The following is a 97,005-nucleotide window of genomic DNA, read 5'->3' as shown; positions in this document are numbered from 1 at the left end:
CCGCCGCCGCAGCGCTGAGCCTGCCGAGGCCGCCCGCGCCGGATGCGCTATATAAGATGCTTGCACATAAGAGGATTTTGCAGGTGATCGTCCATTTCGTTTGAGGTTTGCGTGGTTCTGGCATGGTATCGCCTCCCTGGCCTTTCGTTTGAATCAGGCATTTCGCACCTGGTTTCCATTGCTTGTCCATTGTACCGGAGCCGGTCCAAAAAGGATGTTGCAACCTGTCGCGCGGATGGCCTGCCAACTGCTTCTATTTTTGCGGTCTTTTAGCGAGAAAAGGTCGATTTCTCGTCACCGCGGCGAACGCAGATGAAAGATGCCGCAGCCCAAAGCGGATACGACAATTCTCGGCTCGTATTGCCAGCGGATTTCCTCCCGCCTTGCTTCGTATTGTTCGGTTGCCTCTTGGGCCCGCTCGGGCTCGGGGTCCTTCACGAGATCCTTATAATAAGCGTCGATTAAGGCGAGCTCGTCATTCAGCCGTTCGCGGGCTTCCTGCGCCCAGGTGTCATCATAACCGGCGATCCGATCGGCAAGCCGCTGCTCGAGCGCGGCGCGCCCGGCATCCAGAGAGAGCTGGGTAGGTTCGATATGCACGTTTTCCGGCAGTCGGGGAACCATCGGCTTAGTCGTCAGGCGAGCCTGAAACGATTCGTCTATAGCGCCCGTCAGCAAGGATACCCCGTAATAGTGCAGCTCCTCTCGCTTCATATCGCAGCAGAACTCCACCTTGAAGCAAACGCCCAGCCAGGGCTCGTAAGCGGCGGGCAGCAGCGCCAGCCGTTGACGTTGGCCCGGCTCCTCGAAGAGATATACAAAACGGCCGCCCTTCCGTGCCGCTTCAAATATCTGCTTGAGCCGCGGGCTGCCAAACGCCAGCTCCTCGCGCTGAATCCGCCCGGGACCAAGCACCGGGAGAGGCCTTACCGCGCCGAAGTAGCGGCCGAGCAGGGCGTCCTCCTGAGCGGCTTCCATTTGCTGCTGCGGTCCGGGGCTTGGACTTTCCCGGGCCGCCTTCGCATTTTCGGCCGCTTGATGTGCCTCCGGATCAAAAACAAATGAAAACGACATCGTTTCCGGCTCCGCTCCGGTTCGTTCGATAAATCCCCAATAATAGGGACGGTTTGTCAAATCGCGGTCGGCGCGGGGGGATAACTTCACCGTGACATGATGAGGGGACTTCTCAAGAAACTGACATTCTGTTGCTTCCAGATAGGTCATGACATAATCGCGAATCTGTTCACGGGTCATGGACATGATCGCAGTTCAACCTCCTAACAGCTGCTGCAGGCCGCCCTCGTTCTCGTTTCCTTCGGCTTCCGCATCCAGCTCGGATTTAATCGTGTGGAACTCGCGTCCCAGTGAATCGACGCGGCTGGCGATTTCTTCGTCGCTGCCGGATTCGAGGATGATTTGATAGATGCTTTTTTCCAGCGAGTGCTGCTTCTCGAACCGTTCCAGAATCACATCCAGATGTCCGATGACCATTTCGAACATATTGATCTTCTCGTGCAGCAGATGGAGGATATGTTCTTCAATCGTGCCTTTGGTGGACAGATTATAGATGTGGACGTCATTCGTTTGCCCCAAGCGGTGTACGCGGCCGATCCGCTGCTCCACCCGCATCGGGTTCCAGGGCAGGTCGAAGTTGATCATCTGATGGCAAAACTGCAGGTTGATCCCTTCGCCGCCGGCTTCGGTTGCGATCATGACCTGGGCCCGGCCGCGGAACAGATCCATCATCCAATCCTTCTTGCCGCGGTTCATCCCGCCCCGATAGGGAACCGCCGACATACCGCGGTCGCGAAAATATTTCAGCAAATATTCCTGCGTGGCCCGATATTCGGTGAATACGATCACCTTATCGTTCATTTCGCGGATCAGTTCCATCGCTTTCTCCGCCTTGCTGTTTGCTTTGATCTGGCGGATCAGGTCAACGAGATCCCAAATCCGGTCGCGGATCGGGGAGTCGGGGGCCAGCTTCTTCGACAGGTTGACCAGCGTAACAAAGACGGCGTCGCGGCTGCTGCACACCTCGCGCTGCAAGGTGACGAGCGACAGCATGCTGTTGAGGTCGCCGCCTGCGGCATTATATTGATCTTTAATGAATGAGGTAACCCCGTCGTACAGGTTCTTCTCTTCCGGGGACAACTCCACATCGATGTTGCGGACGAACCGCTTGGTAAATTCCAGCTCGCCGTCCCCGCGCCGGTTGCGGATCATCACCTTGGCCAGCTCATCCTTGAGCTGACCTTCGTTCTTCGGCAGCCGCTTGTCGACGACGAAATTCGCGGCAAATTCGCTTTGCCCGCCCAGTTGGCCCGGCTTCAGCAGCGTGATCAGGTTGAACAGCTCGCCCAGGTCGTTTTGCACCGGGGTGGCGGTGAGCAGCAGGCAATATTTTTTACGCAGCTGCAGCATGAACTGGTAATTCGTCGTCTTCTTGTTCTTTAGCTTATGGGCTTCGTCGACGATGACGAGATCGTATTCGTTGCTTAACAAAATGTTCTTGTGCGGATCGCGCTTCGCGGTATCCATGGAGGCCACAACGACATCGTTGTGCCAGGAGTGCTCCTTCTTCTGAGCGACGGCCGGGATGCCGAATTTCTGGTTCAGCTCCCGAACCCATTGCAGCACCAGCGAGGCAGGCACCAGAATCAGCACCTTCTTCACGAGTCCGCGCACGATATATTCTTTCAGAATTAGGCCGGCTTCGATTGTTTTGCCAAGCCCCACTTCGTCGGCCAAAATGGCGCGTCCGCGCATTTCGAACAAGACCCTCCGGGCTGTTTCGGTCTGGTGCGGCAGCGGGGTGACGCCTTGCAGATGCTTCAAGCATTGCATTTCTTCAAAGCTTGTAACGAGCGAAGCGGTCTCGGCCTCAAGGGCAAGGTTAAACAGCTTCCAGTCGTCCCAGGGGCCGCCTTTCTGATGTCTCGATTCCAGTTCGCTGAACCAACTCCGGTCGAATTCGACAGGGACTTGCGAATTCCAATCCGGCTGTTCGGCCGGGTTGGAAGGGCCGAGGGGCTGAGGATTCATGATGTAAAACCTCCCTATGATGCGTATTGGATAGCTCTCTTGCGGCAACGAAAAGATGCCAATCAGGCCATGTTGCTGGCTTCTTGCAGACGTAGGTGTAGTATGGACGAAAAAGGAGGAGTTCATAACTTTTCAAAGGAAGGAGGGGAGAGCCGCAGCTTGGGTTCAACTTTGGCGGGCGCACGCTTTGCTGAATGATCCCTTTTGATCAGAAGACAAGAATCAAAGACATCAAAGACGTGAAGGATCCTCTGCTGTCCCCCGCCTTAATGAAAGGGATAATCACCAAAAGAGCCGGGGAAGTGTGGGGGGTTCATGAGCTTCGTCCCCGCTTCAATTGGAAAGGGTTGCACAGTGGTTTCATAGATCTTTGCCTGAAAAATTGAGAGAACCGGAGCAAACGAGGGGTTGGGCGCGCCGCATTCGGAAATTAGCCTAAAATTTCAAGCTGTCCTGTCTGTGACAACGAGATATTGTATAGTATAATGGTATTCGCACACAATATATTGTGATTCTTACATAAGATAATACCGTTTATAGGGTGTGTGTAGCGGTTTTCAAGCAGGCAGATTTCGGCTTGAAACAGCGCTTTTTTCGTTTTTTTCGCCTCATTTCGGAATTTTCGGAAGCAGCGCGAATGACCGATAGATTGAAAGATCTCTGAACTAAACTTTTAGGAGGGTGTTTTCTTTGAAAACTGTGCAGAAACAGCGCCTTGAGGGGCTAAGCGAAAAAATCTTCTTGGACCGGTACGCCTGGAAAGACGCGGATCCCAGCCACGCTAAAGTCGGCGATGTCGTTCTCGTGCTGACGAAGGACGATCCGAAATTCCCGACGAAGGAAGTCGGGGAGGTCGTTGCACGTGAAGGACGCAAGGTGACGGTCAAGACTCGCCGAGGCGAACTGGTGGAGTCGGATGTCGAGAAGCTGACCCTCAATATTGAGAAAACCCCTGAAGAAATGTGGGACCGGTTGGCCCAAGCGATGGCTTCCGTGGAGGAAACGCCGGAGCTGCAGAAGGAATGGGAAGAGAAGTTCCGCTATATCCTGGACGATTGGAAGCTGGTCCCGGGCGGACGGATCGCAGCGGGGGCCGGCGCCAGCGATGAGCTGACGCTCTTTAACTGCTATGTGATTCCATCGCCTAAGGACAGCCGCGGCGGCATCATGGAAACCCTGACGGAAATGACGGAGATTATGGCCCGCGGCGGCGGTGTAGGCATCAACCTGAGCTCCCTGCGTCCGCGCCGCGCGGTCGTCAAGGGCGTCAACGGCTCTTCGAGCGGCGCCGTATCCTGGGGCGGCTTGTTCAGCTACACCACCGGCTTGATCGAACAAGGCGGCAGCCGCCGCGGCGCGTTGATGCTGATGATTAACGACTGGCATCCGGACGTGCTGGACTTCATCACCGTTAAGCAAACGATGGGCCAGGTGACGAACGCCAACCTGTCGGTCTGCGTGAGCAACGGCTTTATGGAAGCCGTGAAGAAAGACCTCGATTGGGAGCTGGTGTTCCCGGATACGACTTATGAGGATTACAACGAAGTGTGGGACGGCGACCTCGACAAGTGGAAAGCGGATGGACGCCGCGTTATCCATTATCGCACTGTCAAAGCGCGCGAGATCTGGCACACGATCATCGAATCGGCCTGGAAATCCGCCGAGCCGGGCGTTGTATTCATGGAATACTACAACCAAATGTCCAACAGCTGGTATTTTAACCCAATTATCTGTACGAATCCGTGCGGCGAGCAAGGTTTGCCGGGCTGGGGCGTCTGCAACCTGTCGGCGATGAACCTGTCCAAGTTCTACGATGAAGAGAACCACGACGTCGCTTGGGACGAACTGGCGACCACGACGCGTTATTCGGTTCGGTTCCTGGACAATGTCATCAACAAAACGCCTTATCATTTTGAAGAAAACGAGAAAAACCAGAAGAAAGAGCGCCGCGTAGGCCTCGGAACGATGGGGCTGGCCGAGCTGATGATCAAGCTGAACATCCGTTACGGCAGCCCGGAATCGCTGGAATTCCTCGACAAACTGTATGGCTTCATCGCCAAGGAAGCGTACCTCGCGTCCGCGGACATCGCGGAAGAGAAAGGCGCGTTCCCGGCCTTCGAAGCGGACAAATATTTGCAAAGCGGCTTTATGAAAGTGATGACCGAAGTGTATCCGGAAGTGGGAGAGGCGGTTCGCGCGAAAGGCATTCGCAACGTCACGATCATCACCCAGGCGCCGACTGGCAGCACCGGAACAATGGTTGGAACCTCGACCGGGATCGAGCCGTATTTCGCCTTCAAATATTATCGTCAAAGCCGTCTCGGCTTCGACGAGCAATTCGTGCCGATCGCGCAGGAATGGATGGACGCGCATCCGGGTGAATCGCTGCCGGATTACTTCGTGACGGCGATGGACTTGTCGGCGGAGGATCATATCCGCGTGCAAGCGGCGATCCAGCGTTGGGTCGACAGCTCGATTTCCAAAACGGCGAACTGCCCGTCCGACTTTACGGTAGAAGAAACGAAGCGCTTATATGAGCTGGCGTTCGACCTCGGCTGCAAAGGCGTAACGATCTACCGCGACGGAAGCCGTGACGTGCAGGTTCTGCAAACGGAGAAGAAGGAAGAGAAGAAGGAGGAAGCGGCAGCTCCAGCGACTCCGGTCGCAGCGGAACAGCCGGCATCTGCTTCGGTTCAGGCCAGCAGCCCGAAAACCGGCGAACAGTACAAGAGACGCCCGCAAGTGCTGCATGGAGCTACTTATAAAATTAACACGCCGTTCGGGATGGCGTATATCACGATCAATGATTTGAACGGCATCCCGGGCGAAATCTTCCTGAACGTCGGTAAAGCCGGCTCCGACGTGTTTGCGATGGCGGAAGCGCTTGGCCGCGTCTGCTCGCTGTTCCTGCGTTACGGCGATCATGGCGAGAAAGTCGAGCTGCTGATCAAGCATCTCAAGGGCATCGGCGGCACGGGGGCGATCGGCTTTGGTCCGAACCGCGTCGAATCGATCGCCGACGCCGTCGCCAAAGCGCTGGAGACACATGTGCAAAACGGCCCGTACGGCGATCACGACCCGGCGCCGGTGGCCGCAACGATCGCGCATCAGGACGAAGTGGCACACGAACCCGACACTGCGGACGGCTCGCACGGCGGCCATAACCATGGCAGCGCACCAGCGACCTCCCGCGACCTCTGCCCGTCCTGCGGCTCCGCCTCGCTGATCAACATCGAGGGCTGCAAGACTTGCAGCAACTGCGGATATAGCAAGTGCTCGTAAGGAAGTTCCCAATAAGATAAAATAAAAAAGATCGCCTTATCTTGCCCTCTTGGCCAGGATAATGGCGATCTTTTTTTAACGTTCTGGCAGATCACGGCCGGGTGCATCTGTGGCGCATCTGTGGCCTCATCCGTTTCTATGACCTCTGCGATACTCGAGGTTGTTTTCCATGACGAGGGCGGCGGTGCCGATAAAAAACGCGTTTCCAGGGAACTTTGAACGTGCAATCAGGACCTTGCGGCGGTTGCCAGCCGCGATGATTCGGGTATTGACCTCCTGCTCAACATGTTGAAAGAGCGGGTCTTTTGCAAACCACAGGTCGCCTCCGATAAAAATGCATTCCGGGTCATATAGGTTCACGATGTTGATCAACCCGCTTAGAAGATACCGATTCATCCGTTCCAACGCGGCGGAACAGATCGCATCGCCGGCTTCAGCCTTGATCAGCAGCTGCATCCAGTCCATGTCCTGCGGCGCGCCATTCTGATGCGCCCAATTGAGCGTTGCGCGTACGCTGCTCATGGCCTCCAAGCAACCGCGCTGTCCGCATGCGCATAACTCCCCATCGGTCTGCACAATCATATGACCGATAATCGAAGCCAGCCCATTCGTGCCGCTATACAAGCGTTGATTGAGGATGACTCCCCCGCCGATGCCGGCCGTTACCCCTACATATACAAAGTTGTCATACTGCTTCCCGCCCCCGTAATACATCTCCGCCAGGGCGGATACGGCCATATCGTTTTCAATATAAACGGGAAGATTCCAACGTTCCTTTAGCCGGGGGACAATATGGATGATGTCGATATTAAAATCAGGCGGATCGATGATAACGCCTTCCATCATATTAATTGGGCCAATACTCGCAATCCCGATGCCCCAGACCTTCTCGATAGGGACATTTTGAAGGGTGACCTCGCACATGGCCAACAAACCGCTAATAAAGCTGTCCTCGGTCGTAAATTGCCCGATCGGAACCTGGTTGTGAAGCACAATGGAGCCGGTCAGGTTGATAATTCCAACTTGCAAATAATCCCGCCCTACGCTGATGCCCAGGGTTAGCAAACTGTCGGGGACCACTTCCAGCAAGGTCGGACGCCGACCCGAGGTTGAAGCGCTAGTCCCGCATTCGCGTACGATTCCCTCCTCCAAAAAATCAGCAATCAGCGAAGTGATGGTCATTTTGCTCAGCTGGGTTTGTTTGCTCAGCTCGATCCTCGATATTGGGCCGGATGTTGCGATGGTCTTTAAGATGAGAAACTTATTGGTTTCGATCATATTCTGATGATTTACGCCCCGCATTGATGCCATCTCCATATATGGAATAATAGGTATTCCTTCACAATTTGAATGTAGATAATTCGTATTATATCACAATAAAGCAAGAATTAGGACCATTGCGGTTTTCTCAACGGTTATATCATGTTTATCGCATGTGGGACAAGAAATAGTAAATTAAAGTTATTAATTATTATAAACTCCAAAATATACTTCTGTTGAGGAAAAAATATTTCATTTTAAAATTTTTAAATCGTATTGACATTCGAATGAAAGCGATTTATTATCCATTTAGTAAGAGATATTTACTATTTGTTATTCCCGCAGGGAATCGCAGCCTCTATGCTGTTTGGAATCTTAAGGGGATACGAATGGAGTGATGGATGTTGCTATGCGGATAGGAGTGGATATTGGCGGCACGAAGGTATCATGCGCGCTGGTAGGAGAGGATAAGACCATTCTTTCAAAAGTAAGCTTTGATACAAAGGGGGGACGGCCCTATACGGAGGTGCTGCGCGATGTCGCGAATTCGATTTATTCCGTTCTTGATGAAGCTGGATGCCGGCTCGATGAGGTTGAAGCGGTTGGCCTGGGTTGCCCGGGAATATTGAATCAGGAAAAGGGGGAAGTGATTTACTCCAACAATATTGCCTGGGAGAATGTGCCGCTAGTAAAAACGCTGCAGAAAGATGTGCCCAAGGAGATCTATGTGGACAACGACGCCAATTGCGCGGCATTGGGAGAATATCTCTGCGGAGCGTCCCAAGGGACAAACTCCTCGGTTACCGTTACGCTAGGCACCGGTGTTGGCGGGGGGATCATCCTTGGCGGACGGATTCATAGCGGATTTAACTCGGCGGCAAACGCAATCGGACATATGGTGATCGTGTCCGGCGGGGAGCCCTGCACCTGTGGGCGGAAAGGATGCTGGGAGTCCTACGCTTCCATCACTGCGCTGGTTCGTATGGCTGAGGAGATGGCGGAGCAGTTTCCAAATTCCCTTCTCGCCGAGGTGAAGAGGCGCTCTGGCCAATTCAACGGAAAGAACATATTTGATGCCGCCCGGCAAAGCGATGCGGCAGCCTTAAAGCTGCTGGACAGATACTACTATTTTGTGTCAGAGGGGATTATCGACATCATTAATGTTCTTCAGCCCGAGATGATCGTGATCGGCGGCGGAATCAGCGGTGAAGGCGACGATCTGTTACAGCCCATCATGGCCAATGTAAAAAAAGGCGTGTACTGCAAGCAGGTTCCGTTGCCGCAAATGGCGATCGCCAAACTGAACAATGATGCCGGAATCATTGGCGCTGCTTACCTGAAAGGGTATCAGGCAACGGCTGCGAAGCAGGGAATCTAACGCTGACTCACATAACTTTGAGGAGGATGATGCAATGCCTGGTAAAAAAATGCTGACTCTAATTTTTGCCGTTTCCCTTATGGCGGGTAGCCTTGCGGCATGCGGTGGAGGGAATCCCTCCGGAAACCCCGGAAATTCGGCGAAAACGGAGCATACACCCACCCAGACCGGCGGAAAAGTAGAGTTTTGGCTGGATAAAATGGGGGATGCGGAAAAGGCGGCTCGCTTGTCCGAAGTCTGGCAGAAGGATTCGGGGATTGAGGTCGTGTTCACCAATTATCCGGATGTAGCGGCCTATCAGACCTCCATCCAACAAACGATTGACGACCCTGGCGCTCCGGGCTTGTTTACCTGGTGGAGCGGCCCCCAATTGGAAACTCTGGCCAAGAACGGCAAGCTGGCGGATTTGTCTGCGGAATGGGACCACTACATCGCCGACGGTGTTGCCGCTGACGTCAAGGAAGCTTTCACGGTGGACGGAAAGGTGTACGCCGCTCCTTACAGTCTCCGCTATGCGTCCGTTCTTTATAATGTGAAGGTGTTTGAGGCGGCCGGCGTGGCGGTTCCCACCACATTCGAAGAGTTTCTGGAAGCTTGCGAGAAGATCAAGGCCAGCGGCGTCACCCCGATTGGTTTGAAAAACGATTCATGGGCCAGCTTCATCTGGTTTCAACAGTTGATCGCCGCCTATGATCCTCATCTGTATTTGGATCTCTGCGATGGCACCAAACCCTACACTGACGAGGCTGTAAAGGAAGTGATGGGGATCTGGAGAGAGATGTTCGATAAAGGTTATTTTGGGGAACCGATTGTCTACAGCGACCTCCACAAGGAGTTTGCTACGGGCGTCGTGGCCATGATGTTGGAGGACAGCCCTACCGTAACCGGTTTGCAGAGCGATTACGGCATGGAGCCCGGAACGAATATCGATGCCTTTGTTCTGCCCAGCATGAATGGGGGAAAGGGGACGATCTTCTTCGAAGCTTCGCCGATTGTCGTCACCGAGGCCAGCGCCTCCAAGGAGCAGGCTCTTGCCGCACTGCGCAGCTTCTACAAACCCGAAACCCAAACGGTGATGGTCAACGACCACGGCATTGCCAACCTAAGTGCGATATCCGTGGAAAATCAGACGATTCAGCGCATTTTGGAGATGACCGGTGATTCCGCCCATTACCAGCTCATGCTTCGCTTTTATGAGAATACACCCGAGGATTTGCGCAATACGGCCCTTGATGAACTCTCTCGCTTTATGTACAGCGGTGCGGATATCGACGCTGTACTGAATAACATACAGGCCAAGGCGGACGAAGTATTCGGCTGAATGGGGGGGTTCCTTTGAAGAAAAGCAGCTTCGTTTGGACGAATTATCTGTATCTGCTGCCGGCGGTTTTGCTGGTTTCCGTCTTCTTTGTCACGTCCATTGTGTATACCCTGCGTCTCAGCTTCTTTGAATACGACGGATTTTCCGCCATGCGGTTTGTGGGAATGGATAACTACTCTCATCTGTTTCAGGATGCAAACTTCAAAATATCGTTGATGAACACCGTCATCTGGGTTGTGTTTTCCCTTTTGTTTACATTGGCGCTGCCGCTGCTGCTGGCCATTTTGATTACGAACAGCTTTTGGGTCGGCGGGTTTAAAAATATTTTTTATTATCCTACGGCGCTGTCAGGCACCATCGGAGGCATTATCATGGTGGCCATTCTTTCGAAATACGGCATCCCCCAATTGTTTGGCCTGCTGGGATTTGAGGGGTTGGTTCGGGATTGGCTGGCCATCCCTTATGTAAATACATTTATTATGATTTTGATGGGAACATGGCAAGGCGTAGGTTTGAACACCATTCTTTTCATCACCGGGCTAACCACCATTCCCGATTCCCCCATTGAGGCGGCCAAGATTGAAGGCGCGCGGACGATCCAGCTTTACAACAAGGTGATTTTGCCGCTTCTCAAGCCCACCACGGTGGTTGTGTTGCTAATGTCGCTTGTGAACAGTTTTAAGGTGTTCGACTCGATCTGGGTCATGACGAAGGGCGGCCCTTACCGAACTTCCGAAACCTTGGCGTTGACGATGTACCAGGAGTCCTTTATCCACGGCAAGTTTGGTGTGGGGGCGGCAGTGGCTGTGGTACTCACGATGATCATCCTGATCGTCTCCTATTTCAATATCCGCAACACCTTCGGAGACACCGACCGGACGGCCTGAGCGAAGCGCGAAAGGAGAGCCCTCGATATGAAAAAAGTAAGCAACGGAAAAATCGCCGTCAATGCGGTGCTGATGATTCTGTCTATTCTATGGATTTTCCCGGCGGTCTTCGCTATTTTCGGGACGTTAAAGAAAAAGCAGGAATATAACCTAAGCAACTTTTGGGATCTGCCGCAGGCAATCAGCCTTGTCGAAAATGTAAAGGCACTCGCCGGCCCCTTCGGCATCGTCAAGGGAATGCTCAACAGCTTGCTGTATGCCACGGCCTCGGCCGGGGCGGCCGTCATTATCGCTACCCTGGCAGCTTATGCCATCGCCCATCTTAAGATCAAACGGCCCATGCTCTGGTTCTTATTTATCTACAGCGGGACCATCTTCCCGTTCCAGGTTTATTTGATCCCGGTTTACAAGGGATTGACGGCCACGAACCTGTACGATACCCAATTAGGGATGATTTTGTTCTATACCGCCATCTGCGTGCCCTTCTGTATGTTTGTCCTGCGAAATTATTATCTCGGCATATCCAAGGAAATCTGTGAATCGGCAAGGATCGACGGCTGCAACAGCCTGCAAATTTTGGGGCACATCTTTGTCCCGATGTCGATCGCCCCGCTGTCCGTTGTGTTCCTGACCCAGTTCAACTGGGTGTGGAATGAGCTTATGTTTGGGCTGACCTTTACCAAATCCCGGGAAATCCGTCCGGTAATGGCTGCGATTACCCTTATGGACAAAGCGAATGTGCCGGTGATTCTTATGGCCTGCGTGGTGGCCTCCATTCCCACATTGCTGCTCTTTTTCTTGCTGAACAAGCACTTTGAAGCCGGGTATGCTTACCAGAGCAAATAATTTTAATGAACGGAGTTGATTATGTGAAGCTGTCGAAAAAATGGAAGGTGTTCCTTATCCACCACTCTCACACTGATATTGGCTACACCGAGCGTCAGGATAAAATTATCCATTATCATTACGATTTTATAAAACAGGCCGTGGATATTTTGAGGGAGGTTGACCGCAGCGGCAACGAAGATCGCAAAGGCTTTGTTTGGCAGTGTGAAAATCATTGGCAGGTCAAAAACTTTTATGATCATGCGCCTTCGGAATATATTACGGACTTTGAAAAATATGTACGGGCAGGACGGATTGGACTTTCAGGCAATTATTTGAATTTGACCGAGCTTGTCAGCCGGGAGGTTCTATACGATTGTACGATTCAAGCCAAGGCCTATGGCGAGCGGGTTGGTTATCCGATCCGCAGCGGGATGAGCGCCGATATCAACGGGTTTGCCTGGGGGTATGCCGATGTGCTGCGGGAGTGCGGCGTGGAGCGCCTGTTTTCCTGCCTGCATCCCCATCACGGAATGTTCCCCCTAAATAAAAAACAGACCCCCTTTTACTGGCAGGGACCATCCGGAAAGAAGGTGCTGGTATGGAACGGTGAGCATTACCACTTTGGTAACGAGCTTTGTTTCTCGCCTCATGCGGCTTCTACCTATATGATTCACGATGAAGTGGGCAAGAAGCTCAGAGGAAGCCAGCTTATGACCACCAGCCCCGAGGATACGGAGCAAGTCGAGTTAGCCATCCTCAATGAACGGTTGGAGCGCTATCTGCAAAATCTGGAGGAGGAGGGGTACCCTGGCGATTTTGTGCCTTTCATGATTTCGGGCGCGATTACCGACAATGCCCCGCCAAACGCAAAGATTGCCGATCGGGTCGCTTGGCTGAACCGGAAGTACGCCGGAACGCTGGAAGTACACATGTCCACGCTGGATCAGTTTTTTGACCATCTGGAAGCGGCGTGGAAGGACATTCCGGTTTACCGGGGGGATTGGAACGATTGGTGGGCGGATGGTGTCGGATCTACCCCGGCAGTGGTCAAGGTATTTCGGGAAGGACAGCGAAAGTACCATCTTTGCAAGAAGCTGGATCCGGATTCCGCCCTTGGCGATGCCGACCTGATGCGGAAAGCGGCGGAAAATCTGATCCTCTACAGCGAGCATACCTGGGGTTATTCTTCCTCCGTATCGGAACCTTGGGAAACCTTGGTCGGGGAGCTGGAGCAAAAAAAATCAGCCTACGCCATCAATGGCAATACCGAAGCGGCGGACAACTTGGACCGGATTTTAGCGAAGAAAGGAGAGGTGGCCATCCGGCAAGACCGGCCGCAGCACTTTCGGATCCTAAATCCGCACGACATTCCGGTAGAGACGACCGCCAAAATCTATATTGAGTTTTGGGAGTATGTCGGCGGGTTGAACTATAGCCTTGATGTTCCGATCGAAGTGTTTGATTTGGCGACCGGTGAGGTCATCCAACATCAGGCAAAGAGAATCGCCCGCGCTTACGAGATCGAAATCCCGCTCAACCTGGGGCCCAAAGAGGAACGCAACGTCGGGGTGCGCGCGACTGGCCGGTACAATAATCAAACCTCCCGGAGCCATGCGCATATTGGCGCGGAGGGGATCGCCGATGTACTGCAGCCCGGTGTGCCGCGGGAAGATGTTGACTGCGTGGAGACCACGCACTACCGGGTGGAGTTTGATCAAAAACGGGGGATTACCTCGATCATTGACCGTACGAGCGGGAAGAATCTAGTTCGGCAGGATGCCGCTTACGCCCCTTTTACCGGAATTTACGAGGTTACAGATATCCGTACCAACCCGACGGAGGAGCGTCGGCGAATGGGACGCAACCGCAAGTCCCCGGCAACCAGACGGTATGAATCTCATCTGACGGATATCCAGATAGTTGAGAGCGGGCCCTTGTTTGTTTCTCTGCAACTCGACTACAGCCTGGAGGGCACACGGTTCTACAAAGTGTTCCTCAAGCTGTACCGGGAAATCAATAAAATCGAGGCCATGGTGCGCATCCACAAAGATAGCGTGTGGGAGCCGGAAAACCTTTATGTGTCGCTGCCGTTCACCGCGGGCGACGAGGAGGTAAAGTATGTGGACAAAACCGGTTGCCTCTTACGCCCGGGAATCGATCAACTGCCGGGAAGCAATATGGAATTTTATCTGATCCAAAATGGACTGGTGATGGAAGCCGGTAAACGGCAGGTCGTGGTCGCCGTCAAAGACACGCCTTTGATTACGTTTGGCTCCCTTGAAGCTAAACCAATCCGGCTTTGCGACGGCGACAATTGGGAACTGAACCGAGGAGAGACCTTCGCCTGGGCCATGAACAACTTCTGGGAGACCAACTTCAAGGTAGACTTGGGCGGCTTCTATGAATTTGCTTTTACGCTGTCCGCACGGGAGCAGCAGACAACCGAGGCGGCTATGCGCCTTTGCGAGGCTTATAACGAGGGATTGCCCGCATTCTATATTTAACAATGAGGAGCACTTTAGATATGAAATACGGGAAATACCATAACTATGACTTGGAGCCGGTACTGGATATTCAGGGCTGGGATAACCACGCCTTTTCGGGGTGGGGAGCCATTCGGAAAGAGTTAAGGCAACATATGGATAAATATCGGGTGTTTGTTTTTGATTTGTATCCGGGAACAGACAAAGAGGAGGTCGCTAAGGAGTTGGCGCTTCTGTCTCCGGTGCGGATGTTGGACTGTGAAGCCTGCCTGTTGCCGCCGCCGCAGTTGGAACAGAGGCTTGCCCCCAGCTTGCCGCAAGACCCGGTATTCGGCGTCATGTTTTATGGCAGGTTGGAAAGCTGCTTTGACCCAGCCTCCCTGGATGCGTTGCGGACAGAAATCGAACGATCCGATGGTCCGATATTCCTCTATGGAACAGGCGCGTCGCTCGTGACCAAAGGGGATATGCTGGTCTACCTGGATTTGCCCCGCTGGGAAATTCAACTGCGCTATCGTCGGGGAATGCCGAACTGGCTGGCCGACAATCCCGATGCGCCCATCCTGGAAAAATACAGACGCGGTTTTTTTGTAGAGTGGCGCATGGCGGACCGGCATAAAACCGAGCTACTGGGGAGCCTGGATTATCTGATTGAAACGACCTCGCCGGGCCGTCCAAACATGGTGTCCGGGAACGCCTTTCGCTCCGCTCTCAAAGCGGCGGCTTCGCGGCCGTTTCGTCTGAAGCCTTATTTTGATCCGGGGGTATGGGGCGGACAGTGGATGAAGGAGAACTTCGGGTTGCCCGAAGGACCGCCGAACTATGCCTGGAGTTTTGACGGCGTGCCGGAAGAGAACAGCTTGCTGCTGCGTTTCGGGCAGGTTACTTTGGAGATTCCGGCGATGAACCTGGTGCTGTTCCGCGCCCGTCATTTGCTGGGCGAACGGGTTCACGCCCGGTTCGGGGTGGAATTCCCGATCCGGTTCGATTTACTGGACACGATGGGGGGCGGGAATCTTTCTCTCCAGGTCCATCCGCTGACGGAATATATCCAACAGACCTTCGGTATGCATTACACCCAAGACGAGAGCTACTATATCTTGGACGCGGCCGAAAACGGAGAGGCTTACGTTTATCTGGGACTCAAAGAAAATGTGGACAGCAAACGCATGGCGAGCGATCTGTACCGTGCGAACAGCGGTGAGGCGCCCTTCCCGGCAGAGGAGTATGTCAACAAAATTCCGGTTAACAAGCATGATCATGTGCTGATTCCTGCAGGCACCATCCACTGTTCGGGCAAGGATACCATGGTGTTGGAGATTAGTGCGACCCCTTATATCTTTACTTTCAAGCTTTGGGATTGGGGCCGCATGGGCTTGGACGGTCTCCCTCGCCCCACCCATCTGGAGCACGGGCTAAAGAATATTCAATGGGATTGGGACACCCCTTGGGTCAAGGAGAATCTCATTCATCAGGGGGAGGTGCTGGAAGAATCGGAACATCGTAAAGTGGAGCGAACCGGCCTGCATTCCCGGCAGTTCATCGAGACAATCCGCTACACCTTTTCGACGCCGGTAGAGCTGGCCTGCAAGGACAGTGTACAGATGCTGAACCTTGTGGAAGGAGGGCAGATTACGATTTACAGCAAAATCGGCGCATTTCCTCCTTATGATGTACACTATGCCGAAACCGCCATTGTCCCGGCAGCCGTGGACACTTACTCGGTCCGGCCCTCGGGAATTTCGGAAGGGGAGACGGTTAGGATCATCGTTGCGTCGGTGCGTTAAGTTTGTTATGCCTAAAGAAAGGGTGTTCCCAAGTTTACTATTGGGACGCCCTCTTTTTAGTTTGGATTTATAAATGTATATATTAAACATGCTCATTATGTTTTGTGGATGATCATTCGTTAAAGCCTCGATTTAGGAATTTTTCCTATAGCATATTGAATATATTCATTTATATAGAATATTTATAAACATATAAATGAAACCGCTTGCAAAGGAGGGGGAGTTGCTTTACTACCGGTTAATGGATGGACTGTTCTGTAGAAGCGATCCGACAGAGATTTAGGAGGTGATCGGCGAATGAGAACGAGCAGACTGCGCAAAATCTGGTATTTCCGGCATATCTATTTATTTTTGCTTCCGGCTATCCTTTGGTTTCTGGTGTTTTCCTATTATCCGATGTACGGCATTTTAATCGCGTTCAAAGATTTCAAATACAATTTGGGCATCTTGGGGAGTCCGTGGGCCGGCTTTAAATATTTCGAGCAGTTCCTGAACGATTCCAGCTTTTACGAGGTGCTTCGCAACACGTTGTCCATTAGTGCTTTGAAGCTGATCTTCGGATTTCCCGCTCCCTTAATTCTCGCTTTAATGCTGAACGCGGTCATGCACAAGAAAATCAAGCGAGTGTTTCAAACGATTTCCTACCTGCCGCATTTTGTTTCGTGGGTTGTGGTCGTGACCTTGCTTCAGAAAATCCTGTCTCCGAACGTAGGGCTGATCAATGACATTCGGTATCAGATGGGGTTGGATCCGATCTTTTTTATGGGGAAGCCGGAGTTATTCTATCCTTTGGTCATCATTTCCGACGTTTGGAAAGGGGTAGGCTGGGGCTCCATCATTTATTTGGCCGCGTTAACGAATATCGATCCGCACTTGTATGAAGCGGCGGAAATCGACGGGGCGGGAAGGTGGAGCAAGCTATTTAAAATTACGCTGCCTTGCCTCACCCCGACGATCGCCATCCTGCTGATCTTTTCCCTCAGCGGAATCCTGAACGCGGGTTTCGACCAAATTTGGCTGATGCAAACCCCGGCGACCTTAGGCGTTTCGGAAATCTTGGATACGTATGTGCTAAAAACCGGACTCCAGCAAGGGCAATTGGCCTATTCCACAGCCATCGGATTATTTAAGTCGGCGATTTCCTTGCTTCTTATTGTGGTTGTCAATCATATTTCAAGGCGTGTGAGCGAGGTATCGCTATGGTAAGAAGCTGCGAGGAGTATGAGGAGGTGTGTGCATGGGTGCGAAAAGGCTGACGCCGGCGGATCGGATGTATATGGGGCTGAACTACACGGTGTTGTTTATTTTCTGCGCCACGGCGTTATATCCCTTTATTTATTTCCTGGCCTTGTCTTTCAATGACGGCTACGACGCGATGAAGGGCGGAATCTATTTTTTTCCTAGAGTGTTCACGCTGGAAAACTATGCGAAGGCCTTCACCAATCCGCTGATTTTAAATTCGTTCTACGTTTCGGTTGCTCGAACCGTCGTGGTCACGGTGGGATCCGTGTTTTTGACGGCTTTGTTGGCCTATGCGCTTTCGCGGAAAGGCCTGCCTGGAAGAAAGTACATCGTGTTTTTCTTTTTCTTTACCACGTTGTTCAGCGGGGGCCTGATTCCCACCTTTATTCTGTTCCGGCAACTCCACATTCTCAATACGTTTTGGGTTCTGGTATTGCCCTCCCTTTACAGCTTTTTTAACGCGATTATCATGAAAACCTTCTTCGACGGGATTCCGGAAGCGCTATCGGAGTCGGCCCGAATCGACGGAGCCAGCGAGTTATCGGTATTTGCCCGAATTATCCTGCCCCTCTCGATGCCGGTGCTGGCCACCATCGCTTTGTTTGTCGGGGTGGGCGTGTGGAATGACTGGTTCACCGGACAGTTTTTCATCCAGAATGAGAAATTGCAGCCTGCTGCGACGTTCCTGAACAAAATGATCAGTGAAGCGTCCTTCCAGTCGATGACGTCGGGGAACAGCGGATCTTCCATCCAGAACATGACCGAAACGCAGATGGAGCTGCGAGGCGTCACCCCGGAAGCCTTGAGGATGACGTTTGTCATCATTATTACGACCCCCATCATTTGCGTGTATCCGTTTCTGCAGAAGTATTTTGTGAAGGGCGTATTGGTAGGTTCTCTTAAAGAATAGTTGATATAAGAGGCCAAGCCTTTTATATAAAAACATCCAACGAGAGGGGAGTGTAGTATGAGAAAGAACAAATTGAAGGGGGTTCTGGGTCTCCCGCTGATCGCTGTACTGCTATTTACAACCATGACGGCATGTATGGGATCGGGCGGGAAGGAGAATGCGGGATCGGGCTCCAATGAGCCGGGGACCGTGAACGAGACGGGGACGGGAGAGATGAAGCCGGTCACGGTCTCTTTCCTTAATGCCTGGAACGGGGGAGGCGCCGGTTTCCCGCAGGATCAGGAGAATAACCCCGTCGCTCAGCGAATTCGGGAGAAAACCGGGGTTACGTTAAAGATGGAATCGATCACGACCAGCGAAGTCGAGAAGCTGAACACGATCTTCGCATCCGGTACGGTTCCGGATATCGTCAACGCCCCTTTCTGGTCTACGACCGGAGGGGAAGGGCAGGTCATCAAGAAGGCGGCGATGGAAGGCCAACTTCTGGATTTAACCCCTTATCTCGATAAATACCCGAATGTAAAAAGACTAGTGACGACCGGGATCGCCAAGGATTTTAACGAGTTTGATCTCAATGGTCCGGATTTCGAAGGGAAGACCTATCTCATCCCTACGGAAACCCCGGATGGAACGCCTGAAAGCATTCATAACTGGAATTACGGCCTTTTTGCCAGGGGAGATATTCTGAAGGCGTTAAATGTCAAAGCGGAGGATATCGATACGCAAGAGGAATTATATGATTTATTGGTCAAGATCAGGGACGGCGGCTTCAAGGATATTGCCGGCAAACCGGTAATCCCGGCAGGAACGATGTGGAATGGATGGGATTACGGCCAATTCCTTGCCGGTTGGACGGATTACAACATTTCGGACTACCGCGAGGTAGACGGCAAGCTGATCCACTGGACGCAATCCAAAGATCATGAGGAACGACTGCTGTACATGAGAAAGTTGTTATCGGAAGGTTTGTTTGATCTCGAAGCCTTCAGCAATACCAGCACGACCGCAAACGAAAAGCTGACGACGGGCAAGCTGGCCGTATTCGGGGCTCAACCGATGTTGCCGGAGTTATCCAAGACGCTGTACAAGACGAATCCGGAAATGCAATATGAACTGCTCGGACCGATGAAGAATAAGCGCGGTGAAATTCGGACGCAAGTGGAAAAGCCCGGCCGTTCCGGTTTTCCAGTTCTATTCTTAAGCGCAAGCATTAAAGATCCCGATGCGGCCTTGCGGTACATTGATTATGTCAACAGTGAGGAAGGCCGTTTGCTTGCGTATTTCGGGATTGAAGGCACGCACTACACCCTGGAGAACGGGATTCCCCAATGGATTCCTGAGGTGAAGAAGCAATTCGACGAGAATCCGGATCTGAAGAGAGATGCCGGGCTCAATTATCTTCCGGGAAGGTTCATTGGCGCATTCTCCGATTCCGTTACATGGCCAACGCCTGAGGATAAGAAGACGCAGTGGCAGAAGCTGGAGGAGAGCTTCTCGGCCAAAATGCCGATCAAAATCATCGATAAAGTCAGCGCCAGCTACCTTGCCAGAGAATGGCCGAAATATCAGGAATTCATCGATAAAACGAGCAGCCTGAATTTTGAAGATGAATTCAAGAAGGCTCTTTTTGCGGGCACGGAGGAAGAAGCCTTGAAGGTCCTGCATGAAATTCAAGAGAAATTCAGAGCTGCCGGTGTGGAGGAAATGGCGGAATTTGTGGCCCAAAAAGCAGCGGAACGAGATGACGTCGGGTTCTAACCAAACTCAGGATCAAGACGAAGGAGGGAACAGGCATGTTGAACGTCGCAATGTTAAGCAAATGGCATGTGCATGCAGAGGATTATGCCAGAAGGCTGCAATCCCATGGCAAGGTGAAGATCACGGCGGTCTGGGACGAAGAACCCGAACGCGGAAGGGAATGGGCCGCCCGATTGGGAGCGGACTTTGAGGCGGATCTGGACGCTCTTCTGCGGCGGGAAGATCTCGATGGCGTCGTGGTGGATGCCCCGACAAGCATGCATGCGGACGTCATGGTCGCTGCCGCTCAGGCCGGCAAACATATTTTCACCGAGAAAGCGATGGCGCTGACCACGGAGGAATGCGACCGGATCTCGGCAGCCGTGCGCCAAGCGGGCGTCAAGTTTGGCATTTCCTTTCCCGCTCGCACCAGACCGCCCGAATTATTCGCGAAGCAGTTGATCGAGGATCGGATTCTAGGAGACGTAACGCTTCTGCGCATTCGGAACGGCCACGACGGGGCTTTGAACAATTGGCTGCCGGAGTACTGGTATGACGAGAAGCAAACCGGGGGCGGGGCTATGATGGATTTAGGCTGCCATCCGATGTATCTCGCCAGTTGGTATCTGGGCAAGCCCAAGCGAGTCACCTCCATGTTTCATTATTTCACCCATCGTGCTGTGGAGGATAATGCGCAGTGCTCCATTGAGTTCGCCAACAACGCGGTCGCCCTGGTGGAGACCAGCCTGGTCACGTACCGAACGCCTTCCGCTCTTGAAATTTACGGGACCGAGGGCACTTTGATCATCTCGGATCATACCGTTAAAGTCACTTCGAAGAAGCTCGATATCCCCTTTGGCGGATGGGTCTCACCGAATCAACTCCCGGCAGAGCAGCCGGCTCCGATCCTGCAATGGGTGGATGCTTTGCTCGATGACAAGCCGATGCCGTTCGGACTGGAAGCGGGGACGAAGTTGACGGAGCTCTTGGAAGCGGCCTATATCGCCCATAAGGAACACCGAACGGTGGAATTCAAATAACGGAAGGAAGGTGAGTCTGTGAGAACTGTAAAAGTAGGGATCATCGGCTGCGGATTGATTGCAAATGACAAACATATGCCGAGTTTAGCGAAGGTGGAAAACGTACAGATGGTCGCATTCTGCGACTTGATCCCGGAAAGAGCCGAAGCCGCGGCGAAGAAATACGGAACGCCGGAAGCCAAGGTGTTTACGGACTACAAGGAACTGCTGGCGCTGGAAGAGATCGAAGTCGTGCATGTGTTAACCCCGAACCGTTCGCACGCCTCAATTTCCATCGATGCGCTCGAAAGCGGTAAACATGTCATGTGCGAGAAGCCGATGGCCGTCACCGGCGCGGAAGCGAAAGCGATGTACGAGGCCTCGCTGCGAACGGGCAAGAAGCTGACCGTTGGATACCAGAGCCGGTCCAGCGCCAAAAGCCAGCTGTTAAAAAAGATGATCAAAGCCGGGGAACTGGGAGAAATTTATTTCGCCAAAGCCGTTGCGACCCGAAGAAGAGGCGTACCGACCTGGGGCGTGTTTTTGGATAAAGAACAGCAGGGGGGAGGTCCCATGATCGATATCGGCACTCATTCCCTCGATCTCATCCTTTGGCTGATGGATAACTATGAACCGGAAAGCGTCGTCGGCAGCGTCTTCCATAAGCTGAAGCAGACCGAAAATGCCGCAAACGAATGGGGGTCCTGGGATCCCAACCAATTTGAGGTTGAAGATTCCGCGTTTGGATATGTGAAATTCAGAAACGGCGCTACGGTCATCATTGAAACGAGTTGGGCCCTGAACCTGGCGGACGGCGGCGGCAACCTGCTGTGCGGAACGAAGGGAGGCGCGGATTTCAATCACAATAAACTGCGGATTAATGGAGAGCGGGACGGAAGCTTGTTCTTGAATCAGCTTGATGTCGATCCGAATGCAAGGGAACTGTTCCGCGGGGAAAAACTGACCGATTTCGAGTATGAAGCCAAACAGTGGATTCACAGCATCGTGAACGACACTGAACCCTTGGTTAAACCGAGGGAAGCGATGGTCGTGTCTCAAATTCTGGAGGCGGTTTATCAATCCGCAGAGACGGGGAAAATCGTTTATTTTGATCAGGAATAACCATAACCTCTGAAATAGAGAAGTCCCGTATCTGTCCGTGAAGCGAGAGCTTCGCGGACTTTTTTTGCGATCTCCGGTATCAGATGCGCGGGTCCTCTCATACAATGGAAGCAAACGAATTATCGATAATCGATAAACGATAATCGAATGGAGACGGAGTAGGATGCCAATCAACGAGTTCGTCCCGCTGGTGAATTCCATAAGCGAACAAATTTATGCAACCTTGAAACGCAAAATCCTCACCGGTGAACTTGGCCCGGGGACTCGGCTGCTTGTGCTGGAGATCGCGGGCCAGTTCCAAGTCAGCCAGGCGCCTGTACGGGAAGCGCTGGAACGGATGAAGCAGGAAGGATTGATCATCGGCATTCGGAATAAAGGGTCCGTGGTATCCAACATTACGTCGAAGGAGATCCGCGATCTGTTTGTTCTTCGTGAAATCATCGAAGGGTACGCCGTTCGCACGTCCATGCCAACCTTGTCGGAGGCGGATTATACCGCGCTGGAAGCGATGATTCAGAGGATGGAGGAGGCCGTCGGGCAAGGCGACACGTTAAGCATACTCGAGCTGGACATGGACTTTCACGGTTTCTTCTACAAGCGTTGCGACAATCAAGCCATCCTCGAGCTCTGGAACCACATGCGAACGAAGGTGATGCGTTTTATGGCCATCTCCAATCGGCATTCTACAACGGAGATGCTGGCCGATTGGCACCGGATGTTGATTGACGCCCTCCGAACAGGGGACGGCGACGTTGCGGAGGAAGCGTTTATCGAGCATATGCACGCCTACAAATTCATTCAATTGGACTAGAATCTGAGTCTCGCTCGTCATCTTTTTTTCATAAGGGGGAAAGAGCATGTTGAATGAACGGCTTGTGATGGACCACCAGGCGATCACGACTTGGATGAGTGACCGTCTCCTGCGGGTTCTGGTATCCGGGAACGCGGAAGCCAAGGCGGATTTGAAGGAAAGCCTGAACAGGCTTCATTTGAATCCATACTACACATTTCCCACCATTGCGCTGTTGGAGCCGACCGCTCCTGCAGATCATGAACATGACAAGCTGACTTCTCTGGAGCTGATGCGAGACTCCCTTCAGCATCGGATGCCGGGGAGCAGCATCGTTTTTCTTGACGGGGAAGGGCGAATTGGGCTGTTGTTCTCTTGGGTATCCAAGGAGGTGCTTGAGCGGCTGCAGGAGATTCTCAGCGAACGGTTCGAATTCCCCGTAAGCATCGGGGTAGGGAAGCCGTGCAGCCATTTAAGAGACGTCCACCGTTCCTATCGGCAAGCTTCGTGGGCGCTGCAGAACAAGTTCTACAGCGGAACCGGGCAAATGATCCATTATGGCGAATTTCTTCGGCTGGAGCCGATCAGCTGCTATCCGGCGGAGAAGGAGAAGCAGTTGTATGATCATTTCCGTGCGGCCGACTCGGAAGAAGAGATTGCGGAGGCGGTGGAAGGGTTCTATTCCGCCGTGCTGGAGGATGGACCGATCGACATCAAGAGCATGTATGAGCTGACGATCCGTCTATTGGTCGGAATGGAAAGAAGGGTGCTTGCTGACGAACAAAATGTAGGCGCTTACAGGCCTTTTGAAGCGACATTTCTGGTGAAGTTGGGCACGTTCGAGGAGCTTAAGGCGTACGTCTGCCGATTTCTGACCGAGCTCTGGAAGGTGGCTTCCCCTGGCCAGAAGGAGAACCATCGCAGCATCATTAAGAAGACCCTCCACTACATGGAGCAGGAGTGCCAGCGCGCCTCGCTGCAAAGTGTCGCGCAAAAGGTGTATATGACGCCAACCTACTTGAGCCTGCTCTTCAAGACGAACACCGGCAAGACATTCATCGAGCATCTGACCGACATCCGCATCGACAAAGCGAAGGAAATGCTCCGGACCACCCATTTCAAAAATTATGAAGTCGCGGAGAAGGTCGGCTACCAGGATTCCCGCTATTTCAGTCAAATTTTCAAGAAGAAAGTAGGGGTCTCGCCGAGCGAGTATCGGGAGTCGATTCACAAATAAAGCAGGAAGCGGTGCAACGTCCGCTTCCTGCTTCTTGATTCTCCGCCTCTATAAACGTACGTCGGAACGGGGGCCGTCCTGCTCGTTCCGGCGCGCCTCCTCCAGCTCCTTCTCCCAGGTTAAATGGCGGTATTCGGCAGCCGCCTCGTCGCTTTGGAACCACTGGATGAAGTCTTCCCACAACGAGATTGGCCATGAGGCGTCGATCTGTGCGGTGGAATAGACGCCCTCCTTCAGACGAATAAAGCCAAATACGTCGCGGACCTGCGATTTCTCCGCCTGCTCCGCCGTCAGCTCGGCAAGATGGGGAGGGATGAAGATGACCCCTGCCGGCGTTCCGAGCACCACGTCGCCAGGAAGGCAAATTGCCTTGCCGATCCGGGTCGGCACGTTCATGCCCACCATCGTGACATCGCCGATGGCGGTTGGGTCGCTGCCGCGGTAGTAGACATTAATGTTCTTGATTTCCGCCACCTGCTGATTGTCGCGGATACCGCCCCAGATCACGGCACCCCCCCGCTTGGTGCGGGTTGAGATGGCCGTAGACAAGTTTCCGCCGACATAGGTTCCCAGATGGATTTTGTCAAACATATCGACGACAACAACGTCATCTTCCACTAAGGAATCGATGACCCATTGATTAAAGAAACCTTTCCGCCCCTCCTGCTCATGACCGTAATTCAGCAGCGTCTCGTGCAGATCGGGACGCTTCGGCACCATGACGGCCGTAACCGCCCGCCCGACCATTACCTGATCCGGATGAATGATCTTGAAGTCGCCTTCGAACTGAAACGTATACCCCCGGTGCCAGAGCGGCCCCCATGCTTCCTCCAGCGTTATCTTTCGAATTCTTCGCAGGACGTCAGCCGGCACCTTCGGCCGTCCATTCTCAAACCGTTCGCCTTTCCACAGCGGCGTCAATTGAATAAGGTCTTCCGCATGATCGAATTTCATGGATACGCCTCCACTTCGCAGAGAAATGTTGAACCCTTGCCGTTTGACATGACTTTATTGTTAGGGACGACCGACGATTTGTCGATGCGACTTTCTTAAGGCATTTTCCCGTTAAATCATAATTTTTTCCCACCGATGCCATGGAGGCTCCCGGAAAATTCCACGATTTTAAAAAATCAAACATTTTCATAATTTCGTCACCTTCAATCGTGAAACCGCCTTCGAATACAGTAGTACTACAACATTCATGGATCACATGGTGTATCGCAAGAGGGGAGGAGTCAAAGGATGGCTGCACAAACCAATGCCGTTAAAGAGGCTGGAAAAGCTGGCCGCGCCGTCCGAAAGCGCGTAAAGACCGGTGCAACTCATCTGGCCGGTTATGTTTTTATATCCCCGTGGCTCATCGGCTTTCTGCTGTTGACGTTATGGCCGATCGCCCAATCGCTGTACCTGTCCTTCACCGATTATTCGCTGTTGGAAGACCCGGTTTGGACGGGAACGAGCAATTACGTCAATATCTTCACAAATGACTCAACCTTTACGAAGTCGCTTGGCGTGACCTTTACGTTCGTATTGTTCTCGGTACCGTTGAAGCTGCTGTTTTCACTCCTCGTCGCCATGGCGCTGAACCAGAAGTTGAGGGGCATGAATCTGTACCGGACGGCGATTTATTTCCCTTCCTTGATTGGCGGAAGCATCGCCGTTGCCGCGTTATGGCGTAATATGTTCGGACTGGACGGCTACATTAATCAGGTGCTCGCCTGGTTCGGCATCCAGGGCGCCGGCTGGATCACCAACCCGGATACTTCCCTCGGAACGCTCATTCTGCTGAATACGTGGCAGTTTGGCTCAACGATGGTCATCTTTCTGGCCGGACTGAAGCAGATCCCGCAGGAGCTTTACGAATCTGCGGCGGTGGACGGGGCGAACAAGTTCCGCCGATTCCTCAGTATCACGCTTCCGATGCTGTCTCCTGTCATGTTCTTTAATTTAATTCTTGGCGTGATCGGTTCATTCCAAACTTTCACCTCCGCTTTCATCATTACCAAAGGCGGACCGGTCAACTCCACTTATGTGTACGCTTTATTCCTGTACGAGAAAGCCTTCAAGCATTACCAAATGGGTTATGCCTCGGCGCTGGCCTGGATCCTGCTGGCGATCGTCGGGCTGTTGACCTTGATTAACTTCGCCGCATCCCGATACTGGGTGTTCTACGAATCGGAAGGGGGAGACGCGAAATGAAGCTGGGCACCAAGCTGTTCCATCATCTGCTCCTGACCTTATTCTCGCTCCTCATGTTGTATCCGGTCATCTGGTGGGTTGGCGCTTCACTGAAAAGAACCGAGGAGCTGAGCCTGCCGACGTTATGGCCGAAGACGCCGATCTGGGAGAACTACAGCAACGGCTGGCATTACTCCAACGAGTATACGTTCGCCCATTTCTTCGGCAATACGCTCCTGATGGAGGTGGGGAACGTAATAGGCGGCGTGTTGACCGCCGCCGTCGTCGCCTACGGCTTCGGGCGGCTGAACTTCAAGCTGCGGGGCTTTTGGTTTTCGATTCTTCTGCTGACGATGATGCTGCCCGGTCAAGTTACGGTTGTTCCGCAATATATCCTGTTCAACAACTTTGGCTTCGTGGACAGTTATGTTCCGCTGGTGCTGCCGCATTTCTTCGGCGGCGGCGCGTTCTTCATTTTCCTCCTCGTCCAGTTCATCCGGGGGATCCCCCGAGATTTGGATATGGCGGCGAAAATCGACGGCGCGTCCGTCTACGGCATCTTCCTGTGGATCGTGTTCCCGCTCATCAAGCCGGCACTCGTCACGGTAGCGATCTTCACCTTCATTTGGAGCTGGGACGACTTCTTCTCACAGGTGCTGTATCTCAGCTCGGTCGATAAATTTACGGTTGGCCTGGCGCTTCGGGGGTTCATCGATCAGTTTGAAATTCAATGGGGGCAGTTGTTGGCGATGTCGCTGCTGTCCGTCATCCCTTCCGCGCTCATCTTCCTGTTCGCTCAGAAGCATTTCGTGGAAGGAATCGCAACGACGGGGCTTAAAGGCTAAGGAAGCCGCCTCGAAATGAAGTCTATGGCCTGAATTCGATAAATGAAAGGGGAATACGAGGATGAGCAAAATGAAATGGATGAGCGCGTCCGCCCTTCTGCTGGCCCTGCTTCTTGCCCTTACGGCATGCGGCGGCGGAGGGGGAGGCAGTGCCGGAGGAAATTCCGGAGGAAGCGGCGGCGGAAACGGCGGCGGAAACGGGGGAGCCAGCGGAGAGAAGACGCTCAGCATCATGTGGTGGGGGACCGATGCCCGTCACGAAGCGACGCAGAAAGCGTTGGAGCTTTATACGCAGCAACACCCCGGCGTGAAGTTCAAACCCGAGTATATGGCCTGGGAGGCTTATTGGCAGAAGCTGCCGACTTTAGCGGCATCCAAAACGATGACAGACGTGCTTCAGATGGACGCCGCTTACTTGCAGGAATACGTCAGTCGGGGGCAGTTGGAGGATCTGTCGGATATCGATCTGACCGGCATCGTGGATCCCGGCGTGATTGAGAACCTGAAGATCGACGGCAAACTGTACGGCATCCCGCTCAGCCAGAATGCGCAAGGTACCGCCTTCAACAAGGTCGAGCTCGAGCAATATGGCATTCCGCTGCCGCATAAGGACTGGACGTACGACGAGTACTTCCAATGGGCAAGGGACGCCCGAGCCAAGCTGCCGGAAGGCAAATATCCGATCGGCGATACGACAACCTGGGATTTCTTCAACTACTATCAGACGGCGATGGGGAAACCTCCGATCATGTCCGACGGGGGGAAAACATTTACACTCGACAAGGACTTGTTTATGACGTTCTATCAAACCTACGAACAGTTTCGCAAGGATAAAATCGTGCCGCCGGCGGAGCAGTCCGCCGCCTTCCTGGAGAACGATCCGCAAGCCGACCCGATGGCCAGCGGAGTGGTGATGACCCGCGGCGCAACAACCGGCTCGGTCAGCGCGCTCGAGCAGCTGATGCCGGGTAAGGTGGGCGTCGTCAATATGCCGACCGGCCCTGCAGGCGGGGGCTGGGCGCAATCAACGATTTTCCTCAGCGTCAGCACCAATTCGCAGAACAAGGAAGAAGCCAAAAAATTCGTCAAATGGTTTATTACCGACGAAGCGGCGGGCGATGCGCTTGCTTTGACCCGCGGCATTCCGATCAACCCGGATATCTACAAGAAGCTTGAACCGAATCTGGAGGCCAAGGATAAGCTGGGCAAAGAAATTTACGACCTGTCCGTCGATAAAGCGCTGCCGTTCTATTCCCCGGCCCCTGGCTTTACGGAATGGGTGGATGCTTATAAGAAAGAGATGGACGCGGTGACATTCGGCCAGCAGTCCATCGAAGAAGCCTTTAACAAGATCGATAAGCTTGGCAAGGAATTGGCGGCCAAAGCAGGCAGATAAGCGATAGAATGCGGGGGTGAACGAGATGCAGCTTGCGGAATTTCTTCCATCCAAGCCAAGTCAGCTGTGGCATCTGGCGAAGCAGATGAACGTGAACTACGCGGTTAGCGGGCTGCCGTGGGAAGAGCCAACGGAGAAGCCTTGGGATTTGATGCCGCTGATCCGAATGAAGCAGCGTTATGCGGATTTTGGATTCACGCTGTCCGTCCTTGAATCGATGCCGCCCAGCAACAAGATTAAGTTAGGGGCGCCCGGCCGCGACGAGGAGATCGAGATGTTTCAGCAGTTGATTGTGAATATGGGAGCCGCCGGCATTCCCGTGCTCTGCTATAACTTCATGGCGCAATTTAACTGGTTCCGTACGTCGACGACAACCCGGACGCGGGGCGGGGCGCTCGTCTCCAGCTACGACCATAGTCTGATGGCGAATGCGCCGCTGACGGAAGCCGGCATCGTGACGGAGGAGCAGCTGTGGGAGAATCTCCATTATTTCCTGGAAAACATCGTTCCCGTCGCGGAAACGGCTCGGGTGAAGCTGGCGCTTCATCCGGACGATCCGCCGATTACGCCGATCCGAGGCGTATCGCGGATTCTGACGAGCGCGGCCGCGCTGCAGCGGGCTATCGATCTGGTGCCAAGCGCTTACAACGGCATTACGTTGTGCCAGGGGACGCTGGCGACAGCCGGCGAGGATATTCCGGCGGTCATCCGTCAGTTCGCCGACCAGAAGAAGCTGTTCTTCGTCCACTTCCGCGATGTGAAGGGCTCGCCGGATAAATTCGAGGAGACGTTCCACGACGATGGTCAGACGGATATGCTCGAAGCGATGAGGACGTATTACGAGGTTGGCTTTGACGGTCCGGCCAGGCCGGACCACGTGCCGACCATGGAAGGCGAAAGCAACGAGAATCCGGGGTATGAGCTGCTCGGCCGCTTGTTCGGCGTAGGTTATATTACCGGCTTGATGGAGGCAGCGGCCAAGATGACCCGCGATTCCGCCGCCCGCTAATTTGAAAAGATCGTCTTGACCGGCTATGCCGCCAGGACGATCTTTTTTAATGGTGCAAGAAAAAAAGCAGCGGAGCGTTAGCTCCACTGCCGGTCGTTGGAATAATGATGATTCCATTGATCCGTAGACTCCCAGAGACCGCCGATTTTCGGGTGAAGATGCTGGGCCAGCACCTCGTCGTTCAGATCATCGATACCGAGTCCGGGAGCGTCCGTCAGCGTGATGAAGCCGTTTTGCACCAGCTTGCCCGGGAGGCGGCTGCCGATCACGATGTCGTCCCACCAATCCACTTCACAGGAATGGTACTCCAGCGCAAGGAAGTTCTCGGTTGCCGCGGCAACGTGGGCGGCGGCCAGGCAGGCGATGGGGCTCTCCGCCATATGGATCGCCATTGCAACGCCGTAGTCTTGCGCCATGTCCCCGATTTTCTTCGTTTCGAGGATGCCTCCGGCCGTTAGAACGTCCGGATGGATAACGGATACGCCGCCGGCTTCGAGAAGCGGCCTGAAGTTTTCCTTCAAATAAATGTCTTCGCCTGTACAGATTGGCGTCGTTACGGCGCGGGACAGCCGGGCGTACTGGTCCGTATATTGCCATGGAATCATATCCTCCATCCAGGCGAGGTTGAACTTGTCGATGCGCCGGCCCAGCTTGATGCAGTCCTCGAGTCCGATATGGCCGAAGTGGTCGATCGCGAGCGGCACTTGGCTGCCGATGACCGACCGGACGTCCGCGACGTATTGCTCCAGCAGGTCAAGCCCTTTTTCCGTAATATGAATGCCGGTGAAAGGATGAGGGATGTTGTACAGATCGTAATGGCGGTTTTGGATGTTGCGAAGTTCTTGTTCGGTGAGATCCCCTGCGTTCCGGGCATATCGGCGCTTCGAGCTTTCCCGCATCTCTTCCAGGAAGCCCAGCGGCGCGCTTAGCGTCCCCGGCTCGTCGATGAGCTGGCCGATGCCAAGGTCCATCTTCAGGAAGGTGAACCCGGCTTCCATCCGCTGCTTGAGCGCCTCGCCCATCGCCTTGCCGGTGTCTTTGCCAACCACATCCGTATCGCAATACATGCGGATCCGGTCGCGGAACTTGCCGCCCAGCATCTGATAGATCGGCACACCGTACGCTTTGCCGGCCAGATCCCACAGCGCCAGCTCGATCCCGCTGACCCCGCCGCCTTGCCGGGCATGGCCGCCGAATTGCTTGATCCGGCGGAACAACTTGTCGATGTTGCAGGGGTTCTCCCCGAGAAGCCGGCTTTTCAGCATGAGGGCGTAAACCTTGTCCGCGCCGTCGCGGACTTCCCCAAAGCCCACCAGCCCTTGATTCGTGTATACCTTAATCAGGCTGCTGTGGAACGGCCCGCCGACGATATCGGTGAAGCGGATATCGGTAATGCGCAGCTCCGAAGGGCTTGAGGAGGTGTGGACATGGGCCAGCGTGTGCTCGTACGTCTCTTTGTTCACCATGAAATCACTCCTATATCGAATGGTTTGCTGCAGCCGCGTTATAGCAGCATGCTCCCGCCGTCCAGCCGGATGGCGGAACCCGTCATATATTCGGTCTCGCTCGAGGCGAGGAAGCAGGCGAGACGAGCGACGTCGATCGGCAGCCCGACGCGGCCCATCGGAAACTTCTCGAGATGCTGCTTGCGCCTTGCTTCCCGCTGCTTCTCCGCCTCCGGATCGTCCGGCGAGCTGCGATTGGATTTGCCCACATCAACGGCCCCCGGCTCGATCATGTTAACGGTAATGCCGTACGGGGCGAGCTCGATGGCGCTTTCCCGCCCGAGCATACGGATCGCCCCTTTGGTCATGGCATAAACCGGGTCGAAATCGGTCGGCCGCTTGGCATGCACCGACGAGATCAGAATGATTCGGCCGGTTCGCTTCCGCTTCATGCCGGGAACGACGGCCTGGATACATTGCCAGTACCCCTTCACATTGGTGTCGAACATGCGGTCAAACGTCTCGCCGTCATGCTGGAAGAGGTCGTAGTTTAGCTGTACGGCGGCGTTGTTGACCAGGATCTCGATCTCGCCGGCGCGGCTTTCAATCTGCCGGACCATCTCGGCGATCTCCTTCGAATCGGAGACATCCGCCCGGACGATGAAGCTGTTGCCCCCCGCTTCGTCGATTTGTCTCTTCGTCTCGAGAACGCCGGCTTCGCTTCGGTGATAGTGGAGAGCGGTGATCGCGCCCCTCTTGGCCATCTCAAGGGCAATTCCCTGGCCAATGCCGGTTCCGGATCCCGTGACGAGTACGATTTTGCCCGCTACGCTCATGGCGAATCACCGCTCCTTGGCTGTTTCATTTTGTGATCCATGTAATGAAGCAAGAAGCCCCCGTCCAGCCGGAGATCCGCGCCGTTTACATCACTTGCCTCGCTGGATACCAGGAAGCGGGCGGCGTTTGCGATCTCCTCCGCGGTCACCAGCCGAGCGTTTGGAACCTTGGTTACATAGCTGCGGTAGAGCGTCGTCCGTGTGCTGCGGAAGCGTTCGTCATCGCCTTCCATCGGGCCGGCCTCGATGGTGTTCACGCGGATGCCGTGCCGCCCAAGCTCAAGGGCAGCTTCCTTAGCCAGCATCTTGACGGCGCCTTTGGAGGCGCTGTAGGCGAAGGAGGAACCGGTTGGCTTCTCGGCATGAATGGAAGTGATGAAGAGAATGCAGCCGGACTCCCGTGCTGCCATCGCCTTCCCGGCCGCTTGTGTGCACAGAAGGGCGGATTTCGCGTTCGTATTCATCACCTCGCGGAATGACGCTTCGGAACCGGCTTCTACGGAAAGGGGAATAAGCTGATCGTTATTATGGAGAAGGACGTCCAGCCCGCCAAGCTCCCGCTCCGCTTGCTGAACAAGCTCGTTTGCGTTTGCGCCTGTGCTCAGGTCGACATTTCTTACGATCACTCTGGAGCCGGATTCCTTGGCCCGATCGATTTCGGTGGCTATCGCTTCGCCGCCAGACGGACTGTTCAACAGGAAATGGGCGCCATCCTTGGAGAAGCGGCGGATCATAGCTTGACCTGTCGGATTGTCGGCGTCCGTAATCAAGATAACTTGAGCTGGTTGATTCATACCTCACCCCCGGAGTAGGCCGCCAGGTGAAGACGGCCGGCACTGTCACACTATCATCATAAGTTCTTGCCTCCCCCGGGTTCGAGACGTTAATCTTATGATTTTGTTTGATTTTTTTCGGAAGCCTTCGGTATGATGAAGCCAACTGAAATTCCGGACAGGGAGGTAACAGAGGATGCCTGTATCATTCAATACAGCTTCATTAGGGCTGAAACGCTGGCCCAAAGCGGTTCTTGCGGCTGGCCCGCGACATTCGGTCGGGCTTCAATCGAACGGCACGGTGGTCGCTGTCGGGGATTCGAAAAGCGGTCAATGCGAGGTAGGCGGCTGGCGGGGAATTGTAGCGGTGGCGGCCGGAAACGTACATACGGCGAGCAATACGGGAAATTCGCACACCGTGGGTCTTAAATCGGATGGTACGGTGGTTGCGGCGGGTTGGAACGGACATCGCCAATGCGAAGTCGGCGAATGGCGGGAGGTCGTGGCGATCGCGGCGGGCTGGCGTCGGACCCTTGGGCTCCGATCCGACGGAACGGTGCTGGCCGTGGGGAGGAATGCGGAAGGCCAATGCGAAGTCGGCGGTTGGCAGAGGATCGTGGCGGTCGCGGCAGGCGATTGGCATACCGCCGGACTCCGATCGGACGGTACGGTGATCATGGCGGGGAATAATCGTTATGGCCAATGTGATGTCAGCGACTGGCAAGAAATCGCGGAAGTGGCGGCGGGGTATCTTCATACCGTCGGTCTTCGATCGGATGGCACCGTGGTGGCTGCGGGGTTGAACAAGCACCACCAATGCGAGGTGGAGACCTGGCGTGATATTGTGGCGATTGCGGCAGGAAGCTATCATACCGTTGCTCTAAAGTCCGATGGTACGGTGACGGCAGTCGGTTCGAACCAACACGGCCAATGCGAGGTTGGCAGTTGGCGCGATATCGTCGCGGTGGCGGCAGGCAGCGTTCATACCCTTGGCCTAAAGTCGAACGGCACGGTGGTCGCAGCGGGCGACCGGACCTATGGTCAATGCGAAGTCAGCGGTTGGCACAGCCTGCGGCTTCCCTGAAAACTACAGGGTTTAATATTATTTTACATACGCTGTATATCTCGTTAATATAAGGGATCTATTATAGAGTACGAAACTCAAACCGTATAGGAGGTTCGTACTTTATGAAACTAGCAAAAAGCATGCGTTTAAAAACGGCATTTGTGGTGACTGCGGCGGCAGCGGTTGCGGTGACCGGGATTCTGACCGCACAACCCCCAAGTCCGGCAGTGGCAGCCTCCTCTAAAACGAAAAACGTCATCCTGTTCGTTGGAGACGGGATGGGAAATGCGGCACGCAACGCCATTCGTTTGGCTACGGTAGGGGAGAAGGGCAAGCTGGCGATGGACGACATGCCTTATGCGGGACTGGTTCATACGAGTTCGACATCGGCCGTAACGGACTCCGCGGCTTCCGCTACGGCCTATGCCAGCGGGGTGAAAACGTATAATGGCGCGGTTGGGATGGACGCCAACAAGAAGCCGGTCAAGACGATTATGGAATATGCCAAGCAAGCCGGATTGTCTACAGGGGTTGTCACGACAAGCCAAGTGACGGACGCGACCGGGGCGGCTTTTGGCGCTCATGTGGAGAATCGTTCTGCGCAAAGCGATATTGCGCTGCAATTTTTGACCAAGAGCAAAGTGGATGTTCTGCTGGGCGGGGGCGAGGACTTCTGGTTCCCGGCCGGTCATCCGGGCGCTTTCCAGGACGAGCCGGCAGAGGATCCTTCCGAGAAGAGCAAAGGCACTCAAGGCAACCTGGTCGATAAAGCCAAACAGCTGGGTTACGCTTATGTCAGCAATAAAGCGGACCTGCAAAGAGCGAAGGGCACCAAGCTTCTCGGATTGTTCGCCAATGAAGAGATGTTCCAGCAAAGAGAGGAAGGGGACGGCGATATTTATAACCCGGTCGTTTCTCTGCCGGACATGACCAAGAAGGCCATCGACACGTTATCCCAAAATAAAAAGGGCTTCTTCCTGATGGTGGAAGAGGAAGCGACCGACGAAATGGCGCACGCGAATAACGCCGCCTTAACGATCAAAGCCGGCCAGCAGTTGGATAAGGCCGTGCAGGTCGCCAAGGATTTCGCCAAGAAGAATCCGGATACGCTTGTGCTGGTGTTGGCGGACCATGAGACCGGCGGGCTTTCGATTGAACCGGTAGACGCGGAGGACGAATCCGGGGACGGAATTTCCAAGGAAGACGGGCCGTTTGCGATCGCAGGTTCCAAGGAGCAATTTATCGTTGACTGGACAACGTCCGGTCATACGGCAGTCGACATCCCGGTTACGGCGATGGGCAAGAACGCCAACCTGTTCACCGGGGTCTTCGAAAACACGGAAGTCTTTACGAAAATGATGAAAGCATTGGGCCTTACCGCCAAATAAAACGTGAAGCTGGATAACTTTGGACTAAGCCTGTACCGTCACGGTACAGGTTTTTCTTTTCTCAGTTACTAAGCGTCAGCCGAAAAACGAATACATCAATACGAAATCTGGAGCATTACCCTATGTCTCGATCCCAAGTACAATAGATACAGATAGGTGAAAGTGCTTACAAAACTAGACTAGAACAGCTTGGAGGTCATAGGGGATGGAAATGCAGCCGTCAACGCAACCCGCAGCCATGCAAGAGATAGAAACGCCGCCCTCGTCAAGGCAAAAATGGCTGAAGAAACTTTACTCGCAAAGACATATTCAGATTATGGCTTTGCTCGGCATCGTTTGGATGATTATTTTCAACTATATTCCAATGTACGGTGTCATCATCGCTTTTAAGGACTACGACATTATTCGAACGATCGCGGAAGCTCCATGGGCCGGTCTGACTCATTTTAAGGAATTTCTGCAGGACGAGAACTTCTTCAATGTCATGAAAAATACGCTCGGGATCAGTTTGCTGAAGTTGCTCACTTTCCCGTTGCCGATCGTATTCGCCCTGTTCCTGAATGAGGTTCGCTCGCTTCGTTACAAGAAGGCGATCCAAACGATCTCTTACCTGCCTCACTTCCTGTCCTGGGTTGTGCTTGGCGGTATTCTGGCCACCTGGCTGTCGGACGTAGGCATCATCAACGATATTTTCATGGCGCTCCATATTATCGATAAACCGATTTCTTTCCTGGCCGAGCCGAAATATTTCTGGACGATTGTCATTGCCTCGGACATTTGGAAGGAGCTCGGATGGTCGGCGATCATTTATCTGGCCGCGATTACGAGCATTTCACCTGAAATGTACGAAGCGGCAACGATTGACGGGGCCGGGCGATTCCAGCAGATGTGGTACGTGACGCTTCCGGCGATTAAAGCGACCATCAGTATTTTGTTTATCCTGGCGGTCAGCGGTGTGCTGAACTCCAACTTCGACCAAATCTTGGTCCTGCGTAACTCCTTGAACGATAGTGCAAGTAATGTTATCGATTACTATGTTTACTACACAGGGATATCTTCGGGCCGGTACTCGTACTCTACGGCGATCGGATTGTTCAAGTCAGTCATTGCGCTTATCTTGCTGCTGATTGCCAACCAAGTATCCAAAAAACTCAACGACACTTCGTTGTTTTAGGCCAAGGGGGACCTGCACATGTTTTCATTACGCCGCAGAACGAAAGGCGAAGTCGTCTTCGATACACTGAATAATCTGGGAATGCTCTTGATCTGCTTCGTCACGCTGTATCCGATTTGGTACGTGCTGATCAATGCTTTTAACGATGGAAAAGACGCCATGCTCGGAGGTATTTATTGGTGGCCTCGGGTGTTCAGCTTAGAGAACTTTAAGGCGGTATTCGACAATCCCGGCATTATGACCGCGATGGGGCTCACCGTGGCCAAGACCATCATTGGCGTTGCAGCTCACGTTTTCTTTACAGCGATGGTCGCATACGCTTTCTCCCGCAGAGAACTGATCGGAGGCAAGTTGTACATCCTGCTGGGAACTATCACCATGATTTTCTCGGGAGGGCTCATTCCGACCTTCCTGCTCATCCGGGATTTGCACCTGCTTGATAATTTTATGGTTTACATTATCCCGGTGTTGTTCAGCTTCTTTGACCTCATTATCTTTATGACCTTCTTCCGGGAAATTCCGGATGGCCTGGAGGAAGCGGCCCGAATTGATGGAGCTAACGATTGGACGGTCTTCATTCGAATTGTGCTGCCGGTATCGATGCCGGTTCTGGCAACCATTGCCTTGTTCCATGGGGTATACCAATGGAATGACTACTTTACGGGGATCATTTACGTCAACAACGAGAACCTGCAGCCGATTCAGACGTTCCTCTATCGGGTTGTGGCCCAATCCAGCTCCAATATCATGACGACAGCCGTGCAGGGCAGCGCCGTGACCAAGACGGTCACTTCGCAATCGATCAAGCTGGCAACCATGGTGGTGACGACCTTGCCGATCGTATTTGCTTATCCGTTCCTGCAGCGTTATTTCGTCAAAGGGATGATGATCGGGTCCATCAAGGGCTAAGCCGGGATCAGAGATCCCGACCTTACTTGCAGTAACTCCTCCGGGCCGCTTTACGGCGGCTTTGGAGTTGCACATAATAGGAATCACACCAAACAAGAAAAGGGGTAAAAAAGCATGGGCATGAAAAGCAAGTCCAAAAAAATGATGATGCTGCTGATGGCGGCCATCATGGTCCTGTCTCTGGCTGCTTGCGGCGGCAATGGCAATGCCGGCAAGGAAAATGCGAACAATACCGCTGCCAACAACAAGCAGGAAACAAGCGAGCCGGCTACGCCGCCATCGGCTGACGAACCGGGGTGGAAATCGGATACTTCTCCGATCACGTTCGACTGGTACCTGAACTTTGCCTGGTTCCCTAATAAATGGGGCGTTGACCCGACCTCCCAATACGTAACGAAGAAAACCGGCGTAAATCTTAACTTTATCGTTCCTGCCGGCAATGAGAACGAGAAGCTGAACACGCTGATCGCTTCCGGCAAGCTGCCTGATTTCGTTACGCTGGGCTGGTATGAAGACGGCGTGAAGAAGATGATCGAAGGCGGGCTCGTTGAACCGTTAAATAAATTGGCCGAACAATATGATCCTTATTTCTTCAAAGTTGCCGACCCGGATAAGCTGGGCTGGTATACGCAAGAGGACGGAAATGTCTACGGTTATCCGAACTCCTCCTCGTCTCCGAAAGACTATGAGAAATACGGCGACACTTATGTATCCAACCAAACGTTCGTCGTTCGCAAGGATATTTATGAAGCGATCGGCAGCCCTGACATGCGCACACCTGAAGGCTTCCTGGCTGCTCTGAAAGCGGCTCAAGAGAAGTTCCCTGACATCAACGGCCAACCGCTGATTCCGCTGGGCTTGCATGAATTCACGGCTACCGGCAATGACTCCCTGGAGGGATATCTGCAGAACTTCCTGGCGATTCCGCGGCAAAAAGACGGCAAGTTGTACAACCGCGAAACCGATCCGGAATATGTCGCTTGGTTGAAAACGCTGCGTAAAGCCAACGAAGAAGGTTTGCTGGCGAAGGATATCTTCATTGACAAACGCGCGCAAATGGAAGAGAAAATCGCGCAAGGACGTTACTTCGCGATGCTGTACCAACGCACGGATTTTGCAGCGCAACTGGGTACCTTGTACCAACAAGATCCGAACAAGATTTATATCGCTGTTGACGGTCCTGCCAACTCCAAACTGGATCCGCCAACACTGAACGGTCCTTCGATCTCCGGCTGGACGGTCACTTTGATCTCCAAAGATGTGAAAGACAAAGCTCGTGCGATTAAATTCCTGAGCTACTTGATGAGCGAAGAAGGACAGAAGGACCTTTACCTGGGTGAAAAAGGCGTCAGCTATGACACGATTGACGGCAAAGACCAATTCAAGCCGGAAGCCTTCGAACTCATGAATAAAGACCGTGCTGCATTCGATAAACAATACGGATCCTCCTTCACGTTCTGGATGATGCAAAACACCAACATCACCCAGCAATGGCAGCCTGAATCGGTGGAACCTTACAAACAATTGGAAGACTGGACTCGCGGCAAAACGATCAGCGTCTCTGAATTCGACTTGATCGATCCGCTGGCCAACTCGGAAGAAGGCATCATTCTTAGCAAAATCAAAGATTTGCGCAGCAAGACCTTGCCGAAGCTGCTGATGGCACCGTCCGATGCCGAATTCGATAAGATTTGGGCGGATTACATCAAGAAGCAAGAAGATCTTGGACTTGCCAAAGTTCAGGCGTTCCAACAAACGAAGTATGAAGAGAATAAGAAGAAACTTGGCATGCAATAATTGTAATGCCCAAAAAAACGCCCGCGAATCGCGGGCTTTTGGGCGTTTATAAAAAGGAGTCGCACAGCAGATGGAGAGAAGCAGACCTTGGGCAGCATGGTGGGATTCATTTAAATATTGGTTTGGGCGCCGCTCGCTACAGAGCCGCCTGATTGCTTCTTATATTTTCATCATTTTGGGCCCCAGTGCGTTGGTGTCCTTTTATTCATATGATGCGATCAATAACATGTATGTAAGAGATGCCAAGGAGAAGAACAACTCGCTGCTGGAGATGGAAGTCCAGCATATCGATACGCAGATTGAATCGATGGTGCGGGCGGTGCAGGTCGCTTACGTCGATATCGAAGTTCAGGATTATCTGGCGAATACGACCGAGCCCGGCGCGGAAGAACTGGTCGATTTCAGCAACAACAGCTTCAAAAACTTGACGCGGATTCAATACTACAACCCGAACGTCGAGCATCTGCGCTTGTTCTCCAGCAGCAATGTCACCGAAATCTGGCCGATCTTCTTCCGGGAAAGCCGGGTGGCGGACGAGCCGTGGTATCAGGAGGCGAAGGAACTGAAGGGCATGGAATCCTGGTCTTTCTTGTATAATGATCCGGATATCATGGAGCGGTACGAGGGGCAAACTCCTGCTCCAACCCCAAAGGTGTCCCTGCTGCGGGAAATGAGCATCCCGGCCAACCATCATGTCGGAATGGTCCAGGTGGATATGCTGCTCGAGAAATTCAGCCCGAGAACCTACGCGGCTGCTCGGGACAGTGACTCTCAGATGGTGCTGATGGACAATAAAGCCCAGATTTTCACCCGGAAACAGGGCTCCTACCTTCAAGCGAACCCTGGGTTAGAGCAGGCCATCCGGGAGCGTATGAAGCGTTATCAGGAAACGGGAGAATGGAACATTCATTATAAAGAGAACGGAAAATCATTTCTGCTGCTGCATAAGCCCATAGAGCGGATCAATGCGGATCTGCTGAATATCGTATCCATGGACGGCGTGCTTAAAGAAATTTCACATATGCGCAATATCTTAATCGGAGCGAACATCGGATTTATTACACTGGTTACGGTCATCACTTATATTCTCAATGCGTTTATCCTCAAGAATCTCCGCGTGCTGACGGAAGAGATGAAGAAGGTGCGGCGCGGGGAGGCGTACAGCGGGATCACGATCCGCGGCGGAGGCGAGGTCGGTGAGCTGGCGCATCATTTCTCCAAGCTGATGAACACGATCAATACCTTGGTGGCTCAAGCCGTATACAAGGAGGCACTCACGAAGGAAGCGGAACTCCGCACGCTGCATAACCAAATCGATGCTCATTTTCTGTATAATACGTTAGAGAACATTAAGATGTTGGCTGAGATTGAAAACCAACGGCAAATCTCCGATGCGCTGACCTCCCTGGGAGGAATGATGCGGTATAACTTCAAATGGTCCGGGGAATACGTGAAGCTGCGCGATGAAATTCGCCACATCGAAAACTATATCGAAGTCATGAATATTCGTTTTGATGAACCGATTGAACTGCAGTTGGAGATTCCGGGAGATCTGCTCGATATGGAAATGCTCAAAATGTCGCTGCAGCCCCTGATCGAAAATGCAGTGAAGCATGCTTGGACCGGGGAAGAAGCGGGTCCGCGGAATATTTCGATTCAGGTTCTTGAATTGCCGCAAAGCGATATTCGAATCGTGGTTACGGACAACGGCAGAGGGGTTAACGAAACCACGCTGCAAGAATTAAACCTGGAATTGGAGAAAGTTGGCTTGAACGATAAGGTTCCCGGGAATTTTGTTTCGAATTCGTCGAACCATTACGGGATTGGCCTTCGCAATGTTCAAGAGCGCATTCGGCTATATTACGGTAAACAATACGGTCTGAAGGTATTCAGCGATCAAGGACAGTACACGCAGGTAGTGATGGTCATGCCGAAGGTGCTGTTAACAGGGAGGGTTGGCACAGATGATAAAACTATTGATCGTGGATGACGAGAAGAATATCCGCATCGGATTAAAGACGATGATTGACCGCGAATTCCCGGGTCAATACGAGCTCACCACGGCAGCTCATGGGGCGGAAGCCCTTGAGCTGTATCGGGCCCGCGGCGCGGACATCATCATTACGGATATCCGCATGCCCGTGATGGATGGGATTGCGATGATTGAAAAGGTATCGGAAGGTCCGCAGCCGGCCGGGCAGACCGGTCGGCCGCAGATCATCATCCTCAGCGGTTATGAAGACTTCAGATATGCCAAGGCGGCGATCCGGTACCAGGCTGTCGACTATCTGTTGAAGCCGATTCGCCGGGATGAACTGTTTGCCGCGCTGCGCAGATGCGAGGATAATCTGGCGAAGCGATCTCAAGTGGTGGAGCAATTGGCCGCGACGGAGAACTACCGGCTGCAGGTTCAATCCGTGCGCCTGCAGGAGCTCCTGCTGCAGCAGGAATTGGCGGGGGAGAATCTTGACATCTGGAGTTCCGAAATCGGTTTCGATCAATACGCCGTCCCCTTCTCGATTGCAGCATTGACGTACAAGAACATAGATGGCAGCCGGATGAAGAAAGAGGATTTGAAGTCGCTTGCGCAACATATGTTTGAAAACGTGGACGGGTTGCTCAGCGCCTCCTTGCTGGATCTGGACGGCCGAATGATTCTCGTCGGGGGGCCGCGCAGCAAGTTCGAGGACCTGTCGCTGCTGGCGGCAGAACGTGATCTTGACGGGTTGCTGATCGGTGTCAGTCAAGAGGGGAGCCAGCTCGCAGATCTGCCCCTGTGCTACCGGCAGGCATGCGAATCGTTGAAATATACCTTTATTTATCCGAAAGCCCGGTTGATCTGGTATGAGGATCTGCAGATGAAGCGGTTGTCCTATCCGGTGCCGCGTGAGGCGATCCGGAAGCTGGGCAATATCCTGGGCACGAACCGCGAGAAGGAGATCGGGCCGCTCCTTCACGAGATTTTTCGAGTGGATCAGCTGCCTGAAATGGATATGTCCTACCTGGAGGCGGTCAGCCGGCATATGAATGAACAAGTGCTGGATGAAGTGTTCCGCGTGTACGGCGAAGCCTCTGTTGACGTCCTGAAGCTGTACCGCAAGGTGGGGGATATGTCGAACTTCTGCCATTTTCACGACTATTATCGATCGCTCGAGCAGCTGTTGTCCGACCTCGACGAATATATCAAGGAAGTCCGGTCGGCTCATAGTGAGCATGGGGATATGAAAGAAGCGGTGGCTTATATCGAGAACCACTACCACCGGCAGTTGAATATGGCGATCGTCAGCAACCACGTATCCCTGAATTACTCCTATTTCAGCGAGGCATTTAAGGCGTATACCGGCGAGAGCTTTGTGACTTATCTGAAGAAGGTAAGAATTCGCAAAGCCAAGGAACTGCTCGGAATGGGTTCTCTGAAGTTGTCGGAAATCAGCAATGCGGTTGGATTCGAGAATACCCGTCATTTCTCCCGCGTCTTCAAAGAGCTGGAGGGCGTGTCGCCGCAGGAGTATCGGGACAAAATGGTGGCCGGCAGCGCCAGGTCGGCAGGAATCGGCGATCATCCGAACGGGGAGTGAGCCCGATTCGCCATAGCTCGTACCTTCAGGTACGGGCTTTTTTGGGTTGCCGGGAAATGATGAAGATTTCAGCGATTCAAATAGACCGTGCCCTGGCACTGATGTATAATTTATCCAAGTGCGCTTTGTAAGCGCTTTATTCCGGCACCCAGAAGTCAACTGCGGAAAGGCTCATTTCGGAGGGGATGAAAGGGAAGATGAAACGGATTCCGATGATGATTCAACTGGGAGTCATCTTGTTCTGCGTCATGGCGGTTCCCGCAATCATTCTGACGTTGTTCAGCGGGACACAGATATTGCGATATTCGGAGAAGGCGATTGCGGACTCCTCCCTGGCAGGTCAGGATGCGAACCGAAGACTGAACGAGAACGCCTTAAACAACCTGGCCCAGGATACGGTGCGGTTAACCGCCAGCCGGGTATTTGACCGAATTCGCCCGTACGAGACTTATGCCGAGCTGCAGAAGAATTATAGTCATGTGAGTCAGGCACTGGTCGTGCTCCGGGAACTGGTGAATTTGAATCACCGGGTGAACGGAGTGCAATCTTCTTATTTCTACCTCAATGACGCGGATTACGTGATTTCGACCGATAAGGGGATCACCACGCTGGATCGGTATGAATCGATCAACTGGATGGACGAGGCGCTGGTCGGGCGCAGAGGAATTAGCGGGGTATGGTTTCCGCGTCGATTGGCGAGCGGGGAGACGGTCGTATCTTATGTTCTGCCGCTAAACCGATTATCCACGACAACCCGCGGGACGATTGTCGTCAACTTGCGGGAAAGCCAGATAGGGACGTATCTGCAATCCGCAGAGCCCGGCCAGCAAGGGTTCCTGCTGCTGGATGCGGACGGAACCATTCTGTCGCATCAGGACAAGGCATTGCTGCTTACGGACGGGAGCCGACAGCCTTATATTCAGCAAATTCTGGATGACCCTCAGGGGAAGGGATATTCGTTCCACGAGCTTGGAGGGGAGCGGTTGTTATACACGTGGTCCCGTTCCGAGTTGTTCGACTGGTGGAACGTCAATATCTATTCCATGGACGCGCTGATGACCAAAACGCATAAACTGCAGCGGAATATCGCGTGGTTAACCGCTGTCGTCATCCTTGCCGGAACGGTCTTGACCGTATTCCTTGCCACCTGGTTGTCCAAGCCGGTGCGCCGGTTGGTCAGAACGGTCAGATCCAACGGCAGCCGGGGAGTGTCGGGCATGAATGAATTGGCTTTCCTTGATGCCGTATTTAAACGGATGCAAGAGGAGGAGGAGCAGCTCTATAAGCTGCTGCGGGAACGGGAGCAGGATGCCCGAAGCTTGGCCGTTCATCGCTTGCTGCGGGGGGAAGAGGTGCAGCCGGCTGCGGAGTTGTTTCCTGAGGCGTATTCTCTGGTTGCGGTTCTCTCGATCGACCGATACCGAAGATATGTAAACTCGACGAACCCGGAAACTCGGAGCTATCACCGGTATCTGATCGTTACGCATAGTGAAACTTTATTTCCTCCAGGCGTCATGGCGCGGTGCGTGTACCAAGGCGAGGGCTGCTTCGCCGTAGTGATTAACTTTGGACAAGGGGAAACCGATAACGGGTACGAAGGAATCAAGCGATCGCTTGAGACGCTGAGCCAATATGCGGGAGATTTGCTGGGCCATACCGTGACCGTAGGCGTCAGCAGCCGAACAACGGGGTGCACCGATCTTCGGGATCGGGCGGCAGAGGCGATGGAAGTCATCAAGCAGCGCATGGTTGGCGGCAGCGGCGGGATCTCCTTCTGGCGAGAGGAAGATGAGCGCGGCAAACATTATCTTTACCCTTCGGATAGCGAAAGGCGTATTTTGAACTACCTGGAGGCGGGAGATCAGAAGCGGCTGCTGGACGAATTGATCGTGATTCGCCGGGAAATTCAATCTGCTCCGTATATTTCCTACGACAATATCATGTTCATTTATCACCAGTTGATCGGCGTCACGATCAAGCACCTTCGAGAGAAGCCAATCAGCCCAACGCGAATTTTTGCCGGACGGGGCAATATCTATTCCGCCATTGCGTCGATGGATACATTGGATGAGCTGGACACCTACATGCGCGAGTTCTACCGCGACATCCTTCAGTTTCTGGCGCTGAGACCGGAGAACGAAGCGGGACATGGAGAGCGGATTCTCCGTTACCTGGATGCGCATTATGACGAAGAGATTGTCTTCGAGGATATGGCGAAAGAAATTGGCATCAGTTATTCATACATGCGCAAGATCGTTTATGAGATGACGGGAACGAGCCTCATCGACTACATAAATATGCGGCGGATAGAGAAAGCAAAGGGCCTGCTGCTGGAATCCGGAATGACGGTGAAACAGATCGCAGCCGAAGTGGGGTACGTTAACGTGCAGAGTTTTAACCGTTTTTTCCGGAAATACGAAGGGATGCCGCCGAGCAGTTATAAAGCCAGCAAGCTGCGGAGCTCGGGTTAGGAATGAAATGAAGCTGCTTTTGCTTCGGCTAGGGCCGGAGGAAGCAGCTTCATTTTTGCTTCAACAGATCACTATTGATGGTTTGCGCCTGTCCGCCCCTTATTTCACACCCAGAACGATCAAAAGTGATAGGCAGGATCAAAACTCAGGATTTACGGCGGATGGGACGCGGGGTATGATGTGACACAAACTCGCCATTGCCGATTTGCCGGGATGGAACCGAGTCAGACCAGACTGGAGGAAGTGAAGACTATGAAAATTGAAAGCGCTTCAGAACCAGGATCTAAACTGAGGTCGGATCCGCCGTTAGGCCGAGGGGCCGCGTTCCATTTCCGGCGGGACTGGGAACTGTATTTGCTGCTGTTGATTCCGTTGTCCTTTGTCCTGGTGTTCAAATACGCGCCGATGTCCGGACTGGTGCTCGCCTTTAAGGATTACAAAATCGCTCGGGGGTTCTGGGGCAGCGAATGGGTGGGCTTCGAGGTCTTTGCCGAGATCTTCGGCAAGCATGACTTTGGCCGCGCCGTCCGCAACACCCTTCTGCTCAATAGTCTCGACCTGGTCTTTAGCTTCACGATCCCCGTACTTCTTGCAGTACTGCTCAATGAGATCAAGAACGTCAAATTCAAACGGATCAATCAGACGCTGCTTTATCTGCCGCACTTTCTCTCCTGGATCATCATTGGAGCGATCGCCTACCAACTGCTAAGCGAAAGCAACGGGGTCATCAACAATCTGATAGCGATGATGGGCGGCAAGCGGGTCCCGTTTCTGCAGGAAGATACGAATTGGCTGATCAGCTATCTAGCCATTGGCATCTGGCAGAGCATGGGCTGGGGAACCATCATTTATCTGGCGGCCATGAGCGGCATCAACCCGGAGCTGTACGAGGCGGCGACCGTGGACGGAGCCGGGAGGTGGCGGAGGATGTGGAATGTGACGCTGCCCTCGATTCGCGCAACCATCGTCACGCTGCTCATCATGAATTTAGGCCGGGTGATGGAAGGCTCGTTCGAGCGGATTTTTGCTCTGCAAAATAAAGCGACCACCGAATTCACCACGACGATTCCGGTCCTGGTCTACCGCTGGGGGATCGAGAGTGGGAACTTCAGCCGGGCTACGGCACTCGGCTTGTTCCAGTCTGTGATTGGACTGACGCTTGTCCTGCTGGCCGACCGGGTCGCCAAGAAACTGGGCGAAGACGGACTGCTCTAAGAAAGGAGGCGAATCATGAAAACATCCGCAAATGCGCTGCCTCTCCGGCGCAAACCCCGCTACGACGTCTGGGACGTTCTGATTCATCTCGCGTTGATTCTCGCCTCGCTGGTATGTCTGCTGCCGTTTCTTCACGTTGTCGCGAAATCGTTAAGCGAGGATGCCTTTGTGATCGCGAACAAAGTGTTTCTGTGGCCGGAGGGGTTTACGTTAGAGGCGTATAGCAAAATTTTTGCCGACGCCAGCATCTTGCGCTCCTTGTACGTATCGGTGGTGGTTACGATTCTGTTCACGGTGCTCGGGATGATCATCACGATCTGTGCGGCTTATCCGTTGTCGCGCAAGCAGTTGAAAGGCCGGACCACGCTGACGTTCCTCTTCATGTTCACTTTGTATTTCACCGGCGGGATCATTCCCGAGTACATGCTGATCAGCCAACTCGGCATGCTGGATACGTGGTCGGCGCTCATTCTGCCGCAGGCGTTCAGCGCGTTTAACTTGCTGATCATGAAGACGGCGATTTCCAGCAGCATCCCGGTCAGTCTTGAGGAATCGGCGCGCATCGACGGCGCGGGGCACTTTCGCATCCTGTGGAGCATCGTCCTTCCGCTCTCCAAGCCGATTCTGGCCACGTTGTCGCTGTTCTATGCCGTAGGCCGCTGGAACGCCTATCAAGACGCGCTGTTTTACATTAAGCAACGGGTGGACCTGCGGCCGCTCCAGCTTAAATTGTATTATCTCGTCATTCAGGCGAGCGAAAGTTTCCAACTGGAGGCTACGCAGGTTTCACTAAGCAATCCCGAGGTCCTGAAAGCCTCGTGCGTCGTATTCGCCACCCTGCCGATCCTGTGCGTATATCCTTTTATTCAGAAATATTTTGTCCAGGGGGTGATGCTGGGGGCCGTTAAGGAGTAGTTCAAATCGATAAGGGGGAATTGAAAAAATGGGCAATAAGTTCACCTGGATCCTGATCTCTGTGATCCTTGCAGGTTTATTGTCGAGCTGTACGGGCGGCAGCGGTCAAAGTGCGAATTCGAACAACGGCTCGGAGGAACCGTCACCTTCCGTTAACAAGAGCGCGGACGGCAAGTATGCTGATTATTCAGCCGGCTTCCCCGAGAAGGTGACGCTGGAGCTTCCGGTTTATGAAAGGGCTTTCGAAGGCTGGAACGTCACCGACAACTACTATACGCGCTGGATTCAACAGGAATTCGGCGATAAGTATAACGTAACCGTGAAGTTCATTCCGATTACCCGCAGCAACGAAGTGACGGATTATGAGCAGCTGCTGGCGTCGCATAAGGCCCCGGATATTATTTTCCATTATGATATGCCCCAGGCTTTGGCTTACTACGGGGAGGGCGTCATGCAGGAGCTCGATCTGGATGAAATCGCGCATTATGCGCCAACGTATTGGAAAACGATGGGGGACACCCTGAAGCAGTACGGGTCGGTCGATAAGAAAAACGTGTTTTTCTTCGGCGAGCGCCCCAGTCTGGACAGCTTCACCACGCTGATCCGCAAGGATTGGGTCGAGAAGGTGGGTATGAAGGTGGAGGATCTGACCTCCCTCGAAAAATATAACGAGCTGCTGGCCAAGTGGAAGGAAGCAGGGCTTGGCGTCGGCGGGGAAACGTTGAAGAAGAACAACTACACGTTTAACTATGCGTTCCGCGACTGGCCGATCGACGAGAAATATCGCGCCCTCTATTCCGATCTGGGGGTTGCGGATCTGACCACGTCCGACACCGAACGTTACCTGCGCAATTTGAATGATCAGTATAACAAGGGCTTGATCGACAAAGAGTTTTATCTGCGCGATGATGAGAACAAAGCCAAGGCCGAATTTGTGGCAGGGAAAACCGGGACCTTCAGCTTCTATCTTTCCAGCAATACCGATGTGATCACCTCGACGCTGAAGAACAATCCGGATGCCCAGTTCGCGGTGCTGGATACTCTGGCCGGTGTGCCGGAAGGACGGAAGCCGCAAGGACGCGCCTACTGGCCGTTCGGGATGATTATGGGCATCAATTATGAGTCCAGCGAGATGGAACGCGCTGCCGTCTGGATGTATCTGGAATGGATGAGCCAGCCGGAGAACCTGTTCTTCCTGCAAAATGGCGTCGAAGGCGAAAACTATACGCTGGATGCCGACGGCATCGCCGTAAAAACCGCGAACTTCACAGGGGAGTCGGTACTCTCGCAAAACAACAACAAGGATTACTGGTGCCTCGTCGTCGAAACCGTGAAATACGAGGATCCGAAGAAGATGCGGGAAGCTTATCTGCGCAGCATGTCGCCGCCGGGATATGAGCAGTTGGCCCGGGATTCATTGGCTTTCTATGACAAGTATGCGGAATACCGTTCGCCGGATGCGTTGTACAGTGTGGTGCTTGAGAAGGTGAACGAATACAAGGCCGACCTGAATTCGCTGTTCCAGGAGCTGTATGTCAAGACTGCGATCGCGCCGGAGAGCGAGTTCGACGCTACGTACGAAGCGGCCAAGAAAACCTACCTTGAGGCAGGGTATCAGGAAATTCTCGACGAGAAGCAGGCGGCGATTGATGCCGGGAACTACAAATAGAGGCAAACGCGAGGAGGATGGAGATGTTGAGGCTGAATTTGGCCCCTTCCGAGCTGAAGCCGATCATCGAGCGAGTCGTGGAGTACACCTTCGAAATGGATCTGACCTGGGATTGGCCGTGCGGCGTGGCTTACTACGGGATCAGCCGGGTATTTGAAGCGACCGGGGAATCGGCCTACGTGGAACGGATGATACAGTGGTGTGAGGAGTACATCGAGGCGGGGCTCCCGGTCTGGACGGTAAACACCTGCGCGATGGGACATATGCTGATCACCTTGTACGAACAAACGAAGGAGCAGAAGTATCTCGATCTGATCCTGAGCAAAATCGATTACCTGCAGAACCAAGCTCCCCGCTTCGGGGATCGGGTGCTGCAGCATACCGTGTCGGCGGGGAATGACTTCCCCGAGCAATGCTGGGCCGATACGTTGTTTATGGCGGCGTATTTCATGCTGCGCACCGGAGTGCTGCTGGGGGAGAAGCCTTGGATCGACGATGCGCTCCATCAGTTCTACTGGCATATCAACTATCTGCAAAGCGAGGACACGGGCCTGTGGTACCACGGCTACAATCATCTCAGCCAGGATCATATGTCCGGCATCTATTGGGCGCGCGCCAACGCTTGGGCAGCGTATACGATGGCCCGGGCGGCCAAGGGATTGCCGGAAGCCTACTTATATCCGCCGATGATGCACATTTGGAGCTCCTTGCGCGATCAGCTTGCCGCGTTGAAGAAGCTGCAGCATGAGGACGGCCTGTGGGGGACCGTCTTGGATTATCCGGGAGCTTACGGCGAAGTGTCCGCTACGGCGGGGATCGCGGCGGCGATGATCACCCAGGGCAATCCGCTGCACGCGAAATATGTACAGAAAGCGCTGGACGGGGTGCTGGCGAACCTCTCCGGGAACGGGCGGGTCCTGAACGTATCGGGCGGGACGGCGGTGATGAAGGATATCGAAGGGTATCTCCAGGTGGACCGGAAATGGGCGCAAGGCTGGGGGCAAGGGCTGACGCTCGCGCTGCTGGCCGCCGTGATCGAGAACGAGCAATTGTCACGTTCATAAAAAAGCAGCGGTTGAGTTCATGCCGATTAACTTGAATTCCGAGCCTGCCGGTCGACCGCCAGGCTCACTGTATAATATTCGGCGGTTCGGGCAACATGATCTAAAATCATAACCGAATATGCGTGGTGAAGCTCATGCGGGGACAACGCATCAATCTTCTCGTACCGCCCGGAAGGCATGAAGCAGATCCAGGCACAAGTACAGAGGATCATAAAAAATGGAGGGTACACGATGAAACTTGAAGGAAAAGTAGCAGTGGTCACCGGGGCAGCATCGGGAATGGGGAAGGCGATTGCGGAGTTGTTTGCGGCAGAGGGGGCGAAGGTCGTCGTGTCCGACCTGAACCTGGAGCAGGCCGGGAAGGTTGCTCAAGACATCGAAAGCAAGGGCGGAGCGGCTATGGCAATTACGGCCAACGTTGCCGTTGAGGAAGAGGTGCAGCGATTGATCGATGGAGCGGTTGACCGTTATGGTACCGTGGACATCCTGATCAATAACGCGGGGATTATGGATAACTTTGTTCCGGCCGCCGATGTGACCGACGAGCTGTGGGACAAAGTATTTGCCGTGAATACGACGGGGCCGATGCGAACGATTCGCAAGACACTGCCGATTTTTACGGAGAAAAAAGCCGGGGTGATTGTGAACATCGCTTCGATCGGGGGGTTGTTTGGTTCCCGCGCCGGGGCGGCATATACCGCTTCCAAGCATGCGGTTATCGGACTCACGAAGAACGTTGGATTCCAATATGCGACCCTTGGCATCCGCTGCAATGCCATCGCGCCGGGTGCGGTTCAAACGAATATTGGAGCGACCCTGACGGCGGTGAATGCCTTTGGGATGGAACGTGCGCAAGCGGGCATGGGGATGAATCCCGGCATCGGCGAACCGGAGGAAATCGCGAAGTTGGCCTTGTTCCTGGCCTCCGAGGATTCAAGCTTCGTGAACGGTACGACGATAACGGCAGACGCCGGCTGGACGGCTTATTAAGCGGATGCTTGATGGATTGCATAAAAAGCGGACCTGAACCGTACCCTAACGCCTAAGCAAGCAGGATTGACGCATGGAAAGGAGAGTGCAGCTAGGCGATGACGAAGGAATCGGAATCTCAGGAAGAAGATCAGGAGAAGGCACGGAAAGCCAAGCGGACGGAGACGTCAAAATCGGCCGAAGATACGGAGTTTGCCGAAGAGTTGACGAACAGCGATATCGAATCGGCGTTTCAAAACCCGGTTACCGGTGAGGAACGGCTGTACTGACGGTTGAATGGACGGACAGCAGAGAAGACAGACCTTTTGAAGGCAGAGGCTGTCTTCTTTTGCTTGTCTGCGGAGGGTTCAACTTGACAATCCCGGTGTGACTGTATACATTTGAAAGCGCCGAGCGTTTCGGCATTCGGCAGCAGCCTGGTTTAACCGAATACGACGCTATCAAGCCGGCAATCAGCGGATTCATGAAATGATTCAAGAACTGATCCATTTGTTTGAGTTAAGGGAGGCCGATACGGATGAGCATGAGCACGATGGACCTAATCAAAAGCCGAAGAAATATCAAGGCGTTTAAACCGGACCCGATCGACGAAGGGGCGTTGATGAGTTGGCTCGAAGCGGCAAGCTTCGCCCCGAACCATCGCGGCAACGAACCGTGGGAGCTGCTTCGCATCGGGCCGGAAACGCGGGCGAAGCTGAAGCACAAGAGCGATTTCTGGGGGGCTCCCGTTGTTCTCGCGCTATTGTCCAAACCCGGAGCTACCGGAATTGAACGTGACGAGAATGTGATGGCAGCCGCTTGCTTCGCGCAAAATTTCCAGCTAGCCGCCCATGCAGCGGGTGTTGGCACGTTCTGGTCGTCCATCGGCGGCTTGCCCCACAACCGGGAGCTTCTTGGTGTGTCGGAGGGCTACGAGGTAATCGGGGTATTCGGCATCGGGTACCCGGCGGAAGTACCGGCGGCAAAGCCTAGAACGCCGATCGGAGAGAAAATCCAAACGCTGCCGTAAATCGGCGGATGACGTAGTTGAAGAATACCATCGATGGATAAAAAAGCCGCGTTTCTCCTTAAATAAGAGGGACGCGGCTTTGTATGTTACTTATTGATAAACGGCTAAAAGCATGCTATAGTTGAATAGCATGCGTCGAGGTTTGTTCAATAAAGTATACCTTTCCTAATTTTATTGTACAGAAAAAATCACTTCGCGTCAACCCCCATTTTTGCGAAAGGAGTGCTGCTGATGGATAAAGAGCTAAAGCGGGAGCAGGAACGGTTGGACCGTGTGATGGAGGTGCTTTCGGAGAGCATCGGTGATCTGGAAGAGGATACCTCGCGCCGCAGGAATGAGGTTGTTGAATTCCGCAAGCATTTCTGGGAAGACGTCACGGTGAATTTGGATAACTTTGACGACTTTCTGGAAACGGTCATCAGTTTACGCCAGCAAGCCGAGGTGTTGTCGCTAAGCCAAAGCAGCCATCGCCAAGCTTCCAAACGCCGAGCGGCGCTGCTTCGAATGCAGGAGAATCCTTACTTCGGGCGGATTGATTTCGCTGAAGAAGGCGAGCCGGAGACGGAGCGGGTTTATATCGGCGTCTCTTCTTTGATGGATCCAAGCGGGGAGAAGTTTCTGATCTACGATTGGCGGGCTCCGATCTCCAGCGTGTATTACGATTATGCCCCGGGCCCGGCGGAGTACGTTACGCCCGGAGGGACGATACGCGGGGAATTGGAGCGGAAATGGCAATATCTCATTCGCCGCGGGCGGATTGAATCGATGTTTGACACCTCGCTGACGATTGGAGACGAGGTGCTCCAGCAGGTGCTGGGCCAAACTGCGAATTCGCAGATGCGCAGCATTGTGGCTACGATCCAGCAGGAGCAAAACCGGATCATCCGGCATGACCGCGCCCGGCTGCTCATCGTGCAAGGTGCTGCCGGCAGCGGAAAGACCTCGGCCGCTTTGCAGCGGATCGCTTATTTGCTGTACAGATACCGCGAACGAATGACGGCAGACCAGATCGTATTATTTTCACCGAACGCGATGTTCCAGACCTACGTATCCGGCGTGCTTCCCGAGCTTGGCGAGGAAAATATGCAGCAGGTGACGTTCCAGGAATACCTGGATCACCGGCTTGGCGGGCTGTTCGAAGTTGAGGATGCTTACGCGCAGCTGGAATATGTGCTGACGGCAAACGGGGCCCCGGATTACCCGGCGCGAATGGCGGCGATTCGGTTCAAGGCGTCGGCGTCTTTTTTCGAGGCGATTCAGGCTTACCGTTCATCTCTGGAGCAAGGCGGCATGCGATTCCGCCCTCTGCAGTTCCGGGGAGAGGCGGTGGTATCGGTTGAAGAAATGGCAGAGCAGTTCTACGGCGGAGACGCATCTCTGCGATTCTCCGGGCGAATCGAACGGCTGATGACATGGTTGAATGAACGGATCGCCGAAATCGAGAAGCAGGAGCGCCGCAAGTCCTGGGTGCAGGATGCCATCGAGCTGCTCAGCAACGAACAATACGAACGGGCCTATGAGCGAATTCACAAGAAACACGGGCTCACCGAGGATTCGGACGAAGAGATTGAAGGTGAACGATTATCCAGAGAGCTGGCACGAATGATCGTGCGCAAGAAGCTGAAGCCGGTGCGGGAACAGATCCGCGAGCTGCGGTTCATCGATCTGGCCGGGGTGTATAAGCAGTTCTTTGAACTGCCGATCATCCGTACAGGCTCCGGGATGGAAGCAGAGGCGCCGGAACTGCAGGAAGCCTGGCCGGATATTTGCCGCCTCACGTTGCAGAACCTGGACAAGGGGAAGTTGCTGTATGAGGATGCAACTCCATTTCTGCTGTTGCAGGAGTTCATTCTGGGGTTCCAGACGAACGTATCCATCCGCCATGTTTTGATCGATGAGGCGCAGGATTACTCTCCGCTTCAGTTCGAGTTTATCAAAAGGCTGTTTCCGGCTGCGAAGCTGACGGTCCTCGGCGATTTCCATCAGGCGATCTTCGCCCACGCCGCCGGTACGGCGGATTTTCAAGGGCTGATCCGGCTATACGGACCGGAGGCCACCGAGACGATTCACTTGCGCCGCAGCTATCGGTCGACCCGGCCGATCGTGGAGTTTACGCGAAGCCTGATCCCTGACGGCGAAAGCATCGAGCCGTTCGAGCGGGACGGGGAGAGGCCAACGTTGATCAAATTGACCGACGTTGACGCGCTGCACCGCCGTCTTGAACATAGCATTGCCGATCTGAGGGCGCGCGGGGTGAATACGATCGCCATCGTTTGCCGTTCGGCAGCGGAAAGCGCAGTTGCCTATGCGGCTTTGAGTGGGGAACGTATGGCCGAGCTCAAGCTGGTCACCCGCGATTCGATCGAATACAAGCAAGGCGTGGTGGTCATTCCGGCCTATTTGGCCAAAGGCATTGAGTTCGATGCGGTGCTTATTTACGATGCTTCGGCACAGTCCTATGGTGAGGAGAGCGTGCGGCGACTGTTTTATACCGCCTGTACCCGGGCGATGCACCATTTGCACCTGTTCAGCGTCGGGGCGACCAGTCCGTTTCTGGAACCGGCGATCAACCAGGGGCTTGTATTGGTTAAATAAGCAAGGGAAGTAAGGCCATTCGAAAATACGCGATTTCCCAATTGACAAAACGTTCCAAAAGGAATATGTTGTAAATAGTAAGTCGTAAGTAGTAAGTAATAAGTGATAAGTGATTAGCGTAAAGTTGGAAGCAGGAAGTTCGGGAGTGACATTCTGGTTGGTGGAGGTCACTCGATTCCAGAACGATAGGGGAGTTTGGCGATGGCAGAATTGAAGGAGCTTACCTTGGCCCAGCGGTTCTCGATGATCGCGCTGAATGCGCAGCGAAGCAACATGATGACGACCGTGAAGAAAATCTCGCTCCGCGTGATGGCGGCGGCGGTCATTCTGGAGGTAAACCTGGAAGGAGGGTTAACCGCTGCGAATGGCAAGATCGAGAATGCACCGGTTCCGGGGAGGAATGCATCGAGCGGGGATTTGGCTTACCGGGAAGCGATCTTGAAGCCGGTCGGGTCGAAAGTGCGTGGCCGTCAACTTCAGCTGCCGTGGTGGTTAAAGCAGGCCTCCTCGCTGCCCAAACGGACAATGGACCGTTTCGAACTCGTCATGGCGAAGTCCCTTTCAGATCTGGGAATGATGGAAGAGATCCCGAATTTGCTCGGGTGCGATATGTATTACGAGTCGGCGGGCGTCACGATCAAAGAGTACCGCTGCCCGATCCAAGAATATACGAGGATTACGGAGGGGTTCCGGGCGGAAATCCTGGAGGAGGGGCCGATCAGCGACGATGCGGTTTGCCTCTTGTGGCTGCTGCGGGAAAGCGGCTGCTTGCCGGACCTCTTTTCGCGGAATGAACTGGACCTTGTGGCGACAAGAATGAACGAGCTGGACCTAAGCGATCCGTTGGCCCATACGATCTTTCCAATACGAATCTACCGGGGATGGGAATTCGGGGTGAAGAATGCACTACGCATGAAAAAATCGTTCGTCCGCACTACGGTCGGCACCGGCATGCTGTTCTTGTTTCCTTTGCTGGACCGATCGCAGGCGGTATTTATCGAGACGGAGGCGTGGTTCTCCAACTCCAAGCAACGGCTGGAGGCCGTCAAAGAGCGGCTTGAAGTGCAGGGCCATGTATTTACCGTCCTGAAGGACGGGGAGATCCCCATGATCAAAATCGACAATCTGGTTTATGAAGCGGTTCCGCATTTCGTGACGGTGCGAGTGCCGATCCAAGGGGTGCGGCTGCTTCCGAAACGCCCGATCTAAAGGAGTCCTGCCCCATGTCCAGACAACGATCCATGGAAGCCATTCAAGCTTCGGAGTTCGTCACGATCGGCGAACTGGCGAGGTTGACGGCTACCCGATATAGCACCTTGAAGTTCTACACGGAGGAAGGCATGTTGCCGTTCGAGCAAGCTGAGGAGAATCTGACGCGTCGGTACCGGCGGGAAGAGACGGTGGAACGAATCTCGCGGATCAAACAACTGCGTTCCGAAGGGATGTCGGTCCCGGAGATCAAAGCGAAGCTGATGGTGGAATAATTGACTCGTCAGGAATAGACCTCTGCTTTTGGCAGGGGTTCTTTTTTAATATATACTAAGGGAAGTAGGAATGTGAGCGTCGGACGAATGGGATGGGATCGTTCGTTCTGATTCTTCGTTCCAGGGGACTAATAAGATGACGGAAGGTGTTGGATTTTGAAGCAGGGTCATCGGGAAAATTATGGCTGGCTATGGATGACGGCATTTTTTGTGTTGTTGATATTGGGAAGCAACCATTTGTACGGATACTCCTTGCTGGACAGCTTCTTGGATTTCATTGGAGTGGGGAGCTGGGCGAAGGAAGGGCGGTTGGGTTGGCATATTACATCCCTGATCACGATTCCTTTATTAGTGCTGTGTTTATATCAAACGGTTCGTTGTATACGGAAGAAATATCCAAGAATTCTACTTCTAATGTTGGTCGCCTCGGTTATCTTGAGCGAAGTGTATCTTCCATTAACCAAGGGGATCGTTAGTGCCGGTGAATGGATTAACAAGATGATCATCCTTTAACTATAAAATATAGTGACAACAAGCGCCCAGCCTAAGATAAGAGCTATCTCTGGTTAGGGCGCTTCGTATGTAAGTAATGCCAGCCAATCGTACATACCGAACGAATACGATTTTGAAGGAGCTGCTAGTAATGAGTGATTTCCAAGTTGATGTAACAAAAGGGAGTGAGTTCATTTTACAGGATCAGGCTGAGGCCTCCGTTAAGAACTGGCGGGGAGTAGAAAGTCTGTGCCTGAATGGATTGGCCATCCTCCCGCATTTGTCTATTTCTGAGGGAAGCATTGACGTCTATGTCGGTTCGGATGAAACGAGCTATTGCGGCTTGGCGTTTCGAATTGCCGACCCGTTGAATAACGGAATGGTTCCTTCATGATTACGGTCGTGTGGCCTGCGAAGAGAACGGGAACTTCAATTTACATCGATTTCTCCCCGCGTCGGTATCGGAGGCAAGACTATCTCGAAAATTCGGATACGTCTCTTTCAGTAATGAATTGTCGGTATCGTTATCTTCGGGAATTCATCACATGGATATCCAATTAAAAAGAACAGAAATGTTTGGATTTGGCTTTTGTTTATCCCTGCTTAATGGTCAGTACGATTTACTGTCTTGCGATATAGGGGGATAAATAGCGAACAAATGTTCTTTTCAATGATGGAAGGTCATGGTATAATTGGTGGAGGAATTGAACTTGAAGGCGACGAGGATTCTCGATTGTTTATATGTGAATAGAGTTTCAATGACTCGGCCAAGGCCGTAAGGAGGAAGATTTCCATGAACAAGAATCAAGCCGTTGAATTGATCACGTTATATTTTGAGTCCTGGGTGGAGCAAAACTACGAGAAGTTTGCGCGCACCGTCCATGAAGAGGCGATGGTTAGAGAATGCACGGGGGCTGTTATTCAAGGAAAACACGAACTGGACCGATGGTTTACGGAATGGAATGAAAACGGAAACAAGGTAGACTATTGGAACATTCACCGGATCGGATTTGATTCCGAGACGCGGGTCGCCTTTGTAGAATGGACCTTCAAATGTGTGTTTGAAGGGATCGAATATGAATGGGACGGGGCTAGTATTGTATATTTCCGAGACGGTCGTATTGTAGAACTGAACGAATACGAGATGAAGAGGGATAAATTCCATCCTTACTCCTAAGCAGGGGGAGATCATGAAGCGTATTTACCTCATACGGCATGGTAAGGCACGGGGCCAGGAGCCCACGGCTGAACTTACGGAAGAGGGGCATCTTCAAGCGAGGCATTTGGCCGATTTGTTCGGTGACCGATCTATCGATCGAATTGTCGCCAGCCCTTACCGAAGGGCAATCGCTACGATTCGTCCGCTGGCCGAGCGAGCAGGTTTACCCATCCAAATGGATGATCGACTCTGTGAGCGGGTTTTATCTTCCGCTGATTTGCCCGACTGGATGGATCACTTAAGGAGATCATTTGATGACCTCGATCTCAAGCTGCCAGGAGGAGAATCCTCCCGCGAGGCAATGATCCGCGGAGTCGCCGCGATCGAAGACCTTATGGAGCAGCCGGGGGAGAATCTCGTTGTGGTGACACACGGAAATCTGATGTCCCTGATTTTGAAATATGAGGATGATTCATTTGGGTTCGAGGCGTGGAGCCGTCTTTCGAATCCAGATGTGTATGAGCTTAGTTGCTTCGGCGATAAACGCCGGGAAATCAGGCGTCTGTGGAAATGAACCGTTTGACTTGGCTGGGGCCCGGTCCACGGCTGCGGGATCTCGTCCACATCTTAACGGGGGGAATTTAAATGAGGATTGAGCAAGCCAATCAAACCAATTTAGATGCCGTAACCCATTTCGCGTTGAAGCTTTGGCCGGAACATGAATGGGCGGAGCTGCGGAGTGAGTTCGAAGAATTGCTCACATCCGAGAAAGACAAGGTCTATCTGGCTGCCATGGATGATCGCTATATCGGTTTCTTGCATATGTCCCTTCGTTTTGATTATGTTGAAGGCTCCAGCTCAAGTCCCGTCGGGTATGTGGAAGGAATCTACGTTGACGAGAATCATAGAAACCAAGGCGTCTCCAGGAAACTGGTAGAGGCGGGGGAAGTGTGGGCGAAGTCTAAGGGATGTAAAGAGTTGGGATCGGATACAGGTTGGTACAACCAGGTAAGCCAAGCGTTCCACCAGAAGATCGGATTTAAGGAAGCCGGAAGAATCGTAGCGTTTATTAAGGAGATTGAATAACCCAATGGGGAATGATCCGGGGATGACCCGCGTTCTATCTGACAGGGGGGCTAAAATGAACATCGATTTCGCAACCGAAACAGACATCCGTTACATCGCCGAAAGGGACAAACATATCGCCCAGCCGCTGATTCCGGTTAAAGTCATGGCGAAAGAGATTTACATCCTTCGGGAAGCCGACCAAGAGATCGGCTGGATGAGGTTCGGTTATTTTTGGGATAACACGCCGTTTATGAACCTGATCTGGATTGACGATCCTTATCGGGGGCGGGGCTTCGGCAAACAGGCCGTCTTGCACTGGGAGGAGCAAATGAAAGAGCAGGGATTTCAGACGGTAATGACCTCGACCCAATCCAATGAGGACGCGCAGCATTTCTACCGGAGGCTAGGGTATGTGGATGTCGGGTGTTTGTTGCAGGAGCAGGCTCCGCTTGAAGTGATTTTGTGCAAAAAACTATACTAAGATTTGGTAGTGGGACAAAGAATGTGATCATCGCTTATGAAGGAGGTTCCGAGATGCTGAAATTATTCGAGTATAACTGGCAGGTCCGCAGGGATTGGTTCGACTGGTGCGAATCGGTAAGCGAGGACGAATTGATGAAGAAGCGCACAGGGGGCCTTGGCTGCATCCTCCCTACGCTGTATCACATTGTGGCGGTTGAGTATGGCTGGATCGTTGGAGGGATACAAGGAAAAACCGTCCATATCCCTTCTTTCGAGGAAGTGGCCAGCTTATCTCAGGTCAAAGCTTTTTCCGACCGCTGTCATGAGGAACTTGCTCCATTTATTTATGATTGGAAGGATAGCTTGGAAGATTGCGTAATGATCGATATTACGGATGACGGAGAACGGGAAGCCCACACCTACGGCGAAGTGATGCGGCATGTGATCGCCCACGAGATCCACCATATCGGTCAATTATCCGTATGGTCTCGAGAAATGGGCAAGAAGCCGGTGACGGCCAATTTAATCGGCAGGGGATTATTTGCTGAATAAGCTTTATATGAATTTACGCATGAGTATCTACCTCGATCCTCCTTGCAAAGAGGATTTTTGAATGGTCTCCCTCTTATTTTATTTTTCTAGATGGTCGCCCTCAGCTTTCGACAAACTCCCCCGGAATCGCTATGTATAATTTGGTTTAAAGGAGAGGGGTAAGCGGAGTCTGACAGGCAACTGCAAACTAGAATAAGGGAGTAGGAGGGACACAATGAGCATACGATCTATTCTGCTCCGGAGGAACGCGTGGCGGCTTCCTTCTTCACTGCTGCTGATAGGGATTGCCACGGGGGTCGCGAGCTGCAGCTTCGCTGGCCAAACCGAGGAGCCGCGTTCAGTTGGAGATCCGCGTTCTCGTCCTCAGATCAACATCGTCATCTCCAATCTGGGCATGACTTTTCCCGAAGGAATGGATGAAAACGACAACCGTTACCTGAATTATATCGAAGAGCAAACCGGCCTGGACATTCAGGTCAATACCCCCCCCACTGAAGTATACGATGAGAAGCTGGACGTGATTATGTCCTCGGGGAATCTCCCCGATCTCCTGCACGCCTACGAACCCGTGTGGTTTGACAATTATGTCAAGCAAGGGGCGCTGTTCCCCCTGGATGATCTCATCGATCAATACGGCCCCCATTTGAAAGCGAAAATTCCACCTGAAGTATGGGACAGAGTGAAATATGGCGGCAAGATTTATGCCGTGCCCAGTTTGAACGAAGTGACCGGTATCGAGTTGATGTATGCGCGAAAGGATTGGCTGGATCGGTTGGGGCTTAAGACGCCGAAAACGTTGGACGAGTACTACGAGGTCATCCAAGCCTTTACCCGGGACGACCCGGACGGCAATGGCCTGCAGGACACCATTGGTCTGACGTTCACGGCAAACCTTGGGCGATCCTCTCCGTTCTTCGGCGCCTTCGGAACGCAACTGAATACCTGGTTTGAACGTGATGGACATTTGGTCTACAGCAATATCCTTCCGGAAACCAAGGAAGCGTTAGGCTTCTTGGCCCGGTTGTACCAGGAAGGGCTGCTGGAACGTGAATTTCCATTAAATCTACAGACGAACTTGTTCGAGAAGATCGAATACGGGAAGGTGGGGTTATTCTCGGCAACCTGGTACGATACGCGCGGCCCGATTGCGGCCAATATGAACCGGGACCCGAACGCCCGCTGGATTCCCCTGGAATATCCGACAGGCCCAAACGGAGACCAAGGTGTATATGGCATCGACGTGATCCGCGGCTATAATGTCATCCCTGCCGATTCTAAGCATGCGGCAGAGGTCATTCAGCTGCTGGATTTCATCGCAAGTGATTATAAAACGCTGAAGCTGGGTTTTGAGAATGAAATATGGCGGCGGGAAGGGGATCGGATTGTGACGGATTTCGCCCTGCATGATGAGAGTCTGTATCGGGGAATTTACCAGTCCTTAGTGGACGTCCCCGACGAGACGTTATTTAAGCAACGCCTGGACTCGCTTGGCGATTTCAACTTGTATAACAATATCCAGACGATTCATCGCCATGTGATGCCCAATGCGTATTATGGGATTCCGACGCCGGCCATGGGGAAATACAACAATAACTTAAGCAAATTGGAGGACGTATTTGTAAAAATTGTTCTAGGTCTCGAACCGCTGGAAGCGTTCGACCAATATGTTGCGCGGTGGAAAGCGGAAGGAGGAAGCGAAATAACGAAGGAAGTCAATCGCTGGTACGAGAGCAGGAACTAAAGCGGCAGCTCGGCTTGGAGGAGGAGTGCGGTGATTCGATGGATCTTGAACCGGTTTTCGCACCATATTCAGTTCCGATTAACCGGATATTTTATACTTATTTTGCTTCCGTTGGTTTTGATCAGCCTGTTTGCGGTGGAGCGATCGCGGGATATCCTCTATGATCAGGCGGTAAAGCGGACCGAAACGGCCCTTTCCTCGGCCATGAACCACCTGGACCTGGTCTTTCAGAACGTTGAGGAAATCTCGACGCTGATCGCCGGTGACCCCGCGATGAATGCGCTGTTGAATGAGAACGGCAGCGATTTCTCGCCGCAATCGATCCTGGCCTTCTCTTATATTTTGGAACAATTGTCGAACTCGGTTTCGGTGAACCGGTATATCTCGCAAATCTCCGTCTACCATCCGGCCTCGGGCATGTTGATCTCCACTCATTACGGAGGCAAGCAGTTGGCGGGGGATGCGCAGAAGGAATGGTTTGTGGAGACCGCTCGCCATTACGGGACAGGAATCACCTATGTGAAGGCGGACTATCCGGTTACGAATGAGGTGACCTTTGGGCAGCTAACGAATACCGACAGTATCTCGCTGCTGCGGGCAATGGATTTGTACAACAGCGATCGCCAAGCCAATCTGCTTGTTGTATCGTTCAGTAAGAATAAACTTTTGAAGATTATCCGGACGCTGCTGCCATCGGACAACAGCCGGATTTCCCTGTCAAATGAACGGGGGGAAGTGCTGCTAGAGGTTGGCAGACTTACTGCTCCCCAACTTCCGGATCAGGAGATGACCGTCACCATCGATTCCTCGTACTCCACCTGGCGGTTAACGCTGGTCCAGCCGAAAAGCGAGCTGTACCTCGAGACGGATCAGCTGCGCCTGTTTACCTTTGCCATTATCGGGCTAAGCCTTCTTCTTGCCTTCACCGTTTCCTGGGTTGTCTACAGCGGAATCGCTTCTCCCGTATTGAAATTGGCCAAAGGCATGAGGCGGTTAAGCAGCGGGGAGCTTGGCACTCACGTTCCGTCGAATCGAAAGGACGAATTCGGCTACTTGATCCAATCCTTCAATCGAATGGCTACGGTGCAGAAGCATCTGATTGAAGATCATTATGAACAGCAGCTGCGGCTGAAAACAACCGAGCTCCGGTTTTTGCAATCCCAGATTAATCCGCATTTTTTGTACAACACGTTGGACTCGATCTACTGGATGGCCAAAAACTACGATGCGGAGGAAATCAGCGAAATGGTGATGAACCTTTCGAGCTTCTTCCGGCTCAGTTTAAACAAGGGGAGACAGGAGTTTACGATCGAAGAGAGCATTGTCCACCTGAATTATTATTTGCGAATCCAGCAGCTTCGCTTCATGGATAATTTCCGCGTGGAATACCGCATCTCGGAGCGGAGCAGGCAAATTCCGCTGCTTAAGCTGCTGCTTCAACCCATTGTCGAGAATGCAATCATCCATGGAATGGAAGGCAAGGAGTCGGGCGGTTACGTCATCATCTCCAGTTGGGTTGAACAGGAACGGACGGTGTTCATCCGTGTGGAGGACAACGGGCCGGGGATCGAGGAAGAACAGCTTCGCTATATTCAGCAGGAGCTGGACCGTATGGATCACCGCAAGGTTGCTGCTGATTCGCGGAATGAAGAGCAGGCGAAGGACTTATTTGGACTGCGCAACGTACTGAGCCGTATGAAGCTGTACTACGGCCCCGAGGCGAAGTTGACCGTACAGAGTACTTGGGGCGAAGGCACGGCCGTTTCAATATCGATTCCATTGGAGGGGGAACGAAATGAATCTCATGATCGTGGAGGACGAACCCCGTCTGCGCCAGGCGCTGGCCTATAATATCCTGTGGGAGTCGCACGGGATCGACATGATCGGAACGGCGGCCAACGGACGGGATGCCTTGCAGCTCATGGAGCGGAAGAAGCCGGATCTCATGTTGATCGACGTGCAGATGCCGGGCATGGATGGACTGGCGCTGCTGCGGGAGCTGAAGGAACGCGGATGGCTCACCCGGTTGATGAAGGTCATTATTTTAAGCGGACACGACAACTTCGAGTTTGCCCAGATTGCCTTAAAACACGGAGTTACCCGGTATTTGCTGAAGCCTGCGGGCGAGGAAGAGATTCTGGAAGCGGTATTGGAGGCACGCCGCCAACTGCAACAGGATTTGGAGCAATGGCGGCGGCAGGCGGCCTTGGAGAAGCAATGGCTGTCAAACCTGCCGCATTTGCAAAACCTGTTTTTTCTGCAATGGGCCAGCGGCAAGGTTGGACGCGAAGAGATTTTGGCCAAAAGCAAAGAGTTGCACATCCCGCTGCGACAGCAGGATCGGATCGCCGTTGCGGCGGTAGAGCTGGATCCTTATCCGGAAGATGAGGAGAAGGCGGAGCTCCTGAAGTTTACGTTGCAGTTCCTTGCCAAGGAGCTGTTAGCTCCTCCCGCCTGGTGGATTGCCGCCGACTCGGACCTGAATCTGATGATGGTATATGTGGTCAGCCCGGAGCTGGAAGCCAGCGAGGTGTTGCTGCGGATGAATGCGGATTTGTCCCAGCTGCTTTCCCGGGCCAAGGAGGTGCTGCATCGAACCGCCAGCGCCGGCATTAGCGCGTCAGTGGGACCGCTGGAGCACATGGATGTGTTATACCGGCAGGCTTGCCATGCGCTTCAGGAGCGGGTCGTGTATGGGCATGATCTCGTTATTCCTTATCAGGAGACAACTGGCGCGAGCGCCCGGCCCTTTGCGATCCAGCCGAACCTGGAGAAGGAGCTGGAGATTGCGATGGAAACGGCGGACGAGGCCAAAGCGATGGAAGCGTTGCGGGGAATCTGGGAGGGGCAGTTCTCCAAGATGGAGTCTTCGGATGAATTTCATGAGGCGCTGCTCTTTCTCCATGGTCTGTTTATCCGGATGGTTCAAAAGCGGGGGTGGACGATCAAGCAGGTGCTTGGCGAAGATGCGAAGTATGTACAGAACGTGAGTTTGCTCAGCACGCAGTCGCAGACCTGGACGCTCCTGACGAGAATTGTCAATCGCATCGTGACCTATGTTAAGGACCAGCGCAAAGCGAACAGCCACCAAGTCGTGAAGGAGATTCTCCGTTTGCTGAATGAGGAAATGGATCAGGAGCTGACCTTGCACATCGTGGCGGATCGCATGTATATCAACTCCTCTTATTTAAGCCGGTTGTTCAAGCAGGAGATGGGGGTTGCCTTCTCGGATTATGTGCTCGAGCGCAAGATGGAGCGGGCCAAATGGCTGCTGCAGGAAGGGCATAAGGTCTACGACGCCGCCCGTTCGGTAGGATACCGGGATGTCAGTTACTTCACTAAGGTTTTCCGCAAATATTGGGGGGTGAACCCCGGAGAGTGCAGGGGCTAGATCAAGTTTGGTTTGGCCAGGAGCTTTGGCGGGGGGCCGGGAGAGGGCAGGGTACAGGTGTAGGCTCAGGATGCGTGGGGGCAGTGCGGCAACAGCCCAGTTCTAACGCTGGTGAGCGGCGTTATTCGGGCCTAAACGGGGCTTTGCAAATTCTAACGCGGATTAGAACGCTTATTTCCGGATTTTCAGCGCGAAAGTACGATTTTTCCTCAAATAAGATGTTTAGCAAGCGTTAGAATGGGAAAGGCCCCGATTTTCGCGGAATAAGCGTTCTGGCAAGCGTTAGCGAGAAAATGAGAACGGAAGTTACCAGTATAGAAGGTGTTCAGCCCCCAATTGGGGGAATGCAGCAACAGCCCAGTTCTAACGCTGATGAGCGGCGTTATTCGGGCCTAAACGGGGCTTTGCAAATTCTAACGCGGATCAGAACGCTTATTTCCCGAATTTCAGCGCGAAAGTACGATTTTTCCACAAATAAGATGTTTGGCAAGCGTTAGAATGGGGAAGGCCCCGATTTTCGCGGAATAAGCGTTCTGGCAAGCGTTAGCGAGAAAATGAGAACGGAAGTTACCAGTATTGAAGGTTCAGCCCCCAATTGGGGGGGATGCAGCAACAGCCCAGTTCTAACGCTGATGAGCGGCGTTATTCGGGCCTAAACGGGGCTCTGCAAATTCTAACGCGGATTAGAACGCTTATTTCCGGATTTTCAGCGCGAAAGTACGATTTTTCCTCAAATAAGATGTTTAGCAAGCGTTAGAATGGGAAAGGCCCCGATTTTCGCGGAATAAGCGTTCTGGCAAGCGTTAGCGCACGAACGAACCCGCCCGAAACCTCCCGCAGCATAAGCGCCAAAAGAAGGCTTGACTCTCACATTACGTCATAGATCCTAATTCTCCCTAATTAAACTTTACTAGGAGTGGGAGTTATGAACCTTACAACGCTGCGTTCTGACCGCATTTATCGAAAAGTCGCCGAGGCCGCGCCCGAGGACAAGCTGGGCTGAATGCGAGAATTCGGTAAAGAAGGATTTGCAGATTTTCTATACGATGCCATCATGATTCACCTCAAACGTACTGCATAGCTCCCTCCCTCCCCAAGAAGCCGCAAGGCTTCTTTTTTTGTCTCCCGGCGGTCTAGAAACCATCAATTTACCACAAATAGTAATTACTCTCGCCTACTCAGCCGACCCGGTCCAACTTTACAATGTTAACACCAGTGGATGAAGGACAGAGGAAAGGGGGCAAGCTCATGCAATTGAAGAACGGATCCGGGACCGAAACGGCCAAGACGATCAAGCCCAAACGCGGGTATTGGAGCCGGCTCGGGCTCGACATCCGGAAGGAATGGGATCTCTATTTGCTGCTTGTGCCGGGCATTTTGTTCATTTTGCTGTTCAAGTACACCCCGATGTACGGAATCAGCATTGCCTTCAAGGATTTCAACATTTTCAGCGGCTTCGCGGACAGCCCTTGGGTAGGCTGGAAGCATTTCGAGAAGCTGTTTACATCGCCGGACTTTGCCCAAGTGTTCAAAAATACGGTGATCCTCAGTTTTCTGAAAATTGTGATTCTGTTTCCGCTCCCCATCGTCATCGCGCTTATGTTGAATGAGATGCGCAATCTCATCTTTAAACGGACGGTGCAAACCGTGATCTATCTGCCGCATTTCCTGTCCTGGGTGATCGTCGGCGGGTTATTTATGGATCTGCTGTCGACAAACGGAGGGATCGTTAACAAAGCGCTGGCCGCGATGGGAATGGAGCCGATCGCTTTCTTCCTGGACAACAGCGTGTTCCGCAGCGTGCTGATCACTTCGGCGGGCTGGAAAGAGACCGGCTGGAGCACGATCGTGTACCTGGCGGCGTTCACCACGATTGATCCGATGCTCTACGAAGCGGCGAGAATGGATGGGGCCGGCAGATGGAAGCAGCTGTGGCACATCACGTTGCCGGGCATCGCCCCGATTATCATCCTGATGTTTATTCTAAGGCTTGGCAGCGTGCTGGAGGCGGGTACCGAACAAATTCTGGTGATGTACAATCCGGTGGTCTATCAGGTCTCCGATGTCATCGGCACGTATGTGTACCGCAGGGGGCTGGGAAGTCAGGACTACAGCTTCTCGACAGCGGTGGGGCTCTTTGAAGCGGTCATCTCCTTCACGCTGGTCATCGCCGGGAATGCAGCCAGCCGTAAATATCTGCAGCGCGGGATTTGGTAGGAAAGGGGATTTTGCTGAATGGAACCTACACGGGCTTTGGAAGGAATACAAACATCGCGAAACGCAATCAAAACCTCGTTCTCCGAGAAATGCTTTACCGTTATTAATTACCTCTTCTTCATCTTGCTGGGGCTGACGACGCTGCTGCCCTTCGTCAATTTGCTCGCCAAATCCTTAAGCAGCGAGGGAGCCGTCATCTCCGGAAGGGTGGGCTTGCTGCCGGTGGGTCTTCAATTCGAGACGTATCAATATGTGCTCCAGGATTCCATGTTCCTGAATTCGCTGAAGGTGTCTGTCGCCCTGACCCTGGTCGGGACAACATGCAGTTTGTTTCTGACGACGCTGACGGCCTATCCGTTGTCCAAAGTTCGGCTGCGCGGCAGGAAGGGGCTGCTGCTGATCTTCGTATTTACCATGTTATTCAGCGGCGGGTTAATTCCGACGTACCTGTTGATGCAGAACCTGAACCTGGTCAATACGTTCCCGGTCCTGTTCCTCCCCGCGATGGTGAACGTGTACAACATGCTGATCATCAAAAATTATTTCGAAGGCCTTCCGGAAGAACTGGAGGAATCGGCCAAATTGGACGGTGCAGGAAATATTCGGATTCTGGCGTCGGTCATGCTTCCCTTGTCGCTGCCGGTGCTTGCTACGATCGGGTTGTTTTTTGCCGTGGCGTTCTGGAACGATTATTTCTCCGCCATGATCTACATCAGCGACCCGGCCATCAAGCCGATGCAGCTTTACTTGAAGGAGCTTCTCGTCTCGTCCAGCGGCGATTTTCTGAAGGATAATGTCGATGCCGCGATTAACACCACCCCGCAGTCGATTCAAGCCTCTTCGATCCTGCTGGCGACGATCCCCATCCTTCTTGTCTATCCTTTCTTGCAAAAATACTTCGTCAAAGGCGTGCTGGTGGGCTCGATTAAAGGTTGAGACAGACGTTTGGTGACGGCAACTTCCCGAAGGAGGTGATGCGCTCCGCTTGCAGTAGTGCCCTTAACCACAAACCCATTCTAAGGAGGTTATTCATGATTCTCAAATTTAAAACATCGGCGGTACTCACTGCGATTCTAGGTTTCACCCTGGTGTTGTCCGGCTGCGGCGGGGGAGGCGGAACCTCGGAGCCATCTGCGGCTCCGCCCTCGGACAGTCCAACGAACACGTCGACGGAAGGAAGTAAAGGCGGGGGCAGCTCGGATAAACCGGATCTGCGGATGATTATGCAATACGGGTTGTTTGATCCGAAAACTGAATATGTGGCGAAATACATTGAGGAAAGAACCGGCTTCCATGTGGATTATGAACTCTTGCCCGCAGAGAATGCCGATGAAAAGCTGAACCTGATGGTATCCAGCAAAGAGAATTATGACATCGCCAAGCTGAATGCGGCCCAGTTCTACAATCTGGCTTCGGCGGGAGCGCTCGAGCCGCTGGATGAGCTTATCGAGGCCCATGGCAACTATATTCAACAATCCATCAAGCCGGAGTCCTTCGCCAGCGCAACGATCGACGGAAAAATCTACGGCATTCCCGAGACCGGGGCGGGCGTGAGCATCGGCGAGGAGCTTGTCGTCCGGCAGGATTGGCTGGATGAGTTGGGCTTGTCGATCCCGACCAACCGGGATGAGCTGTATACGGTGCTGAAGACGATCAAAGAGAAGAAAAACGTCATCCCGCTGACGATGAGCAAGGATTCCATTTACGGGGACATCGCCGCCACTTTTGGCGTGTATACGGACTGGAAAGAAGTCGACGGCAAGCTGGTACATCGGGCCGAGCAGCCTGAGATGAAAGAATACATCACTTATATGAACCAATTGTACAAGGAAGGTTTGCTGGATACGGAAACTCCGCTGAACACCGCACAGGAATCGATCGAGAAATTCTCCGGCGGCAATGCGGCCATGTATAAGCTGGCTTGGTGGAATGCGGGCTCAACCATCGCTGCCCTGCAGAAGAACTTCCCCGAGGCTAAAACGACGATCGTTCCTTATCTGAAAGGACCGGACGGGAAAGCGGCTGTTGGCGCGAAAGCGAACACGACCTGGTATATCGGCATTCTGAAATCCTCCAAGCGTAAAGAAGCCGCTATGCAATTCCTGAACGCGAAGCTGGAGCCGGAGACATTCAAAGGCATCGCTCTCGGGCAGGAAGGTGTTCATTATGAAGTGAAGGACGACAAGTATTATCCGATTCTCCCGATCTTCAACGATCAATTGAACAATGCCAGCAGCTTTCTGACCGGCGTTGACGAAGAGAAATATCCGATTTACTGGCAGGCGCGCGTACGCAAAGATCCGGTACTTCAGGCGCATTTTGAAGCGTTCCAGAAAAATGCGGAAGGCCTGATCGTTGTGGATCCGATGTCGACGGCACCCCCGATTGAAGCGGTGTCCCAAAATCTGCTCAAGCTGACAACGTTGCTGGATGATAATGTGCTGCAATTCATTTCAGGGGCGAAGCCCATCGAGCAATATGATCAATTCCTGGCGCAATGGAGGGCGGAAGGCGGAGCGGATATGGTCGCTGCGGCGAACGAGTGGTTCCAGTCAACCCAATAGGGAGTTCTGCGAATGAAAAGGGGGAAGCGGATGAAACATGCGTTGCAGAAACGAATGGCCGGGCTGATCTGTCTCTCCTTGCTGACGGCATGGTTCTGGCCCGGCTTGCCGATCACCTCTTCGGCCGCCGGGGCAGAGGAGATACTGCACGTGCAAGAGGCTGGAAGGGAACCGGTACAGTTGGTCTCCGAAGACGGCGGCACCTCTCTTGTATTCACGGACATTAACGTGGCGGAAGCCCAACTGGAAGATAAGAACGATTATCTCGCCTTATACACAAGCGGTGCTACGGTGACCGATGCGGCATATGCCCTCTCTGAAATCCGGGTTCCGGAGCTTCATGTTGCCGTCGCCGTGGATGCAGGAGGCTTCGTGCAGGAAGTGATTGGCCCGCAGGACGATCCCCCGGCAACCTGGGATGCCGAGCAAATGCTCCCGATTCCGGACGGAGGGTATGTCGTATTGGCTGGAGGGGACAGCACCTGGGCGGAGTCGAATTATAAGCAGACGCTTTATCGACAGTACCGTCCGGGGGATCAGGTGAAGCTGATGCGAGCAGGGGTGGAGGTGACGGCGGCGGATTTCCTTCCGTTATCGCCGGATCCGGAGCCTGAACCTGAGCCTGAGCCCGATCCGGATCCGGAGCCGCAGCTTCCGGAGCTCATCATGATGACGGAAGACCAGACCCTCGTAGAGATTCCCATTATCGAGGTGGCTGGATTTGTGGCGAACTACGACGAGAAGCTGGAGCTCGCCGTTACGGTGAACGGGGAGCCGGCCGACCTGTCGGCTGAAGGGGTTTTTCGCGAGACCGTGTACTTGAGTCCTGGAGGGAACGCAATCACGATCCGGCTGCTCCAGGCAGGGGAGGAGATCACGACGAGCACACTGACGGTTAGCTATGAACCGGCGGAGAATCAGGACTATATCGAAGTCGAAGCCGCGCCGAAGGACATCTCGATCGACATCGATGGGCCGCGGATCAAGATCGACTTCGTCGATAAAGACGTGACGGGCGTACCGAATATCGTAGCCTTGTTTACGAGAGATTACGGCAGCTCCATCGAGATTCCCCAGACGAATGTGGCGGTCCAGGTTGACGCGGGCAATCGGGTCTTGCAGGTCATCAATCCGTCGATCAATGGCCAGCCTCCCGTATGGACCGGACCCACGTCTCTTGACATCCCGGAAGAAGGTTACGTCCTGATGGCGCAGGACAACAGTTATGCCGGCAACTACATCAAACGGTTCCTGGCGGAAAATTTCAAGGTTGGAGATGTCATCAAGCTGCGCAAGAACGGGGAGGTCGTATCGGTACGGGATCTGATGAGCGGAAACGGCCGGATCGCCCGGATCCAGTTGAACAATCAGCGGATCTATACCGTGACAGAGGGAAATACGGTCATCTCGGGAACGATTGAGAACATCGACAATCCGGCGGCCATCCAGTTGCTGATCAATGAGAGCGCTATCCCTTTTGACGGGAATGGAGCCTTCAGCTATACCTACCCGTTAACGAAAGGCACCAACTATATCGAAATCAAAGTGTTGAAAAACGGGGTCGAGCAGGATCGGCGGGACCTTGCGGTGTTCGCCCGGGACAATTTATCCGCGGAGAAACAAGTGATTCTTTGGGTAGATCAAGCCTCTAATGCGAAGAAGTTCCAAACCAGCGAGCAGGTGCGCGCTTTTCTCCAAAAGGCCAAGGACAGCGGGGTGACCTCCATCGCATTTGATGTGAAGGGCGTTGAAGGGTATGTCTCGTACAAGAAGAACGACTTGACCGGACGGCCATACGTCAGCGAAATCCAAGCTCCGGAGAAGGCCGGTGCCAGCCCGAACCTGGATCTGCTGCAGGAATTCATCGATCACGGCCACGCCTTGGGGCTGGAAATTCATGCGGCTATTAATGTCTTTGCCGAAGGATCGATTGCCTACAACGAGTTCGCGGTGTTGAACGACCACCTGGATTGGGAAGAACGCGTGCATTATGCGGAAAACAACGGCGAGATCAAACGGCTGCGGGAAAGCGCCAAGCAGGGATTGGTGGCTTTCGTCAATCCGGCAAATGATGAGGTGCGCGAATACCAGCTCAAGACGTTTGAGGAGATTATCAAAAACTATAACGTAGACGGCGTGATCCACGACCGTGGGCGGTACGACAACGAAGGCGCGGATTTCAGCGAGGAGACGAGGGTCAAGTTCGAGCAGTTTTTGCTTGAGCGCGGCAAGCAGTTGAACGATTGGCCGAATGATATTTTCTATTATGAAAATAACGCCAGAGTCGATGGACCGCTCATTCAGGATTGGTGGGAGTTCCGTTCGGGGATCATTCAGAGCTTCTTCCGCGAAGCGAAGTCGCTGGTGGATTCCTATGAGGCTCAAACGGGAAGAACCATTCAAGTCTCCTCCTACGTGGGATCCTGGTATGAGACGTATTATCTCAACGGGGTGAACTGGGGAAGCAAGAACTTCCGAATCCACCCTTCGCTGGGCTTGCCGGTAGAGTCCGTATATACGCCGGAGTATTACGATACCGGGTATATAGAATACTTGGACTTTCTGATGATTGGGGCTTATCAGACCACCAGCCAGGAGATTCAGAAATACATCACCCTCGGGAACATCGTCACGAATGGAGAAATTCCGCTGTACGCGGGCATCGCCCTGAACAATGTGCAGCTCCCCGCCGTCCAGCGCGAGGTATTCCAGGCAGGCTTGAGAACGACGAACGGCCTGATGCTGTTCGACGCCTCCCAGATCAACTGGGCGATCGCCAAGGCGGCGCTGCAGGACCGCGAATGGGTGAAGGATTATCAGCTTGGCATAAGCTTGCCCGACAGCGCCGATACGTTTCTGGAAGGCCATTATTACAATGTGAATCGGGTGGAGGGCAACATTAACGTCATGACGGAGGCTTACGGCACGACGACCGGCACGAATCACTTCGGCGTCGAAGTGGTCGTAGACAACACCGGCGTTGTCACCCGTGTGGCGAACCGGAGCCAAGCGATCAACTGGAGTTGGGCTGCACCGGAAGAGAACAACAGCGTGATACCGCCTGGCGGCTTCGTCATCTCGACGATCGATCCTTCGGGTACGAGAACGAACCGGCAACTCGTAGCGAACGCTTATGAAGTGGGCGATCAGGTTCGTGCGGCCGTATTAAGCGGGCTGATGGACGATGAGCTAAGGGAGACACGGGACAGCCATTATCTGCTGGAAGGAACGGTTGAAGTGCTCGGTCCGGGAACGCCTACCGTCAAAGTGAACGGGGAGACAGCTGCCCTTTCACCTGCCGGGGTTTTTACGGTCAACGTTCCGTTAACGACGGGGATCAATTTCGTCCAAGTGGAGGTGTATGTGGATGAGCGGAAGACGAACCGCGATGCGGTACAAATCATTCGCACGTCCACCGGGGACGGCAGCTCGAGCCCCGGCCAGCCCGGTTCGTCCGGCGGCAGCAGCAGCGGATCAACCTCCTCTCCTGCCAAACCCGCGAAACCGGACCGCTTGAACGTTGAGAAGACAACGGCGGAGAACGGGCAGGTGACCATTCATGCCAAAGTCGATTTGTCGCAGATGCTTGAAGAGGTGAAGAATCTGCGGGAGAAGCCGGCCCAATCGCAACAGCTGAATTACGACTTCAAGGATCCAGCCGATGTCATCACCCTGCACCTGCCGACGCCGGGATTGGAGGCGGTTGTGAAGGAGCTGCCGGAAGGCGCTATTCTTCTGGAGTCTTCGTTAGGAAGGTTGGAGCTGCCTGTCCAGGCGTTAAGCGAAGCGCTGAATCAGCTGGGGACAGCGGACAGTTTGCAGATCCGCATCGCCCTCCCCGAGAAAGCTCAGGAATACCGGCTTAACCTCTTGTTGCCGGAACAGGCTGAACGGCTCGGATCTATGCTGGAGGTTTCCTTCTTCGGGGGACAGGGCGGCAGCCAAACTGTACTGCCTGTCTTCTCAAGCTCCTACGCGAAGCTTACGACTGCACCGAGGTCTGGAGCCGAAGATGCCGATACGACGACCGTTCTCCTTCTGGAACCTTCTCTGAATCGCTATGCCTTTGTACCTGCGGTCCTCACGAGAGAAGACGGAAAGTCCCGGATCACGTTCCGGTTGAAGGGAAGCGGGATCTATGCGGCGATTTCGTATCGGAAGACCTTTACGGATATGAACGGCCATTGGGCGGCCGATGAGGTTGCATTGCTCGCCTCCAAAACGGTCATCCAGGGAACTTCTGACACGGAGTTCAGTCCCGATGCTTCGATCACGAGAGCCGAATTTACCGCGATGCTGGTCCGCGCGCTGGGTATTGCGGGACAATCGGGGCCCAACGCCAACCTGCACTTCAAGGATGTCAGCTCCGGCGTTTGGTATGCAGATGCGGTGTCGGCAGCAGTGGAGCACGGGTTGATTGAAGGTTATGATGGTGGAGAGTTTCGCCCGAACGAGCCAATCACGCGGGAGCAGATGAGCGTGCTGCTAGTTCGTTCCTTGAAGCTGGCTGGGGTAGAGGTTGCCCCTAGAAATCCCGACTCCATGCTGACGGGGTTCAAGGATCGCGGCCATATCGGAGCCTGGGCCGAAGAAGCGGTTGCAACCGCGGTGGATTCCGGCTTAATGAAAGGGCGCGGAGGTGATCTGTTTGCTCCTGGGTCATCCTCCACCCGTGCCGAAGGGGCAACGGTATTGGCCCGGATGCTGCGGATGGCGGGCTTGATCCATCCGTAAGCGAGGAGCCCCGGGCGGTAACGTTCGGACATGAAAATGCCAGCCTGCGGTGAAAGCTACCCGCAGGCTGGCATTTGCTCTTCCCGAATCAAACCGGGCGCAGCTTCGGCCATTGCAGTTCGATCCCTTGCTGGATGAGCCGCTGCTGAAAGTCGGATAAGGTTCCTTCATGATTTCGAACCTCGGTTGGAAAGAGGTTGCGGTCCAAGCAGAAGCTGGCGCAGCTCCCCGCCGCCTCGCCGATGTTCCATTCTACGGGATGAAGGCGGTAACAGCCGTTTGTGATATGGGTGGTCCCGATATTTTTGCCCGCGGCCAGCACGTTCTTGACCCGCTTCGGAATCAGGCTGCCCAGCGGAATTTGAAAGGGCAAGGAGGAGATATCAATATAAGGCCGGTTGTCTGTACTCGGATGCAAATCAATGCGGTAACAGCCGACGCCGACGGAATCCGGGAACACTTCGGCTGTACCGTCCGGCCGCGAATCCGTGGCGACATGCTGCTCCAGCACCGTGAACTCCGCCTGGATTCTTCTGGACTCGCGGATATAGGGAGCCATGGCGAGCCCGTCCTCCGTCCCGACGACATCGCGGCGCAGCCGCAACCCCGGGTAGCCTTGACCGCCGTCCGGCCGGGGGGCTTCGGTCTGCAGCCAATACAGCAGCGACAAGCTCAGCTGCTTGGCTTGGTGGAGATGCAGCGCGGCTTCCTCCTCCGGAACGTCGATGATGGAGCCGAGCCAATAATCGTTCTGCGGCCAGTTGACCAGGGAGACCGGATGGAATCCGAAGCGGCTGTCAAAATGGGCGGGATCGAGAATTTGCCGATATTGAAACAACGGGAATTTGCCTCCCTCGTCCGGGAAAATAGCATATTCCACCGGCTCGTTTGTGGAGGGCTTCACGCCGGTTAAGCTTAACAATCGGTCCGGCCAGAAATCAGGCTTATACTGCCGCCAGAAATCGTACATTGCGGGTTTGTCGATGAGATGTTCTTCCCCCTCCGTATAATCGACGGCAAAGCAGTAAGTAAAACTCTGGATGTCCTGAGGTGCCGGATCCCCGTCCACTGCATGGGGTTCTCCGGTTTGCGCTTGGGATTCCGCGCCGGTCACATACTCGATCCCCGCGAGCGGCAGCAAATCGCCAAGCTCGGTCGCATCGATAAAAAACGGAGCCTGAAGCACCCACTCATCTCCGCTGCCGAGATGACGTACTGTAACGCTGTTCACAACATCTCCAGCGGTTTCGGCCTGCCGGACTTGGCAGTTGTACAAAATCGTCACCTTTCCGCTGTGAATGTATGGCGCCAGCATTTGCTCCAGCACGGCTACGCCGACGCGCGGGTCATGACTGATCCGGCTGACGATGCCGCTGCCGGGGTTCAGTTCGGGAAGGGCCCGCGCCGCCGCCGTCATCGGAAAGTGGTCCCGGTAATACCGGCGGACGCCCTCGCGGAAGCTCCGGTAACGTCTCGTACATCCAAATTGCTCGATCCAGGGGTGCTCATCGGGAGGAACGGCTTGACTGGTCAACTGTCCGCCGATCCAGCGCGTCTCCTCCGTCATAATGACGGTTTTGCCGGAAGCCGCCGCGGCCAGGGCTGCGGCGGTTCCTCCGGTTCCGCCCCCGAGAATCACGACATCTGCCTGCATTTCGCGTTTCATCGCATGTGCTCCTTTGGCTCAAATTTATGAAACTAGGCGTTAAAATGCCAGGGTTGCCTTCATTGTAAAGGGTCCGGCAGGGGAGGGGTACGGGAGGCGGGTGACCTTTTATGGTAATCTCATGTAGTTTCGCGACTTCCCTTCCCCCAATTGACGTCGGATCTGGTATGCTGGAATTATCATAGACTTGATCTTGAATCGACACGAATCCATGTAAGCAGGAGGTAAGCCGATGAACCCAATGACCATTGCCGTGATTGGCTGCGGCACGATTGCGAACCACGCTCATATTCCGTCCTACTTGGCTCATGAGCACGTCAAAATCAAGTACTTCTGCGACATCCTGAAAGAGCGGGCAGAAGCCGCCGTGACCAAATACGAATGCGGCGAAGCGATTACGGATTACCGGCAGGTTGTGGAAGATCCGGAAGTTGTGGCGGTCTCCATCTGTACGCCGAACGCTTCGCACGCTTCTATCGCCATCGAATGCCTGCGGGCAGGCAAGCATGTCCTGTGCGAGAAACCGGCAGCCCGCACCTATGCGGAAGCCCTGGAGATGCAGAAGGTGCAGCACGAGACGGGGAAAGTGCTGAATATCGGAGTGGTCAACCGGTACAACGAAAGCGTGAACCGCATCAAAAAAATGATTCAAAACGGCGATCTCGGCGAGGTCTACCATGTATACGCCAGCTTCCGTTCCCACCGTTCGATCCCGGGCTTGGGCGGTGCGTTTACCACGAAGTCCATTGCCGGCGGCGGCGCGCTGATCGATTGGGGCGTGCATTTTCTCGACATCGTGATGTATTGCGCGGGGGATCCGAAGCCCAGAACCGTCACAGGCCAGGCTTACTCCAAACTGGGAAAAGACATGTCGAGCTACACGTATCTCAAAATGTGGGCCGGACCGCCGGACTACAACGGGACGTACGATGTCGACGATTTCGTGACCGCGCTGATCCGCACCGAAGGTCCGACGATCTCCTTGAACGGGGCTTGGGCCCAAAACATCGGGGTCGAGGAGATGTTTATCGACTTCCTGGGTGATAAGGGCGGCATCCGCTTGAACTATGGCGGGGACTTTACTTATTTCACCGCAACGGACGGGGCTTTGACCGAAACGACGCCGAAATTCACCTCCGGCAATATGTATCAGCAGGAAATCGACGGTTTTCTGGAATGCATCCGAACCGGAGAGAAGCAGCCTTCGCACATCGATACTGTGATCAAGTCCTCCCAGATCATTCAGGCGATATATGACTCGTCCGACAAGGGGGAGGAGGTCGTTATCCCATGAGAAAAATCGGGTTTATCGACCTGCACCTCGACCAGTTTCATGCGGACAAATATCCCGGCTGGATTGAGCAGGCATCGGAGGGTGCCATGAAGGTGACCTATGCGTACGGAAAAAGAGACAAAGAGAACGGGCGCACGAACGAGGCGTGGTGTAAGGAGCATGGAATCGAGCAACTGCCCTCCATCCAAGACGTCGTCGAGCGGAGCGACTACTTGATTGTGTTGTCTCCCGACAATCCGGAGTTTCACGAAGAATTGTCCCAGTTGCCGCTGCGGTCCGGCAAGCCGACCTACATCGACAAGACGTTTGCTCCGGACCGGGCGACGGCGGTTCGCCTATTCGAATGGGCCGCGCAGCACGGAACACCGATGTATTCGACGTCCGCGCTGCGTTTTGCCAGCGAATACGCAGAGCTCGAGCCAGCGGGGATTCAAACGATCAGCAGCTGGGGGCCCGGCGCTTTTACCAATTACTCGATCCATCAAATTGAGCCGATCGTTCGCTTGATGGGGGCAGATCCGCAGCGCGTGATGTATACCGGAACGGCGGATTCTCCCGCACTGCTCATCGACTTCGGAGAAGGCCGCCGCGCCTCGATCCACCATCTGGGGGACAATTGCCCTTTTACGCTGGGTCTCAAATACGACAACGGAACCTTCACGCAGGCATCTGCAACTTCCAACTTCTTCGAGCCGTTTATCCGCAATCTGGTGACGTTCTTTGAAACCGGCCAGCCCGCCGTTGATCCAGCGGAAACCCTTGCCGTCATCACCCTGATTGAGTACGGATTGAAGGCGGCGGAAATGCCGGAAACCTGGCTAGATTTGCCGTCTTCCTGATCACGGAGCTCATTTCTCAGGGGCCTGCTCCAAAGGTGGGGGGAGCGCTAACGCTTGCCAGAAGTCTTATTTGGACCTCAGGAGGGGAATTCCATCTCTAACGCTGATATGGAGTCTTATTTGGCGCAAAACCAACCTTTTCAGCCTGAAAAGAGGTGAATAAGCGCTCTGACAAGCGTTACATTTTACAGGACGGGATTTTGCAGCAAATAGCGTTGCTCCTAAGCGTTACAGCAGGGGCAGGCCTCGGACGGCTGACTCCCTGCCCACAATCATCTGAAAGTGGGGCAGGAAGTCAGCCGCCCAACCTCAAGGAGGATTTATGAAGAAGCTAACTCTATTAGTCGCATGTAGCCTGGTCGCACTGGGACTAGGCTAGATCGAGGCACAACCCTTTGCCAATCGATCAGAAAGGTTTAACTATGACAAATGAAATTTCTACGAAACGCATGACGCTCCGGATGATCGATGAGACCTATACGGATCAGGTTCTGGCGTTTGTCGTACATAATAAAAACTACCTAGCAGAGTGGGAGCCGCTAAGATCGGAGGACTTCTATACTTCCCAGGTTCAGCAGGAAATTCTGCAGGACGAAGCTGCGAAGATCCGTGAAGGATCGCTCTGCAAATTTTGGATGTTCCTGGGTGACCGGATCATCGGATCGGCGGCGCTGAGCAATATCGTAAGAGGCGCGTTTCAATCTTGCCATCTGGGCTACAAGATCGATGAGCAGGAGCAAGGAAAGGGACTGATGACCGAAGCGCTCGAAGCGGTGGTGCGCCATGCGTTCCAGGATCTGTGCCTGCACCGGATTGAAGCCAACATCATGCCGAGGAACCAGGCTTCACTTCGCGTGGTCGAGAAACTGGGGTTTGAGAACGAGGGCATAGCAAGAAAATACTTGAAGATCAATGGGAAATGGGAAGATCACCTTCACATGGTCCGATTTAATGAAGAGATGGAGTAAAGCAAACTCCCCGTTCCCGTCTACACGACGCCAAAAAAGCCCTGTCCGAAGCGATAGATTTCATCGCCAAGACAAGGCTTCACACATGACCGCGTACTATAGGGCATATTGCGTCTGCAGATAGTCCAGCGCCCGCGCCATTTTGTCCAGATAAACCGGGTTTTCGTCCGAGCATTTGAACTCGATATGTCCCGTATACTCCGAAGTAGGAGGAGCTGAGCTGCCGATCAGTGTGCACAGCCGCTCTACCGTTCCCTGGCTGCCGTCGATCAGCTCGATATGGGGCGGCAGGATTTGCTGGAGAATTCGCTTGTAATAGGGAAAATGCGTACACCCCAGCACAATCGTACTGTATTGCCCCAGATCAATGCCGGACAACTTGCGGTGAAAATAACGCTCGATCTCTTCCCGATCGAACTGCAGCTGTTCGCAGTACTGCACCAGCTCCGGCAGCGGCATGGAATCCACCACTTTGTGGTCATCCACCCGGGCTACCAGGTCGGTGTATTTCGAGAGGCTTAATGTCAATGAAGTGGCAAATACCAAGACGCGCTTACCGGCGGCTTGGCTTCGCTTGACGGCCGGCTTCACGGCCGGCTCCATGCCGATGATCGGGATACGGTACAGGCGCCGGAGCTCTTCGATCGCGGCGCTGGTTGCTGTATTGCACGCAACGACCAGAGCTTTAATCTCATCTTGCATGATGAGACTTACCGATTCTTGGACATACCGCCTCACCTCGGGCAGCGTCTTGGTCCCGTAAGGCACGTGGAGCGTATCGGCAAAATAAAGAAAATCTTCGTTCGGCAGCTTCTTCATCGCCTCCGTCAGCACGGTCAAGCCGCCGATGCCTGAATCAAAAAATGCGATTCTCACTCATATCACCTGAATTTGTTGTGGTTTGTTCATCCTGTTGTTCATCGGTGGCATCCCATTCCCGGTAGAACTGCTCCAGAAAACGCAGCATATATTCATGCCGCGACTCGGCCAGTCTTTGGGCATGCCGGGTATTCATCAAGTCTTTCAGTTTGAGCAGCTTTTCGTAGAAATGATAGATCGTTGTTTTCCCGCGGCTGCGATAATCCAAATCCGAGAAATCCTGTCCCGGTTCATGCATGGATCTGCCTCTGGAGCCTCCAAAGGCAAACGTTCTGGCGATCCCGATGGCACCGATGGCATCCAGCCGGTCGGCATCCTGAACGATTTGTCCCGCCAGCGTGGACATCGGAGGATTTTTGCCGCCATTATAAGACATCGTAGAAATAATCTCCATGACCTCGCCGGTAACGGACCGCTCCCCGACATGTTCATCCAGCCAGCTGCGAACCCGATGCAATCCCGCTTCCTTGGTCGGATTCAACTTCTCGTCTGCCACGTCATGGAGCAACGCCGCCAGCTCGCAAACGAACAAATCCGCCTGCTCTTTGCGTGCGATGGCGAGAGCCGTATTCCGAACTCGGTGGACATGCCACCAGTCGTGCCCGCTTCCATCGCCTCTATGCACTTCTTGCACGAATTGTTCGGCCAGTTGAATGATTTGCTGCTGCCGGTCCATCTGCACCGTTCCTTTCCATTTTCCAGCTCATAGAAACATCGAATACCATCTTACCTCAAAATCGCCATTCTTTAAACTTGTTTTGTTATACCCAGTCGCATTATATGAACCAAAGATTCAGAAGGAAGCGGCGCTCCTTGCGAATATTTTCCTTTCACATTCGGACAGGTTCAGGGATAATAGGATTGGAAATAGGTGGATAAGGGAGGTTTCCCATGTCAACGAGCAAGGAGATACCTGAGCTGTATTTTGACGGACCCTATATTGATGTGTTGTGGGATAATCATGACCCGGCCGTGAAGTGGTTGGAAACCTATTTCGGCTGGAAGGTGCTTCGGCAAGAAGACTGGAAGGTCGATCCCCGCTGTTCCCAAGGCAAAATGACGCAGATGGACTTCGGGACCTGGCTGATTACATACCTTACGGAGACCCGGCTTCCTCATCATTACGCCGAGCGCGGAACCGTGGAACCCCAGCTTCGATTGTGCTTTCGAACCCGGGAATTGGAGCGTTTGCGCCGAACCTTTGTGACCGAGGGGGTGCGGGTTTCAGCCGTATATTCAGGACCTAAAACCAGGTATTTCGATGTATGGGCTACCGCCGAAGGCATCCGCTTAACGCTCCAGGAGGATTTATCCCTGCCTTCTTCTGATTTGGCGCCTTCCTGGGTTCGGGTGGGAGTCCGCCGGTTAAACGAGTCGGTTCAGTGGTACGGACAGCACCTGGGCATGAAATGCGTTGAGCATCAACCTGCCCAAGGTTATGCGGTGATGGAGATGAAGCTGAATCGCTCCGAGGAGAAAGCGCTATGGGTGCTTGAACAACAAAGCCAAGAGGCTTATGCCGGGAAAGTAGACGGTCAGGTTCAACCGGTATGTTGGATTCGGGATCGGCAGGATTTTTTCAAATATCATCAATATTTAAAACAACGCAGGATCGAAACCTCCGGGATCGGCGGTTTTCTGACACAGGGATGGGTTAGTTTTCATTTCTACGATCCGGACGGAAACCGATTAAATATCAGCAGTTTGTGAGGTGCAGAATGAGAAATTTCATCATCAACCCCATCGTAGCCTGCTTTCTCCTGGCTTTCTTAGTCCTCACGGGGTGTGAAGCGGGCCGCTCGGAGACGGTGAACTTGGATAATCATCTACCGCAGAAGGAGACCGGCGCCATTACCATTCAAGCCTTGCCGATGGAGAACGAAGAATATGCCGTTCTGAAAGCGGCAGGAACCGGGAATGCGATGATATTTGATGTGAATTTAGGAGGTACAAGGGCCGATCGGGTGCATTTATGGATCGATCAGTACGTCAATGGCGTAAGCAAAGGATCCGTACTTGGGACGGAAACTTCACTGGATCAGAGCAGCGATCCATCCTTCAGGTTGTATTATACGACCCTTGGCCTGAGTGACGGGGTCGAAGCCTGGACCCTTGCTTTCAGGCAGAAAGGAAACGTCGTCAGCTCCAAAGCGGAAATCCCCGAAGGCGAATTTGATAGTGTGATGACCCACTCCATGCAGCAAGCTACCGTAAACCCTAATGAAACCGCCGTTTTGGGCGTGATCGTGAGAAATAAGGGCAAGGACCATGTGGAATCCAGCGATGATGTCGATGCCATGATCCGAGAGAATCAGGAGGTCCATGTGCTGCGATGTACGATTATGAAGGACAGTTAAAGCCAATATTCACGGCGCACCGAGCTTGCTCCGTTCATTCTTCTCCTCTCCCGGCTCCGTCTCCGGTCATTCCAATACAATTGCAATGCGGATAAGGCGCAAACCAGGGATATCGCCAGGAAGATCAATGACCACACCAAGGGGGAAACTCCCGTGAGCCTGGCCAGGCTCGTGGCGTCTCCGGCTTGACCGGGAGAAACGATGGAATTCAGCAGCAGCGTGACCGGCCCCATCACCGATTCCTCCAAGCACAAGAACGCCAGCAGCAGGTAATAAAAATTGCGAATTCGTCCCCCAAGTAAGAAAAACGCCGCGTTGATGAATAGAAACAGGATCAACCATCCCCGTCCGTACCCTGAGCGGACAAACAGCAGCAGCGATACCAGAGCCATCATGCTGATGAGGACAAGACCGGCAGCCTGATTCTGACGGGAGTAGCCGAAGAACATGGCTACCGCGAACAGGGAGGCCGAGATATAACCGGCCAAGGATACCGCCAGCTGGCTCCAGCCCGAGGCCAGCACCGAGTAGGTGACGCCGCTGTGGTCCGGGTTCAGCTCAATGCGGAGCACCTGTCCGGACGCGAGCAAAGTAACGATCGCATGGCCCAGCTCATGAACCATCGTATCCAGCATGCGGAACCAGTCGGAAAACGGGATCAATCGGGTCAATATCGCCGCCCCGACCAGAAATAACAAGGCCTTCAGCCATTTATTCATCAAACTTTCGCCCTCCCCGGCAACTTGCAGTTGCTTTTCATTATAAGGGAGGGCAAAATAGTATTCAAAAGGCGAACAAATTTTCGCTTCGATGGTATAATGGTCGTGACGGAGGTTGTGGAACGATGAACGACGGAGCGGACGAAGTACGCGGTTATTGGAGTCAACATCTACATAGGAATCGGGAGCGGCAGACGAACCCGGATCACCGATGGGCTTTCGCCGAATTGGAAGTGGATGAGGTCACGAAGCCCGGCAGCGGCAGGTCGGAGCCGGTGAGCCGGGTTGTGGCGCCGGAGATTTGGGAGCGCGATACGGACTGGCAGCAGGATTTCCGTTATATTTCCCGGGAGCAGCAGTTTGTTCAGAGAGCCAAAGAACTGGAGGAGGCTGTAGAAGAGAGGGCAGAGTTTGTTCCTTTCCAGACCTACTGGCCAACTTATGATGAAATGCAGCCCAGGCAGTTGAAATGGTATCTGTATTGGCGCGGGGAGGTTCGCTCCGGACGTTATCCGGACACGGATCTGTCCTATCTGTTTGTCTATTTGTACGAGCTGATCCACGGGGTTGGCTGGTCGGAGCCCGCCGAGGGGTACGCTCGGATGGAACGGGTCTGGCAGGAGTACCGCCAGCGTTACCCCAAACTGGATCTTTACGTGCGGGAATGGTTATACGATCTCGCCCTGGTGTTCCAACTGGAGGAACCGCCTGTGGAGCCGATGGCCAAGCTCCCGCGAAATCTGTCAATGGAGCTGAAGGAGCTGGAGTGGCGCAGAAGGCTTACGGCCGACCCGCTGGAGTTGAGTTGGGAGCTGCTGATGACCTTCGTCGATTATGACGTGGAGAAGAGTCGCTTCTACCTTGAGCAAGGGCGCAAGGACATGCGGAATTTCGTACCGAAGGTCATCTCGCTGGTGGACGGGTATCTTCTAAGGAGCAAGGGAATCCGGATTCTGGAGCTGTTTAAGCCGGCAGAGAGGAAGGTATCCCGCTATCTGTTCCGAAGCGCCGTGTACGACCCTGATTTATATGGGCGCACCAAGACGGTCTCTGTCTTGCCCTACAGCGGGCATCCGCCCCTGCGCGCGTTCTTGACGCAGCTCGTGCGCCTGACGGAGAACAAATTGCGCGAGCTGTCCGGAGTGAAAGGCAAGCTGCGGGGGATCGACGTGGGGCCGGAGATTGAACAGCTGGTCGGCCGATACCTGAACAAGGAGTTTGAACGGCGGAAGGCGGAAGAAGCAAGGGCACGAACGCCTAAGGTGAAAATCAACGCCACCAAACTGCGCAAGCTGCAGCAGGAATCCAACGAGGTGCGAGATCTGCTGCTCAGCGAGGAGCTGACGTTTGCGTTCGCGCCGAAAGCGCCCGGTTTGCCGCCGGAGCGCTTGGCGGGTCTGCACGGAACCTCCCCAGCCGCCGAACCGCTGCAGCCGGCCTTTGATTTTGAACGGGGGTATGCGCAGGAGCCGGAGGAGATCACGGGATTAGCCGGAAGTGAGGTCTCGTTCCGAGACGAGGCAGAGATGGCGGCGGTCGATACGCAACCCCCGATTCCGGCAGGGGAGGTTGAAGGGCTTAAGCTGCCGTCGATGGAGGAACACCCTGATGCCGGGATGACCGGGAGCGGGGCGATGGCAAAGGCGAATCTGCCGGAAGCATGGTTGGACCTGTTCGGAAGCCTCTCCGCGCCCCAGACCCAGATGCTGGCGGCCTTACGATTGGGGCACGGCCCGGCGGAACGCCAGGCCATCGCCGAGCGGGCCGGCTCCATGCCCGAACTGCTGATGGATGAAATCAATGAACTGGCGATGGAGCGGATCGGGGATCTTCTCATTGACGGGGATGAAGTTGTGGACGATTATCGCGCTGAGCTTGACGAATGGCTTTCAACCCAACGCTAAGCGAAAGCGCTGAAGGATAGAGGATAAGTGTATGAAAGAGTTTGGAACGAGGATGAGGTGATCTCGCATGAAACAGGGGCAAATTCCGAAGCGGCTGACTACGGCGCTCGTCAATTCCTTGACGGCGGGGGTCGTGCCGCGGGTGGGGCTGGAGCATATCGCGGTCGGGCGTAAACCGGAGGTGGCATCGATCCTGCAGGACATGGACAATATTGCGGAAGGCGGAGCGGCTTTTCGCTTGATCACGGGGCGTTACGGGAGCGGCAAGAGCTTCCTGCTTCAAATGATCCGCAATTACGCCATGGACCGCGAATTTGTGGTAGCGGACGCTGATCTGTCTCCGGAGCGCCGGTTGGTTGGCACGAAAGGGCAGGGGCTCGCCACCTACCGTGAGTTGATGATGCATCTCTCTACCCGGACGCGGCCCGACGGAGGCGCGCTGGAGACGATGCTTCAGAAGTGGATCGCCGCCCTCCAGCAGGAGCAAATGCAGGCCACCGGCCTGCGTCCCGGCGATCCGCAACTGCATGATGCGGTCGAGCTGCGGATCTATGCGGTGACGAACGAGATGCAGAGTCTTGTACACGGATTTGACTTCGCCAAGGTGCTTGCGGCTTACTGGTCGGGATACAAGCTGGGCGATGATGACCGGAAAGCGGCAGCCTTGCGCTGGCTGCGCGGCGAGGTACCGACCAAAACGGAGGCGCGCCAGGAGCTGGGCGTCGGCGTCATCATCGACGATGATAACTGGTACGACTATATGAAGCTGTGGGCGGAGTTTGCGGTCCGCATCGGGTATCGCGGGCTGCTGCTGTTCATTGATGAGGGAGTGAATCTGTACAAAATCACGAACAGCGTCTCCCGCCAAAGCAATTACGAGAAGCTGCTGACGATGTTCAACGATACGATGCAGGGTAAAGCGCAGTATCTCGGGATCTACCTGGGCGGAACGCCGCAGTTTGTAGAGGATGAGCGCCGGGGATTGTTCAGCTACGACGCTCTGCGTTCGCGGCTGATGGACGGGCGTTACAGCAGCGGAACGCGGCGTTCGTATACCTCGCCGATCCTGAAGCTGGACATGCTGTCGCATGAGGAGATCCTGCTGTTGCTGCAGAGGTTGCGCGAGATTCACGCGCTGCATTTCGGGTATGAGATGCGCCTGAGCGATGAGCAGTTGATCGCCTTCATGCAGGCGGCGGTGAATCGGCTTGGGGCTGAAGAGCTGCTGACGACCCGGGAGGTCGTGCGCGATTTCATGGATGTGCTGCACCTGCTGCATCAGCAGCCCGCCTTGTCGTTCGAGGAACTGATGGGCGAACGGGAGCAGGAATACGCGGCATCCGGGAACCCAGGCGGCGTCAAGAACAAAGGCGCAACCGACGAGCTGGACGACTTTTTGGCGGAGTTTGAGCTATGAGCGGGGCGAATTCGTTCTCCCGATTGGCGCCGTTTATTCAGGAATACATTTACCGCAAGAAATGGGACTCGCTGCGGGAGGCCCAAGTTGAAGCCTGCCGGGTGCTGATCGATACGCCGCATCATCTCCTGATCGCCTCGGGGACCGCGTCGGGGAAGACGGAGGCGGCCTTTTTCCCTGCGCTTACGGAGCTTTACCACCGGCCTTCGGAGTCCGTCGGCATTCTCTACATCGGACCGCTGAAGGCGCTGATCAACGATCAGTTCGAGCGGATCAAGGAACTGCTTCGAGACGGGGAAGTCCCCGTCTGGCATTGGCACGGCGACGTCGCGCAAGCGGAGAAAACGAAGCTTATGCAGCGCCCCTGCGGCGTGCTGCAGATAACCCCCGAATCGCTGGAAGGGCTGCTTATGAACCGCCCGAACGCGATTCCGGCGTTGTTCCATGACCTTCGGTATATCATGATCGACGAGGTGCACGCCTTTATGGGGGCCGACCGGGGGATTCAGGTCATCAGCCAGTTGACGCGGTTAGAGCGGATGGCTTCTTGTACGCCGAGGCGAATCGGTTTGTCGGCAACGCTCGGCGATTATGAGATTGCCGCTCGTTGGCTTGGGGCGGGGACGCCGCAGCCGGTAGAGGTGGTCTCCCCGCAGGGCGGGCGCAAGCTGAAGCTGTCGGTCGAGCACTTCTCCTTCCCGGACGCCCGGGATGAACGGGAAGCGGAACACCTGGAGCTGGCGAAGCAGAAGTACTATAACTTCATCTATGACAACACCCATCGCAAAAAAGCGCTCGTCTTCACCAACAGCCGCACCGACGCCGAGCTGACTACGCTGGAGCTGCGCCGGATTGCGGCGAAGCGGGAGGAGCGTGACGTGTTCCACATCCACCACGGCAGCATTTCCGCGATGCTGCGCGAGGAGACCGAGGCCGCGCTGCGCTCCGGTCCCGGCCCGGCGGTCGCTGCGGCCACGGTGACGCTGGAGCTCGGCATCGACCTTGGCGAGCTTGAGCGGGTCATCCAGCTCGGCGCACCGTACAGCTGCTCCAGCTTCGTGCAACGGCTGGGCCGCTCCGGCCGGCGCGGCGATCAGGCGTCGGAGATGATGTTCCTTTGTGCAGAGGAAGAGGATGAGGACGCCCAATTGCCTGCCCGAATGCCCTGGATGCTGCTGCGGGCGATTGCCGTTATCGAGCTGTATGTCCGCGAACGCTGGGTGGAGCCGGTAGCGTTGCGGAAGAAGCCGGTGGGGGTGTTGTATCATCAGACGATGAGCACGCTGAAGAGCATCGGCGAAGCGGAACCGGCCGATTTGGCTCGGTCCGTGTTGACGTTGCCGGCGTTTCGCGGGATCGAACCTGAGGAATATAAGGGGATGCTGCAGTATCTGCTGCAGACCGACCATATTCAGCAGACGGAAGAAGGCACGCTGATTATTGGACTGGGCGGGGAGAAGGTGGTGAATAACTTCCGTTTCTATGCGGTCTTTAAGGACGATGAAGAGCATGTCGTCTATAACGGGTCCGAGGAAATCGGCAGCATCACCACCGTGCCGCCGCCCGGATATTGCTTCTCGCTGGCCGGGAAGCTGTGGAAAGTCGAGGAAGTGGACAGCAAGCATAAGGCGGTGTACGTGAAATCTTCCCGCGGCAAGGTGGATACGCTTTGGCTCGGCGCCGGTGGAGATGTCCATACCCGGGTGATGCAGAAGATGCGTCAGGTGTTGGAGGAGCATACTTTGTACCCTTACCTCGCCCCGGGTGCGGCCAACCGCTTGGAGCGGGCGCGCCGGTTAGCCCGGGAAAGCGGGTTGCTGAACAGTCCCGTCATTCCGGCGGGGGGCGATTCGCTGTTTATTTTGCCGTGGGCAGGAAGCAAGCAATTCCGTACGCTGGAACGCCTGCTGAAGCATAACTTGACGGAGCCGATGGGGCTGCGTCAGGTCGTTCCGATGGAGCCGTATTATATGGTTGTCGCGGGGAGAGCAGGGGCCAAGGAGCTGTTATCGGCCATTCGGGCCGAGCTCGCTTCCGTACCTCATCCGGAGGCGCTGTTGGCGGCGTCGGAAGCTCCTTACCTGGGCAAATATGATGAGTTTGTGCCGCCTGAGCTGGTGCGGCGCGCTTTTGCCGTGGACGGGCTGGATGTGCAGGGTTTGGCTGAGGTGTTGGAAGCCGCAGGGGAGCCAAATGAAATTCGCTCGGGGAATACTAACGAGTAGAGGAGGGCAACTATGGGAATTGAACCTATATTGGAACGTATCGTTAACCGTCTGCAGGAAACGCAAGGCATTAAGGCCATTGTGCTGGGAGGTTCGCGAGCAACCCGCACCCATCGTCCCGATTCGGATATCGACATCGGCCTCTACTATGAGGGCGAGAATGATTTGGATATCGCCGGGTTGAGTCAAATCGCGACGGAGCTTGACGATCAGCACCGCAGCGATCTGATGACGGGGATCGGCGAATGGGGGCCGGGGGTCAATGGAGGCGGTTGGCTCATTATCGGCGGATATCACGTTGATTTATTGTATCGGGGTATGACGGTGGTCCAAAAGGCAGTGGAGGATTGCTGCGAAGGCAGAGTCCAAATGATGTACCAAACCGGGCATCCCCATGCGTTCCTGAACAGCATGTATATGGGGGAGGTGGCGGAATGCCGAATCCTGTGGGAACGGGAGGAGCGGTTGGCCCGGCTGAAGGCCCGGACTTCTCCTTATCCGCCGCTACTGCGAGAGGGGATGCTGCGCCAGTTTCTGTTTGAAGCCGGCTTTTCCCTGATGTTCATGGAAGCAAATGCGGATCATGACGATGTCTCTTACGTAGCCGGGCATGCTTTTCGGAGTGTGTCCAGCCTCAACCAGGCATTGTATGCTATAAACGGCCGCTATTGCCTGAATGAGAAAAAGGCGGTGCGTAACATCCAATCATTCGCCATCCGACCGGAACGTTACAAGGAACGAATAGATCTGGTTTACGGACGGATCGGACCGGATCCGACGGGAATCCGCGAAAGCATCCGCGAGCTCCGAACCTTGCTGGATGAAGTGAACGAATTGGCGAAGACGCCGCTTGGGGAGGAATCCTGATGGCCGCAAAATCGAAAATGAACACCCCGCAGCTCACAGCCGATTTAAGGGAAGCCGCTTGGGATGAACTGCTGGGCGATGAGGACCATGAGCTGGTTGGAGCAACCGTGGCCGGTGCTTCCTATGAGCATGGGGTATTGGAAAAATGCATCTTATCCAAGGTGCTGCTCCGGGGTTGTTCCTTTGCCGGTACCGTCTTCGAGCGGATGGACATGACCGACGTCGTACTGGAAAATTGCGATTTGTCCAACGCGGTGCTGGAGAAAGCCATCATCCATCGGGTGCATTTCAAGGACTGCAAGTTGACGGGGCTGAACCTGTCCAAAGTCAATGCAGGGTCCGTGACGTTCGAGCGTTGCGTCATGAATTTAAGCGATCTTGTGGAAGCCTCCTTGAAGCAGGTGAGATTTCAGGATTGTTCCCTGCAGAACGCGAATTTTTACGGCTGCAAATTCAAGGAGGTGGAGCTGCTAAGCTCTGATCTGAATGAGGCCGATTTTAACGACACTTCCTTGAAGGGGATGGATATCAGCACCTGCACGTTCGAACGCGTGGATATCCCGACCTATGCTCTGGCAGGCTGCACCGTTTCTCAGGAGCAGGCCATCGGCTTTGCCAAACTGCTTGGCTTGATCGTAAAATATTAAAACGGACTCGGCGATCACGCCAGCTCCAATACCATCTTATAACTGCCGGGCTCGGCACGAAAACCAAGCAAATCACGGTTGATGCGCAGCATGGGACCGTTCATGGAATCGTTATGCGTCCGCAGGTAAGGCACGCCGCAGCTTAACGCCGTCTGGATCGCCTGCAACTTCAAGGCCAGAGCGATATGCCGGCCGCGGTATTCCTGCAGCACGCCGGTGAACTCGTGGTACATCGCCTGCGTTTGCTCGTTTTGCTGCAGCGTCACGACGCCGACGTATCGGTCCCCGTCTTTGGCGATATGGATCCATTCGGGACGGACGCCGGGCTGGTCGATACTCCATTTTTTCCACTCTTCGAACCAAGGGAAGCTTCCGGAGAATCCGGGGATATCTCGGTGAGTTGCCTCGTACAGCTCATGCAGCTTGCGTTCGCTTGCTTCGCCGGGCTCATCCGCCAGCGTGATGAATTCGACGCCGGTCCGCCGGGCCGCAGGAATCGCGTCCAGCAGATTGCCGCCTTCGAAAGCCGCCAAATCCAGTACGGATTCGAATGTATGGCGCTCCCTGAAGTACCCGCGGCGTTCTGCAAATGCCAAGGAAGCGGCATCGTTATCCCTCATAAAAATTGTCAGGCGACTGGCTTTGACTTCGGCGGACCAGCGCTGAACCTCATTGTAAATCGCGCGCCCAACGCCCTTCAATCGCTCTTCCGGCTGCACGACGAGGGTGAACATAAGCTCGCCTGGCTCCGTCCAAGGAGCGCGCCAAGCATGCGCGTAAGCGATGACCTGCCCCTGCTCGTCTTCGGCCACCCATTTAGGATGATCCCAGCCCGTCAGTTTCCCTTCTTCGTTATAATCCAGCTGGCCCGGCGGGATCTTGGCGTCTTCTTCCGCTAATTCCTTCCCGGACGTAGGCTCCGATGCAATCACATTTATAAGCTTGGCTGCTCCGTCATAATCGTCAGGTTTCCGCATCTTCCGAATCGTGTACGTTGTCAATCCATAACCCCCTAATTTGATCGAATCTTCTGTCATTATCTCACGCCAATCGGCTATGAGGAGGGGAAGGTTTGGATATAAGTAGAAATTCCTGCTCGAGCTGATTCGTCGAAATACCTCCATCAGATCATCGACTGAGCCTGAGCAGAGGGATGCAAGTCACATCGCCGCAAGTTAAACTTTGCTAAGCTAATGGAAAGCAAGAGGGAAGCAGGTGAGCTTATTATCCTATGGTGCATGTGTACAGCTTAATCGTTCCAGCCGTGGTGTTGCTCCCAAATTTGGGGTTTATCGTTTGGCCTCCGAAGCCTACTTCCGATTTACATGTACCCCAGGATCGCATGATCTTCCGAGCCGCCGAAGGCATCGGACGTATCGGTGTTACGATACTTCCGTTATTCTCAGTCATCCGTGTCGAGGGGAGCTTGGAATGGTTCGCTCTCGTGCTGATGCTCCTGAGTTTAGGCTTCTATGGTGTTGGCTGGATTCGATATTTTCTGGGGGATCGGCAATACAGCACATTATACGCTCCCCTGATGGGAATTCCGGTACCGATGGCTGTCATGCCAATTCTGTATTTTGTGAGCGCATCGCTGGTGCTGCACTCCATCCCTTTGATGGTCTGCAGTCTGATTTTTGGGATCGGGCATATCCCTGCAAGCTTGAGGATCCAACATTTCCTTCAAGAGAAATAACCTGAGGAAGGGGCGGAAGTCCATTCCGCCCCTTCAACTTCGAAGTTCTTGCCTAGTTCACCTTCGCCGCGCCGTCACCAAACCGCTGGCTTTGGAAGCGATGGTATCCGCAGCCCCATTCTCAAGTGCAGGAGAAGCAGCGGGCTTAATTTTGATACACCCGTACATAATCCACCAGCATTTGGGCCGGGAACGGGGTAGATCCGTCCGGGCTGCCCGGCCAGTTGCCGCCGACGGCGAGATTCAGCAGGAGGAAGAACGGTTTCTGGAATTCTTCCGTGTTTCCGGTACCGTTGGCAATATAGAACTCATTATATTGGACTCCATCCACGAACCAGCGGATATAACGGGAGTCCCACTCTATGGTGTAGGTGTGAAATTGGGAGAAGTCCAGATTGCCGGAGGTCCGGCCGTAAGAGGCGTATCCGTTCGCGTCCCAATGGACGGTGCCGTTGACGAACGCGTTGTGGTTTACGCGTTCCATAATGTCGATTTCGCCGCAATAAGGCCAGTTGACCGAAGTGATGTTCTGTCCCAGCATCCAGAACGCCGGCCATAGGCCTTGTCCAGTCGGCAGTTTAATTCGGGCTTCGATTTTGCCGTAAGTGAAGCTCTTTAATCCTTGGGTTTTGATTCGCGCCGAGGTGAAGTTTCTCCCATTGTAATTTTCCCGCTGGGCGGTGATGACCAGATTGCCGCCGGTGACCTTCACGTTTTGCGGCCGGTCAGTATAATATTGAAGTTCGTTGTTGCCCCAGCCGTTCGTGCCGGTGCCGATTTCCGGAGTCCAATACGCACGATTGAGAGAAGAACCGTTAAATTCGTCGCTCCAGACCAGCTTCCAGTTGGGGGCCGCGTGTGTGGGGGTGGGAGCAGGGACATAAACGACCAGGAGAGCAAGCAGCAGAATGAGGAGAATCGGTTTACCGCGTTTTAGCATCATGAATTCGCTCCTTTAAAAATGAATGGTTTGGCCTAACCTGCCACGTGCGATGTTCATACTAAACCGATTTCGATTGATATATGATAGCGCTATCATAGTATATATTACCATTTAAAGGTGATATTTACAACTAATTTTTGGAAGGTTTTTCAAATGAATTTGGTTCTGGTATTCTTGTATCAACCAGAACTAAAACGGAGGGCAACATTATGAATCTGCGAATATTGGAGGAGAGAGAGGCGGCGATCTATCAATCCCTCCGGCTGCATGGGTTGAAGGACAACCCGGAAGCCTTCGGATCGACCTACGAACGGGAAGCGGCCTTTTCGCTCGAAACTGTAGAGGATCGCATCAGACCTGATGAGGACCGATTTGTGCTGGGGGCGTTCGACGAGCACGGGACTTTAATGGGTATCGTTACTTTTATTCGCGATAAATCCCCTAAAATCCGGCATAAAGGGAATGTGTTTGGAATGTACGTTACTCCCGGGATGCGCGGCAAAGGGGTAGGCAGAGCGCTGATGCGGGAGCTCCTTGTCAGAGCCAAGCAACTGAACGGGTTGGAGCAGCTGAATTTAACGGTAGTATCCGCAAACGGCCAGGCCCGCCGGCTCTACGAATCGGTCGGTTTTCGGACCTTTGGAACCGAGCGGAGGGCCTTGAAGTGGGACGGAGTATATTTCGACGAAGATTACATGGCATTGCGACTGAGGGAGTGAGGGCAGGAAGATGGAATTGAACACGGAGCGTTTGCGACTCAGGGAGTATACATGGGAGGATGAACCAGCGGCACATGCTTATGCCGCCGATCCACTGGTGGTGGAGCATATGCTATGGGGACCGAATACGTCGGAGGAGACGCGGGACTTCTTGCGGCAAGCGATCCAGAAGCAAGACGATGTACCGCGTGATACGTATGAGTTGGCTGTGATCCTGCAGACGACCGGTCAGTTGATTGGCGGATGCAGCTTGATCCTGGCGGGGGCACGGCAAGCTGAGCTGGGGTACTGCTTCCATCGATCGTTTTGGGGGCAGGGTTATGCAACGGAAGCGGCCCGTGCCATGATGCGGATGGGCTTTCAGGACCTGGGATTGCACCGGATCTATGCGACCTGCCGTCCGGCAAATGAAGGCTCCGCCAAAGTGATGCAGAAGCTCGGGATGCAGTATGAAGGCCATTTTCGGGAACATCGCTGGCATAAGGGGCGCTGGCGGGATTCCTATCAGTATTCGATTTTATCAAGGGAATTTGAGGATAAGGGAGGGATTGGGATTGACCACGCAAGCAACTAGAGATTTGTTGACGAAGAAAGTAAGCCTATCTTGTTTAATCAAAGAGTCGGCAGAGTCGGCGGGCGAGAGACGAAGCTTGCCCTGAGAATCACCCGCCCATCCGGGCTGGAATGGTCTGCCGAACGGTATCCTGTTGGGCCATCTTATGATATTATTTTCCACTAAGGGAAACGGGCCTGCTAAGATACTACTGCCGGCACGAAGGTCATCGAAAGAGCAGGAAAGAAAGGGAGTTAACCAATGAAGTATTTCAAGAAGCTGGTGGGGCCCAGGTTGTATCTGTCCCCCGTAAATCCGGAGGATGTGGAGACGTATACCCGGTGGATTAACGATCTTTCCGTATCCGTCCGGCTTGGCTCCCCCCGCGAAGTGATTGGGTTGCCACGGGAGCAGGGCATTCTGGACGACATGGTCAAAGAAGGCCAAAATTTTGCAATCATCCGGTTGGACGAAGACCAATTGCTCGGAAATTGTTCCTTGTTTGCCCTTGATCTGGTCCGCCGCGTGGCGGAGGTCGGGATCTTCTTGGGAGATGAGGAGCACCGGGGGCAGGGTTACGGAACCGAGGCGTTACAGCTAATCTGCGAATACGGGTACAAAATCCTGAACCTCAACAACATCATGCTGCGCGTGTTCGAATTTAACCAACCGGCAATACGCTGCTATGAGAAAGCTGGGTTCCGTGTTTTTGGCCGTCGATCGCAAAGTTATTACGTAAATGGGACGTACTTTGATGAGATTTATATGGAGATGTTGCGGGACGATTGCAAGACCACCTATCTGGATGCCAAGCTGCCCCGTCGGAACTAGCAGCCTGATGCTTCATGGCCCGGCCCAACGCTAAGGAGGAGCCGGGTCAAACTATATATGCCAAGGGGAGGCAGCCTAGATGAAGCTAGTGATTATTTTCGGCCCGCAGGCCGTGGGAAAGATGACGGTGGGTCAGGAACTGGAGAAGCTTACGGGACTGAAGCTGTTTCATAATCATATGACCATAGAGTTGGTCTCGCACTTTTTTGACTACGGCTCCCCTGCGGGGAAGCGGCTGGTCGGCCTATTCCGAGAGGAGATTTTCGAAGAAACAGCCAAAAGCGACCTACCGGGCTTGATCTTCACCTATGTCTGGGCGTTTGATCTGCCAGCCGACGGGGAATACGTTGAACATATCAGCCGGATTTTTGAATCCCAGGGCGGAGAAGTAGTATACGTCGAACTGGAGGCCGATCTGGAAGAGCGACTGATCCGCAATCGGGATCCGCACCGCTTGCTGCATAAACCAACCAAAAGAAATTTAGCCCGTTCCGAAACGGACCTGCTTCGGACTCAAGAAAACCATCGGCTGAACTCTTTGGACGGCGAGATCCGGAAGCCGAACTATATCAAAATCAACAATACCTTCCGCTCCCCGGACGAGGTGGCTCGAATGATTCAGGAGCGGTTTCAGTTATAATTTCGAGATTAACCTACTTGGAGGACAGCATGAGCGATACTGAAATTTTCGATATCTACACCAAGGATCTGAGCAGGCTGGGCACCGCCTCCAGGCAGGAGGTACATGCGAACGGGCTGTGGCATCAAACCTTTCATTGCTGGATCATCAAGCGAGAGGTTAGGGGCGGGGTCTATCTCCTGTTTCAACGTCGCCATCCCGACAAGGAGGTATTCCCCTCCCTGCTGGATACTTCCTGTGCGGGGCACTTGCAAGCTGGAGAAGCTCCCGCGGACGGGGTTCGCGAGCTGGAGGAGGAACTGGGATTAGCGGTTCCGGTTGAGGAGTTGACCTATATCGGAAGGGTAGCCCAGGAGCATCTTCTCTCGCCTCATCTCATCGACCGTGAGCTGAATCATGTATTTATCTACGAAAGCGATCGGCCATTGCTGGATTACCGCATCCAGACAGAAGAGCTGACGGGGTTATATTGGGTTGGATTGCAGGATTTTCAGGAGCTGCGCCGCGGGGAACGCGATCAACTGACGTCCGCCGGAGTTTCCATGGATGCAGCCAGCGGGGCGCTGAGGGAAGAACAGGCCGTATGGCGTCTGGCGGATTTTACGCCCAATTCGGACGAATACTATCAATTGTTGTTTGACCTGATCGAAAAGAGGTAGTTGAGGATGAAACCGCAAGATAAAAGGTGGGCCTTGCTTGCGCTCGTCGGGTATACCTTATTGGTGGCCTACTGGATGCTGTTTGGTTTCGGCCGAGTCCCGCACGATACTTATATGTACAATGTGAAGCCTTTTTTTACGATCCGCCAATTTCTTCGGTCAGGGGACTTGTTGTCGGGCCGTTGGCTTGTCAACATGATCGGGAACATCGGCGTGTTCGTGCCATTCGGCCTTTTGATGCCGATCGTACTTGGAGGAAAGCTGTGGCGGATGCTTTCTCTTTTTTTGCTGGGAGTCGTGTTCCTTGAGGGCTTGCAACTGGTATTTAAGAGAGGCAGCTTCGACGTTGATGATCTGATCTTAAACGCGGCGGGTTTTCTGTTGGGCGTCGGCATATATAATATATATAATCGTTTGCGGCGTTAGCCGAGACAAGCCTATTTATTTTCTATTGGGGTATGTTCGCCTAGCAGTGTTCTTGGGGGAGGGAAAAATCCACATTGGAATCCAGGAGATTTGTCGACGCGAAAATCAAACGTTCCATTGCAGACCAAGCGGAGCAAACGGATCAGCGGACGCTGGCGTTGTGGGCGGCGGATTGCGCTGAACGCGTGCTGGCCTGCTTCGAGGCGGAGCGGCCGGGAGATCCGCGGCCGCGGCTGGCGGTT

The 97,005-nt window shown here is 53.9% G+C and carries 81 protein-coding genes; 68 read left to right on the top strand and 13 right to left on the bottom strand.

All coding sequences use genetic code 11. The features are described 5' to 3' along the window. Positions 1-294 precede the first annotated feature (294 nt). Together BN3795_RS18810 and BN3795_RS18805 are read right to left on the bottom strand one after the other, a co-directional pair. The gene (locus BN3795_RS18810) at positions 295-1,260 is read right to left on the bottom strand and encodes a YqhG family protein (protein ID WP_068786234.1); all 966 of its coding nucleotides are present in this window, start codon (positions 1,258-1,260) and stop codon (positions 295-297) included. 9 nt (positions 1,261-1,269) lie between these two features. Further along, the gene (locus BN3795_RS18805) at positions 1,270-3,045 is read right to left on the bottom strand and encodes a DEAD/DEAH box helicase (RefSeq protein WP_068786233.1); all 1,776 of its coding nucleotides are present in this window, start codon (positions 3,043-3,045) and stop codon (positions 1,270-1,272) included. Positions 3,046-3,735: 690 nt separating this feature from the next. Here BN3795_RS18805 and BN3795_RS18795 point away from each other — a divergent pair. After that, positions 3,736-6,327 carry an adenosylcobalamin-dependent ribonucleoside-diphosphate reductase gene (locus BN3795_RS18795; protein ID WP_068786231.1) on the top strand — a complete coding sequence of 864 codons (2,592 nt, stop codon included), beginning with the start codon at positions 3,736-3,738 and terminating at the stop codon, positions 6,325-6,327. A 126-nt stretch (positions 6,328-6,453) separates the two neighbouring features. Here the strand turns inward: BN3795_RS18795 and BN3795_RS18790 are convergent, their stop codons facing one another. After that, positions 6,454-7,629, bottom strand: a complete 1,176-nt coding sequence (locus BN3795_RS18790; protein ID WP_068786230.1) for an ROK family transcriptional regulator — start codon at positions 7,627-7,629, stop codon at positions 6,454-6,456. A 355-nt stretch (positions 7,630-7,984) separates the two neighbouring features. Between BN3795_RS18790 and BN3795_RS18785 the strand changes: the two genes are divergently transcribed. The 13 genes from BN3795_RS18785 to BN3795_RS18725 all read left to right on the top strand — a co-directional run bounded on the left by BN3795_RS18785 (position 7,985) and on the right by BN3795_RS18725 (position 24,328). Then, entirely contained in the window at positions 7,985-8,965 is a 981-nt protein-coding gene (locus BN3795_RS18785; RefSeq protein ID WP_068786229.1) for an ROK family protein, read from the top strand. A 34-nt stretch (positions 8,966-8,999) separates the two neighbouring features. Next, complete coding sequence (locus BN3795_RS18780) at positions 9,000-10,286, top strand: ABC transporter substrate-binding protein (RefSeq protein WP_068786228.1); 1,287 nt, start codon at positions 9,000-9,002, stop codon at positions 10,284-10,286. Between the two features lie 14 nt (positions 10,287-10,300). Further along, on the top strand, positions 10,301-11,173 hold the full coding sequence (locus BN3795_RS18775) for a carbohydrate ABC transporter permease (RefSeq protein WP_068786227.1): 873 nt from the start codon (positions 10,301-10,303) through the stop codon (positions 11,171-11,173). Positions 11,174-11,200: 27 nt separating this feature from the next. After that, a complete protein-coding gene (locus BN3795_RS18770; protein WP_068786226.1) occupies positions 11,201-12,019 on the top strand; it encodes a carbohydrate ABC transporter permease in 819 nt (272 codons plus the stop codon). Between the two features lie 23 nt (positions 12,020-12,042). Then, a complete protein-coding gene (locus tag BN3795_RS18765) occupies positions 12,043-14,505 on the top strand; it encodes a glycoside hydrolase family 38 N-terminal domain-containing protein (RefSeq protein WP_198524767.1) in 2,463 nt (820 codons plus the stop codon). 20 nt (positions 14,506-14,525) lie between these two features. After that, complete coding sequence (locus tag BN3795_RS18760; protein WP_110945246.1) at positions 14,526-16,271, top strand: class I mannose-6-phosphate isomerase; 1,746 nt, start codon at positions 14,526-14,528, stop codon at positions 16,269-16,271. A 297-nt stretch (positions 16,272-16,568) separates the two neighbouring features. Beyond that, complete coding sequence (locus BN3795_RS18755; RefSeq protein ID WP_068786223.1) at positions 16,569-17,477, top strand: ABC transporter permease; 909 nt, start codon at positions 16,569-16,571, stop codon at positions 17,475-17,477. Between the two features lie 31 nt (positions 17,478-17,508). Continuing rightward, positions 17,509-18,423: a carbohydrate ABC transporter permease gene (locus BN3795_RS18750; protein ID WP_068786222.1), complete on the top strand. Its 915-nt coding sequence runs from the start codon at positions 17,509-17,511 to the stop codon at positions 18,421-18,423. A 57-nt stretch (positions 18,424-18,480) separates the two neighbouring features. Next, the gene (locus tag BN3795_RS18745) at positions 18,481-20,181 is read left to right on the top strand and encodes an extracellular solute-binding protein (RefSeq protein WP_068786221.1); all 1,701 of its coding nucleotides are present in this window, start codon (positions 18,481-18,483) and stop codon (positions 20,179-20,181) included. A 35-nt stretch (positions 20,182-20,216) separates the two neighbouring features. Then, positions 20,217-21,200, top strand: coding sequence for a Gfo/Idh/MocA family protein (locus BN3795_RS18740; RefSeq protein ID WP_068786220.1), 984 nt, complete (start codon positions 20,217-20,219; stop codon positions 21,198-21,200). Between the two features lie 18 nt (positions 21,201-21,218). Further along, positions 21,219-22,301, top strand: a complete 1,083-nt coding sequence (locus tag BN3795_RS18735) for a Gfo/Idh/MocA family protein (protein WP_110945245.1) — start codon at positions 21,219-21,221, stop codon at positions 22,299-22,301. Positions 22,302-22,464: 163 nt separating this feature from the next. Continuing rightward, complete coding sequence (locus tag BN3795_RS18730; RefSeq protein WP_068786219.1) at positions 22,465-23,112, top strand: GntR family transcriptional regulator; 648 nt, start codon at positions 22,465-22,467, stop codon at positions 23,110-23,112. A gap of 46 nt (positions 23,113-23,158) precedes the next feature. After that, on the top strand, positions 23,159-24,328 hold the full coding sequence (locus BN3795_RS18725) for a helix-turn-helix domain-containing protein (protein WP_068786218.1): 1,170 nt from the start codon (positions 23,159-23,161) through the stop codon (positions 24,326-24,328). A gap of 48 nt (positions 24,329-24,376) precedes the next feature. Here the strand turns inward: BN3795_RS18725 and BN3795_RS18720 are convergent, their stop codons facing one another. Further along, on the bottom strand, positions 24,377-25,282 hold the full coding sequence (locus BN3795_RS18720) for an RraA family protein (protein WP_068786217.1): 906 nt from the start codon (positions 25,280-25,282) through the stop codon (positions 24,377-24,379). Positions 25,283-25,570: 288 nt separating this feature from the next. Here BN3795_RS18720 and BN3795_RS18715 point away from each other — a divergent pair, with 288 nt between their 5' ends. From BN3795_RS18715 to BN3795_RS18700, 4 genes are all read left to right on the top strand, one after another. Next, positions 25,571-26,527 (top strand): carbohydrate ABC transporter permease, encoded by a 957-nt coding sequence (locus tag BN3795_RS18715; RefSeq protein WP_068786216.1) that lies wholly within the window; start codon positions 25,571-25,573, stop codon positions 26,525-26,527. Beyond that, positions 26,524-27,351, top strand: coding sequence for a carbohydrate ABC transporter permease (locus tag BN3795_RS18710; RefSeq protein WP_068786215.1), 828 nt, complete (start codon positions 26,524-26,526; stop codon positions 27,349-27,351). Before BN3795_RS18715 ends, BN3795_RS18710 begins: the two co-directional genes overlap by 4 nt. Before the next feature lie 61 nt (positions 27,352-27,412). Further along, positions 27,413-28,747, top strand: coding sequence for an ABC transporter substrate-binding protein (locus tag BN3795_RS18705; protein WP_068786214.1), 1,335 nt, complete (start codon positions 27,413-27,415; stop codon positions 28,745-28,747). 25 nt (positions 28,748-28,772) lie between these two features. Next, the gene (locus BN3795_RS18700; protein ID WP_068786213.1) at positions 28,773-29,756 is read left to right on the top strand and encodes a mannonate dehydratase; all 984 of its coding nucleotides are present in this window, start codon (positions 28,773-28,775) and stop codon (positions 29,754-29,756) included. A 77-nt stretch (positions 29,757-29,833) separates the two neighbouring features. Here the strand turns inward: BN3795_RS18700 and BN3795_RS18695 are convergent, their stop codons facing one another. The 3 genes from BN3795_RS18695 to BN3795_RS18685 are packed head-to-tail and all read right to left on the bottom strand — an operon-like array spanning position 29,834 to position 32,831. Next, entirely contained in the window at positions 29,834-31,222 is a 1,389-nt protein-coding gene (locus BN3795_RS18695; RefSeq protein WP_068786212.1) for a mandelate racemase/muconate lactonizing enzyme family protein, read from the bottom strand. A 38-nt stretch (positions 31,223-31,260) separates the two neighbouring features. After that, entirely contained in the window at positions 31,261-32,037 is a 777-nt protein-coding gene (locus BN3795_RS18690) for an SDR family NAD(P)-dependent oxidoreductase (protein WP_068786211.1), read from the bottom strand. Beyond that, positions 32,034-32,831 (bottom strand): SDR family NAD(P)-dependent oxidoreductase, encoded by a 798-nt coding sequence (locus BN3795_RS18685; RefSeq protein WP_068786210.1) that lies wholly within the window; start codon positions 32,829-32,831, stop codon positions 32,034-32,036. Before BN3795_RS18685 ends, BN3795_RS18690 begins: the two co-directional genes overlap by 4 nt. Positions 32,832-33,006: 175 nt before the next feature. On the opposite strand from BN3795_RS18685, the gene BN3795_RS18680 reads away from it, so the two are divergent. The 32 genes from BN3795_RS18680 (at position 33,007) to BN3795_RS18530 (ending at position 74,514) form a co-directional block, all read left to right on the top strand. Then, positions 33,007-33,894, top strand: coding sequence for an RCC1 domain-containing protein (locus tag BN3795_RS18680; RefSeq protein WP_068786209.1), 888 nt, complete (start codon positions 33,007-33,009; stop codon positions 33,892-33,894). A 104-nt stretch (positions 33,895-33,998) separates the two neighbouring features. After that, entirely contained in the window at positions 33,999-35,264 is a 1,266-nt protein-coding gene (locus BN3795_RS18675) for an alkaline phosphatase (RefSeq protein ID WP_068786208.1), read from the top strand. A 205-nt stretch (positions 35,265-35,469) separates the two neighbouring features. Then, entirely contained in the window at positions 35,470-36,438 is a 969-nt protein-coding gene (locus tag BN3795_RS18670; protein WP_068786207.1) for an ABC transporter permease, read from the top strand. 18 nt (positions 36,439-36,456) lie between these two features. After that, the gene (locus BN3795_RS18665; protein ID WP_068786206.1) at positions 36,457-37,347 is read left to right on the top strand and encodes a carbohydrate ABC transporter permease; all 891 of its coding nucleotides are present in this window, start codon (positions 36,457-36,459) and stop codon (positions 37,345-37,347) included. 114 nt (positions 37,348-37,461) lie between these two features. Next, positions 37,462-39,144 carry an extracellular solute-binding protein gene (locus tag BN3795_RS18660; protein ID WP_068786205.1) on the top strand — a complete coding sequence of 561 codons (1,683 nt, stop codon included), beginning with the start codon at positions 37,462-37,464 and terminating at the stop codon, positions 39,142-39,144. A gap of 70 nt (positions 39,145-39,214) precedes the next feature. Further along, positions 39,215-41,134 (top strand): cache domain-containing sensor histidine kinase, encoded by a 1,920-nt coding sequence (locus BN3795_RS18655; RefSeq protein ID WP_068786204.1) that lies wholly within the window; start codon positions 39,215-39,217, stop codon positions 41,132-41,134. Beyond that, a complete protein-coding gene (locus tag BN3795_RS18650) occupies positions 41,109-42,722 on the top strand; it encodes a response regulator (protein WP_068786203.1) in 1,614 nt (537 codons plus the stop codon). The genes BN3795_RS18655 and BN3795_RS18650 overlap by 26 nt, the downstream gene beginning before the upstream one ends. Before the next feature lie 197 nt (positions 42,723-42,919). Further along, the gene (locus BN3795_RS18645; RefSeq protein WP_068786238.1) at positions 42,920-45,193 is read left to right on the top strand and encodes a helix-turn-helix domain-containing protein; all 2,274 of its coding nucleotides are present in this window, start codon (positions 42,920-42,922) and stop codon (positions 45,191-45,193) included. A gap of 252 nt (positions 45,194-45,445) precedes the next feature. Then, positions 45,446-46,408 (top strand): ABC transporter permease, encoded by a 963-nt coding sequence (locus BN3795_RS18640; protein WP_068786202.1) that lies wholly within the window; start codon positions 45,446-45,448, stop codon positions 46,406-46,408. A 15-nt stretch (positions 46,409-46,423) separates the two neighbouring features. After that, positions 46,424-47,323, top strand: a complete 900-nt coding sequence (locus tag BN3795_RS18635) for a carbohydrate ABC transporter permease (protein WP_068786201.1) — start codon at positions 46,424-46,426, stop codon at positions 47,321-47,323. Between the two features lie 28 nt (positions 47,324-47,351). Then, complete coding sequence (locus BN3795_RS18630; RefSeq protein ID WP_068786200.1) at positions 47,352-48,992, top strand: type 2 periplasmic-binding domain-containing protein; 1,641 nt, start codon at positions 47,352-47,354, stop codon at positions 48,990-48,992. Between the two features lie 23 nt (positions 48,993-49,015). Beyond that, positions 49,016-50,056, top strand: a complete 1,041-nt coding sequence (locus BN3795_RS18625) for a glycoside hydrolase family 88/105 protein (RefSeq protein WP_068786199.1) — start codon at positions 49,016-49,018, stop codon at positions 50,054-50,056. Positions 50,057-50,287: 231 nt separating this feature from the next. Beyond that, complete coding sequence (locus BN3795_RS18620; protein ID WP_068786198.1) at positions 50,288-51,046, top strand: SDR family oxidoreductase; 759 nt, start codon at positions 50,288-50,290, stop codon at positions 51,044-51,046. 98 nt (positions 51,047-51,144) lie between these two features. Further along, positions 51,145-51,315, top strand: coding sequence for a hypothetical protein (locus BN3795_RS25640; RefSeq protein ID WP_198524766.1), 171 nt, complete (start codon positions 51,145-51,147; stop codon positions 51,313-51,315). A 254-nt stretch (positions 51,316-51,569) separates the two neighbouring features. After that, a complete protein-coding gene (locus BN3795_RS18615; RefSeq protein WP_068786237.1) occupies positions 51,570-52,055 on the top strand; it encodes a nitroreductase family protein in 486 nt (161 codons plus the stop codon). 231 nt (positions 52,056-52,286) lie between these two features. Then, entirely contained in the window at positions 52,287-54,650 is a 2,364-nt protein-coding gene (gene helD, locus BN3795_RS18610; protein WP_068786197.1) for an RNA polymerase recycling motor HelD, read from the top strand. A 201-nt stretch (positions 54,651-54,851) separates the two neighbouring features. Then, positions 54,852-55,859 (top strand): hypothetical protein, encoded by a 1,008-nt coding sequence (locus BN3795_RS18605; RefSeq protein WP_068786196.1) that lies wholly within the window; start codon positions 54,852-54,854, stop codon positions 55,857-55,859. Between the two features lie 14 nt (positions 55,860-55,873). Then, the gene (locus tag BN3795_RS18600) at positions 55,874-56,134 is read left to right on the top strand and encodes a helix-turn-helix domain-containing protein (RefSeq protein ID WP_068786195.1); all 261 of its coding nucleotides are present in this window, start codon (positions 55,874-55,876) and stop codon (positions 56,132-56,134) included. A gap of 146 nt (positions 56,135-56,280) precedes the next feature. Continuing rightward, positions 56,281-56,610, top strand: coding sequence for a hypothetical protein (locus BN3795_RS18595; protein WP_198524765.1), 330 nt, complete (start codon positions 56,281-56,283; stop codon positions 56,608-56,610). Positions 56,611-56,777: 167 nt separating this feature from the next. Beyond that, entirely contained in the window at positions 56,778-57,020 is a 243-nt protein-coding gene (locus tag BN3795_RS18590; RefSeq protein WP_068786193.1) for a hypothetical protein, read from the top strand. 399 nt (positions 57,021-57,419) lie between these two features. Next, complete coding sequence (locus BN3795_RS18585) at positions 57,420-57,803, top strand: nuclear transport factor 2 family protein (RefSeq protein WP_068786192.1); 384 nt, start codon at positions 57,420-57,422, stop codon at positions 57,801-57,803. Positions 57,804-57,816: 13 nt separating this feature from the next. Further along, positions 57,817-58,359 carry a histidine phosphatase family protein gene (locus BN3795_RS18580; RefSeq protein WP_068786191.1) on the top strand — a complete coding sequence of 181 codons (543 nt, stop codon included), beginning with the start codon at positions 57,817-57,819 and terminating at the stop codon, positions 58,357-58,359. 71 nt (positions 58,360-58,430) lie between these two features. Then, entirely contained in the window at positions 58,431-58,871 is a 441-nt protein-coding gene (aac(6'), locus tag BN3795_RS18575) for an aminoglycoside 6'-N-acetyltransferase (protein ID WP_068786190.1), read from the top strand. Positions 58,872-58,926: 55 nt separating this feature from the next. Further along, positions 58,927-59,334: a GNAT family N-acetyltransferase gene (locus tag BN3795_RS18570; RefSeq protein WP_068786189.1), complete on the top strand. Its 408-nt coding sequence runs from the start codon at positions 58,927-58,929 to the stop codon at positions 59,332-59,334. A gap of 53 nt (positions 59,335-59,387) precedes the next feature. Continuing rightward, positions 59,388-59,867, top strand: coding sequence for a DinB family protein (locus tag BN3795_RS18565; RefSeq protein WP_068786188.1), 480 nt, complete (start codon positions 59,388-59,390; stop codon positions 59,865-59,867). Between the two features lie 214 nt (positions 59,868-60,081). Further along, positions 60,082-61,608 (top strand): extracellular solute-binding protein, encoded by a 1,527-nt coding sequence (locus BN3795_RS18560; RefSeq protein WP_068786187.1) that lies wholly within the window; start codon positions 60,082-60,084, stop codon positions 61,606-61,608. 30 nt (positions 61,609-61,638) lie between these two features. Then, on the top strand, positions 61,639-63,459 hold the full coding sequence (locus BN3795_RS18555; RefSeq protein WP_068786186.1) for a cache domain-containing sensor histidine kinase: 1,821 nt from the start codon (positions 61,639-61,641) through the stop codon (positions 63,457-63,459). Next, on the top strand, positions 63,404-64,999 hold the full coding sequence (locus BN3795_RS18550; RefSeq protein WP_068786185.1) for a response regulator transcription factor: 1,596 nt from the start codon (positions 63,404-63,406) through the stop codon (positions 64,997-64,999). Before BN3795_RS18555 ends, BN3795_RS18550 begins: the two co-directional genes overlap by 56 nt. A 1,248-nt stretch (positions 65,000-66,247) precedes the next feature. Further along, entirely contained in the window at positions 66,248-67,216 is a 969-nt protein-coding gene (locus tag BN3795_RS18545) for an ABC transporter permease (RefSeq protein WP_068786184.1), read from the top strand. An 18-nt stretch (positions 67,217-67,234) separates the two neighbouring features. Beyond that, positions 67,235-68,152, top strand: a complete 918-nt coding sequence (locus tag BN3795_RS18540; protein WP_068786183.1) for a carbohydrate ABC transporter permease — start codon at positions 67,235-67,237, stop codon at positions 68,150-68,152. 95 nt (positions 68,153-68,247) lie between these two features. Then, positions 68,248-69,780, top strand: coding sequence for an extracellular solute-binding protein (locus BN3795_RS18535; protein ID WP_232729976.1), 1,533 nt, complete (start codon positions 68,248-68,250; stop codon positions 69,778-69,780). A 30-nt stretch (positions 69,781-69,810) separates the two neighbouring features. Next, on the top strand, positions 69,811-74,514 hold the full coding sequence (locus BN3795_RS18530) for an S-layer homology domain-containing protein (RefSeq protein WP_068786182.1): 4,704 nt from the start codon (positions 69,811-69,813) through the stop codon (positions 74,512-74,514). Between the two features lie 88 nt (positions 74,515-74,602). On the opposite strand, the gene BN3795_RS18525 is transcribed toward BN3795_RS18530, so the two are convergent. Next, positions 74,603-76,180: an FAD-dependent oxidoreductase gene (locus BN3795_RS18525; RefSeq protein WP_068786181.1), complete on the bottom strand. Its 1,578-nt coding sequence runs from the start codon at positions 76,178-76,180 to the stop codon at positions 74,603-74,605. A 232-nt stretch (positions 76,181-76,412) separates the two neighbouring features. On the opposite strand from BN3795_RS18525, the gene BN3795_RS18520 reads away from it, so the two are divergent. The 3 genes from BN3795_RS18520 to BN3795_RS18510 all read left to right on the top strand — a co-directional run bounded on the left by BN3795_RS18520 (position 76,413) and on the right by BN3795_RS18510 (position 79,281). Next, a complete protein-coding gene (locus tag BN3795_RS18520) occupies positions 76,413-77,474 on the top strand; it encodes a Gfo/Idh/MocA family protein (protein ID WP_068786180.1) in 1,062 nt (353 codons plus the stop codon). Further along, on the top strand, positions 77,471-78,313 hold the full coding sequence (locus BN3795_RS18515; protein WP_068786179.1) for a Gfo/Idh/MocA family oxidoreductase: 843 nt from the start codon (positions 77,471-77,473) through the stop codon (positions 78,311-78,313). The genes BN3795_RS18520 and BN3795_RS18515 overlap by 4 nt, the downstream gene beginning before the upstream one ends. Positions 78,314-78,735: 422 nt before the next feature. Then, positions 78,736-79,281, top strand: coding sequence for a GNAT family N-acetyltransferase (locus BN3795_RS18510; RefSeq protein ID WP_068786178.1), 546 nt, complete (start codon positions 78,736-78,738; stop codon positions 79,279-79,281). A 96-nt stretch (positions 79,282-79,377) separates the two neighbouring features. On the opposite strand, the gene murI is transcribed toward BN3795_RS18510, so the two are convergent. Together murI and BN3795_RS18500 are read right to left on the bottom strand one after the other, a co-directional pair. Continuing rightward, the gene (gene murI / locus BN3795_RS18505; protein ID WP_068786177.1) at positions 79,378-80,157 is read right to left on the bottom strand and encodes a glutamate racemase; all 780 of its coding nucleotides are present in this window, start codon (positions 80,155-80,157) and stop codon (positions 79,378-79,380) included. Further along, positions 80,138-80,836, bottom strand: a complete 699-nt coding sequence (locus BN3795_RS18500; protein ID WP_068786176.1) for an HD domain-containing protein — start codon at positions 80,834-80,836, stop codon at positions 80,138-80,140. The genes murI and BN3795_RS18500 overlap by 20 nt, the downstream gene beginning before the upstream one ends. Positions 80,837-81,051: 215 nt before the next feature. Here BN3795_RS18500 and BN3795_RS18495 point away from each other — a divergent pair, with 215 nt between their 5' ends. Then, positions 81,052-81,870 carry a VOC family protein gene (locus BN3795_RS18495; RefSeq protein ID WP_068786175.1) on the top strand — a complete coding sequence of 273 codons (819 nt, stop codon included), beginning with the start codon at positions 81,052-81,054 and terminating at the stop codon, positions 81,868-81,870. 8 nt (positions 81,871-81,878) lie between these two features. After that, on the top strand, positions 81,879-82,517 hold the full coding sequence (locus BN3795_RS18490) for a hypothetical protein (RefSeq protein WP_068786174.1): 639 nt from the start codon (positions 81,879-81,881) through the stop codon (positions 82,515-82,517). Here the strand turns inward: BN3795_RS18490 and BN3795_RS18485 are convergent. Next, complete coding sequence (locus tag BN3795_RS18485) at positions 82,514-83,236, bottom strand: M50 family metallopeptidase (RefSeq protein WP_068786173.1); 723 nt, start codon at positions 83,234-83,236, stop codon at positions 82,514-82,516. The genes BN3795_RS18490 and BN3795_RS18485 overlap by 4 nt on opposite strands. 125 nt (positions 83,237-83,361) lie before the next feature. Here BN3795_RS18485 and BN3795_RS18480 point away from each other — a divergent pair, with 125 nt between their 5' ends. The 5 genes from BN3795_RS18480 to BN3795_RS18460 all read left to right on the top strand — a co-directional run bounded on the left by BN3795_RS18480 (position 83,362) and on the right by BN3795_RS18460 (position 90,296). Next, positions 83,362-85,140, top strand: a complete 1,779-nt coding sequence (locus tag BN3795_RS18480; protein ID WP_068786172.1) for a TerB N-terminal domain-containing protein — start codon at positions 83,362-83,364, stop codon at positions 85,138-85,140. A gap of 67 nt (positions 85,141-85,207) precedes the next feature. Further along, positions 85,208-86,557, top strand: a complete 1,350-nt coding sequence (locus tag BN3795_RS18475; RefSeq protein WP_068786171.1) for an ATP-binding protein — start codon at positions 85,208-85,210, stop codon at positions 86,555-86,557. Further along, the gene (locus BN3795_RS18470; protein ID WP_068786170.1) at positions 86,554-88,782 is read left to right on the top strand and encodes a DEAD/DEAH box helicase; all 2,229 of its coding nucleotides are present in this window, start codon (positions 86,554-86,556) and stop codon (positions 88,780-88,782) included. Before BN3795_RS18475 ends, BN3795_RS18470 begins: the two co-directional genes overlap by 4 nt. 12 nt (positions 88,783-88,794) lie before the next feature. Continuing rightward, entirely contained in the window at positions 88,795-89,649 is an 855-nt protein-coding gene (locus BN3795_RS18465) for a nucleotidyltransferase domain-containing protein (protein ID WP_068786169.1), read from the top strand. Next, positions 89,649-90,296 carry a pentapeptide repeat-containing protein gene (locus BN3795_RS18460; RefSeq protein WP_068786168.1) on the top strand — a complete coding sequence of 216 codons (648 nt, stop codon included), beginning with the start codon at positions 89,649-89,651 and terminating at the stop codon, positions 90,294-90,296. Before BN3795_RS18465 ends, BN3795_RS18460 begins: the two co-directional genes overlap by 1 nt. Positions 90,297-90,310: 14 nt before the next feature. On the opposite strand, the gene BN3795_RS18455 is transcribed toward BN3795_RS18460, so the two are convergent. Then, on the bottom strand, positions 90,311-91,297 hold the full coding sequence (locus BN3795_RS18455; protein WP_198524764.1) for a GNAT family N-acetyltransferase: 987 nt from the start codon (positions 91,295-91,297) through the stop codon (positions 90,311-90,313). A gap of 230 nt (positions 91,298-91,527) precedes the next feature. Between BN3795_RS18455 and BN3795_RS18450 the strand changes: the two genes are divergently transcribed. Next, a complete protein-coding gene (locus BN3795_RS18450; RefSeq protein ID WP_068786166.1) occupies positions 91,528-91,992 on the top strand; it encodes a hypothetical protein in 465 nt (154 codons plus the stop codon). A 145-nt stretch (positions 91,993-92,137) separates the two neighbouring features. Here BN3795_RS18450 and BN3795_RS18445 read toward each other — a convergent pair whose 3' ends face one another. After that, positions 92,138-92,935: a glycoside hydrolase family 16 protein gene (locus tag BN3795_RS18445; protein ID WP_232729975.1), complete on the bottom strand. Its 798-nt coding sequence runs from the start codon at positions 92,933-92,935 to the stop codon at positions 92,138-92,140. Between the two features lie 209 nt (positions 92,936-93,144). On the opposite strand from BN3795_RS18445, the gene BN3795_RS18440 reads away from it, so the two are divergent. The 7 genes from BN3795_RS18440 to BN3795_RS26175 form a co-directional block, all read left to right on the top strand. Continuing rightward, positions 93,145-93,654, top strand: coding sequence for a GNAT family N-acetyltransferase (locus BN3795_RS18440; protein ID WP_068786165.1), 510 nt, complete (start codon positions 93,145-93,147; stop codon positions 93,652-93,654). A gap of 10 nt (positions 93,655-93,664) precedes the next feature. Beyond that, entirely contained in the window at positions 93,665-94,228 is a 564-nt protein-coding gene (locus BN3795_RS18435; RefSeq protein ID WP_068786164.1) for a GNAT family N-acetyltransferase, read from the top strand. Between the two features lie 240 nt (positions 94,229-94,468). Next, complete coding sequence (locus tag BN3795_RS18430) at positions 94,469-95,038, top strand: GNAT family N-acetyltransferase (protein WP_068786163.1); 570 nt, start codon at positions 94,469-94,471, stop codon at positions 95,036-95,038. 79 nt (positions 95,039-95,117) lie between these two features. Further along, entirely contained in the window at positions 95,118-95,678 is a 561-nt protein-coding gene (locus BN3795_RS18425) for a DEAD/DEAH box helicase family protein (protein ID WP_068786162.1), read from the top strand. A gap of 29 nt (positions 95,679-95,707) precedes the next feature. Further along, a complete protein-coding gene (locus tag BN3795_RS18420; protein WP_068786161.1) occupies positions 95,708-96,337 on the top strand; it encodes an NUDIX hydrolase in 630 nt (209 codons plus the stop codon). 6 nt (positions 96,338-96,343) lie between these two features. Continuing rightward, complete coding sequence (locus tag BN3795_RS18415) at positions 96,344-96,763, top strand: VanZ family protein (protein ID WP_068786160.1); 420 nt, start codon at positions 96,344-96,346, stop codon at positions 96,761-96,763. A gap of 74 nt (positions 96,764-96,837) precedes the next feature. Continuing rightward, positions 96,838-97,005 (top strand): putative immunity protein (locus tag BN3795_RS26175; protein ID WP_408635051.1); only part of this gene is annotated, 168 nt, incomplete at its 3' end.

The sequence above is a fragment of the Paenibacillus phocaeensis genome (genome assembly GCF_900021165.1).
Taxonomy (GTDB): domain Bacteria; phylum Bacillota; class Bacilli; order Paenibacillales; family Paenibacillaceae; genus Fontibacillus; species Fontibacillus phocaensis.
Note: the sequence above shows the minus strand (reverse complement) of the source record. Positions and strands in the feature narration are given on the sequence as shown.

Excerpts from the sequence above, each read along its gene's own strand:
- BN3795_RS18810 (WP_068786234.1), bottom strand. The coding sequence starts at position 1,260 with ATGTCCATGACCCGTGAACAGATTCGCGATTATGTCATGACCTATCTG.
- BN3795_RS18805 (WP_068786233.1), bottom strand. The coding sequence starts at position 3,045 with ATGAATCCTCAGCCCCTCGGCCCTTCCAACCCGGCCGAACAGCCGGAT.
- BN3795_RS18790 (WP_068786230.1), bottom strand. The coding sequence starts at position 7,629 with ATGCGGGGCGTAAATCATCAGAATATGATCGAAACCAATAAGTTTCTC.
- BN3795_RS18785 (WP_068786229.1), top strand. The coding sequence starts at position 7,985 with ATGGATGTTGCTATGCGGATAGGAGTGGATATTGGCGGCACGAAGGTA.
- BN3795_RS18780 (WP_068786228.1), top strand. The coding sequence starts at position 9,000 with ATGCCTGGTAAAAAAATGCTGACTCTAATTTTTGCCGTTTCCCTTATG.
- BN3795_RS18770 (WP_068786226.1), top strand. The coding sequence starts at position 11,201 with ATGAAAAAAGTAAGCAACGGAAAAATCGCCGTCAATGCGGTGCTGATG.
- BN3795_RS18760 (WP_110945246.1), top strand. The coding sequence starts at position 14,526 with ATGAAATACGGGAAATACCATAACTATGACTTGGAGCCGGTACTGGAT.
- BN3795_RS18755 (WP_068786223.1), top strand. The coding sequence starts at position 16,569 with ATGAGAACGAGCAGACTGCGCAAAATCTGGTATTTCCGGCATATCTAT.
- BN3795_RS18750 (WP_068786222.1), top strand. The coding sequence starts at position 17,509 with ATGGGTGCGAAAAGGCTGACGCCGGCGGATCGGATGTATATGGGGCTG.
- BN3795_RS18745 (WP_068786221.1), top strand. The coding sequence starts at position 18,481 with ATGAGAAAGAACAAATTGAAGGGGGTTCTGGGTCTCCCGCTGATCGCT.
- BN3795_RS18740 (WP_068786220.1), top strand. The coding sequence starts at position 20,217 with ATGTTGAACGTCGCAATGTTAAGCAAATGGCATGTGCATGCAGAGGAT.
- BN3795_RS18730 (WP_068786219.1), top strand. The coding sequence starts at position 22,465 with ATGCCAATCAACGAGTTCGTCCCGCTGGTGAATTCCATAAGCGAACAA.
- BN3795_RS18725 (WP_068786218.1), top strand. The coding sequence starts at position 23,159 with ATGTTGAATGAACGGCTTGTGATGGACCACCAGGCGATCACGACTTGG.
- BN3795_RS18720 (WP_068786217.1), bottom strand. The coding sequence starts at position 25,282 with ATGAAATTCGATCATGCGGAAGACCTTATTCAATTGACGCCGCTGTGG.
- BN3795_RS18715 (WP_068786216.1), top strand. The coding sequence starts at position 25,571 with ATGGCTGCACAAACCAATGCCGTTAAAGAGGCTGGAAAAGCTGGCCGC.
- BN3795_RS18710 (WP_068786215.1), top strand. The coding sequence starts at position 26,524 with ATGAAGCTGGGCACCAAGCTGTTCCATCATCTGCTCCTGACCTTATTC.
- BN3795_RS18705 (WP_068786214.1), top strand. The coding sequence starts at position 27,413 with ATGAGCAAAATGAAATGGATGAGCGCGTCCGCCCTTCTGCTGGCCCTG.
- BN3795_RS18700 (WP_068786213.1), top strand. The coding sequence starts at position 28,773 with ATGCAGCTTGCGGAATTTCTTCCATCCAAGCCAAGTCAGCTGTGGCAT.
- BN3795_RS18695 (WP_068786212.1), bottom strand. The coding sequence starts at position 31,222 with ATGGTGAACAAAGAGACGTACGAGCACACGCTGGCCCATGTCCACACC.
- BN3795_RS18690 (WP_068786211.1), bottom strand. The coding sequence starts at position 32,037 with ATGAGCGTAGCGGGCAAAATCGTACTCGTCACGGGATCCGGAACCGGC.
- BN3795_RS18685 (WP_068786210.1), bottom strand. The coding sequence starts at position 32,831 with ATGAATCAACCAGCTCAAGTTATCTTGATTACGGACGCCGACAATCCG.
- BN3795_RS18680 (WP_068786209.1), top strand. The coding sequence starts at position 33,007 with ATGCCTGTATCATTCAATACAGCTTCATTAGGGCTGAAACGCTGGCCC.
- BN3795_RS18675 (WP_068786208.1), top strand. The coding sequence starts at position 33,999 with ATGAAACTAGCAAAAAGCATGCGTTTAAAAACGGCATTTGTGGTGACT.
- BN3795_RS18670 (WP_068786207.1), top strand. The coding sequence starts at position 35,470 with ATGGAAATGCAGCCGTCAACGCAACCCGCAGCCATGCAAGAGATAGAA.
- BN3795_RS18665 (WP_068786206.1), top strand. The coding sequence starts at position 36,457 with ATGTTTTCATTACGCCGCAGAACGAAAGGCGAAGTCGTCTTCGATACA.
- BN3795_RS18660 (WP_068786205.1), top strand. The coding sequence starts at position 37,462 with ATGGGCATGAAAAGCAAGTCCAAAAAAATGATGATGCTGCTGATGGCG.
- BN3795_RS18655 (WP_068786204.1), top strand. The coding sequence starts at position 39,215 with ATGGAGAGAAGCAGACCTTGGGCAGCATGGTGGGATTCATTTAAATAT.
- BN3795_RS18650 (WP_068786203.1), top strand. The coding sequence starts at position 41,109 with ATGATAAAACTATTGATCGTGGATGACGAGAAGAATATCCGCATCGGA.
- BN3795_RS18645 (WP_068786238.1), top strand. The coding sequence starts at position 42,920 with ATGAAACGGATTCCGATGATGATTCAACTGGGAGTCATCTTGTTCTGC.
- BN3795_RS18640 (WP_068786202.1), top strand. The coding sequence starts at position 45,446 with ATGAAAATTGAAAGCGCTTCAGAACCAGGATCTAAACTGAGGTCGGAT.
- BN3795_RS18635 (WP_068786201.1), top strand. The coding sequence starts at position 46,424 with ATGAAAACATCCGCAAATGCGCTGCCTCTCCGGCGCAAACCCCGCTAC.
- BN3795_RS18630 (WP_068786200.1), top strand. The coding sequence starts at position 47,352 with ATGGGCAATAAGTTCACCTGGATCCTGATCTCTGTGATCCTTGCAGGT.
- BN3795_RS18625 (WP_068786199.1), top strand. The coding sequence starts at position 49,016 with ATGTTGAGGCTGAATTTGGCCCCTTCCGAGCTGAAGCCGATCATCGAG.
- BN3795_RS18620 (WP_068786198.1), top strand. The coding sequence starts at position 50,288 with ATGAAACTTGAAGGAAAAGTAGCAGTGGTCACCGGGGCAGCATCGGGA.
- BN3795_RS25640 (WP_198524766.1), top strand. The coding sequence starts at position 51,145 with ATGACGAAGGAATCGGAATCTCAGGAAGAAGATCAGGAGAAGGCACGG.
- BN3795_RS18615 (WP_068786237.1), top strand. The coding sequence starts at position 51,570 with ATGAGCACGATGGACCTAATCAAAAGCCGAAGAAATATCAAGGCGTTT.
- helD (WP_068786197.1), top strand. The coding sequence starts at position 52,287 with ATGGATAAAGAGCTAAAGCGGGAGCAGGAACGGTTGGACCGTGTGATG.
- BN3795_RS18605 (WP_068786196.1), top strand. The coding sequence starts at position 54,852 with ATGGCAGAATTGAAGGAGCTTACCTTGGCCCAGCGGTTCTCGATGATC.
- BN3795_RS18600 (WP_068786195.1), top strand. The coding sequence starts at position 55,874 with ATGTCCAGACAACGATCCATGGAAGCCATTCAAGCTTCGGAGTTCGTC.
- BN3795_RS18590 (WP_068786193.1), top strand. The coding sequence starts at position 56,778 with ATGAGTGATTTCCAAGTTGATGTAACAAAAGGGAGTGAGTTCATTTTA.
- BN3795_RS18585 (WP_068786192.1), top strand. The coding sequence starts at position 57,420 with ATGAACAAGAATCAAGCCGTTGAATTGATCACGTTATATTTTGAGTCC.
- BN3795_RS18580 (WP_068786191.1), top strand. The coding sequence starts at position 57,817 with ATGAAGCGTATTTACCTCATACGGCATGGTAAGGCACGGGGCCAGGAG.
- BN3795_RS18570 (WP_068786189.1), top strand. The coding sequence starts at position 58,927 with ATGAACATCGATTTCGCAACCGAAACAGACATCCGTTACATCGCCGAA.
- BN3795_RS18565 (WP_068786188.1), top strand. The coding sequence starts at position 59,388 with ATGCTGAAATTATTCGAGTATAACTGGCAGGTCCGCAGGGATTGGTTC.
- BN3795_RS18560 (WP_068786187.1), top strand. The coding sequence starts at position 60,082 with ATGAGCATACGATCTATTCTGCTCCGGAGGAACGCGTGGCGGCTTCCT.
- BN3795_RS18550 (WP_068786185.1), top strand. The coding sequence starts at position 63,404 with ATGAATCTCATGATCGTGGAGGACGAACCCCGTCTGCGCCAGGCGCTG.
- BN3795_RS18545 (WP_068786184.1), top strand. The coding sequence starts at position 66,248 with ATGCAATTGAAGAACGGATCCGGGACCGAAACGGCCAAGACGATCAAG.
- BN3795_RS18540 (WP_068786183.1), top strand. The coding sequence starts at position 67,235 with ATGGAACCTACACGGGCTTTGGAAGGAATACAAACATCGCGAAACGCA.
- BN3795_RS18535 (WP_232729976.1), top strand. The coding sequence starts at position 68,248 with ATGATTCTCAAATTTAAAACATCGGCGGTACTCACTGCGATTCTAGGT.
- BN3795_RS18530 (WP_068786182.1), top strand. The coding sequence starts at position 69,811 with ATGAAACATGCGTTGCAGAAACGAATGGCCGGGCTGATCTGTCTCTCC.
- BN3795_RS18525 (WP_068786181.1), bottom strand. The coding sequence starts at position 76,180 with ATGAAACGCGAAATGCAGGCAGATGTCGTGATTCTCGGGGGCGGAACC.
- BN3795_RS18520 (WP_068786180.1), top strand. The coding sequence starts at position 76,413 with ATGAACCCAATGACCATTGCCGTGATTGGCTGCGGCACGATTGCGAAC.
- BN3795_RS18515 (WP_068786179.1), top strand. The coding sequence starts at position 77,471 with ATGAGAAAAATCGGGTTTATCGACCTGCACCTCGACCAGTTTCATGCG.
- BN3795_RS18510 (WP_068786178.1), top strand. The coding sequence starts at position 78,736 with ATGACAAATGAAATTTCTACGAAACGCATGACGCTCCGGATGATCGAT.
- BN3795_RS18500 (WP_068786176.1), bottom strand. The coding sequence starts at position 80,836 with ATGGACCGGCAGCAGCAAATCATTCAACTGGCCGAACAATTCGTGCAA.
- BN3795_RS18495 (WP_068786175.1), top strand. The coding sequence starts at position 81,052 with ATGTCAACGAGCAAGGAGATACCTGAGCTGTATTTTGACGGACCCTAT.
- BN3795_RS18490 (WP_068786174.1), top strand. The coding sequence starts at position 81,879 with ATGAGAAATTTCATCATCAACCCCATCGTAGCCTGCTTTCTCCTGGCT.
- BN3795_RS18485 (WP_068786173.1), bottom strand. The coding sequence starts at position 83,236 with ATGAATAAATGGCTGAAGGCCTTGTTATTTCTGGTCGGGGCGGCGATA.
- BN3795_RS18480 (WP_068786172.1), top strand. The coding sequence starts at position 83,362 with ATGAACGACGGAGCGGACGAAGTACGCGGTTATTGGAGTCAACATCTA.
- BN3795_RS18475 (WP_068786171.1), top strand. The coding sequence starts at position 85,208 with ATGAAACAGGGGCAAATTCCGAAGCGGCTGACTACGGCGCTCGTCAAT.
- BN3795_RS18470 (WP_068786170.1), top strand. The coding sequence starts at position 86,554 with ATGAGCGGGGCGAATTCGTTCTCCCGATTGGCGCCGTTTATTCAGGAA.
- BN3795_RS18465 (WP_068786169.1), top strand. The coding sequence starts at position 88,795 with ATGGGAATTGAACCTATATTGGAACGTATCGTTAACCGTCTGCAGGAA.
- BN3795_RS18460 (WP_068786168.1), top strand. The coding sequence starts at position 89,649 with ATGGCCGCAAAATCGAAAATGAACACCCCGCAGCTCACAGCCGATTTA.
- BN3795_RS18450 (WP_068786166.1), top strand. The coding sequence starts at position 91,528 with ATGGTGCATGTGTACAGCTTAATCGTTCCAGCCGTGGTGTTGCTCCCA.
- BN3795_RS18445 (WP_232729975.1), bottom strand. The coding sequence starts at position 92,935 with ATGATGCTAAAACGCGGTAAACCGATTCTCCTCATTCTGCTGCTTGCT.
- BN3795_RS18440 (WP_068786165.1), top strand. The coding sequence starts at position 93,145 with ATGAATCTGCGAATATTGGAGGAGAGAGAGGCGGCGATCTATCAATCC.
- BN3795_RS18435 (WP_068786164.1), top strand. The coding sequence starts at position 93,665 with ATGGAATTGAACACGGAGCGTTTGCGACTCAGGGAGTATACATGGGAG.
- BN3795_RS18430 (WP_068786163.1), top strand. The coding sequence starts at position 94,469 with ATGAAGTATTTCAAGAAGCTGGTGGGGCCCAGGTTGTATCTGTCCCCC.
- BN3795_RS18425 (WP_068786162.1), top strand. The coding sequence starts at position 95,118 with ATGAAGCTAGTGATTATTTTCGGCCCGCAGGCCGTGGGAAAGATGACG.
- BN3795_RS18420 (WP_068786161.1), top strand. The coding sequence starts at position 95,708 with ATGAGCGATACTGAAATTTTCGATATCTACACCAAGGATCTGAGCAGG.
- BN3795_RS18415 (WP_068786160.1), top strand. The coding sequence starts at position 96,344 with ATGAAACCGCAAGATAAAAGGTGGGCCTTGCTTGCGCTCGTCGGGTAT.